Origin of the sequence: Desulforhopalus sp. IMCC35007, from assembly GCF_005116575.1 — a bacterium.
GTDB lineage: Bacteria > Desulfobacterota > Desulfobulbia > Desulfobulbales > Desulfocapsaceae > Desulforhopalus_A.
This window is the reverse complement of sequence record NZ_SWCN01000016.1, coordinates 57,672-149,939: the sequence shown is the minus strand read 5'-3', so window position 1 is coordinate 149,939 and position 92,268 is coordinate 57,672. Positions and strand designations below refer to the sequence as shown.

General features: G+C 44.9%; 78 protein-coding genes, 1 tRNA gene, 2 other RNA genes, 1 pseudogene and 1 riboswitch (1 of these 83 cut by a window edge). Of the genes and pseudogenes, 57 read left to right on the top strand and 25 right to left on the bottom strand.

Annotated elements, in window-relative coordinates; all coding sequences use genetic code 11:
* Positions 1–196: 196 nt before the first annotated feature.
* Positions 197–1,882 (top strand): AAA family ATPase, encoded by a 1,686-nt coding sequence (locus FCL48_RS16800; protein WP_136873736.1) that lies wholly within the window; start codon positions 197–199, stop codon positions 1,880–1,882.
* 97 nt (positions 1,883–1,979) lie between these two features.
* On the opposite strand, the gene FCL48_RS16795 is transcribed toward FCL48_RS16800, so the two are convergent.
* A complete protein-coding gene (locus FCL48_RS16795; protein WP_136873742.1) occupies positions 1,980–2,534 on the bottom strand; it encodes a recombinase family protein in 555 nt (184 codons plus the stop codon).
* 380 nt (positions 2,535–2,914) lie between these two features.
* On the opposite strand from FCL48_RS16795, the gene FCL48_RS16790 reads away from it, so the two are divergent.
* The 3 genes from FCL48_RS16790 to FCL48_RS16780 all read left to right on the top strand — a co-directional run bounded on the left by FCL48_RS16790 (position 2,915) and on the right by FCL48_RS16780 (position 5,255).
* Positions 2,915–3,217 carry a hypothetical protein gene (locus FCL48_RS16790; RefSeq protein ID WP_136873734.1) on the top strand — a complete coding sequence of 101 codons (303 nt, stop codon included), beginning with the start codon at positions 2,915–2,917 and terminating at the stop codon, positions 3,215–3,217.
* Complete coding sequence (locus FCL48_RS16785; RefSeq protein WP_136873732.1) at positions 3,201–3,683, top strand: hypothetical protein; 483 nt, start codon at positions 3,201–3,203, stop codon at positions 3,681–3,683. The genes FCL48_RS16790 and FCL48_RS16785 overlap by 17 nt, the downstream gene beginning before the upstream one ends.
* A 168-nt stretch (positions 3,684–3,851) precedes the next feature.
* A complete protein-coding gene (locus FCL48_RS16780; protein WP_136873730.1) occupies positions 3,852–5,255 on the top strand; it encodes a hypothetical protein in 1,404 nt (467 codons plus the stop codon).
* 799 nt (positions 5,256–6,054) lie between these two features.
* Here the strand turns inward: FCL48_RS16780 and FCL48_RS16775 are convergent.
* From FCL48_RS16775 to FCL48_RS16730, 10 genes are all read right to left on the bottom strand, one after another.
* On the bottom strand, positions 6,055–6,729 hold the full coding sequence (locus FCL48_RS16775; RefSeq protein WP_136873728.1) for a hypothetical protein: 675 nt from the start codon (positions 6,727–6,729) through the stop codon (positions 6,055–6,057).
* Positions 6,730–7,109: 380 nt separating this feature from the next.
* Positions 7,110–7,394: an HNH endonuclease gene (locus FCL48_RS25925; RefSeq protein ID WP_371418681.1), complete on the bottom strand. Its 285-nt coding sequence runs from the start codon at positions 7,392–7,394 to the stop codon at positions 7,110–7,112.
* A 451-nt stretch (positions 7,395–7,845) separates the two neighbouring features.
* Complete coding sequence (locus FCL48_RS16765) at positions 7,846–9,324, bottom strand: P-loop ATPase, Sll1717 family (protein WP_136873726.1); 1,479 nt, start codon at positions 9,322–9,324, stop codon at positions 7,846–7,848.
* Between the two features lie 403 nt (positions 9,325–9,727).
* The gene (locus tag FCL48_RS16760) at positions 9,728–10,558 is read right to left on the bottom strand and encodes a hypothetical protein (RefSeq protein WP_136873724.1); all 831 of its coding nucleotides are present in this window, start codon (positions 10,556–10,558) and stop codon (positions 9,728–9,730) included.
* Between the two features lie 415 nt (positions 10,559–10,973).
* Positions 10,974–12,578, bottom strand: a complete 1,605-nt coding sequence (locus FCL48_RS16755; RefSeq protein ID WP_169309258.1) for a site-specific integrase — start codon at positions 12,576–12,578, stop codon at positions 10,974–10,976.
* Positions 12,579–12,678: 100 nt separating this feature from the next.
* Positions 12,679–13,044: a transfer-messenger RNA gene (ssrA, locus tag FCL48_RS16750) on the bottom strand.
* 46 nt (positions 13,045–13,090) lie between these two features.
* A complete protein-coding gene (gene smpB, locus FCL48_RS16745) occupies positions 13,091–13,549 on the bottom strand; it encodes an SsrA-binding protein SmpB (protein ID WP_136873720.1) in 459 nt (152 codons plus the stop codon).
* Between the two features lie 37 nt (positions 13,550–13,586).
* Complete coding sequence (locus FCL48_RS16740; protein ID WP_136873718.1) at positions 13,587–15,392, bottom strand: GspE/PulE family protein; 1,806 nt, start codon at positions 15,390–15,392, stop codon at positions 13,587–13,589.
* Between the two features lie 226 nt (positions 15,393–15,618).
* Positions 15,619–16,461: a deoxyribonuclease IV gene (locus tag FCL48_RS16735; RefSeq protein WP_136873716.1), complete on the bottom strand. Its 843-nt coding sequence runs from the start codon at positions 16,459–16,461 to the stop codon at positions 15,619–15,621.
* A gap of 8 nt (positions 16,462–16,469) precedes the next feature.
* The gene (locus tag FCL48_RS16730) at positions 16,470–18,314 is read right to left on the bottom strand and encodes a M48 family metallopeptidase (protein ID WP_136873714.1); all 1,845 of its coding nucleotides are present in this window, start codon (positions 18,312–18,314) and stop codon (positions 16,470–16,472) included.
* 352 nt (positions 18,315–18,666) lie between these two features.
* Here FCL48_RS16730 and FCL48_RS16725 point away from each other — a divergent pair.
* The 7 genes from FCL48_RS16725 to purF all read left to right on the top strand — a co-directional run bounded on the left by FCL48_RS16725 (position 18,667) and on the right by purF (position 24,982).
* Positions 18,667–18,742, top strand: a tRNA-Ile gene (locus FCL48_RS16725).
* A 195-nt stretch (positions 18,743–18,937) separates the two neighbouring features.
* The gene (locus FCL48_RS16720; RefSeq protein WP_136873712.1) at positions 18,938–19,765 is read left to right on the top strand and encodes a Nif3-like dinuclear metal center hexameric protein; all 828 of its coding nucleotides are present in this window, start codon (positions 18,938–18,940) and stop codon (positions 19,763–19,765) included.
* 21 nt (positions 19,766–19,786) lie between these two features.
* The gene (locus FCL48_RS16715) at positions 19,787–20,512 is read left to right on the top strand and encodes a zinc ribbon domain-containing protein (protein WP_136873710.1); all 726 of its coding nucleotides are present in this window, start codon (positions 19,787–19,789) and stop codon (positions 20,510–20,512) included.
* A 38-nt stretch (positions 20,513–20,550) separates the two neighbouring features.
* An RNA gene (rnpB, locus tag FCL48_RS16710) (RNase P RNA component class A) lies at positions 20,551–20,902 on the top strand.
* 46 nt (positions 20,903–20,948) lie between these two features.
* Positions 20,949–22,118: a 2-C-methyl-D-erythritol 4-phosphate cytidylyltransferase gene (gene ispD, locus FCL48_RS25775; protein ID WP_136873708.1), complete on the top strand. Its 1,170-nt coding sequence runs from the start codon at positions 20,949–20,951 to the stop codon at positions 22,116–22,118.
* A 36-nt stretch (positions 22,119–22,154) separates the two neighbouring features.
* Positions 22,155–23,300: a M20/M25/M40 family metallo-hydrolase gene (locus FCL48_RS16700; RefSeq protein ID WP_136873706.1), complete on the top strand. Its 1,146-nt coding sequence runs from the start codon at positions 22,155–22,157 to the stop codon at positions 23,298–23,300.
* Between the two features lie 254 nt (positions 23,301–23,554).
* Positions 23,555–24,982, top strand: a complete 1,428-nt coding sequence (gene purF, locus FCL48_RS16695; RefSeq protein WP_136873704.1) for an amidophosphoribosyltransferase — start codon at positions 23,555–23,557, stop codon at positions 24,980–24,982.
* 20 nt (positions 24,983–25,002) lie between these two features.
* On the opposite strand, the gene FCL48_RS16690 is transcribed toward purF, so the two are convergent.
* Positions 25,003–25,899 carry a diguanylate cyclase gene (locus FCL48_RS16690; RefSeq protein WP_136873702.1) on the bottom strand — a complete coding sequence of 299 codons (897 nt, stop codon included), beginning with the start codon at positions 25,897–25,899 and terminating at the stop codon, positions 25,003–25,005.
* Positions 25,900–26,195: 296 nt separating this feature from the next.
* On the opposite strand from FCL48_RS16690, the gene FCL48_RS16685 reads away from it, so the two are divergent.
* Complete coding sequence (locus tag FCL48_RS16685; RefSeq protein WP_136873700.1) at positions 26,196–27,092, top strand: hypothetical protein; 897 nt, start codon at positions 26,196–26,198, stop codon at positions 27,090–27,092.
* On the opposite strand, the gene FCL48_RS16680 is transcribed toward FCL48_RS16685, so the two are convergent.
* Both FCL48_RS16680 and FCL48_RS16675 read right to left on the bottom strand, forming a co-directional pair.
* Entirely contained in the window at positions 27,085–27,291 is a 207-nt protein-coding gene (locus FCL48_RS16680; RefSeq protein ID WP_136873698.1) for a hypothetical protein, read from the bottom strand. The two genes, FCL48_RS16685 and FCL48_RS16680, sit on opposite strands and share 8 nt — an antisense overlap.
* Before the next feature lie 21 nt (positions 27,292–27,312).
* Entirely contained in the window at positions 27,313–27,630 is a 318-nt protein-coding gene (locus FCL48_RS16675) for a hypothetical protein (protein ID WP_136873696.1), read from the bottom strand.
* A gap of 669 nt (positions 27,631–28,299) precedes the next feature.
* Here FCL48_RS16675 and FCL48_RS16670 point away from each other — a divergent pair.
* Together FCL48_RS16670 and FCL48_RS16665 are read left to right on the top strand one after the other, a co-directional pair.
* A complete protein-coding gene (locus FCL48_RS16670) occupies positions 28,300–28,677 on the top strand; it encodes a potassium channel family protein (RefSeq protein WP_136873694.1) in 378 nt (125 codons plus the stop codon).
* Between the two features lie 52 nt (positions 28,678–28,729).
* Positions 28,730–29,950: a glycosyltransferase family 4 protein gene (locus FCL48_RS16665; protein ID WP_136873692.1), complete on the top strand. Its 1,221-nt coding sequence runs from the start codon at positions 28,730–28,732 to the stop codon at positions 29,948–29,950.
* Positions 29,951–30,136: 186 nt separating this feature from the next.
* On the opposite strand, the gene FCL48_RS16660 is transcribed toward FCL48_RS16665, so the two are convergent.
* Complete coding sequence (locus tag FCL48_RS16660) at positions 30,137–31,024, bottom strand: protein phosphatase 2C domain-containing protein (RefSeq protein WP_136873690.1); 888 nt, start codon at positions 31,022–31,024, stop codon at positions 30,137–30,139.
* Between the two features lie 126 nt (positions 31,025–31,150).
* Between FCL48_RS16660 and FCL48_RS16655 the strand changes: the two genes are divergently transcribed.
* The gene (locus tag FCL48_RS16655) at positions 31,151–32,014 is read left to right on the top strand and encodes a prephenate dehydratase (protein WP_136873688.1); all 864 of its coding nucleotides are present in this window, start codon (positions 31,151–31,153) and stop codon (positions 32,012–32,014) included.
* A 98-nt stretch (positions 32,015–32,112) separates the two neighbouring features.
* On the opposite strand, the gene ribB is transcribed toward FCL48_RS16655, so the two are convergent.
* From ribB to FCL48_RS16640, 3 genes are all read right to left on the bottom strand, one after another.
* Entirely contained in the window at positions 32,113–32,781 is a 669-nt protein-coding gene (gene ribB / locus FCL48_RS16650; RefSeq protein ID WP_136873686.1) for a 3,4-dihydroxy-2-butanone-4-phosphate synthase, read from the bottom strand.
* A gap of 109 nt (positions 32,782–32,890) precedes the next feature.
* Positions 32,891–33,042, bottom strand: a riboswitch (FMN riboswitch).
* 410 nt (positions 33,043–33,452) lie between these two features.
* Positions 33,453–34,160, bottom strand: coding sequence for a Bax inhibitor-1/YccA family protein (locus FCL48_RS16645; protein WP_136873684.1), 708 nt, complete (start codon positions 34,158–34,160; stop codon positions 33,453–33,455).
* Between the two features lie 334 nt (positions 34,161–34,494).
* Positions 34,495–35,358, bottom strand: a complete 864-nt coding sequence (locus FCL48_RS16640; protein WP_136873682.1) for a substrate-binding domain-containing protein — start codon at positions 35,356–35,358, stop codon at positions 34,495–34,497.
* A gap of 282 nt (positions 35,359–35,640) precedes the next feature.
* Here FCL48_RS16640 and FCL48_RS16635 point away from each other — a divergent pair, with 282 nt between their 5' ends.
* Positions 35,641–36,837, top strand: coding sequence for a hypothetical protein (locus FCL48_RS16635; protein WP_136873680.1), 1,197 nt, complete (start codon positions 35,641–35,643; stop codon positions 36,835–36,837).
* An 85-nt stretch (positions 36,838–36,922) separates the two neighbouring features.
* Here the strand turns inward: FCL48_RS16635 and argF are convergent, their stop codons facing one another.
* Positions 36,923–37,840, bottom strand: coding sequence for an ornithine carbamoyltransferase (gene argF, locus FCL48_RS16630; RefSeq protein WP_136873678.1), 918 nt, complete (start codon positions 37,838–37,840; stop codon positions 36,923–36,925).
* A gap of 691 nt (positions 37,841–38,531) precedes the next feature.
* On the opposite strand from argF, the pseudogene FCL48_RS16625 reads away from it, so the two are divergent.
* Positions 38,532–38,843, top strand: a pseudogene (locus FCL48_RS16625) (solute carrier family 23 protein); the annotation flags it as partial.
* Positions 38,844–38,931: 88 nt separating this feature from the next.
* Here the strand turns inward: FCL48_RS16625 and pyrB are convergent.
* From pyrB to nhaD, 4 genes are all read right to left on the bottom strand, one after another.
* Positions 38,932–39,870 (bottom strand): aspartate carbamoyltransferase, encoded by a 939-nt coding sequence (pyrB, locus tag FCL48_RS16620; protein WP_136873676.1) that lies wholly within the window; start codon positions 39,868–39,870, stop codon positions 38,932–38,934.
* Positions 39,871–40,020: 150 nt separating this feature from the next.
* Positions 40,021–40,512, bottom strand: coding sequence for a PKD domain-containing protein (locus FCL48_RS16615; protein ID WP_205747738.1), 492 nt, complete (start codon positions 40,510–40,512; stop codon positions 40,021–40,023).
* Positions 40,513–41,108: 596 nt separating this feature from the next.
* The gene (locus FCL48_RS16610) at positions 41,109–42,992 is read right to left on the bottom strand and encodes a bifunctional acetyl-CoA hydrolase/transferase family protein/GNAT family N-acetyltransferase (protein ID WP_136873672.1); all 1,884 of its coding nucleotides are present in this window, start codon (positions 42,990–42,992) and stop codon (positions 41,109–41,111) included.
* Between the two features lie 219 nt (positions 42,993–43,211).
* Positions 43,212–44,666, bottom strand: coding sequence for a sodium:proton antiporter NhaD (gene nhaD / locus FCL48_RS16605; protein WP_136873670.1), 1,455 nt, complete (start codon positions 44,664–44,666; stop codon positions 43,212–43,214).
* A gap of 491 nt (positions 44,667–45,157) precedes the next feature.
* Here nhaD and FCL48_RS16600 point away from each other — a divergent pair, with 491 nt between their 5' ends.
* Together FCL48_RS16600 and FCL48_RS16595 are read left to right on the top strand one after the other, a co-directional pair.
* Positions 45,158–45,748, top strand: a complete 591-nt coding sequence (locus tag FCL48_RS16600; protein WP_136873668.1) for a manganese efflux pump MntP family protein — start codon at positions 45,158–45,160, stop codon at positions 45,746–45,748.
* 286 nt (positions 45,749–46,034) lie between these two features.
* Entirely contained in the window at positions 46,035–47,384 is a 1,350-nt protein-coding gene (locus FCL48_RS16595; RefSeq protein ID WP_136873666.1) for a serine/threonine-protein kinase, read from the top strand.
* Here the strand turns inward: FCL48_RS16595 and FCL48_RS16590 are convergent.
* Positions 47,371–48,102, bottom strand: a complete 732-nt coding sequence (locus tag FCL48_RS16590) for a metallophosphoesterase (RefSeq protein ID WP_169309257.1) — start codon at positions 48,100–48,102, stop codon at positions 47,371–47,373. The genes FCL48_RS16595 and FCL48_RS16590 overlap by 14 nt on opposite strands.
* Positions 48,103–48,283: 181 nt before the next feature.
* Here FCL48_RS16590 and FCL48_RS16585 point away from each other — a divergent pair, with 181 nt between their 5' ends.
* The 34 genes from FCL48_RS16585 to speB all read left to right on the top strand — a co-directional run bounded on the left by FCL48_RS16585 (position 48,284) and on the right by speB (position 85,643).
* Positions 48,284–49,018: a YecA family protein gene (locus tag FCL48_RS16585; RefSeq protein WP_136873662.1), complete on the top strand. Its 735-nt coding sequence runs from the start codon at positions 48,284–48,286 to the stop codon at positions 49,016–49,018.
* The gene (locus FCL48_RS16580; RefSeq protein WP_136873660.1) at positions 49,015–51,477 is read left to right on the top strand and encodes a helix-turn-helix domain-containing protein; all 2,463 of its coding nucleotides are present in this window, start codon (positions 49,015–49,017) and stop codon (positions 51,475–51,477) included. Before FCL48_RS16585 ends, FCL48_RS16580 begins: the two co-directional genes overlap by 4 nt.
* An 87-nt stretch (positions 51,478–51,564) precedes the next feature.
* Entirely contained in the window at positions 51,565–52,242 is a 678-nt protein-coding gene (locus tag FCL48_RS16575) for an NAD-dependent deacylase (RefSeq protein ID WP_136873658.1), read from the top strand.
* 376 nt (positions 52,243–52,618) lie between these two features.
* Positions 52,619–53,839, top strand: coding sequence for an FIST signal transduction protein (locus tag FCL48_RS16570; RefSeq protein ID WP_136873656.1), 1,221 nt, complete (start codon positions 52,619–52,621; stop codon positions 53,837–53,839).
* A 21-nt stretch (positions 53,840–53,860) separates the two neighbouring features.
* Positions 53,861–55,159, top strand: a complete 1,299-nt coding sequence (locus FCL48_RS16565; protein WP_136873654.1) for a response regulator — start codon at positions 53,861–53,863, stop codon at positions 55,157–55,159.
* A 283-nt stretch (positions 55,160–55,442) separates the two neighbouring features.
* Entirely contained in the window at positions 55,443–56,540 is a 1,098-nt protein-coding gene (gene potA / locus FCL48_RS16560; RefSeq protein ID WP_136873652.1) for a spermidine/putrescine ABC transporter ATP-binding protein PotA, read from the top strand.
* A complete protein-coding gene (potB, locus tag FCL48_RS16555; protein WP_136873650.1) occupies positions 56,524–57,381 on the top strand; it encodes a spermidine/putrescine ABC transporter permease PotB in 858 nt (285 codons plus the stop codon). The genes potA and potB overlap by 17 nt, the downstream gene beginning before the upstream one ends.
* Complete coding sequence (gene potC / locus FCL48_RS16550) at positions 57,378–58,148, top strand: spermidine/putrescine ABC transporter permease PotC (protein WP_136873648.1); 771 nt, start codon at positions 57,378–57,380, stop codon at positions 58,146–58,148. The genes potB and potC overlap by 4 nt, the downstream gene beginning before the upstream one ends.
* Positions 58,145–59,182, top strand: a complete 1,038-nt coding sequence (locus tag FCL48_RS16545) for an extracellular solute-binding protein (RefSeq protein WP_136873646.1) — start codon at positions 58,145–58,147, stop codon at positions 59,180–59,182. Before potC ends, FCL48_RS16545 begins: the two co-directional genes overlap by 4 nt.
* Before the next feature lie 101 nt (positions 59,183–59,283).
* The gene (locus FCL48_RS16540; RefSeq protein WP_169309256.1) at positions 59,284–60,822 is read left to right on the top strand and encodes an NAD(P)/FAD-dependent oxidoreductase; all 1,539 of its coding nucleotides are present in this window, start codon (positions 59,284–59,286) and stop codon (positions 60,820–60,822) included.
* A 326-nt stretch (positions 60,823–61,148) separates the two neighbouring features.
* Positions 61,149–62,024: a hypothetical protein gene (locus FCL48_RS16535; RefSeq protein ID WP_136873642.1), complete on the top strand. Its 876-nt coding sequence runs from the start codon at positions 61,149–61,151 to the stop codon at positions 62,022–62,024.
* Positions 62,025–62,593: 569 nt separating this feature from the next.
* The gene (locus FCL48_RS16530; protein WP_136873640.1) at positions 62,594–63,472 is read left to right on the top strand and encodes a DUF1186 domain-containing protein; all 879 of its coding nucleotides are present in this window, start codon (positions 62,594–62,596) and stop codon (positions 63,470–63,472) included.
* Between the two features lie 223 nt (positions 63,473–63,695).
* A complete protein-coding gene (locus FCL48_RS16525) occupies positions 63,696–64,895 on the top strand; it encodes a putative zinc-binding metallopeptidase (protein WP_136873638.1) in 1,200 nt (399 codons plus the stop codon).
* 397 nt (positions 64,896–65,292) lie between these two features.
* Complete coding sequence (locus FCL48_RS16520) at positions 65,293–66,084, top strand: hypothetical protein (RefSeq protein WP_136873636.1); 792 nt, start codon at positions 65,293–65,295, stop codon at positions 66,082–66,084.
* A gap of 37 nt (positions 66,085–66,121) precedes the next feature.
* Positions 66,122–66,649, top strand: coding sequence for a hypothetical protein (locus FCL48_RS16515; protein WP_136873634.1), 528 nt, complete (start codon positions 66,122–66,124; stop codon positions 66,647–66,649).
* Positions 66,650–66,698: 49 nt separating this feature from the next.
* On the top strand, positions 66,699–67,751 hold the full coding sequence (locus FCL48_RS16510; protein ID WP_169309255.1) for a phosphatidylserine/phosphatidylglycerophosphate/cardiolipin synthase family protein: 1,053 nt from the start codon (positions 66,699–66,701) through the stop codon (positions 67,749–67,751).
* The gene (locus FCL48_RS16505; RefSeq protein ID WP_136873630.1) at positions 67,748–68,818 is read left to right on the top strand and encodes a hypothetical protein; all 1,071 of its coding nucleotides are present in this window, start codon (positions 67,748–67,750) and stop codon (positions 68,816–68,818) included. The genes FCL48_RS16510 and FCL48_RS16505 overlap by 4 nt, the downstream gene beginning before the upstream one ends.
* Positions 68,819–69,123: 305 nt before the next feature.
* Positions 69,124–69,726, top strand: coding sequence for an HAD family phosphatase (locus tag FCL48_RS16500; RefSeq protein ID WP_136873628.1), 603 nt, complete (start codon positions 69,124–69,126; stop codon positions 69,724–69,726).
* Between the two features lie 129 nt (positions 69,727–69,855).
* Entirely contained in the window at positions 69,856–70,254 is a 399-nt protein-coding gene (locus FCL48_RS16495; RefSeq protein WP_136873626.1) for a hypothetical protein, read from the top strand.
* A 155-nt stretch (positions 70,255–70,409) separates the two neighbouring features.
* Complete coding sequence (locus tag FCL48_RS16490) at positions 70,410–70,823, top strand: GFA family protein (RefSeq protein WP_136873624.1); 414 nt, start codon at positions 70,410–70,412, stop codon at positions 70,821–70,823.
* 160 nt (positions 70,824–70,983) lie between these two features.
* The gene (locus FCL48_RS16485) at positions 70,984–72,051 is read left to right on the top strand and encodes a DUF362 domain-containing protein (protein WP_136873622.1); all 1,068 of its coding nucleotides are present in this window, start codon (positions 70,984–70,986) and stop codon (positions 72,049–72,051) included.
* 103 nt (positions 72,052–72,154) lie between these two features.
* Complete coding sequence (locus tag FCL48_RS16480) at positions 72,155–72,442, top strand: hypothetical protein (protein WP_136873620.1); 288 nt, start codon at positions 72,155–72,157, stop codon at positions 72,440–72,442.
* Complete coding sequence (lepB, locus tag FCL48_RS16475; RefSeq protein WP_240744866.1) at positions 72,414–72,983, top strand: signal peptidase I; 570 nt, start codon at positions 72,414–72,416, stop codon at positions 72,981–72,983. Before FCL48_RS16480 ends, lepB begins: the two co-directional genes overlap by 29 nt.
* Positions 72,980–73,471, top strand: coding sequence for a hypothetical protein (locus tag FCL48_RS16470; protein WP_136873616.1), 492 nt, complete (start codon positions 72,980–72,982; stop codon positions 73,469–73,471). Before lepB ends, FCL48_RS16470 begins: the two co-directional genes overlap by 4 nt.
* A gap of 463 nt (positions 73,472–73,934) precedes the next feature.
* Complete coding sequence (locus FCL48_RS16465) at positions 73,935–74,210, top strand: DUF4242 domain-containing protein (protein WP_136873614.1); 276 nt, start codon at positions 73,935–73,937, stop codon at positions 74,208–74,210.
* A gap of 305 nt (positions 74,211–74,515) precedes the next feature.
* A complete protein-coding gene (locus FCL48_RS16460) occupies positions 74,516–75,439 on the top strand; it encodes a DUF2279 domain-containing protein (protein ID WP_136873612.1) in 924 nt (307 codons plus the stop codon).
* 127 nt (positions 75,440–75,566) lie between these two features.
* Entirely contained in the window at positions 75,567–76,238 is a 672-nt protein-coding gene (locus tag FCL48_RS16455) for a response regulator transcription factor (RefSeq protein ID WP_136873610.1), read from the top strand.
* 9 nt (positions 76,239–76,247) lie between these two features.
* Positions 76,248–77,657: a HAMP domain-containing sensor histidine kinase gene (locus FCL48_RS16450; RefSeq protein WP_136873608.1), complete on the top strand. Its 1,410-nt coding sequence runs from the start codon at positions 76,248–76,250 to the stop codon at positions 77,655–77,657.
* Between the two features lie 156 nt (positions 77,658–77,813).
* Positions 77,814–78,092 (top strand): lipid-A-disaccharide synthase N-terminal domain-containing protein, encoded by a 279-nt coding sequence (locus FCL48_RS16445; protein WP_136873607.1) that lies wholly within the window; start codon positions 77,814–77,816, stop codon positions 78,090–78,092.
* A gap of 34 nt (positions 78,093–78,126) precedes the next feature.
* The gene (locus tag FCL48_RS16440; RefSeq protein ID WP_169309254.1) at positions 78,127–79,758 is read left to right on the top strand and encodes a glycosyltransferase family 39 protein; all 1,632 of its coding nucleotides are present in this window, start codon (positions 78,127–78,129) and stop codon (positions 79,756–79,758) included.
* A gap of 586 nt (positions 79,759–80,344) precedes the next feature.
* Positions 80,345–82,246 carry a biosynthetic arginine decarboxylase gene (gene speA, locus FCL48_RS16435; RefSeq protein WP_136873603.1) on the top strand — a complete coding sequence of 634 codons (1,902 nt, stop codon included), beginning with the start codon at positions 80,345–80,347 and terminating at the stop codon, positions 82,244–82,246.
* 106 nt (positions 82,247–82,352) lie between these two features.
* Positions 82,353–83,570, top strand: coding sequence for a saccharopine dehydrogenase family protein (locus tag FCL48_RS16430; protein ID WP_136873601.1), 1,218 nt, complete (start codon positions 82,353–82,355; stop codon positions 83,568–83,570).
* A gap of 1 nt (position 83,571) precedes the next feature.
* Positions 83,572–84,756: a carboxynorspermidine decarboxylase gene (gene nspC / locus FCL48_RS16425; RefSeq protein ID WP_136873599.1), complete on the top strand. Its 1,185-nt coding sequence runs from the start codon at positions 83,572–83,574 to the stop codon at positions 84,754–84,756.
* A complete protein-coding gene (gene speB, locus FCL48_RS16420; protein WP_136873597.1) occupies positions 84,756–85,643 on the top strand; it encodes an agmatinase in 888 nt (295 codons plus the stop codon). Before nspC ends, speB begins: the two co-directional genes overlap by 1 nt.
* A gap of 130 nt (positions 85,644–85,773) precedes the next feature.
* On the opposite strand, the gene FCL48_RS16415 is transcribed toward speB, so the two are convergent.
* Positions 85,774–86,478 (bottom strand): hypothetical protein, encoded by a 705-nt coding sequence (locus FCL48_RS16415; RefSeq protein WP_136873595.1) that lies wholly within the window; start codon positions 86,476–86,478, stop codon positions 85,774–85,776.
* 472 nt (positions 86,479–86,950) lie between these two features.
* On the opposite strand from FCL48_RS16415, the gene FCL48_RS16410 reads away from it, so the two are divergent.
* From FCL48_RS16410 to FCL48_RS16395, 4 genes are all read left to right on the top strand, one after another.
* Entirely contained in the window at positions 86,951–88,135 is a 1,185-nt protein-coding gene (locus tag FCL48_RS16410) for a glycosyltransferase family 4 protein (RefSeq protein ID WP_136873593.1), read from the top strand.
* 41 nt (positions 88,136–88,176) lie between these two features.
* Entirely contained in the window at positions 88,177–90,063 is a 1,887-nt protein-coding gene (asnB, locus tag FCL48_RS16405; RefSeq protein ID WP_136873591.1) for an asparagine synthase (glutamine-hydrolyzing), read from the top strand.
* A 4-nt stretch (positions 90,064–90,067) separates the two neighbouring features.
* Positions 90,068–91,051, top strand: a complete 984-nt coding sequence (locus FCL48_RS16400) for an NAD(P)-dependent oxidoreductase (RefSeq protein WP_169309253.1) — start codon at positions 90,068–90,070, stop codon at positions 91,049–91,051.
* Positions 91,052–91,122: 71 nt separating this feature from the next.
* Positions 91,123–92,268, top strand: partial view of an FAD-dependent oxidoreductase gene (locus FCL48_RS16395; RefSeq protein ID WP_136873587.1) — the 5' portion only. 339 nt of this gene lie beyond the right edge of the window; 1,146 of the gene's 1,485 nt are visible here — the first part of the coding sequence; the start codon lies at positions 91,123–91,125; the stop codon falls past the right edge of the window.

Genomic DNA, 92,268 nt, shown 5'->3' with positions numbered 1-92,268 from the left:
CGTTTAGCAACTCCTTGCCCCCTTTAATGATTTTTGCAAATCATCATAGCAGAGGCCTTGCTTAAGGTGGTCAATTTTCGGTTAGCACAACACCCATTTACTGATCAATTTTAGGTTAGCACAACTAAATGGTGAAAACATCACCTTGAAAAGGCATGTTTCACACTCTGACAAACAATCTATGGACATCTGCTTCTTGCCGTTAGATAGTGCATTACTGGCGACAGCAGAACAATGGAACAACTATCCATATTCCATTAGCACGTCTAGAGAAAGCTTCTCTCAAAAGCTTTTCTCTTTTATGGGAATACCTGAAGCCAAGGCTGATGCGAATAACAACAACATAACAATTCATCAAATTCTGCGGTTGATATACAGTGATCAATCAAATCCTTCATCAAACATATTCAACCTGGAGTCCTTTGATTCTGCCTTTAAAAGAGAATCAATTGGAAATTACCTACTTGGTCTCTATGACAATGAATTGTATGACGCTCGAATTGCCTTAATAGCTGAAAATAAAATTCTAGATAAAGTAGTAATTGAGCTTAAAGCTATCCTTTCATTTATAGGTAAAACACCATACGCGAAAGACCTTGGGAACATAGATGATATAAAAAATGCCCATACAGCCAAGATCTCGGAATTAAAAGCTAAAATTCAAGACATGCAAGACAATGCTGTACTGTCATATGTTCAGGAAAAAAACATCACAGAGAATTACGCTCAAACAGTAGTTAAAACCAAAGAGATACTTTTAGAATGTGAATCCAACATTCAATCATTAAAATATGAGATTGAGGACTCTACTGATTTCATAGGTGAACTTGAAGATAAAATAAATGCGCTAGACGATTCAATTAAAATTGGCAAGATTGTCAATGTTATTAAATTCAAAATCTGTCCAAGCTGCTACAAACAAATAGAAATTTATGATGACAAATTTTGCCACTTGTGTGGCACACAAACCAAGCAAGATAGTAGTGGTGACAATGTTAATTTAACCAGAATGAAAAATGAACTTTCAATACAACTTAATGAATCATCAAGACTCATCAAAAAGAAGGAACAAAACCTAGAAAAATTGATCGACGAAAGGAAGCAGCACAGAACTCTGTTCCGAAAAAATGTAAATAAGGTTGCTTCCACAATATCCTCTCTGAACACCACGGATGACAGTCAGCTATATGAACTATACCATGAAATTGGAGAGATAGAGGAGAAGCTTGCAAGCTTAGACAAAATTGCAGGATTAAGTGATTCTATAAATAAACTCACGGTGTCACGAGACTTTCACCAAGCTGAAGTCAATAGGCTTGAAGATCTCATAAAAATCAAAAGCGGACAATTCAGGAACCGAGAACCTGAGATAAAAAGTGTAATTTCACAACATCTTATCGACATACTCAAGGACGACATTGGTTCTGAAAAAGAATTTCACAACGCTCACACCATAGAATATGACTTTGCATCCAACTCTATATCTGTGAATGGCAAAGTAGCCTTTTCAGAGAGTGGCACTGTATATTTAAATAATGCCTTTCACGTTTCATTGCTTCTAGCATCATTAGAAAAAAAATACGTCCGCTTACCACGTTTCATGATTTTAGATGGAATAGAAAATGGTGGAATGGAGGACGCACGATCAAGAAATTTTCAATCTATAGTCAAACAAAAGCTAAATAATTCTGAAGTATCATGTCAACTTATCATAGGTACAAAAAGTATAAGTGATGATCTAAAAAGTGATGATTTTATAGTTGGAAAAACATTTACCAAAGAAAGTAAAAGCCTAAAGATCAGCCAAAGTGCTGGCCCCGAGATACCAAAAATAGACTTTCGTCCAACGTTCTCAGATGATCAAAAATCACATAACAGTTAGTTTTTTTCTCTTTTGACGTTACGAGCTTTGGTCGTGTATGGGTTTGGACAATCTTTTTTATTATTTGGATTCCAACCATTTTTCAAAACAAAAAAGACTATTCTTTAATGACATTGTAGATTGTACCTCTCGAAACGTTAAACTCTTTTGACAAGTCAGGTGGCTTCTCTCCAGCGGCAATTCTCTTCTGTATCTCTTCCTTCTGATCATCGGTTAGCTTTATGGGTCTACCCAGATGCTTGCCTCTTGCCCTTGCTGCTGCAATACCAGCTACTTGTCGCTCTGCCCGTAGATTAGTTTCAAACTCAGCGAACACACCGAGCATCTGCAAGAATGCCTTACCTGATGCTGTACTGGTGTCTATGCTCTGGTCTAAAATCTCAAGGCTGGCTCCTTTCTCATCAAGGAGCTTCACAATTTTCGTGAGATCATGCATGTCTCTTGCTAATCGGTCCAGTTTCCAAACAACCAGCTTATCGCCTACACCTATGAAATGAAGAATGTAGTTAAGTGTTTCCCGATTGCTCATTGATGTACCTGATGCTTTTTCCTCACTGTATTTTGCATCAGGGTACTTCCCTTTCAGTGCATTCTCTTGCAGGTCTGTCTTCTGATCAAGTGTACTAACCCTTGCATATGAAAATACAGTCATTGCCTCTCCTTTTGTTCCAGACTTATTGTCAATAACCTCTAAGACCTTATTAAAATATATGTCAATAAAACACATACGGACCTTTTTGACACCACTTTTTAACATGTCATAATGGTATACCTTTTTGACACTGGGTACTGATCTTGATGCGTTGTAGCAAATCACTCTGCAAAAGTGTCTTCCAACTCCCTACATTCTCCCCTTACAATTCAAACGAAATAAGAGCATAGCAAAAACCACCTAATATACTGATATTATGCAATATCACTTGAACCTTATATTGCAAAAAACAACCAAGTCTAGGATAATAAGAAATAGGCTTGGAGCAAATTGCTCTGCAAAATAATAAATCCCATAGGGAATAATCTCAGGAGATTGAAATGGATAACTTAATACTGCATGAAAAAGAAATTCGTACCTCTATTGAACTATACGAAAGGTTCAAAAAGAACACGATGAGCAATGAATGGAGAGATGCGTTCTATATGCTTCACCAAGGACGTATATGCGAATATCTGAAATGGGACCAATCCAAACTAAGCAGAATCTGCAACGGAATCGTGGAACCAAATGATCAGGACAAGGAACTGCTTAGAAAGCTCTCTATCAAGCTAAAATTGGCGCAAGTAATGCTGCAAAGCATTAAACTTAAAGGAGATATAGATAATGAAAAATGGAATTGAGACTACTAATAACAGTGAAGAAATAGCCAAAGGGATTGCAAACCTAAAGCAGCTACTTGAAAGCAATGGTGCAAGCCATGAAAGTGCTACAGATATTATTAACCGCTTTAACCCAGAGTGGGATGAATTTCTAGAGAAGACAACATTCAAAGACATGGAGGGAAATGAGCTTTCACCTGAATCTGTTGTCATGATGGCTAAACATGACAGCCCTGACTATTTTAAATTTTATGCAGATGGCAACACTGGAGGACCACAAATCCTCTCTGAGTACTCAGTGCAGCACGTTATAGAAAAATTGGCAAATGGCTATGAGCCAAACACAAGTGAGCTTAAATCTGTATTAAAGGACATCATTAATCGAAAAATTGAGACTGTACAAGATCAAGCCAATTTCATGAAAAGTTACAGATTATGCAGAAAACATATGAAAAATCTATCAGATTGGAGTTTTTTAAAAGCATAATATTTGAAATAAAAAAGCCCCAGCACTTGGAATGCTGGAGCTAAAAAAACGACAACTTAACAACCTTGAAGATATTAATATTATAACATATGTTCAGCTTTTTACAACAGAAAGTTCAACTCGTTTTAGTATATTAATGTCTCCTGCAATCTAAGGAGATTAGTAAATATGGAAGCAGAATGGATAAATGAAAATCTTAAAGCAGATGACACTTTCACCACGGAAAAAATAGAATTACTCTACGGACTAGTCTTTGACAAGACTGTAAATCCAGCCCTTAAAAAACAAATAGCAGAAAAAGACATTCTAAAGGCGAAAACATCCACAGAAATAGTTGTTTGTAACCTTATAAAAAATAGAGAAAAAATAACGATTGTAGACTCCTTCGACAAGCAATTTCCTGCTGGAGCAAGAAGCCCAGCTATGGAACAAAGAGTAATTTATTACCTTGCAGACGAAAAAAGGGGTTTCATCAACCTCGATAAAGCACCCAGCAACAAAGAAAGAAAAGCGATAAGAGAACTTTGGGGTGAGATGGAATTGGAACAATACAAAGAAGAAAATGGAAAATGGAAGAAATCCAGAATTTTCCTAACAGAGAAAGGACTCAAGCAATTTTCTAAATTCAATGACATAGAAGATGATATCATCATTCGTCAAGAGAAAGTTGAAGACGAAATATTTATCAACCACAAAAACGATGATGGAACTGTTAAGCGTGTCCCAAAAATCAGGATACGCAAGGAACGCAAACACTTTACCCCAGAAGAACAAGTACTCTTGGTTCCGATGATCAAAGACCTAGAAGCATATAGGATTCTCCTTTCCAGGTTCAACGCAACATGCACAGATATCGAGACTGGTAAAACCCTAGAACTCAATGACCTTCCCAGAAGAATCTTTAACAAAGATCATAATTACGGACTCACTCGTGGTGGCCGTTATTACTCCAAAGTGGCCAGAATATGGAAGGAAAACCGAAAAACCATGCTGATAAATGGGAACGCAACTGTAGAACTTGATTACGGTTGTTGTTTACCATCAATACTTGCTGCCAATTGTGGAGTTAAACTCCCAGAAGGCTTTGATATATATTCCACCATGCCAGGATATAACGAAACACATCGAGATTTATTTAAGCAAATCGTAGTTATTATGCTTGGAGCCAAGTCACAACAAGGGCTTAAGCAAGCACTATCTCGAAAGTATAAAGATGCAGAAGAAGGCAATCTTGATGAAGATGGTTACCTCGTAGAAAAATTTTATCCTGATGAGTTTACCAAGGATGATATAAAAAAAGCGGCTGATGTTGCTGTTGAAAGATTCTGTAAATATTTTCCTCTGTTTGAGGAAAAATTATTCCGAGAAGATGACCTTATCTCACTTGAACTACAAAATACAGAAGCGAAAATTGCTACGAAGATAATTAACAAGTTTGTGGCAGCAGGAAAACCGATCTTCTGTATCCATGACTCTTTTAGAGTGTTGAAAGATGATGAGAACTTACTCAGAGATACGATGTATGAAGCATATTTTGAGGTAGTCAAAAGGCCACCATTGAGTATCAAGTAGACGATTAAAACATGACATTTCTAATGTTATTACATTATGGTTTTCTGGAGGAAGACAACATCATTTGTTTCTGCAGAAAAGCCCCAGAATCGCCTCTAAACTCATTTTAAACTTTGCCACAAAGGACACTCTTACTCTGAAAAGTAAAGCACACAGCGATTTAGTCGGTCAATTTATAATACTATTATTAGCACTTCCGCATGATTTTAAAGGCAAAGGTTGTGACTATGTCATCTATAGAATATGTTGACAAAAAGTCATAATTATTTTGAAAATAATCGTGCTATATAGATACAAGACGACATCACATGCTTCTAGCATGAAATTCGGACAAATCAAAGATCGTGCTATATATTTACACCATAAAGATCGTGCTATATATTACTTCTCCCCTCCTTTTTTTCTCAACAACCTACCAATATATATAGATAAAATACTTATATCTATAGTAGATAATACTGTCAACAGGTGGGTATAGTAGTATTATTTTTTTTAAAGATTGGAATGTGGCGTAGGCCAAATGAGAATCTTTATTTTCTTATTAAAAATCCCCCAAAGCATATTCTTCTGCAGTAAAAGCTGAAGGCATTAATTGCTTTATCTTGATAATGATATTCGGTGCTATTCGAAAAGGAAAGGAAAGTGCATCATAGCCACTTCTGCATGATATGAATCTTCACGAAGTGAAGATGAAAATCATAAGTAAGGGGCTATATGCCTTTTCCTTATCTATACCAATCTTTCTATCCTCGTTGATACAAGAGAAGAATGGAGGAGAATTTCATTGATTGAAATTTGATCAATTAATAGGTTTTGGCATGTTAGATAATTTTATTGCTGGACCGCACTTATTAGGATCAAGCACAACTTCTTGCTCTTTCCTCTCGTTGTTGTAGTAAAAAATAGCTTCAGGGGATGCTATGCGTTTATATACTGCAGGCTTATCATTTTTACCCCTATCATTCCTACTGCTTTCAACAGCAAACCATGCCGCTACATTTTTATTTAAGGTCCACGAGCATCTGTTTATGCTACTCTTGTCATTATCATTAATTACACCCCTATACACTTCGATGGAATCAGCAAAGGGCAATCTATCACCACAGCGTTGCAGTTTTTCTTGGTCTGCATCTTTAAGTAAGTCCAATAAAACCTTGGCAGGATAAACGCATGAGATAAAATTCATATTCATCCCATTTATAACCATAAATAGACCTATCTCATAAACACCTCTTTTTTTGAAATCGTCTATAAATTCTAAAAAGAATTCCATGCGATCTTCACTTCCAAGAAAGATTAAACAATCTTCAGGATTCTCACTTTCTCTTAGAGATTCAAGAGCTTTCTGTTTCATATTGGCATGTTGATCACTAAAAGGATTGGGAATTCCGACATCATCAAAAAAGGTGAAAAGTTGCTCAATTGTATCTATACGCACCTTTTCAATATTTTTGTTCTTTTTACAATTATCCATATGATTTTCCCTCCATCAATATGCATATTCTTTCCTTTACCGATACGGAAAAATACACCGATAGCATTGATATCGTTTCCTTAAGATCCTTTAGAGCCACACCGTACGGATAAAGGAATCGCCCTAATGTGACAACCGCAGCGTAATCATCAAGCACAAGGTAACACGAGCAATTTTACCTGTCCTGTCGGAGTCAGGCAGTAGTACGCTTCTGACAAGCCACCCTACTAAGTTGCTCTTTGAATTTCAATAGGTTTTACTTTGTCTCGAACGTTATGTAATACTTGATAGTTACATCATATGTGTGGTTTCTCAACAACCTTTTAATGGTATAGAAGTCTGTTCCAATAAGACATAGATCCTTCCATAACTCTTCTGTCTTATGAACACTGTGGAGAAGATGAGTCTCTTAACTTTCTAGGATGCCATTTTCCTTGCTGTAACCGCTTTCGGATATGCTCTTTGTATCTTGGTGGACCAAGCGGCTTTTTCCTTTGGTGACGCTTGGTATTGCAGAAGTGACAAGCAGCAACAATGTTACGATAGGAGTTTTTTCCTCCGTCACATCGTGCCACAAGATGTTCCGCAGTACATTGAAACCTTGAAGCCTCAGACTCAGATATACCACGCTCAATAGCATATTCTTTCTGGTTCTTTAACCACATAGTGCTACCGCAGTAATAGCATTGGCCTGATTGTTTTTTGAATGCCGCTAGGCGTTGTTTAGTGAAATTGCATGACATGTATGGACTCCATAAAGGTTTACGGAAGTCCACTTGGTGAGGTAATTCGTATATGGCAAGTAGACTTCCTATTTCTTTTTGAAGCCTACTTTTTCTGATGGCATAAGACATAGGTAGGCTTCTGTTTCGTTGAAGCCCGCCTTGGCTCATTGCCAGATAACGGGAACCAGTCCATTTCGGATACTGGCCACCAAAGTACCGTTTCGGTAGTATTGGTTATGTAATGAACCAACATTTTTTATGAATGCTGGCCTCCAGGTGCTCTTCAATGAGATACACCCTTCACTGTCCGCTTAACGCTTGAAGCGTTAAATCATTAACTGTGACGCTATGTAATTACTGTGCATATGTCAATTTTTTAACTTTAATATATTTAGTTTACAACATGTTTTATATTAAGTGCAGCTCGAAAAGCTGGGTGTATTGTCCATTGCATTCCATCATCAGGATTTGATTCATATTTGAGAAGTTCTGGTTTTTCATCAAAAGTATAATATTGGTTTTCGTTTTCAGAAGGACGTTGTGCTTGGTAAAAATTAACTTGGAATAAGAAACGAGCTAATTCTAAAGGAGTATATCGGTCAGTACCATCTATAGTAACTCTGAGTCCCTTTTGTAGAGCTACATCAATATGTGCTAACAGTTCCTCTGTCGTATAGCTTGAATTATTATTTGAAAATAAATTAATCATTTCAGGCAAGTTTGGACATTGATGGTTATGTTCACGACAAATATCATCTAACCTTATGGAAGAATATTTTGGGAGTACTTGTGTCATCATACCGATAGTAATTCTTTTAGCCGCATTACTTTTTCCACTTTGTGCCGCCATTCTACATAATTGTAAGACCCAACGAGGTCTACCTGCCCCCAACATGTGTATAAGAGAAGATGGGGGTCTGTAACCAGTTCCCCATGGGTATACATGCCAAAATACTTTGTCTAACTGCTTTTCCCATAATGGTCTACTAATGGTTAATTCAGACATTGCTAATAGATATTTTTGTAGTGCATTACCTGTTAACGGTTTGAGGTCGCCTACTCTTTTTTCAAAACTGTGTATTCTTCTTGATAATAATTTCCCTATATCTGTTTTGGTCCATGTTAAATCAATCGTGTATTGCTCCGCTTTATCGAGAGATTCATCATCTTTTCTGATTGATGCCCAAACATCAGTTCGAATGGTAGTCCTAATTTTTACCCCCTTGTAAGATGAAGCAATTTCTCTGCAAGTTGAAAAAAAAGTTGAAAGCCTGAGACGTTCTTGTTCTGTATTGATGAATGTTGCATCGATATCATCAACCAGTAGCCAAATGTTAAATTTTTCAGAACTTGTTATACGTTCAAGAATTTTGATATCCTCTTGAAGTTTTGGACTTATTAGTTCAGCACTAGGGATTTTTAACTTTAACCTTGATAGCAGACTGCCGAACAAATTTCTTCTCTTGTATCCTGCAATCTCAGATGATTCTACCAACAGAATTTCATCATCATTAAAAGCAAAATCAATTCGACTTCCTATTTCTCGGTTAATAACAAGACATATTCTTTGCATCCAATCATGTATATGTTCGTCTGGTGTCAAGTAATTAACTGGTTGTTGAGCAATTAGATCAGAACCTTTGATGTTTATAACAATATTATGCTTACTTTTGGATAACCTGTATGCAAATTCATTAATAAGAGCTGATTTTCCCATTCCCTTCCTGGCTCTAGTTATCATAAGGCTTTCACTATGGGAAAAGAATGGTTCAAAATCGACATTTGACAAAAAGTATGAATTCAAGACTTCAGGATTTTCATCATCTGCAGCCTCATTACCCCAAAGGCGTCTGTCAAAAATATTGCTCACAACGAATTTTCCTCGGTAATATATAATATTCTTATGCAATAGCCTCATTCAAGGTCATTTATTGATGCTGACATATGACTTAAATATACTACAATACCCTTCCAGATAGAACTATCAATAGATTATCTTATTTCAGAATGCATATAAATTTATTAATTGAAATATTTAATGCATCGCCTGAATAGGACATTATTGTGGCCACTGATCCAACCCAGCTTTCTTAGCTTGCTCAATACCAACAATTATTATGATACTATCCTGCTTCAAGAGCTATCCAATGTGCATCTATCTTTATACTGATTAAATCTAGTGCTAAAAGCACTCTTGAAAACATGGGTGGTGCATAGGACAGATTTCTCTATTTGTAAATTGAATTTCCCTCAATCCGACAGAAGGTCAAAATTCACTCTGCTTTTTGTAATGTTTCCTCATCTGGGGATGATAGACATTGTTTCTCTTGTTCTACTCTATCAACAGTTTTAAGTAATTTTTCATACTGTTTTTCGAGTTGTTTTTGTTTCATAATAACCGACTGTATTTCTTGAACTTTTATATTTAATTTTTCTCTTAATGCTTCGATTTTTTTCAGGTTGAATTTCTTAAGCGTATCACTGGAGAAAAGGTGGTTATTGGATCCAGAAAACAACTCTTCTGGTTTAGAAAGATAGGAGAAAATCGTTTTGCCTCGCTGTTTTTTTGATTCTTGAATCCGTTTGGCAAGTTGACGAGTTGAATACTCATACTTCTCCGTTTCTTCAGCCAGACTTTGCTTTAGAGTCGAATCACGCACGGTCAAGAGTAGGAGTTTATGTGTTGTGTTAAGTTTTCCAAGCGCATGGAAAGTGGGAAACTGCTGCTCTTGTACTGCTAAATTAACTGCGTTATATAGCCAGGACTTTTTGGGCGAATTTTCATTCTGATCATTGAGGAGTTCAACCAGTTGTACATAAGAGAGTTCTTTTTGAGGTTTATTCTGGCGGGCAAGCTCATAATCATTATTGTAAAATTTCTCGATAATATACATTCCCGCATCTAACAAAGCGTTTTGAAGAGCTTCCTGATAATGAGAAACAAAAATTCCTTGTAATTTCGAACGAGCTTCTTCGACAAGAACATTATCAGGTTGTTTTTCAATAATTGGCAGAGATTTGATATTATCGTCTGCTTTCTGCTCCTCTGACTCTATGGTCATTAAGTTGGTGTCAGCCCTGGAAAGGAGGTTGTTTTTATTCATAGTGGCAGATCAATCCTTATTGATAAATAATTTGAGGAGCAGAGATGCTTATGTGTTGGATCTACTATACAAAGATAGAGTTATTCCACCACCAAAATTGACCATTTAGTCCTCCATTTTAGCAATTCGATTGATTTTCTAGCAAAATTTTAGGCTCTTTCTACAAAAGGGCCGTCTGTTCTGTGTAGCAAAAAAAATGGGTGAAGAGGGTGGTGCAAAATTCTCGGATGTATCATGGTTCTGATTTCTGAGATATTTTGGGCTCGAAATTAGACCAAAACATAGAAGCTCCTGAGGAAGGCCACCTTATTATCTCAAGCCCTTATTAGCTATCTATAGCACTCCTCTACAACACCCTAGCAGAAGGCGTTTCCAATAAGACAATAGAAATATATTTCTTTTCCATATCAACACTTCACCTAGTGAGCATATGCACATTAATGTCGTAGTTGATTAAAGATATAGCGTTCTCCAACAATATTGCAGGAGTGTAACGCTTTCCATACCGTCCCATAGTTTCTGAATCTACAGCATGACCATCAATCTCATGAATCATATATGGGTCAACCTGTTTGTGTTTCAGGTGGGTTATAAAGGTATGCCTGAATGAATGGAATGTCTTACAACCTTTGATTCCACATCGTTTTTTGTACCTCTGGAACCATTTACTAACCGTCTGACCATAGCCATCTCTCCTTTTCTGCAACTCAGGAAATAGCCGCCCTTCCCCTTTATCTACTAAACTATTTACATGTTCCAAAATCCCTAACTCAACCAAATGGGGATGAATTGGAATCAAACGCTCACTTGATCGGTTTTTCAGACGTTTCTCACCCTTGTCATTGATATCAAAGACCCACACTCCCTGCTCCTGCCTGATATCTTCAAGGTGAAGCTGGCAGATCTCTTCAAGGCGACAACCACTGTACAGTGCGATTAATGGAGTCCAGTAAGCATAAGAGTGTCTATGCTTACCTTCCATATATTCCTGTGAGCCAAATAGATTCTGCAGATCTTCACCTGTATACTCTTGCCGTTCCTGATCCGCTCTCTTCTGCCTTTTTATCTGAAGCCCTTCTGCTGGATTGGATTGCATGTATCCATTGCGAACAGCATAGTTAAACAATCCGCTCAATCGCCTGATATATTTATTGATAGTATTGGCAGTAATAGTCTTCTCAGGCTGAGTACCGATGATCTCTGCGACAGTCTTTCCTTCATACTTCGATCCCTTGTTCAGATTCGGAGGCAACTGCATCAGTGTGGATTTATATTCTGTCATTACCTTTCTATCAACTTGCTCCACAGGCAAATCACCCACAACTCTCATAAACAAGGCAAATATTGAAAGATTCTCAGCTTTTGTTTTTTCTGTCCAGTTACTTCCTTTCTCGACTTCTAGGATATAACTCTTCTGCACTGTCGTAAAAACACTATTTTTGCCAGACTTGAGACTACCCGAAAGACCTTGAACAGCCTGTCGAGGTTCCTTCGGTGAAGATAAATTTAATCCTTTTTCTACCAATTCATTGCAACCTGCTACTCCTCCCAAAAAGATCTTAACCTTTCGCAAGATATCTTGAACTCTTCCATTACGTAAGAGACTATTTGAGTCAAAATCACCCATAGAATTATTAAGTTGATCTACTTGCATCATAATTTCATCTGCTTCAGATGCTACTTCTTTGTTGGCTGTTTTTGTATCTGGAATTTTAGCATGTTGGAACCTGCGGCATTCATCATTTGCCAAAATCTTACAAATATACTCTTTCGCCAAATTTTGAATTTTTTCTTTTGTAAATAAGGCAACATTGATACGAACATCCATGAATAACTGGCGAAGATAAGCAGCAATGGAATTTGCTCGATGCTTGGCTATTCTTGAAATCCCTGTACGAAGGGAATATCTGAATTCACCTTTACCGACAACTGCTTTCAAATCATTTGGTATACGTATTCTGAAGATGTACCCAGAAGGACTCTGGTACATGTACGTTGGACTAGAAACAGAAAAACCCATCTTTATAACCTCCTCGTTCATTATCGTGTGGATAATGTGAGTGGATAAAGATAGGTTCCAATGCTCTGAAATCATAATTTATGCAATGATTTCAAATACTTGGTGGAGGCGGCGGGAGTCGAACCCGCGTCCAAAAATGCTCCCCTCCCGTATCTACATGCTTAGTTCCGTACTTTAATTTTCGCTTTTAGAACTCAGTCGGAACATAGATTTCTAAAAACTAGTCTGTAAGATCTCGTCCCTTGAAAGACAGCCAACCGTCAAGCGACCAGCCCGTTGAGTCGACGCTCCAAACCCAGCCTTACGGGCGAAGACTGGTGGAACGGCAGTATGACAGGTATTAAGCTGCTACTGCGTAGTTATAATCGTCTGCGATTATATTTATGTTCTATCGGTTTTACGAGTGGATAGAAACTCGGCATGCAACGATGAGCTTACACATCCCTGTCGAATCCGTTTCGCCCCCTTAACTTTTATGGGATTGTTGAATTATATTTTGAACTACATGTGCCTTATCTATCATGGCGCATTGCCCGCTGAATCTCACGATTCGTCTGTTGTTCTTTGAGCGTTGCGCGTTTATCGTACTGCCTTTTACCACGGGCAAGGCCGAGTTCTACCTTAGCCTTGCCATTTTCTATAAAGTATATCTTGAGTGGAATCAGAGCAAGGCCTTTTTCTTTCAGCTTGCCGATTAGTTTCTTTATTTCTCTCTGATGAAGAAGCAATTTTCGTGATCTGAGCGGTTCATTAGGATTGTGGGTTGCAAATGTGTAGAGTGAAATATGCACATTGTACATATAGGCCTCACCTTTTTCGTCAATCTTCACATATCCATCACGAATATTTGCCTTGCCAGCTCTCAGTGACTTCACCTCAGGCCCGGAAAGTACCATCCCGGCCTCATAGGTGGCATCGATATGGTATTCGTGATAAGCCTTCTTGTTTTTTGCTACTATTTTAATCCCCATCAACAATTCACTCTACTTTTTCAGTATATTACGTGACCTATGAATCCGAAGTCACCCGCAACGCCTCCTGATAGGTTGTAATACCAAGTTTTACCTTATCCCAGGCATCCTCGCGTAATGTAGTCATTCCTTCCCGTATTGCAATCTGTCGTATCTCAAGAGAGTGGGAATTGTCGACAATCATTCTTTTAATCTGGGAAGAAAATGGAAATACTTCGAAGATTCCACATCTGCCCTTATAACCGGTCCCCCTGCATTCACGACACCCCTTACCTCTACTCAAGGTGATCGGCCCTTTCTCCACCACTGGAAATCCGAGTTTTTTCAGCTCATCACCTTCCACCGTGAACTTTTCCGAGCAGGCAGGACAAATGGTCTTCACCAGCCTCTGGGCCATACAACCTAAAATCGTGGACGCGATCATGAAAGGCTGCAATCCAAGATCCCGAAGACGTGCAATAGTTGATGTCGCGTCATTGGTGTGCAGGGTAGAAAAAACCAGGTGGCCCGTCATCGCCGCCTGTACCGCATGGGCCGCCGTCTCATGGTCCCGAATCTCACCTATCATCAGAATATCCGGATCCTGACGAAGGATGTTTCGTAAAATCGAGGAGAAGGTGATATCAATGAGCGGCTGAACCGAGATCTGGTTAAACTCTTCATGCACCATCTCAACGGGGTCTTCTACCGTTACTATATTTTTCTCAGGCGTTGCAATCTCTTTTAAGGTCGAATAAAGAGTCGTTGATTTACCACTCCCTGTGGGTCCTGTCACCAGAATAATTCCATGGGGAGAGGCAATAAATGTTTTGTATACCTCCATATCCCGCAGAGAAAAGCCAAGATTTTCAACCTTTTGAAAGATCATCTCCGAGTCCAGAATACGAAGCACTATCTTTTCTCCAAAAGAGACAGGGACAGTGGAAACACGGATCTCCACATCACGTCCACCCTTTTCTCCTACTTTTATCCGGCCATCCTGGGGGCGGCGTTTTTCGGCGATATCAAGACGGGCGAGAAATTTAATTCTGGAGATGAGTGCAGAATGGACAGCTTTGGGAAGATTATAAATGGTATGCAGACTGCCATCTATTCTGAACCGAACAACAGTGGCACTTCTTTTTGGCTCTATATGAATATCACTCGCCCTCTGCTCAAGGGCGTAGTGGAAAATATGATTTACCGCCGATTTAATATGCTGGTCCGAGGAGGTGATCTCTTTTGATGATGAGATTTTGACATACCTCTCCAGATTTCCAATATCAATAGGAGCGGATGCACCCTGCGCGACACCAAACTGATCCTCTGCTGCGCTGATTGATTTCTGAAAACCAAAAAATTCGGCAATAATTCTTTGTATATCAGACTTGGTCGCGATATGAGCTCTGACTTTTGTCTGATTGGCGTGCTCGATATCAGCAAGAGCGACCTGGTTATCAGGATGATATATAGCAACATCAAGAACACCTTCTTCAACCTTGAAGGGCAGAATCAACTGCTTGATGGCAAAGTTGCGGGGGATTGTCTTGGTGACCACTTCCATATCAAGATCAAGTGGATCAAGCTTTTTAAAGGGAAGCCCCTTTTCCTTGGCAACAGCCCGCATGATCAGTTCTTCATCGACCAATCGCTGCTTTTTATGTGCCATTATCAGATTAAAAGCAACAACGATATCAACCATGTCAGGGTAACTGGGATCACTGCTGCCGTCTTTTGTCGCCTGCCTCTGCAGTTTCAGGCGCTGCTTACCCTTTTCCTGGATCACGAATTGACTCTGATCTGGGGTGATCACCTTATACTTCACGAGAACATCGAGCAGCGCATCGCTATTTAAAAACTTCATACAACCACCTTAGGGCTCACAGCACGAGCTGAAACATTCAGCAGCTATCTGCATAAAAACACATTTTATTTCAGGGAATTACCACAGACACGACTGGCAGGATAATCACCCAGATTTTGCAACTGTCATTCATAGTTATTTAGTATCGTACCAGGCAAATCCATCGGACAGCGAATCTACCTGGCCTATCAGGGAGCCATAAAAATGCCCAGCTCCTGACAGAATACTATAAAAGAGATCGAAGTGTTTGTAAATTTTCAATATCTTCGATCAGAGAATCACTTTTCGGGGTTTCCAGAGTCATAGGAAGGTCATTGAATCTCTGATCTGTCAGGAGATTTTTAAATCCTTCAAGTCCAATGGCACCATGGCCGATATGTTCATGGCGGTCCACCCTTGAGCCAAGTCCTTTTTTGGAATCATTGAGATGGAAAAATTTGACCCGATGCAGGCCGACACTTTCATCGAGCTCGGTCATCGTCCGAGCATATCCAACCGCATCCCGCAACTCATAGCCCGCTGCAAAGATATGGCAAGTATCAACACATACTCCAAGATATCTTGAAAATTCAGAGTGTTCTATGATGTAGGATATCTCTTCAAAACGACTCCCCAGGCCTGTCCCCTGCCCCGCTGTGGTCTCAAGAAGCAAGGTTACGGCCCGACCACTGTTCTCATACACACGATCCAGGCCCGCGACAAAACGGCTCAGTCCTGCCTCAATCCCGTCCCCACCATGGGAACCGGGATGCATAACAACATAGGGAATACCAAGCCCATGACATCTCTCAAATTCCAGAACAAGACTTGCTATGGACTTTTCCAGTAACTCTTTTTTATTTGTAGCAAGATTTACAAGGTATGAAGCATGGGAGGCAACGGGTATGTAGCCGCTTTTTCCGTGGGCTTCTTTGAATAAACTAATCTCTTCATCCGTCAGCGGGGCCGGGTTCCATTGGCGTTGGTTACGGGTGAAAATCTGCAAGGATTCTCCCCCTACCTTTTCAATCCGATCAAAGGCACGGTACAAACCTCCTGCGACCGATTCGTGAGCTCCTAAAAGCGGCATGGATCCTCTCAATTCATTGTCTCAATTTCTGCTTGTGGCACACCATGGAGTGAATCTCCGTAGCTCGATGCTAAAAACCTGTGGATCTGCGCCTGATAAAATCTTCTCTTACCCGGATCCACGGCAAGTGCCCGCCTTTCTGTCTGCACCGCTTCCTCCACCAGATCATTAGCCCAGTAGGCGGTGGCAAGTGTATCAAGGATGTACCCTTTTTCCTGGAGGATCACAGCTCCTCTTGCAAGGGTCAATGCCCTTGAGGGATCGCGCAGTTGCAGATTTTCACTGGTTAATAACAACCAGGCAAAGTTGTTCATTATTTCAGCATTTACAGGATCAAGGCTGAATGCTTTTTCATAGGCAGCCAAAGCCTTTTCCTCCATTTTCTTATTGAGCATCAGATCACCAATCAACCTTTGCCACAAAGCCTGGTCCGGCTCCTGGGCTGCACGCTGCATCAAAATTGCTTCCGTAAAGTTTGCTTCGAATCTTTGCGCCAGAAGCTCCGTTGGTATTTGCTGGACACCAACAAAGGTCAACAGCAGAACAGCTACAAAAAACAGCAGACTCCTGCGGACTTTGCGATCGTGCTGCTGAATTATTTTGGGCGACCTGCTGGCGGCTTCAAGACAGTCAATACGCTCACCTATGCCAAAGTGATGCCAGTTGGGCTGCTCCCGGATATTGCCACCCAAGACAGCAATCTTTTCAAAAGCGGAAACGAGGGCCTCACCACTGCCTACGGCCTGAAGACTGAAAAGATCGGCCTGCCTTTCAAAATTGCGGATAAAATATCCGAAAATATAGCGAAAATATAAAACCATTGCGGCAAGAAGCGGCACGGCTCCAACGACAGTGACAAGTGTTTCGGCCTTGATATTTGCCTGAATTATCAGGTTATTGAGAAACCCAAACGACAGTATCAAGTGGATAAGGGGTTCAGCCAGAAGACCGACTAGTAAACTGAAACTCCCGATCAAAAAAATATACAGCAGGAGATGACGTTTTTTCACATGGCCGATCTCATGGGCAAGAATAGCCTCAAGCTCAGTCATTGTCATCGTTTCAATGAGCGCAGGGGTTAGCAGGATGTAGCGCAAACCGGGTACAATTCCCATTACAGCGGCCGTCAATACCCGACCTTCAAAAAGGGGCCAGAGATAAAAATCAGCTTTAAAATTCTGGGTCTGGCAGAAAGCGTCAAGTTTGTTTTTCAGATACCCTTCAGGAAGCTTTCTACAGCCCCATAATGATCTCACCAGAGGCGGAAAAAAAGAGACGATAAAAACCAGAAAAACAGCATAAAACAGGAGATCTCCCCAACTTGAACTGATTATTTTCTGCAACCCAGGAACGGGAAGAAGGGCCATGACATCATACAAAAGGGAGAGGACCATCCAGGGCAAAACAATGGGAAGATTTGCCTTCAGGTTTGAAAGGACAAAAGAGGTTATACTGTATTTTTTGGCAAAGACCTCCTCATATGCGCTACGTCCTCTCGACCACATTATCATGAGAAAGATGACAAAAAGAACCAAACCGCCAAAACCAACCAGAGCAGGAAAAGGTCCAGCAAAAGGCAGCATGGAAAGGTAGTACTTGGGGTCACAGAAATAGACGGTCAGTGAAAAGAAGATAAGGCTTAGGATAGACAGCTGCTTTTCTGTCTTAAAATATCCACTGGATCGGCCTCTTGCCTGTCTATTAAAGAGATATCCTGACAGCCTGCTGAACCCATAGAGAAAACAGACATACAGCAGTCCTGCCTGCCAAGCGGACAACATTGTGGATTCAGGTGTTCCTGCAACACTAAATAAGAAAATAGCGACCAGAAACAGAATAAGGTTTGTGTACATCAAAATCGTTCACCAGTTCGTTCAATTAATCAAAACCGAAATTATTGCCAATACAAAACCACCCCGCCCGACTCTGCAATTAAAATTCACATAACAGGTAATACCTTACCACTCAATAATCCAGCATCATTAACATACATTCACGTTGCTGCTCAGCACAGAGCCCACATACTGCAGCTCTCACATCTGCGATTGAAAAAATAAATCTTATTTGCATGATATTTAAACAAAAAAACACTCCAGAAACCGTAGTATTTCGACTTATCATTATTTTTTTCTTACCAAAAACTTCTTTTTCCCATTGACTTTATCGCTCAAGTGTTTTTATATAAACTGTTTATTCGTGTGATAAGGGCGCATAGCTCAGTTGGTAGAGCCATCGGCTCATAACCGATCGGTCGTAGGTTCGAATCCTACTGCGCCCACCACCATTAAAGCCGTTAATTGAAAACAAGAGTTCCTTGAAAAGATTATTGTTACGCATACAGCCAGGGGAAAGAATAACACCCCTGATCGATACATTACGATTTGGACAACAAAAGTCTAAATGGGCGAAGTGAGCTAAAGGTACATTCCAGTGGAGTGTACCTTTTTTGTTTTATAGCAGTTAGATAATCAATATCATGACAGCAAGAGTAAAAGACATTCTTGACAACCTTGAAATAGAAGCACCTTTTCAGCTTGCAGAATCCTGGGACAACGTAGGATTGCTGATTGGCAACCCGGACCAGCAGGTCACAGGGGTCCTCGCAGGACTGGATGCAACCAATGCGCTCATAGATGAAGCCATCAGCAATGGCTGCAACACCGTTGTCACCCACCACCCGGTCATTTTCAAGCCCCTCGCTGCAATTGACACGGGCACTCCTGAAGGGCAACTGCTGAAAAAGGCGCTACGGTACGACCTTGCGATAATCGGGTGCCACACCAATTTCGACAGTGCCAGGGAAGGTGTGAGTGATGTCCTGGGCCAACTCCTTGGACTTACCGACCTCAGGCCTCTTGTTGCATCCACAAACGGGGCCCAATCCACAGGACTTGGCCGCATTGGTGTCTACGAGAAGGAGCTGAACCCGGAAGAATTTCTTATCCGTCTCTTTTCAGTCCTTGAACTGGACACTGTCCAGATGGCTGGGAAATTACCAGCCTCCATTAAAACCGTCGCTGTCTGCGGCGGTTCCGGTTCTGAGTTTGCACCGGCTGCACGGCAACAAGGTGCAGACGTCTACCTTTCAGCCGAGATTAAACACAATATCGCCATATGGGCCAGGGAGAACAATTTCTGCATCATTGATGGCACTCATTACGCAACAGAAAAACCAGCGGTAGCTCTGCTGGTCAAAAGACTACTACAGGCAAACGAGACAGAAGGATGGAATATATGCGTCAGGCAGTCTGCCAGCGAGAAACATCCTTTTGTTTATATAGATAAAAATCATCAACACCCGTAACATTTGCATAGGAGAATCCCCTTGAACGAAATCTTAACCCAACTCGTCGCACTTCAGGCCATTGACAGCGAAATTGACCAGATCGACGAAGCTATTAAGGTCGAGCAGAACAGCCTTGACGAACGTATTTCCGCTCTTGCCAAAAGAGAAGCAATAATCAGCTCCCTGGAAGAAAAAATTTCCGGTCAGCAAGCGGAAAGCCGCACTCTTGAAGCCGAAATGGCCGACAAGATGGATCACGTTCGAGAGCGTCAGTCTAAAATGATGCAGGTTCAAACCGGTCGGGAACAGACCGCACTGCTCAAAGAGATCGAAGATGCTAAAAAGAGTGCTAAAGAAAATGAGGAAAAAATAGTCACCCTGATGGAGTCTATCGAAAAACTCACCGCTGAGATTGAGCAGGAAAAGAATCTCCTGAAAGGTGAGAAAACGCTGGTTGCCGAAGAAACTGAAAAAGTCCGAAGCGCTATAGAATCAATCAATAAAGGCAAAAAGCAAAAAGACAATATCCGGGTAAAACAGGCCAGCGAGGTCAAGCCAAGTGTTCTCAAGAAATACGATACCCTTCGGGAGCGCCGTAATGGGCTTGCGGTTGTAAACGTACTTGACGGGGTCTGCCAGGGATGTTTCATGTCTATTCCTCCTCAGAAATATAACATGCTCCTTAAAGGAGACCAGATGTTTGACTGCCCGACCTGTCAACGACTGATGTACTACGTAGCGCCTGTTCTTGAAGAGGAAGTATAGGGACGTTTTTCTCATCCAAGAATTGATTGTAAAAGTTTTGGAGTGGGCGCATGATCGCTCCGGCACTTGCCGGAGAGGAAAGTCCGGACTCTACAGGGCAGGATGGTTCGTAACGCGAACCTTGGGCGACCAAGGGAAAGTGCCACAGAAAACAGACCGCCTGTTTTTCAGGTAAGGGTGAAAAGGCGAGGTAAGAGCTCACCGCCTTCATGGTGACATGAAGGGCACGGTAAACCCCATCCGGAGCAAGACCAAATAGGGAGATGTTTGAGGGCTGCCCGTCCGAAATCTCCGGGTAGGTTGCAAGAGGTGTTGGGCGACCAACATCCCAGTGAAATGATCATGGCCCCGCAAGGGGTACAGAATCCGGCTTACAGCCCACTCCATTTTTTTACAACACTCACCAACAACTTAACCGGGGCCTAGCAATACCCGCATGAAACCACAAGCTGCAGTTATTATTCCCGCTGCTGGATTTGGCACCAGAATGCAGTGCGCCGAACCGAAACAGTATCTCCAACTCTCTCATAAACCAGTAATCATCCATACGGTTGAGGCCTTTGTCTTCAATCCTCATATTCATGAGATTGTCCTCGTTGTCCCGGAAGACAGGGTGGAAAAAACAAAAAACCTTTTAGTACAGCACAACCTGTCCGCAGAAAAAATCAAGGTCATTGCAGGCGGCCGCAGACGACAGGACTCCGTCTACCTCGGGCTTTTGGCCCTCTCCCCTGTAAACAATATTATCCTCGTTCATGACGGAGCGCGCCCTCTTATCAGTCAGGATGTTATCGATCGCTGCTACAAGGGAGCGCTTCTCCAGGGGGCGGTAATCGCCGCAGTACCTGTAAAAGACACCTTAAAAAAAAGCTCTGCAGACGGAACCATAACCGCTACCATTAACCGTGACAGCCTCTATCAGGCCCAGACTCCGCAGGCTATCCAGCGGGATCTTCTCCTTCGCGCCTATAAAGAAAATGGAACACTCGATGTCACCGATGAAGCATCACTTCTTGAGAAGGCCGGTATCCCCGTGGTTATCGTTGAAGGTTCTGAAACCAACATAAAAATCACCCGCCCGGAGGATCTCAGCCTGGCTGAAAAAATTCTGCGCAAAAAACAGGTCACCATGCGTATAGGTCACGGCTACGATGCCCATAGATTTTCAAAAGAAAGACCACTCGTCCTCGGTGGAATCACTATACCGCACAGTCACGGTCTTGCCGGCCACTCCGATGCTGATGTCCTGACCCATGCTCTCTGTGATGCTATTCTCGGGGCCACTGGAGCAGGTGACATAGGCAAACATTTCCCAGACAGCGACGATGCTTTTAAAGACATCTACTCCATAAAACTGCTGGAAAAAGTTATAAGCGACACCCGGGAAAAAGGCTATATTGTAGGTAATGTAGACATCACCGTAGTCTGTCAGGAGCCGAAACTTCGACCATATATCGAGGCTATGACCGCCTTGATTGCAGGCTGTTGCGGCGTACCCAGTGAAGAAATAAACATCAAGGCAACCACCACAGAAAAAATGGGGTTTACCGGACGACAGGAAGGCATCAGTTGCCATGCAGTCGTTTTACTCCAACGTACTTTTTAAATACTTTCGCTATAATACCCCAGGAAACAGACGATTATGACAATTACAATAAATAAGGAACGACTTGCTGCAACCTTCACGACACTATGTGAAATAGACAGCCTTTCCCGACAAGAGGGCAGGATTGCCGCCTGGCTGAAAAAGACCTTTGCCGACCTTGACGCCGACGAAATATATGAGGATAACTCAGCCGCCAAAACAGGTTCGGAGTCAGGCAACCTTATCATCCGCTTCAACGGTAATCAGCCCAAGGTTGAAGGACTGTTTTTTTCTTGCCATATGGATACAGTGGGACCAGCCGAAGGAGTAAAGGTGGTTCGAACGGGCGATCTTTTTACCAGTAAAGGGAACACCATACTTGGAGGAGACGACAAATCCGGGATCTCGGCGATCATAGAAGTTATCACACTTCTTAAAGAAAATAACTGTGATCATCCCATGATTGAGATAATAATCACCACCTGCGAAGAGATTGGCCTTCTTGGCTCCAAACATCTCGAATTCGACAAGCTCCAAACCCATTATGGTTACGCCCTCGACTCCAGTGGTATCAATCACGTCGTGGTCGGAGCGCCTGCGGCAAACAAAATCAACATAGAAGTTAAAGGGCAGGCTGCTCATGCCGGACTTTGCCCAGAAGCGGGGATCAACGCCCTGTCCATTGTCGCGGCGGCCCTTAACTCCCTCAAAGCTGGTCGTCTTGACGAAGAGTCCACCTGCAATTTTGGTCTCATTGAAGGTGGAATTGCCACCAATATTATTCCGGACAAAATCTTTATAAAAGGTGAGGTCCGCAGCCACTCTGAAGAAAAACTAGCCGTCTATACAGATGAGATTAAAAAAGCCTTCCAGAAGGCTGTGGACTCCTGGCAGCCAACGACCATGACAGGGGAACATCGCCCTGGGTTAACAATGACCATCGTGGCCGACTATCCCGCACTGTCAATTCCACCCGAGGCTCCCGTTCTTCAACGGCTGAAAAAAGGTGCTGACCTTGTGGAAAAGGAGATCAAACAGATCGTGGCCGGAGGGGGAAGCGATGCAAATATTTTCTGCGGCAAAGGATTGCAGACTGCCATCATTGCAACGGGCATGAATAAGGTACATACTGTCGATGAACAGCTTGACTTAGGTGATCTCACCAGCCTTACTGAACTCCTGTTTGGTATTGTCAGAGCATAATCCAGGCGGGGGCAGGATCATAATATTTCAAATATGTAAGGAAGACAGTTTTTTACTCAGATCTGCTCTTTCCTGTTGAATTTAGGCAATAGTTATTATAGATTTCCTTTTTTGGGTTACCCAAGAAAGGCGCAAAGAACTGATCTTTGTGCCTTTCCCCGTTTTTTGCGTACACAAACGCCAGAATGCTATCCACCCTGACGTGAGGCTGCTTCTTTCAGCCATAAGCAGGGGCTGCCAAGGACACTTACCCGATGTTACAAGATAAATTATTCAATGCAAACGATGGACGCCCCACCCATGAGTGCGGTGTCTGTGGTATTTTTAATCATCAGGATTCATCAAAACTCACCTATTTTGGTCTTTACGCGCTTCAGCACCGAGGCCAGGAAAGTGCAGGGATTGTAACATCAGATGGTACCCACGTCCTCTGTCACAAAGACATGGGCCTTGTGCCTGAGGTCTTTTCCGAGGAGATTTTACAAAAACTTAAAGGGCATATCTCCATTGGCCACGTTCGCTACTCGACCACTGGCGCCTCAACGATAACCAATGCACAGCCATTGATGGTATCGCACAAGGGGACAACTCTGGCAGTCGCTCATAACGGTAATCTGGTTAATTCAATTGAACTTCGAAATACCCTTGAAGAGCAGGGATCGATTTTTCAGACAACCATGGATAGTGAGGTTGTCCTTCATCTCATGGCGCGTTCGGCTCACGAGGGGCTGGACAAAGCTCTTTGTACAACATTTTCCGCTATTAAAGGGGCATATTCCCTGTTGCTGATGACTCAGGATACCCTCATTGCCGTACGGGACCCTGATGGCTTCCGCCCCTTATGCCTTGGGAAACTGAAAAATGGTGGAGAGTCCGGCTGGGTCGTTGCATCGGAGACCTGTGCTCTAGACCTCATCGAAGCTGATTATATTCGTGATATAGCCCCGGGTGAAGTGCTGATTGTCAACAAGGATGGGATGAGATCGGTCTTTCCCTGGCCAAAGCAGGACACTCATTTCTGTATCTTTGAGCAGGTCTATTTTGCCCGGCCCGATTCCGATATTTTTGGCATCAATGTCTATCAGGCAAGAAAAAGAATGGGCGCCATTCTGGCCGAAGAGGCTAAAATCGATGCAGATTTTGTCATGCCTTTTCCTGATTCCGGTAACTACGCTGCATTAGGTTACTCCCAGGCTTCAGGTATCCCTATGGAAATGGGCGTTATCAGGAATCACTATGTAGGAAGAACCTTCATCCAGCCCACCCAGTCGATGCGGGACTTCAACGTAAAAGTAAAACTCAACCCGGTACGATCTTTTTTAAGAGACAAGCGAGTGATTATCGTTGAGGATTCTATTATTCGGGGAACTACAGGCAAAAGCCGGGTACGTGCACTCAGAGAAGCAGGCGCGAAAGAAGTGCATATGGTGGTCAGCTGCCCCCCAACTAGACACGCCTGCTATTATGGAATCGATTTTCCCTCGTCAGCACAACTCATCGCCTGTAACAAAGACGTAAAGGCGATCGGGGAGTATCTGGGCCTGGACTCACTGCATTACCTCAGCCTTGAAGGCCTGGTTAAAGCCACCGGCTTGACGAGAAAGGATTTCTGCCTCGCCTGTTTCGATGGAAAATATCCGATCGCACCTGACCTGACCTTCTGCAAAAATTCACTGGGTTGAAAAAGTCAGCAAGACAAAAGTTACACCTTTGTCACAACACAGTTTTTACCGCTCTGTTTAGCTTCATACATGGCCATATCTGCACGGTTTTTTATGGCCATTTCGTCTTCGGCACGGGAGACGCTCTTATCTCTTTGGCAGGAGACCAGTCCAATTGAGAGGGTTGTTGTACCATAATTACGCTCAAGAAAACTGAGCAGAATACGCTGAACAATCTCCGTCCCCTGATTGGCGGTTGCCTGGGGAAGCAAAACTGCAAACTCATCCCCGCCCAGTCGAAAACAGAGATCTACACTATCCCGGGTACATTCTTTTAGGATATGAGCAAGACTGATCAGCACCTCATCACCTTTAAGATGCCCATTCTGATCGTTATATTCCTTGAAATTATCCACATCTATGATGGCCAGCATCAAGGGATATTCCTGGCGGAACGCCCTCTCTACTTCATTTGGAAAAGACTCATCAAACGACCTTCTATTGAGAATAGAGGTCAAACCATCCTGGCGTGATTGCATTTCAAGTTCACGCATCATACCTCTTTCCCGAATCGCCCGGGCCAGTTTGGCCTCCAGCTCAGCCTGATCGATAGGTTTTTTTATAAAATCAATGGCACCCGCCTTGATCACCTCAGCGTAACTTGCCTTTTCATGAAAACCTGTGGAGATAATAACGTCGGTGGCTTTATATTTTTCCCGTATCTGGGCCAACAACTCCAAACCGTCCATTCCCGGCATTACAATATCAGAAAGAACCAGATCAACAGGAGTTGACTGCAATACAGCTAATGCCTCAATGCCGTCTCCGGCAACCAGGCAATGGTATCCAAGTGAGCCGACTAATACGCTGATAGTCATTCTGACCAGTTCGTCATCATCTACAATCAATATGATGGCTGTATTCTTTACCTCTTCCATCAATCAAAACCTATGTTTTACGGGGGTTATTCTCAGTCGACGATTCGTCCACAATACATTGTACTTACATGAAAATAGTACCTTTAAAAACTGACAAAGTCCAGTTGACACATTTTTTTTGCAAGAAATAATCGTTCAGCAACACCACAATGCAGTACCTCACGCCCCGAAGAAGACAGAAAATCGGTGACATAGAGGAAATAGAAATAATTTTATTCGCAATTTGCCTTATTTGCGCCGTAAATGTAGAATGTTATAGGAGATACGTAAATTTTTCATAAATTTTTATATAGCAGATGAACAATAAAGACCTGTCGAACATCTTTGAAGGAATCCACCAGGGATCTCCTCTGGAAGAAATACTTTCCCTTGTGAAAATCATTGCACCCAAGTTCGATACGGAACTGCTCAGACAGGTGCATGACGATCTGACGGGCTATTTCACCGGGACCCATCCGGATTTCCAACAAAACACCATGCCGTATCACAACCTGCGGCACAGCATACTTGTGGTTCTTGCATCAGCCCGACTCTTTCACGGCCTCCACTGCAACCATGTACACATCTCTGAAGTGACACTCTTCAAAGGTCTCCTTGCTGCCTATTTTCACGACTCAGGGATGTTGCTTCTTGAAAATGATCCGGCAACATCCGGAACAGAGTATATTGCCCAACACGAATCCAGGTCTATAGCCTTTCTCAGCAGATATGCCGTTGAAAAAAATTTCGGCAGCCGAATAATCAACGACTGCGCGACGATCATTAACTACACAAACCTTGAATGTGATCCGGCAACTTTTGATTTTCACAGCCATGAAATCCAGATAGCAGGGCAGGTTATAGGCTCGGCTGACATACTCGCGCAAATGGCGGACCGCTACTACCTGGAATGTCTTCCTCTGCTCTTTATTGAGCAGCAGGCCGGAGGTATAAGTAAGCACCGTTCAGCCCTGGAGTTGATGGAACATACGGCAAATTTCTACCATAATGTTGTACTCAAAAGACTCACCACAACCTTCTCCAACACCTCAAATGCCCTGCGGGCGCACTTTAGCAACCGGCATATGATTAATCGTAATCTTTACACTGAAAATATAGACAAGAACATTATCTATCTGAGGAAAATTATTGCTAAGTGCAACAATATTGAGGAATTAAAACAGTATTTAAAGAGGACACCACCCTCTATTTAGCACGTGGATCCTTTCCGGTTTCAAACATCTCAAACAGATCAAAAAACAACTTGGTAACGGTACTGAAATGAGTGGCAGAGCCTGAACTCGCATACGCCTTGGTGAGTTCCATAGCCTTTGCTATACTTTCCTGGGATTCGATATTACTGGGATCTTTCATCGCCTGAACAAGCTTTTCGCCAATTGTCAATTCGTTCACAAATCTACCTTTATAAATTTTTCAGGATATACGGCCGATATTTCCAGCAAGACTCGACCAGCTGTCAAAGCAGGCCGCTATACCAAATTTTTCTGCCCTTTTATACACCTTGGCAAGCTCACAGTTTAAATTCTCAATCTGCTGAGGCCCCATGAACATAACTTTAATAAACTTTTCAATTTCCCAGTCATTTTGCGAGATAAAACGTCCACATCGGGCTCTTCCCACATCGTCACTGTCGGCAAATACCATAACCGTCGCCAATGCACCGACAATTTTCCCTCGTAACTTGTTCGATTTACCCGGTAATACGCGAAATTGATAGAAAAGGACGTGCATCGTTTTCTCCTCATGTATACAGGTCTAACGAAATAAAATTGTTTTGTCGCAGGATGAAATATTACCACTCAGGTATTTTTGCGGTTGCAAACATTTACAACCTTTCGATTCAAATTTTCTAAAAATTTGGAAAGTTTCTTTTCCGCGTTTTTGATGACACTGGTAATTTTCACATCATCAAGCGCCCCCACTACGGTGCCACATGCAACACACTGGATAAGACAAAATTTCTGCCCGGTTTTCGTTGTCACATGAACAGCTTCGAACTCGTGATATTCACATGATGGACATTTTGACCTGGCCATAAAATACCTACCTCTGAAATCTATGAAGACACTAACAATACGGTTACTACTTTTCTAAGAGTCGCGTACCGCAACATATCCCTGATTACAGGGTTTAAGAACTATTCCATAGCATAACGTTTAAATTAACTTGATTCAAGAAGGTCTTTTACAATCTCACGGGCATAATTAGACATAAATTTTATCTTTTTCCTGTGATTATTGCTACTTGAATCAGGCATGGCCTTTCGGGTTCTTCTAATTAATGGAGGCAACGCAGCTCATAGGGGAGCTAAATCACTTGCACCGCTGCTAGGCGTTACGCTATCATCAAGGAATATTCAAACTCTTTATTTACTTTTTCCCCCTCAAACAAGCAGGTAGGATGCGGATTTCAATTCTTTTTCTCAAGGCATTTTTCAAGATGCTCATTGCCATGACCCCAATTTGGGGTATACTTGCAATCCTTGTTTCGGGGCTTGGCATCTGGGTGGGTATCATAGAAGGAATCGGCTGGAAGGATGGTCTTTACTTTGGCTGGATCACCGGTACAACTGTCGGCTATGGAGACATCACTCCTCACCACTGGCTCGCAAAGGTGCTCAGTGTCATCATCGGACTCATCGGCATTATCAACACCGGCATTGGTGTAACAATAGCAGTAACTGCCGGCAAGGAAACCTTAATCCATGCCACCAGGATACAAGATAATGTAGAGAATGTAAAAAATACCCTTAAAAAAAGTTTTACTGATAAATCATAATCTGCTCAATCACCCTCTGTAGGCAATTACTCCCTGTCATATCGTTTACACAATGAAAATCCTCCATCTCATCAGCCAGCATCCTCAGCAAACAGGCAGCGGTTTCTATGTACAAAACCTGATCAGAAATTGTTCGCGTAAGGGCTATCAAAACCATCTTATAGCGGGTATCAGTGGAAACGTACACCCTGAATTACCGGGCATACCACCAGACAACTGCACATATATTCCTTTTTCCTGTCCCCCACTCGATTTTACAATCCCAGGCATGAGTGACGTCATGCCCTACCCCAGCAGCAGGTTCTCTGACCTCAGCGAACAGCAACTCCTCTGTTACACTTCGGTTTTTGCAGACACAATACGAAAAACCGTACAAGTCTTTTGTCCCGATGTCATACACAGCCACCATCTGTGGCTTGCAACTGTAATTGCCCGTTCAGTCTGCCCCCATATTCCCATGGTGACCTCCTGTCATTCAACAGACCTGCGCCAATATCTGCAAAATCCGCATCTCCAACAAAAAATTTATAGTTTGGAGCAAATACAGACAATTCTGGCACTGAGCCAGACCCAGGCCGAGCAGATTGTAGAGATCCATGGCCTGCAACGGGAAAAAATCGATATTGTTGGGGGTGGCTACGACACCAGCCGTTTTTCTATTGGAAAAAAAGCTGAGACACCGCCCGTACAGCTCCTCTATGCGGGCAAACTGAGTGCTTCAAAAGGAGTTCCCCTGCTTCTTGAGGCCTATGCACAACTGGATGACCCCAGAACACACCTGCATCTAGTCGGGTCTGGTAGTGGTGCAGAAAAGGATCGTTGCATACAGCTCGCCAATAACCTTGGAAATAGAATCTCAGTCCATGGGGCTCTTCCCCAGGAAAAACTCGCACAGCTCATGGCTGAATGCCACGTATTTATTCTCCCCTCTTTTTTTGAAGGCCTGCCTCTGGTACTGCTTGAAGCTCTGTCATCTGGCTGCCGAATCATCTGTAGCGATTTGCCTGGATGCAAAGAGCTGTTGGGTAGTGCTCCTCAAGATCTTGTTGAATTCATTGAGCTGCCCAACATGGTTAAAGTGGACCAGCCCGACCCGAGTCAAATGGATCTCCTGACCCAACGGGTTATCCGTAGCCTTAAAAAAATAACAGAAACAGTCCTCACGTCCCCGCCTCCATCACCTGGAAGCATTGCTAGCATTACCCATACTTATAGCTGGGAATCAGTTTTTAGCAGGATTGAACAGGCCTATAAGAAAGCAATTTCACGATAGCCCTTTGCCCGCAGCAGTCAGCCAGAAACACTGAAGTCATACGTGGAGGAATTCTTCTATCCAGATTATGTCGTGGGGGAGGCGACGACCTGATTTAAAGAAAGTAATTGTAAGGGGACCGGGATGTACTATCAGTAACATCCTGATATAATGATTTTTTAGTTATCCTCCGAAAAATACATTCCATCAGGATTCAGACAAGGTGAGAGGAATTGCCACAGCAGCAATGTCATCGTGCATTTTAAAACGGGGGTAAAGAGACAGCCCTGGATCAGACCCTTGCATATATCTCACGGAATCCCTCACGCCCTGTAAGCCTTTATCACGGTACAAATCCACAAACAAGTCCCAGTCACTGGGGGCTGCAGGGTCTTCCTTGGGCAGATAGAGCCCATCTGTAAAGAGCAGAATATCAGTCACACCCGTCAGAGACTCCAGCCCGTGATTGATAAAATGAACAGCCTCTTTCTCACCATTAAGTACTCCATAGGTCCGATTCATCTCCAGACGCACAGTACGGATCTGTGCATCTAATGCCTTGTAAATGCTATCTTTACGGTCTATTGCTGAGCTGCTTAATTTTTTCCAGAGCAACAGAGTTTCACGATCAATATCGATTTCAGGGGTAAGCAGACGGTAACCTCCATCCTGATACAAAAGCATAATCAGTGCATCCCCTGTCTGGCAGTATTCAATGCTGTTACCCTCGATTTGTACAACTGCAGCACTGGTTGTCCAGAGGGTATGCCGCCTGGAGTAATCAACGCCTGCACAAACCTGAGACCTGGCAATGCGGGAATTCGCCTCCACTGCCGCTGCCAAAAGACTGCCCTGACTATGACGAAAGGTCTCCCTGGCAATCTCGGCTGCGAGCGCTCCCCCAGTGGAGTCCCCCGGAGAGATTTCTTCTCCAAGGCTTGTAGCTCCATCGAAAACACCGTAAGTATTGCCAGCAACAAGCAGCCGGTCCTCATTTACTCTGCTGCTTCCTTTTTCAAAGAGGGTTTCAACACCATCATTTCGTGTCTGTGGTAACCGGGCAAAAGAAAAATCTTCGTTCAAAGAGAGATACATGATAAACAATCCTTTAAATTAGCTGATAATGAGCTAGTATAGGGTGCTTTTCATGGAATACAAATTGTTAAATTCTATGCCTGTCCGCCAAGAGATAGGCCGAACCTATACAAACCGAAATCACAAATGAATACCATTGCCCCAAAAAAGAAGATAGCCTTTCAAGGTATGCCTGGTGCATATTCAGATCTTGCCTGCAGAGCCGCGAGACCAAACTACGAGACAGTCCCCTGTGTCTCTTTCGATGCCGCCTTCAGCGCCGTAAGAGACGGTCTGGCAGACTTTGCCATGATTCCTGTGGACAATACCCTTGCCGGACGAGTGGCTGACGTTCACTACCTCATGCCAAGGGGACAGCTGTTTATAGTGGGAGAACACTTCCAACTCATCAGACATTGCCTCCTCGGTCTTGAAGGCTCCAAAGTGTCTGAGCTAAAAGACCTGTATAGCCATGTCCATGCCATTCCCCAGTGCAGGGATTTTATCAAAAAGAACAACCTTACCAGCCATATCTGTGCCGATACTGCAACGGGAGCCGCGGATATCAAAAAATGGAATGACCCGACCCGGGCGGCGATTGCATCAGAGCTGGCCGCAGAAATCTACGACCTTGAAATACTGGAAAAAGATATTCAGGACGCCGACCACAACACGACCCGCTTTCTCATACTGGCCAAAGACAGTGAGCCCCCACAGTGGCACGCCGGAACCAGATATCTGACCAGTATCGTTTTTGAGGTACGCAATATTCCTGCAGCTCTTTATAAGGCACTTGGTGGATTTGCAACCAATAACGTGCAGATGGTAAAACTGGAGAGCTATGTGGATAAAAACTTTAATGTGGCCCGGTTTTATGCCGATGTCGAAGGACATATCGAGGAGCCCTCTTTACAGCGAGCCCTTGAGGAACTGTATTTTTTTGCCAAAAATGTTATGATAATGGGCACCTATCCTGCCCACCCCTTTCGAAGTGGAATTAAGATGGCTTAACTTTCTGAGCCTGCATGAAATATCACAAAGAAACCATGCTTTCGCAGTATTTTTTGTAGAGGTGGCAAGACCACCTCTACAATTGCCTGAAGGGCCTGTTACGCGACGATTTCCAGTTCTTCCTGCATCATCAGATAATGGCGGTAGCTCACCAGATCCTCAATGGTCAGTACCAACATTTCATGGGACTTGGCAAAAGCGACAACCTCAGGAAGCCTTGCCATGGTTCCGTCAGGGTTGGTCAGTTCGCAGAGCAAACCTGACGGGCTCAGTCCAGCCAGACGCATCAGATCAACGGTACCTTCCGTATGCCCTCTCCTCTCAAGTACTCCACCATCTTTCGCCCGCAAGGGGAAGACGTGGCCCGGACTGCAAAGATCGTCGGCAGTAGATTCTTTGGCCACAGCTGCTCTGACTGTCTGTACCCTGTCTGCTGCTGAAACACCGGTGGAGACACCGTGCTTTGCCTCAATGGATATGGTAAACCCCGTCTCATTTCGACTGGTGTTGTTTGCCACCATCATGGGTAGTTTCAAGGCTTCAATTTTTTCTCCAGTGAGGCAGAGACAAACAATTCCACTTCCTTCCCTGATCATCAGGGCCATCTGTTCCGGGGTAAGATAATCGGCTGAGAAGATAAGATCGCCTTCGTTTTCACGGTCTTCATCATCGACCAGAAGAACCCCACGCCCCTGACGCAAAACATCCAGAGCCTTTTCAACCCGCTGCTGCGGATCACCAAATTGAGCAAGTAGAGACTGATTCATGGTATTTTCTCCTTATTTTACCAGAATCAGGGCATAGAGAAGGACAGACCGTATGTCACATGACACAAGAATCTGCTGGGGTAAATGAGCACAACAGGACATAGTACCGTTTTAGCCTCTCCCATCCGGACTGTAACCGTCGGCTCTGGAGTCACACCAGATCTGCTTGACCCCGCAGCTATAAAACTGCGGGCGCTCGCGGGCTGTCCTTATGAGGGAATCACCGCCGGTGGGGAATTTCACCCCGCCCTGAGAACGTACTGCACGACCCACAATGGTCATGCAACACACTAAAAACGTTTTAATAATTGATCACAACAATAATATTTTCCGTTCCTTGTCCGCAAACAAGGAACGGATATATTTCAACTGTTATATGTACAAAACTCTTCACTAAAGTCAACTCCTATGATGCCTGCTCATCCTTGATGTTTGATAATACAGCTGCAGGCGCCTATGAATCTCAGGAGTATATTTTCCAAACACTTTTTAAATACTGTAAAGAGAAACAGGTTGTTTCTCAGATCCTGTTCAGATCAAATAAAAAAACGCATATTCAGCTTTGCAGGCAGGACAAGCTGAATATGCGTATAAAAGAAATCTTGTGGCAAGAGAGTTCCCCCGGCAGAAAAGGGGATAACCCCAGACTTCGGAGAGACTCTACAACCCCACTAATCTCTACTTCCACCAAAAAAACGAAGAAGCATTAGAAAGAGGTTAATAAAGTCGAGATAAAGGGTCAAAGCGCCCATGATAGATCCCTTGCGGATGGCCTCATTTCCCTGGCTCATAATACCATCCTCACCTATTCTCTTTATTTTCTGGACATCATAGGCCGTCAAGCCGGTAAAAACCAGAACACCTATCATGGAGACGACCCAACTCACGGCAGAACTTTGCAGAAAAATATTCACCACTGATGCGATGATTATCCCGATCAGCCCCATGAAGAGAAAAGATCCCCAAGCCGACAGATCTCGCTTAGTCACCAGCCCATATACCGCCATGGCTCCAAACATCCCGGCGGTTATGAAAAAAGTCGCTGCAATGGATGAGCTGGTATAGGCAAGAAAAATAACTGACAAGGTCAGACCGTTCAGCACGGAATAGCCAATAAACAGTCCAGACGCGGTGGAGGCCTGTATTTTCGAGATCCGGGCTGACAAATAGAACACCAGCCCCAGTTCAGCAAAAACAAGAACATAAAACAACGGGCTGCCAATTATCGAATACGCAAGCCCGGTTGAAGCGGTCAGGTAGGCAACGATTCCGGTTATCGCAAGACCAACCGCCATCCAGTTGAAGGTTTTTGCAAGAAAGACGGTTGACGCTTCCTGTCTGGCCCGGTCAACAGGTATTGATTGTGCATTTTCATACATAGTACTACTCCTCAAATCTCATTAAAATTATGTGTAAAGTGCCATCTTTATCTCTTGATTTGCAAACAAACCAAAAAAAACGAGATAACATCTCGCAAGGCTACATTGTTCTGTGAGATCTTACTTTAATCATTTTCAAAAGGAAAGTGAGTGCTTTTTAACATTTTTATAAAAGCAGGAGAACGAAATCCCCTTCACAACAGCAGGCCTGGTGCAAGGCGATACAATGAGAAATCTATAAAACAACAGAAGCGGAAAGGAACAATATTGTTCCTTTCCTGGATATTATTTCGCTTGGGCAGAACACTGCAGGATATCATCGCGGTAATCTTTATTAATGCTCATACTGCCTTGCATAGTCAGCGTCGTTGTACATCGGTGCACCATGGTCGGCCTCACCATAGGTCCTTATAATACTCTGGCCAGCCTCAGATGAGAGAAAGTCTATGAACTTTGAAGCCGCCTCCTGTCCCACCGTGGCACCTTCGGGTTGGCAGAGACCATGATAGGTATTGATGAGAACCGGGTCACCTTTAAAGAGTATCTTTAAATCTGCAAAGTCCTTTTGACCCACTACCCATGTAGATGAATCCGTCATAAAATAACCGCCAATATCATTTGCTTTTTTCAACGTTGCCATCATGAAATCTTTAGTGACCACGTACCAGTCTCCCTCCGGCGTAACTCCGGCGGTCTTCCAGATATTAAGTTCTTTTTTATGAGTACCGGAGTTATCTCCCCGTGAAAGAAAGGGGAGTTGTTTTGCGGCAATCATTTTATAGGCCTCCGCCGCAGAACCCGCTCCGCGAATCCCCGCAGGATCATCTGCCGGCCCAACAATATAAAATTCATTTGAACCTATGAGAGTACGCTTTATTGCCCAACCATCTTCTACTGCTTTTTTTTCGGCAGCAGGAGCATGGACCATAACAAGATCTACTTCCTTGTTTTTCAGAAGAGCCAGAGATTTCCCCGAGCCGGCCTTTTGCCAGCACATGGACGTTCCATGCTCCCGGTTAAATTCGTCTGCCAGCTTTTCCAGCAGACCAAGCTCACCGGGACTTCCCGTTGCAAGGGTAAACAACCTGGCAGACTGTCCATAGACAGCTTTGCATTCACTTTTAGAAAAACCATCTGAAACAAAAAAGAAAACAAATAAACTCGCAAGCAGCAGATGCCTCAAGGTGACTCTGTTCATCTATCATTCCTCCTGTAAAATTGTAATGTTAACTCTTGTGCAAGAAACAATAATTAAGACTGCACCTGTAAGGATTGCAACTCTTTTTCTTGGTGCTTTAAAGAAAAACCCTGAGCAGTACTCTTCATTGACAGTTCCCGAAGCTTCTGGTTAGCTTGTATACTTCAATAATTCGTTAACAATCACGACCTGTTTAACATTTCAGTGAGATTACAACGAGAGCTGGCGCAATGATGAAAAGAGATACTTTTTAGATGCACAACTCAAAGAACAGAGGATCTTATGACGATAAGTGCTCCCAGGGAAGTAACCACACCTCACCGCAAAATTCCAACGGAAATTCCACAAGGTATTGCTCCCACAGAATTTTTTAACAGTCCATGTAACCTGAGACATCTGGCAAGAGAGAATGGCCTGTTACGCAGCCCGGAGGGTTTCCTTCTCTATCGCAAGGCCATTGGCCATTCCAATCTCTTTGACACCTCTATTATATTCGATACCTCTCAAAAAGTGCTCGATCCTATGGGCCGGCCGGTGAGACGGGACCATCTTTCCAGGGAAGAAAATATCGTCTTCAGCCGTATGACCAAGGTCGTCTTTGACTATATGATGGAAAAATATCCCGATCCTGAAAAGCACCTGATCTTTTGCGGAGAGGCAAGCCTTGATGCGACCTGGCCTCTGAATAAACCCGGTGTCCCAAGTATTCGGATGATCCATAATCACTTCATAGCCTATGAAAAATCTCACTTAGCCGCTTCTCCTCTTGCTTCAGAAGACAACCCGAATCTCACAGACAGCGGCCACAATGGTCTGTTTCTTAATTATCTGAGCGATGTTTATCTGAGTTTTCTGGAAGTCCTCGATCTTGAAATACTCAAGCCAATCTCCCCGGCAAAGTCAAAGCTTGCCATTACCGGTTACCCCCAGGGTTTACCCAGCTGGGAAGTTACCGGAGGATTAGCGTCTCTTAATCGCGGCAAATTCTGGCACGAGTACGATATGATACTGAGAGGATTTTTGGACTTTTACAAGGCGCTCTTTGCATTGGTGGCGTCTGAAGACAATAGAATTCCAGCAGATGCGGCCTTCCCCGATCGCATTGAAGATATCCTGCTCTTCAGCGACCAGTTCCACCGGGCCGCCCGCATGCTTCGACTTCAGGTTCTGGAAGATCCAACTTTTGCCAACGAAATACGCTGGAAGCCCGCCTACAAACAGTTGCTGTACCGTGACGACGAAGGGCGTCTCATCGTCACCATCAGCCAGAACTCTGTAGGTAACGCCATAACAGAACTACTTGGAATCGTGGTAAAAAGAATAGCTGATGAAGCAGCTTACGCACAAGTCGAGGAACCGCTGGTGAACAACCTGATCGAGTTACGCAACCGTATGGTTTACTTCAATCTTGGCGTACCCATTGCCACACCTTCTTGGCCACACGGGCGTTTTGTGCCGCCCCAACAACCTGAAAGGTAGGCCCGCAGATTACAAAATCACAAATCATCCACTGCAGCCTTAACAAGTCAATAAAACATACAGTGGAATAATTCCGTTACGATTGCTACACCTTACCGCAGACCTTCAGCATAATGGCATTTTGCACATGCATCCGATTTTCCGCTTCATCGAAAATGATTGAGGCCTCTGATTCGAGTACTGAATCGGTGGTCTCAACACCCCGTTCTGCGGGGAGACAGTGCATAAAAAAACTTTTCTTCCCTGTCGCCGCCATTAACTCATCGTTGACCTGAAAACCCTCAAATCTTTTTTTACGCTCCTCTGCCTCAGCCTTTTGCCCCATGGATGCCCACACATCTGTATAGACAATATCCGCACCCTTAACTGCCGTTTTAGGGTCATGGCTGATCTCAACCTCAGAAATTCCGGCGGCTTTTGCGTCATTAAAGGTTTTCGCGTCGGGCGTGTAGTCGCCTGGACAGGCACAGACAAAATGAAGAGGGATACGTTCTGCCATTTTTAGCCATGAATGGACGATATTGTTTCCATCTCCAACATAGACAACCTTGAGATCATCAAAATTACCACGGTGTTCAAGAATAGTCAGCATATCGGCCATGATCTGGCAAGGATGGTTATAGTCCGTGAGCCCGTTGATTACCGGTACCGAAGAATATTCGGCCATCGTCAGCAAATGTGCGTGATCAAACAACCGCGCCATAATCACATCATTATAACGGGCAATCACCCGGGCGATGTCCTTTACTGCCTCCCGTTTGCCGATGGCAATATCCGACGGCCCCAGATAAATTGCATGTCCTCCCATGCGGGAAAAGCCCGTCTCAAAAGAGATCCGTGTTCTGGCGGATTCCTTGGTAAAGACCATTGCCAATGAATGGTCTTTAAAGGGTTTATATTTTTCACGTCGTTTGAAGCGCGCCTTCACTTCTTTTGCGATGGAAAATGTTTCGTGGATTTCGTCGGCTGTAAAATCAGTAATGTGCAAAAAATCGCGTTTCAACGTTCTGTCTCCTTACATATGCTCGTCCGGAACTTTTACCTGGAGAAGGTATTGTATTCTGCACAATTCAATGCCTATCTTCTATCTTTCCGGTATTGCTTAGATTAACAATTGGACCGCTATAAAATAACGGTTACCCTGAAAATTGCAGTATTTCGTTCAAGGTCAACTACGGTGGTAATTGTTCAATAACCCTTCTGCTGCTCACCTCATATTGAAGCAATACTCTTTTCGACGGCAAAAGTATATACTCACGCTCGCGCAACCCGTCGCAATGATTAGAATCACGAGTTTTTTTTACACCACCACCTGCGATTCAATGTAAAGAAACACGTTAGTAAGTCAAGAAAAATGCCATTGTCTATGAATTTTTTAAGAATACAACACACCTCCTTTTCATTTTTTCTGTTGTCACATCAGCCTGCGTCCTGGATTCTTTCCGGCAAACGTCAGGTGTGCAGTAAATGTTGATGAATGTTAGTCCCTGTCAATAAACATAAGCCTTGTTTGCGGTAATTCTTCTGATTTTGTTCCTTACTCCTGGAGCCTTTTACCCCGGGCGCTGGAGAAATAGTGTTGCGGAAAAAGGGAACTTTCATTTAACTGTCGGCTTTACAGAATCACCATAGTGGTAAAGTGCCCGGAGATACTTCCAGATTGTCTTTACCCGTTAAATAACATAAAAGAGTAAGTGCTTGGTGGGGGAGTCATTGTTATGTTTGGAATGGTTGTTGCGGCGGGAATTTCTACGCTTTCTGATGTTGACTGGAATCGTCGTAACATGGTGATTTTTGCCATTTCGATCTCAATTGGCCTCGGCTTGCAACTCGAGCCAGGTGCCCTTCAACATCTGCCGGCAACGGCAAAGATTCTCTTGTCTTCGGGCTTACTGCCCGCTGCATTTCTTGCTGTTTTCCTCAATTTATTGCTGCCAGAAGACATCACAAAGGACCAGACCGAAGAAGTTTCCGGCGGTCTTTCAGCGCATTCAGAGAAAAGATAAACCGCAGGGGGAGACCAGTCGTTCCAATAGCTAAACACAACACTTCTTTCCTGAAAATCGAGAGGCATAGAAGTGTTGTGTTGTTTTTTCAATTGTTTTGCAGCAGTAAAAAGAGAAGGGCCATACGAACATACAGACCATTCTGGGCCTGTTCAAAATATCTGGCCCTTGGATCGGTGTCCACCTCGGCAGGAATCTCATCTACTCTTGGCAGGGGATGCATGATGATTGCGTCCTGCTTCATCGTTTGCACAATCTCTGGAGTAAGAATGTATTTGCTGGCCGCAGCCTTGTAATCATCTACAGAATGAAAACGCTCTTTCTGAATCCTGGTCATGTAAACGCAATCGACCTCTTTGGCTACTTTTTTAAGATCAGTCTCTTCATGCCAGTTGATGTTGTTCTTATCAAGATACTCCTTGATATCCGCCTCCATCCTGCAGACAGAAGGTGAGACAAACACAATCTCAACGCCTTCATATTTCGTCAGCAGATATGAAAGAGAGCGAACGGTTCGACCGTAACGAAGATCCCCCACCATAGCCACCTTAAGTCCACTGAATTTTGGAAAAGTGTCGACGATGGTGTACATGTCAAGCAGGGCCTGGGTCGGATGCTGCCCCGCCCCGTCACCGGCATTAATTATTGGAATGCGGGACACTGCAGCCGCCTTCACGGCACTTCCGGCCTCATTGTGTCGCATCACAATCACATCTGCGTAGCCATTCATGATCCGGGTTGAATCAGCAAGACTCTCACCTTTAGACGCACTTGAAAACTCCCGGGCATTCTCCGTCGTAATGACTGAGCCACCAAGTCGCAACATCGCACTTTCAAATGAAAAGCGGGTACGGGTAGACGACTCGTAAAACAGTGATGCCATGATTTTGCCGTCCAGAGCTTTGGCATACTTTCGTTCTCCTAAAAGATCCGCCTTCATCTGATCTGCAACCTGAAAAACTATTTCCAGCAAATTTCGATCGAACTGCTGCGACTCGATCACATGGTTCAAAGGAAGGGTCAGCATAAGTATTCTCCTCACGTTTTTTTCTGTATGTATAGTCCGAACAAGAACTCAAAATTTCCATGAATCCGTTAAAATTTAAACGTGCTACAAACTATTACATACTGTCAAACACAACAAGAATAAAACTCGTCTTCCTGAAAAATACAGTCATTAAGATTTATCGCCTGGTGTTCCAACCAGAACCTTAAGTTGCTTTTCCTGAACTTCCCCGGTTTTCTCTTTTACAACAAGGGTCACAAAGTAGGTTCCCTCGGAAAAAAAGGTATGTGAAGTTACGGGACCTTGGGCGGTTTCACCGTCTCCAAAATTCCAGCTATAGCTTTCCATGGGTCCCACAAGCTGCTTTGAGTCGAAAGTGACCCGAAACGGTGCCTTTCCTTGGTACTGAGCAGCAATTTCCTGCCCCATCTCTCCCGAACCTGCATCCATACCCATACCGATTTTCACAACGTCTACCTGGGAAAAATCATTCTTCCCAACTGCTGTATCTCCTGCAAAAGATGCCAGCAGCGACTTGGGGCTTGATTCAGAAGCAATAGAGATTCGCTCTAAGCATAGAAATCCTGATATCCCAAAAACAACGATTACAGCCATTGTCAGTTTTATAGATCGACCCATTATTCGTTTTTTTCCATTTTGCATTTTTATAATACCTCCCATTGTAGATCCCAGTGATTTTGACACACATCAGCCTTATCATCGGATCTGTTTTCATATAATGAACAGTTACTCTACATATTTTACGCGAACACTTTTACCAACGCGCAATTGTCATACTCGCGTTCGAAATAGCAAATGACATGCCAGAGTAAATCTCATCGGAGTACTCATATCATTACATAACCTTACGCCTCTTGTTGATAAATGGACTCAGCAAATATTGCACCCATGCAATAATGAGCGAGCTATTTTTGCACTTTTTAAAAGCCGCAGGGAAAAAGAAGAAAGAGACAAACTGCTTCAATACGGAGAAAGGGTCTGGGGTATTAGAGAATGATCAAGAGAGCAGAATCAATGCTGCTGTGTATAACACCGAAGAGGTTTTTCAGATTTTTGGCATGAAAACCCGCCTTAACGAGCATGTGATAGACGAGGCTGGTATTGATAGGAGCTTCAATCCCCTTGAAAAATATGGGTGGGGGGCGACGGCACTTTCTAAAACCGGTGACATCACCCTTGAGGTCTCAGAAAAGATTCTTTCTGGCAGCCCGCTAATAGGGTCAGGGAAACCCGTTTATCTAGGAAACTGGAGGCTTCTTATCAAAACGGGCCTCCAGATAGATCATGTCTTTTTCAAACTTGTTTTTCACTTCATAATCGAGGGTATTAAACAGCCGTACCATCCGTTTATTTTCTTTTGAAGTGTAGGCCGTAAGCCCCTTAATTCCGACGTTTTTGGCCGCCTCTGCAAGCTTTTTAATTATAATGGAAGAAAGTCCCTTACCCTGCCACTCCTTATTTACAGAAAAAGCAATCTCCGCCAGTTTCGTTTCAGGGTTGAGATAGTATTCCCCCACGGCCAGGATCTTCTCAAAACCCTGCGGCCCTTCCACAACCACCAGGGTAAGATCATTATGGTAATCGATGATAAAGGTTCGTTCGATCTGTTTGCTGACAAAACTGGTCTTTTCATGGAAAAACCTCGAAACCACATCGATTTTATCAAGACCGTAATAATGTTCCTGAATGGCACGTTCGTCTGTCAGTTTAACCGGCCTCAAGGTTATTTTCTTTCCTTCAATGATTCTGCTCTCTTCAAGGCCAAGAGGATAGATCGATCGAATTTCTTCCCGAAGTGTTCGCTCAGGTCCCAGAAGTCCGAGTTGTTTGGCTTCATCAAAAAGCCAGTCTCTGAAATCCGGATGGGAAATTGAGATGAGTGCCGTCGCCCTTTCCTGGATGGATCTTCCAAACAGATTGACAGAACCAAATTCGGTGACAACATACTGCACCTCACTGCGGGGAACCACAACAGCTGCGTTTTTCAAAATCGGAACAATCCTGCTCTGTTTGCCGCCTTCTCTGGTCGAGGTCAACATCAGAATGGATTTCCCTTCATTTGACATCGAAGCACCCCGGAAAAAATCCTGGATTCCGGTGACGCCGGCAAAGTTATTAAAGGGGAGAGCATCCGCAGTTACCTGGCCGGTCAGGTCAATCTCCCGGCCAAGATTCATCGCCACCATTTTATTATTCCTGGCAATCTGCCGCGGATCATTCACATAATGGGAAGGGTGGAATTCAACGGCGGAATTATAGTCGAGGAGGTCGTAAAGATCCTGATTGCCGATGGCATTACTACAGATAATTTTCCCGTCGTTAAAGCCTTTTACTTTGTTGGTTACCACACCCATGGCCATAAGTTTCATTATGGTATTGGTGACATACTGGGTATGGATACCAAGGTCATTTTTTTCCAAGAGTGCCTGGATATTAGCAGCAGATGTGGCCCCCAGAGACATCTGCATGGTCGAACCATCATCCACAAGCCTTGATACATATCGGGCGATCATTCCGGCGGATTCCACATCGGGATAGGTGCCGATCTCAATGAGGGTCTCGTCATGCTCTACGAAAAAATCTATATCATTGACATGGATGGAACTCCTCCCCAATACCCTTGGCATCTTTTGATTGACCTGAGCAATGACAAGATCAGCCGCTTCAGCAGCTGAAGCGGTAACATCCACGGAAATACCAAGACTCATCCAGCCAAAATCATCGGGTGGACTCACCTGGATGAGTGCCACCTGGATTGGCAGTAATCTCGACTTGATCAGTTTATGGACATCAGAGAGATTTATTGGGGTAATGAAACGCAAATCCCCCTTAAAGCTTTTCGTGTTGGCAGAACCGAGATAGAACGAACGAATGTTGAGGTTCTGGGATTTGGATTTTTCTGCAATTCGTGAAAGGGATGTTGACTCCCCGCTGAACATACGAACTATTTCAAGATCAGTAAACATCCTGCTGGCATCGGCCAGACCTTTCACCAGGTACTGGGGTTCGCCACAGGAAGAGCCTATAAAAATCCGTTGCCCGGAATTAATTTTGCCAATCGCATCCTCTACGGACAACCTGTTTCTCTGGTAGTTATCGGCCCAATACCCTGACTCGCGCATAGTTATACTCCCTGTTCGAGATGAAACTGCACTGTTTGTATTCAGCTTATTTGCTACTCTTCATTTATAGTATTGGTTTTTCGAATATTTCGCAAGGTTACAGAGCGCTCTGAGAAAATCTTCAGCTCCAATTCCTTTTTTACAAAAATACCAAAAACCTTGAGCTGTGAATCGCTTGTTCTCTTTTGCCAGTTCTCCTGAATCCATACCAATCTTCTGCTACATCAAGGAGCCGTTTAACAGGAAATGGGTGTAAATGCTTGCTGCGTAACCCAAGACTATAACCGGAGACCATTTGAGATGGCCGAAGAAGGTATATTTGCCTCTCGCCTGGCCCATAAGTGCAACACCAGCCGCAGAGCCAATGGAAAGCATACTTCCGCCAACCCCTGCCGTCAGGGTGACAAGCAGCCACTGCCCCTGGGACATCTCCGGCATCATGGTCAGAACAGCAAACATAACAGGAATATTATCAACAATTGCGGAAAGAAAACCTACTATGATATTGGCCGTTGTCGGCCCGAGATCAAGGTACATCATATTGGATATCAGCCCGAGATACCCCATAAAACCTAAACCACCGACACAGAGAATAATTCCATAGAAAAAAAGCAGTGTATCCCATTCAGCCCGTGCGACTTTTGCAAAAACATCAAATGGCACAATCTGGCCGATCCGTTCTTCTGCTTTTTTGGGATCATAGGTTAACCGGTTTTTGATATGGGTTTTATTCAGGTAAAAACCGAATATTTTCAAAAGGGACAAGCCCGCCATCATACCGACCACCGGTGGCAGTTTGAGGAAATTATGAAAACTTACCGCTGTGGCGATGGTCCAGAGAAACAGACCTATAATCACGAGGGCTCCTCGCTTGAGCTGCACATCATCAGAACCTGATTCAGGATGCTTGTCCGGTACGGCAAAACTCATTATGGCCGCAGGCACGAGCCAGTTAACAACAGAGGGAATAAATAGCGCAAAAAATTCCTGGAACTGGACAATCCCTTTCTGCCAGACCATCAGGGTGGTAATGTCTCCAAAGGGGCTAAATGCGCCTCCGGCATTTGCGGCAACAACGATGTTGATGCAGGCTAAGCCAACAAATTTTGTATCTTCTTTGCCAATAGCCATCACCACGGCGCACATCAACAGGGCAGTGGTAAGATTATCTGCGACCGGCGAAATGAAAAATGCCAGCAAACCCGTAATCCAGAACAGTTTTTTAAACGAATAACCCGCATTGACCAGTTTTACCCGGAGAACTTCAAAAACCTGCCGTTCATCCATGGCATTGATGAAGGTCATGGCTACCAGAAGGAAAAGAAACAGTTCTGCATACTCGAGAATGTTGTGGCGTATTGCAACCTCTGCAACATGATCAATACCATTCATTGCGTATATCAAACCGATCACACCCCAGATAATACCGGCGGCCAGCATGACAGGCTTGGATTTTCGCATATGCGTCATTTCCTCGAGCATGACAAAAACATAGGCCAGAAAAAAGATGAAGAGGGCAACATACCCTCCCCAGTGCCGGGTAAGATTCAAAGTCTCCTCTGCCCCTCCCGAGGTTGCCGCAAAAGCGACTCCGTTAAAAGCCGGGAAAGCCAAAGCAGCAAGAAAGGCCAGAGATGCTGTGGAAAAGGAAGATCTATTTAATACCGTACTCATTACAAAACTCCTGATATTTTATTGAGGAATCAACTGCGAATTTTTCTGTTTCTGGAGTACTACCAGTTGGATAACGCCACCATAAATTGTGAGAAAACCTTTTATGGGATTAAGATAAAAACGGCTCAAGACTGGATCAGTCTCCTTTCAAGAAGACCTGACCATATTGGGTATTCTGCTATTTTGGGTCTTTTCTGTAGGCTTGATGATCGTTCTGGAAAAACTATAACTAGCCATTTTTACTCATTTTTTCAATGAGCCTGTAACAAGGCCGATTGTAAAACACCTGAAAAAATAGAACAAATAGATAATACAATTTATTCAGTTCGATATTTACGAACTATAGATTATCATGATTCTTTATCAAATTCTCTTAGAGAGCGGTTTTTTCCGATTCAGAGAATTGTAGTTGCAGGACAAAGAACGATTCTGTTAAACAGGGATTCCTGAAGGAATCTCAAGAGAGAACGACCCCAACAGAGAAAAGACCCATGCATATATTTACAATCCTCGGAATAGCAGTGGCACTCTCGATGGACGCTTTCGCCGTGGCTATTGCCACCGGTGTCTGCCTCAAACAAGTCAGCGCAAGACAGACCTTTCGACTCTCCTGGCATTTTGGCCTTTTCCAGGGCCTGATGCCGATCATCGGCTGGACAATAGGCAGTTCAATTGAGGAATATGTGACAACCTATGCCCATTGGGTTGCCTTTATTATGCTCGCTCTGGTTGGCTCCAATATGCTGCGGGAAGCTCTCCAGGCAAACGACGGCGAGGACGCATGCAGGCAAACGAAAGATTCAACAAAAGGTATGACAATGGTTATGCTTTCCGTTGCAACCAGCATTGATGCCCTTGCCGTTGGTCTTTCCATGTCAATGCTGCAGGTATCGATTGCCTATCCGGCCATGATAATCGGAATAGTTGCTGGCGCTTTCACGATCTTGGGCCTGCACCTGGGCAAAAATATCTCCAAGGTCGCCTGGCTTTCTACCTGGGCTGAGATTGTTGGCGGCCTTGTACTCTGGCTCATTGGTTTAAATATCCTCAGAGAAAGCCATGTATTCGACACTCTTATCTAAATGTACCTCAAAAGATCTTGCGGCAAGATATCGGGGCCTCTGGTCCTCTTATCTGAGGAAAGATTATTATAAATATTTACGGTTTTTCCTTGATGGTAGAAGGTTGCAGAGGGTACACTCAAGTATAGTTTACACAGCATACCACAGAAATTTAATCCATCTTGAAATACCGTAACAAAAAACAGGCCAGTAACACATCATACTCGTCTGACAACACCAGGAAAATAGTTCTCATGTGACTTGATTGCACGAAAATCACACTAATCCACCTTAACTATGTTAGGCAATGAATCAGCGGGAAACCATTCTACAGTTCGGCCTGACTGAATCAGAGTCGACACTCGTAAAAAGCCTCACCTCTTCTTTTGAGGTCGATAGAATTTCGCTCACTATCCAGACCACAAGACACTTTCTCTCCGATTTTCCTAAAAGCAAGCTCTGCCTCGTCATCTACCATGTCCAGAACAAAGACAGGGAGGACCGGGTTATCCAGCTTATCCGCGATTTTATTGGCCCGTTGATCCCGATTCTGCTGCTGATACCACCTGAAAAACGCTCCGGGATTAAAAAATACCTCCAGGCGGGAGCTGATGATTTCATCAACCTGCCCCTCAACAACAACCAGTTCTCCATCAGCTTTCTCGTTCTTTTTGAGATTGGCCAGACCATCGCCCAACAACGCCAGCGACATGCGGCAAAGGTGGCAAAAAAAGACCTCCCTGTTTACCCGGCCTGGCATCGGGCCGTTCAATACCTTCAGGCAGGGCTGAGCTATTTTTCCCCGAAATCCTTAATTGAAAAATCCCATAGTGAAAATATATTTGACCGCTGGCAACTCATCAAAAGGCTCGGCCTTGGTGGCTTTGGGGTGGTCTGGCTGGTGGAGGAAATAGGCACGAAACGGCTCGCCGTGGCAAAAATTCCCCACTCGCCCCAGATGAATATCCGGGTACTGAGATCAGCCGCTATTCTAAAACGCCTCGTTCATCATCCAAATATTGTACACCTGATTGAGGTGGTCAAAGAAAGTGGCAGATTCATTCTCATCCAGGAATATGTCCAAGGCCCGACCCTGCAAAAGCTCCTTGAAGGAGATATTTCCCCCCTTGACCGGGAAAGCTACTTCCTCCAGCTCCTCTCAGTTATTTCCTACAGTCATAAAAACAAGATCCTCCACCGGGATATCAAACCGGAAAACATCCTCATTAAGCCCGATGGCCAGCTCAAACTCCTCGATTTTGGTATTGCCCGCGATCTGACATGGCAAAGCGCCGATGGTGCTTCCGAGGGAACGGTAAACTTCATGCCTCCTGAGCAATTTCGGGGAGAATCCTGCATCGCCAGCGATGTCTGGGCTCTTGGTGTCATCCTCTATATTTTTGCAACCAACACCACTCCATACGACCAACAGAACAACGAGTACCCTGTTGATATCGAAACAACCCTGACCAACCGCAGCCCTTCCAGCGCAAATCCAGGTTTTAATCCCCTGATGGAAGCTATTATAATAAAGTGCCTGGAAAAAGATGTGAATAAACGTTATCCAAGCGCCACCGAATTGCTGAGCGATATACAGCGGACTTTTCCTGATTTTGGTAAAGGAGTAACGCTGCCCTTGTTCTCTACAAGCCACTGAAAAGCCGTTGGGCAAAGACTTCGGGCAATCCCGCCTGGAGGATTTTTTCAGCAGCCCGTCCGATATTATAGCTGATTCGATAGAATTCAATCCGACTGTTCAGACTGTCATAGATGAGATACGATGCCCGGGGATCACCGTCTCTCGGTTGGCCAATACTGCCGCTGTTAAAGATCTGACGGTTACGATCGGCTATCGGTACAACGGTGGCATGCTCAGGAGAACGTAAATACACACAAAAGAAATTTCTCCGGGTGATTGCAAGGGGTACATGGGTATGCCCCACAAAAAGAATTTTTGCTTTGGATCTGGCAAATGAGCTTGTGATATAGGTTTTTTCGCTCACATAATACCAGTTCCGCGGCCTGTAAGGATTGGAATGACAGTAGGAGACCTTACCCCGGTGAATCACATCTTCCATCTGAAGAAGATATGCAAGAGACGCACGGGAAAGATGCTCCCTGGTCCAGTTGATCACCTTCCGCCCATCCTGGTTCATATTGATGGGGATGTCCAGTACCGCTGCATCGTGATTTCCAAGAAGAGACAGACAGGAGATAGATCGCAGAATTTCGATGCATTCGTTGGGGCTCGCCCCATAACCAACCACGTCTCCAAGGCTGACATAATCATCCACTTCCCGCGTTTTTGCATGGGACAAAACAGCTTCAAAAGCTTCGAGATTTGCATGTATGTCTGACAATACCGCGGTTCTCATAGGTATTTCCCCATGGTCCCCACCCACACCGGGCCTACCCGCTGCAGGTGTCATTATCCAGAATATTTTAAGGGGCAGCCGGTTTTCCTCCGGGCTGTAAATTTCCCTTTCTTTTGGACCTATTTTTGACTATTGCTGTAACAAACGACCACCTTTCATACTTAACAGGAATTGAAAATCAATGCTTACTAAAGAAGAGACTGCAACACTAAAAAATTACCTTGCCCTCGCACCTAATCCGGAGGAAAGCTTTACCTTCGAGGAGTTGGAAGGCTATCTTTTCGGCCTTGCCATGACCCCGGGCCTCCTCCTGTCAAGCCAGTGGCTTCCTGTAATATTTGGTGATGACATGCCCACTTTTGATCCCCTTGGCCAGGTTGAAGAAATGCACAACTGTCTCATCCAGGTCTACAACCGACAAGTGGCACATTTCCACGACAAAAAGCTGACCTTTCCCTTTAATCTCAATGAACTGGACTCTGCGGCACTTGAGGATCTCTATGCCTGGGTCTCCGGCTTTGAAGAGGCCATTACTCTCTTTGAAGAACTGTGGGACCCAGAAGAATATGACTATCTCTCGGAACAACAGGCCCAACAGCTGTACCACAGTCTTATGACCATCGAGGGGCTTGTGGACCCATATGAAGTCATGGATTTCTTTGAAAATATGCCATCTGAAGCATTTTTGGAGGTTTTCCCACAGGGTGGTGACTCTTCAGAAAACAGAGAGTTACAGATTCAGATGTTTCTTCTTGCCTCGCTGCCTCTTGCCATTGAAACCCTGCAGAACCATAGTAAAAGCCTTGAATCCATAGCCACCAGAGAAGATAAAAAACGTAAAATCGAAAAGGCAAAAAATGCAAGCCGCAAAGGCAAGTCAAATATCATAGAAGTGGATTTCGGTCAGAAAAAATGAGTCGTACAAACCCCGAATTACAACTTGCAGACGCATTTGTGCGGGATACCGGCTGCAATGTTTTTTTAACAGGTAAAGCGGGTACGGGAAAAACTACCTTTCTCCACAATATCAAAAAAGATTGTGAGAAAAGGATGGTGGTCACCGCGCCAACAGGCGTTGCGGCAATCAATGCCGGTGGAGTCACCCTGCATTCGTTTTTTCAGATGCCATTTGGTCCTTTTATTCCCGGCAGTGAGCATACCAGACAGCATAAGTTCAGCCGAGATAAGATCAACATCATCAAAAGCCTTGATCTTCTGGTCATCGATGAAATCAGTATGGTCCGTGCCGATCTTCTGGACGGGGTCGACAGCGTACTTCGCCGCTACCGACGCTCTAACCTGGCCTTTGGCGGGGTTCAACTCCTCTTAATAGGTGATCTCCATCAGCTGGCACCGGTTGTTAAAAATGAAGAGTGGCGTATACTGCAAGCCCATTACGCTTCCCCCTATTTTTTCAGCAGCACCGCCCTTGGAAAAACAGAACTTATCTCTGTTGAACTGCAGCACATCTACCGCCAGGCAGACGATACATTTATTTCTCTTCTCAATAAAGTGCGGGACAACAGGCTCGATCCTGAAAGTCTAAACGCTCTCAATGCCCGTCACATAAAAGACTTTGAGAAAAAGGAGGTGGCAAGTGAGGGCTATATCACCCTGTGTACCCACAACCAGAGTGCTGATAAGATCAATAGTACAAGACTTGAGCAACTCAGCCATAGTGCCCACCGATTCTCCGCAAAGGTGGAAGGTGAGTTTCCTGAACACTCCTACCCTACCCCATCAACCCTGGAACTGAAGGTAGACGCGCAGGTGATGTTCATGCGCAACGATGCCTCCCATGAAAAACGATATTTCAACGGCAAGATTGGCAAAATCACCAGGATTTCAGGGGATCGTATATCGATCAAATGCAGGGACGATAACGATGAGATCATAGTGGAACCTGCAACCTGGGAAAACATAGATTATTCCCTTGATGAAGAAACCATGGAGGTCAGCGAAAATAAGATCGGTGCATTCGTCCAGTACCCTCTCAAACTTGCCTGGGCAATAACTATCCACAAAAGTCAGGGCCTCACTTTTGACAATGCCATCATCGATGCCCAGTCCTCCTTTGCCCACGGCCAGGTATATGTCGCCCTCAGTCGCTGCCGGACCCTGGAGGGGATGGTTCTCAGTACGCCTCTTGCCCTGAACTCCGTGAAAACCGATCGAACGGTTCTACAGTTTACCGAACAAGCCGGACAAAACCTGCCCACAGAAGAGAAGCTCGCCCTTGCCAAAATACGCTACCAGCAGAATCTACTGCTGGATTGTTTTGATTTCCAGCGTCTTAGAAACCTCTTTGCCCGCCTTGTCTCACTTGTGGAAAGAAACCGGGAAATCCTCAGGTTAAAGGGGGCCGACGACCTTGGCCAACTTCAACCTCTCATCACCCGGGAAATCTGTATGGTGGGAGAAAATTTTAAAGCCCAGCTCCGGGGGCTGTTTCGTGACGACCTGCTGCCCTCAGATGATCCTGTGATTCTTGAGCGACTTACCAAGGCGTCCATCTACTTTAAAGAAAAACTCAAGACCCATCTGGCCGATCATCTCGTAAAACTGAGCCTTGAAACCGACAATAAAGAGATCCGCAAAAAAAGCAGAAATACCTTTCAAAACCTCCAGGAAGAATCCAATGTAAAACAGTCTGCAATAGCCTCCTGTGCCAAGGGCTTTGATACAGCCAGATATCTAAGAGCCATCACCAAGGCTGAGATCAAGACCAAAACAAAAGAGGTCAAGCCACCATCCGTTACCTACACAGAAACGGACGTCGATCACCCCAAGCTGTACAACACACTTAAAGACTGGAGAGATAAAAAGGCAAAAGGAGAGAACCTCACTCCTTTTCAGGTTATGCACCTGAAAACCATAATACAGATCGCAGTGAACCTCCCCGATTCCATCGCGGCCCTCAAAAAGATAAAAGGTATTGGAGAGAAACTGACCACGCGGTACGGGGAAGAGCTCATCGATATGGTTCTGGAGTACCGGGTAAAAAATAACATTGAGACCGTTCAGTTACCTGTAGTTCAGGACTTACTTTCTTTTTCTGAACAGGAAGGAAAACAGATAAAGGACACCAAACGCCAAAGCCTGGAGCTATTTGAGTCAGGGTTAAATCTTCAGGAAATTGCCCAGAACAGAGGCTTGTCTCTCACCACAATCGAAGGACACCTCGCCCACTATGTGGCCTGTGGCGAGGTCGATATTGATACCCTGGTTGCAAAAGACAAGCTGGAGGTAATAATCAGCGCCCTAAAGGAGAAAAAAACAAAAAAACTCAACGACATTAAAGCCGCTCTCGGTAATAATTACAGCTATGGTGAAATTAAACTCGGCCTTGCTTATCTGGAGTGTCACCCGGACTAAGCCGCATATTATCTCAATCCATGAAATATCAGACGAAATAAAAGCTTTGAGTCAAAATCAGCGAGGTGAACGAACAATGGAGTTGGTATGTACCAAAAGATAGTTATCCTCACCGGGGCCGGAGTGAGTGCGGAAAGCGGCCTTGGTACCTTTCGTGGTAAGGGTGGGCTCTGGGAAGGCCAGCGGGTTGAGGACGTTGCAACGCCTCAGGCATTTTTAAGAAACCCTGAACTCGTTCAGAATTTTTATAACGCCAGGCGGAGAATGCTTCTGGAACAAGCCCAGCCCAACGAGGCACATCTGTTCCTGGCCGAGTTTGAAAGGCGTTTCACAGAAAACGGCGGCGATTTTCTTCTTGTGACCCAGAATGTCGACGATCTCCATGACCGGGCGGGCTCAAAACATCTGATCCATATGCACGGAGAACTCCTGAAAGCCCGCTGTACCAGCAGTGGTAAAATAAAGACCTGCAGAGAAGATCTTACCGGCACACAATGGCGGCCACACATCGTCTGGTTTGGCGAGGTACCTCTGGAAATGGAGCGGATCTACAGGGCCATTGAAAAGTGTGACCTCTTTGTCGCCATCGGTACTTCGGGGCACGTCTACCCCGCAGCAGGCTTTGTCGAACTTGCCATGAGCACCTGCTCTCACACAGTCGAAATCAACCTTGAGACCAGCGCCGCTTCCTCCCGCTTTCATGAACAGGTGATCGGCCCGGCCACAGTATCGGTGGCCCAATATCTCCAAAAACTCCTGCTGTAACTATGAAAAATTAACCTTGCTTTGAGAGTTCAAGGCTTCAGCGAGTTTCTTGTCAAAAAATAGAACAAAATGATACAATATAAACGCATATATCGCGTTAATAACAAATACATGTAGCCTTTGGTGTGCCAGCTCTAAACCTTCCACAGAGAACATTTGCAGTAAAAATTTGAGAGGGCGCTTTTTATGACAGGCAAGAGAGGCTATGCCTTCCCGGCGATGGATGTCAGCACTTAATAATTGAAAAACATACTTTGAAAGAGTAATCTTTATGCATCCGTAAGCTATTTTTTCGTAGATAAACTCTTTTTAAAAAACTGCGAAGAGAAGGTTTCCCCCATCTTTCTCTCAATAATATTGCGCCTGGAGATAATTGATGAAAGTTGGTATTGGACACAACAACGAGGAAGATGCCTTTGCATCTGGCGTGAAAATTGCTCAGCAGGCATTAAGAGATGGAGCGATTACAAACGCAACTTTTTCCCTGGCATTCTGCCACGGAAATGTGAATGCAAAGGAACTGCTGCAAGGTATCAGATCAGTTTTGGGGACAAAGACCCCGGTTCTTGGCGGTTCAGCCATTGGTTTCATAACAAACCATTCAATTTCTTATGAAGGTTATCCTGCCGGCATCGTTGTCATCGAAGATGAGGATATGCAGATACAGGTTGCTGCGACAGGAGGCCTTGATCATGGAGAAAAAACAGTAGGCCGTGATCTTGTTCGACAGCTTTCTGTTGAAAAGGACGATACTCTCCTGCTTTTTTATGATTCCATTCAACAACCACCAGCCGACAATTCACCTCCAGTGCTTAACTCTTCCACCCCGTTACTCAAAGGAATTGAAAACGAGTTGCCCTTCAATATTCCCATAATTGGAGCGGGAACTGTTGCAGATTTTAATTTTTCACCATCCATTCAATTTATCGGCGACGATGTGAATTCACAGCATGCAGCTGCACTTCTCATACGTGGAAACTTCAGTGTCGATGTGCAGATAATGCACGGATGTTCACCCAAAGATGGCATCTACCACACAATTACCAAGATAGAAGGCTCAATTATCTACGAAATTGATAATCTACCCGCTGTGGAGGTTATCAATGACATCTACGGTGACGAGGAATGGCAAAAGCAGCTTCCCGTTAAACGGTTGACCATTGGTGTCAATCATGGGGAAAAATTCTGGGATCACTTTGCTGAACAGAATTACGTCAACCGTCTTATTACTGGCGTGCTCCCTGATAAATCCGGCATCGTCATCTTTGAAGCTGATTTTGACAAGGGAACTGAATTTCAGTTTATGCTCCGTGACCCCATAAAAATGTTAGAATCAGCAAAATCAAATACAGAAAGTCTGATGCAAGACATCAAGAAGAGTGGAAAAACTCCACAATGGGCCTTTTATATTGACTGCGCTGGCAGAAGTGCGCTGTTTTCAGAAATATTAATGGAAGAAGCGGCCGAAGTTCAGGAGGTTTTAAATCGTAACAACATACCACTTTTTGGCTTTTATTCCGGTGTGGAAATTGCTCCATTTAACAATAAAAATCGTGGGCTTGACTGGACAGGTGTGCTTGCTGTCTTCTCCATTTGAACTCTTGATCAGCAGGAATCCATGCCACATACCATACAATTGCTAAAAGATGAGATCGAGAAAAAAGATGTCGAAATAGCATACTACCGGCGTATTTTAAACCAAGTCAGCAACAGAACTCTGCGGGAATTAGAAGAAGTCTCTAAGGTTGCAGGTCTATTGAAAGAAAAGGAGCAGATCCAGGAAAAACTTCAACGGGCGAAACGCATGGAGTCCATCGGCCTCATGGCTGGAGGTGTTGCTCATGACCTTAACAATATACTTTCAGGTATCATAAATTATCCTGAATTGATTCTTCTACATCTGCCTGAAGAAAGTCCGATCCGTTCACAAGTGCTTCGCATTAAAAAGTCTGGACTACGTGCTGCATCAGTTGTCGAGGATTTATTAACTGTGGCCCGCGGTGTTGCCTGTTCGAAAGAAGTCCACGATCTCAATGAGATAGTTTTTGAATACACTCGTTCACCACAATACGAAGCCCTCATGTCACGGCACCCGCACATTACCTGTGAGAAAAAGATCGACAATCCACCCCTCCCTATTTGCTGCTCACCCGTTCATGTAACAAAATGTATAATGAACCTCGTTGCCAACGCTGCCGAAGCGATTCAAGGGAGAGGGAATATTACAATTTCAACCTTTTCTAAAAACATTGAGTGTGGCCCCGATGAGAGGGTAAACGGAAAATTTGCTATCCTCCAGGTCAGTGACAACGGCCACGGTATGTCGAAGGAATCCTTGAATCAAATTTTTGAGCCGTTTTATACTAAAAAAATAATGGGAAGAAGCGGAACTGGTCTCGGCTTAAGTGTCGTCTGGAACACAATGGAAGATCACCAGGGTTATGTAGATGTCACCTCCGGTGAACATGGCAGTTGTTTCAGCCTTTATTTTCCACTCTCCAAAATTGATATTAAGACACCAGCTTCGTTTTTGACCAATAGTAGACTTCGTGGAGAGGGCAATATTCTTGTGGTCGATGACGATGAGGTCCAGCGAGATGTTGCCGTGGAAATCCTCACCCATCTTGGTTACCGTGCTTCAACAGTTTCCTCTGGCGAGGAAGCGATAACCTACCTCCGGTCAAACTCCATTGACCTGGTATTGCTCGACATGGTCCTTGGAAAAGGTATGAACGGTTATGAAACCTATAAAAAAATATCTGCAATGAATTCAAACCAGAAAACCCTTATAGTCAGTGGATTTTCTGAAAATCAGTTTGTAGAAAAAGCTTGCCGCAAGGGAGCTGGTGGGTTCATCAAAAAGCCCTACACCATTGACCAGCTCGGGTCGGCTGTAATGATGATACTTTCCAAATGATACCCTGCCCCCCAGAAGGCCACAACCATATAACCTGCACCTGACCAGGCTGGTTCCGATAAAATCAGTTTCTGAGGAACAAAATCCAGAGGTACAGTTGTACAATCAGTTCATTGAGCATTGTGCTCTTTCTTACAGCTCCCGGTAAGGCGACATTTCACCAACGGGCAGCGCGTCTAAAAATGGCAATTGACAGCACTGCAAGTCTCATTTATTTTGAATATTTTGTTACCAGATTTCATTGTTTAATTTTCGTCATAATACAGACACTTAAAGGTTAGCGTTGACAAATATCGTTCTTTCCATTCATGGTTTATCCAAAAAATTCTCCAACTGCACAGTCCTCAGTGATTTTTCTCTGGATATCGCCTCTGGAGAATTTATTACCCTGCTGGGACCATCAGGTTGCGGAAAAACTACTCTTCTGCGCCTGATAGCAGGCTTTGAAACTCCGGATTCAGGTACAGTTCTTCTCGAAGGTGTCACCCTGCTCAATCTCCCGCCGGAGCGGCGACAGGTAAATACTGTATTTCAAAGCTATGCTCTTTTTCCCCACATGAACGTCTTTGACAATGTGGCCTTTGGACTCCGTTTAAAGGGTATACAGGGGCAAAAACTGACCAGCCAGGTCGAAAATGCCCTTGCAGAGGTAAAAATGACTGCCTTCACCGATCGTTTCCCAGGACAGTTGTCGGGAGGACAACAGCAGAGGGTAGCGGTTGCGCGGGCTATAATCAATCGCCCCAAGGTTCTTCTGCTCGACGAGCCGTTTTCAGCCCTTGACGCCAGATTGAGAAGAGACATGCAGCTTGAGCTCAAACGCATCCAGCGAGAACTTGGAATCGCCTTTATTCTGGTCACCCATGATCAGGAAGAAGCTCTTTCCATGTCGGACAGAGTCGTTGTCATGCAGGATGGAAAAGTCGCTCAGGTCGGCAGCCCAAGAGAGGTTTACGAAGAACCCAACAATCTCTACGTGGCAAAATTCATCGGAGACATCAACCTTTTCCCCGGCACTGTCACTGAACAATTGGCCGATAACACGTTCACCATAACTCTCAATGGCCAGAATCTCCCCGTCGTGACAAAAAAAGATCTGCAGTCCGGCCAATCTGTTCAACTGCTCCTGCGCCCCGAAGATCTGCGGCTGTCTGGTGAAATAGAATCCGGGATGCCGTTTTTCCATGGCTCCATTGTTGAGCGCAGTTATCGGGGCCCCACCCTCGACACCACTATTTTGCTCGACAACGGCACAACGGTACAGGCCTGCGAATTTTTTGATGAAGACGATCCCGATTTTGATTACAGCGTTGGCGAAAAGGTAAAGGTTTCCTGGGTTAAAGGCTGGGAGGTGGTTTTACCTGATGAAAACCTGGTCTAAATCAAAATTTTTCATCATTATCCTGATTTCATTGTGGCTGGTACTTTTTGGAGTGGTACCTCTCCTGATGCTGATCGTAACGAGCTTTCTGACCCAGGACCCAGTTGAATTTTTCACCCTGTCATTTTCCCTCACTTCCTATCAGGAACTTATCAATCCACGCTATATTGAGATAATTCTCCGTTCGGTGAAATTTGCAGGTCTTACCACCCTGCTCTGTCTGATCTTTGGCTATCCTTTTGCCTGGTTCACCGGCCGCCTCAGGAAAAGATTCCGCACCCTCGTCCTTATCCTGCTGATGGTACCTTTCTGGACAAATTCTCTGATACGCACCTATGCCATCCGCATGGTACTTGGACAAAAAGGACTGGTGAATACCATACTTCTTTCTACAGGACTCATAGACAGCCCCATACGCCTGCTCTATACTGACCTGGCGGTGGTTCTCGGCTTGTTTTATCTTATGCTGCCCTTTATGATTTTGCCTCTGTATGCAAATGTTGAAAAATTTGACTACCGGCTTGTGGAAGCGGCGAGGGACCTGGGTGCCAGCACCTTTACCTGGTTCAGAAGGGTGGTCCTGCCACTGACCCTGCCTGGAATCTTTGCAGGTTGTATTATGGTCTTTGTTCCGACAATGGGGCTGTTTTATGTAGCCGCGCTTCTGGGAGGGGCAAAACAACTCCTCATCGGTAATCTCATCCAGCAGCAGTTTCTTAACGCCCACAACTGGCCACTCGGGGCTGCCTCAAGCGTTGTCCTCATCATAATGATGGCTCTCATGCTGGCAGGCTATGGTCTGATTCTCCACCGTTTTACCGTGCGGAGATATGACAAATGAAAAGTCTGCGACTCGCATATTTTATCGGTATCTTCACCTACCTCTACGTGCCCATAGGTATTGTCCTGGTGAACGCGTTCAACCTCAACCGTTACGGGTTACACTGGGATGGCTTTACCCTGAAATGGTTTCAGGCAATGGCGGGTAACGCCGGTCTCATGGAGGCGGCGCGCCATTCACTTATCATCGCCGTACTGGCGTCCACAGCGGCAACTGGAATCGGAGCCCTGGCAGGCATTGGGTTTAGCCGCTACAGATTTCCCGGTAGGCGTATTCTCCACGGCACTCTGATGACCCTGATGATGGCACCTGACATCATTCTTGCCATTTCACTGCTTGTTCTTTTTGTCACCATAGGAATATCTCTTGGGTTCTGGTCGTTGATTCTGGCCCACATCACCTTTTGTTTGCCGTTCACAGTGGTTACAGTGCACGCAAGACTCAAAGGCTTTGATCCGTACCTGCTTGATGCAGCACGCGACCTTGGTGCCTCGGAGAGCCAGATCCTGAAAAGAATTGTATTTCCTCTTCTCAAGCCTGCGCTTCTTTCCAGCTGGCTGCTCTCTTTTACCCTGTCGCTCGATGATGTTATCGTCAGTTCGTTTGTAACCGGCCCATCCTATGATGTCTTGCCGCTGAAGATCTTTTCGATGGTAAAAGTGGGTGTAAAACCTGAAGTCAACGCCCTGGCAACAGTTATGATTGTGTTGTCTCTAATCTTTGTGCTGATCAGTCAACTTCTTATGAAGGAGAAAGAAAAAAAATGAAAATCCGCCACACCTTGATGCTGTTTATTGCAATGATCCTCTGCCCTCTGACCTCAATGGCCAGTGAAAAAGTATATGTCTATAACTGGTCTGAGTACATTCCGGAAACAGTGCTCGAACTCTTCACCAAAGAGACCGGTATAGAGGTGATCTACTCCACCTATGAAAGCAATGAAACCATGTATGCCAAGCTCAAGCTAGTCAGCGAAGATGGATATGATGTCGTCTTTCCGTCGACCTATTTTGTCAGTAAAATGGGAAGAGAGGGCATGTTGCAGCCCTTGGATAAATCATTGCTGCCAAACGCTGGCGCCCTTGATCCAAAAATGCTTAACAAAAATTACGATAAGGGTAACGTTTATTCCATCCCCTATATGTGGGGATCTACCGGCCTTTGCGTGAACAGTGAGATGATCGATCCCCAGACAGTCACCTCCTGGAAGGACCTTTGGAAACCCGAGTTCAAAAACCAGCTTCTCCTGCAGGATGATATGCGGGAAGTCTTCCATATGGCTCTCAAGATCAAGGGATACAGCAGTAACACGGAAGATCCGGAGCAGATCAAAGACGCCTACCTTCTTCTCAAGGACCTGATGCCAAACGTTCTGGTGTTCAACAGTGATTCGCCGAGGCTGCCCTACCTGGCTGGTGAAGTCAATGTCGGCATGATCTGGAACGGTGAAGCCTGGATGGCACAGGAAGAAAATGAAGCCATCCAGTATATCTATCCCAGTGAAGGAGCCAACCTCTGGGTTGACAGCTATGCTATTCCAAAAACGGCCCGCAATGTCAAGAACGCCCATAGCTTTATCAACTTTATGATGAAGCCTGAAATTGCAAAGATCTGTGTGGAGGAAAACGGCTACGCCACCCCGATTCTCACCACTCTGCCACTTTTGGACGAGAAGGTTCGTACCAGCCAGGTCATCTTTCCTGATGAAAAGACTATCGATGCCGGTGAATTCCAGACCGATGTCGGCAATGCGCTGCCCATCTACCAGGAGTATTGGGAAAAACTGCGAAGCGGCAACTAAAGTATTCAACTGGTATCCGGTTTCTTAACGTGGTAAGAGAAACCGGATATTTCAGTCACAGCGTAGATATTCAGAAATCATTCCTCAGAGGAGATCCAGCTTTGGGCTACAGGGAAATCACACTGCAACTTCCCACCGATTACAGCGATGATGCCTTGAAAGATGCCATCTTGCGGCAACTCAAGATTAAAGACTGCACCTTCAGTATTGAGAGTAAAAGTCTGGATGCCAGAAAAAAAAGCAATATTCACTGGTTGATCAAGGTAGGAGCTGTATCGGAAGAACTCAAAGGGGGCGAACCGGCTCAGCAGCCTATCCTTGAAATTCCCTATCAACAAAGGAGCTCAAAAGCACTCGTGGTAGGTAGTGGTCCCGCCGGTTTTTTCGCAGCTCTGGTACTCCAAAAAGCAGGTTTTCGCACTACCCTGATCGAACGTGGCAGTCGGGTTGATAAACGCGTTCAGGGAATCAGAGATTTCGAATCAACCGGTGTCTTTGATCCACTCAGCAATTATGCTTTCGGAGAGGGTGGTGCAGGTACTTTTTCTGATGGTAAACTCACCGCCCGTACCAAAAAGATTGCCAAAGAAAAACAATTCATCCTCGACAGTTATATCAAAGCCGGAGCACCTGCTGAAATAGCCTATCTCGCCCACCCACATCTGGGCACAGACCACCTCAGACATATTGTGGTCCAGCTGCGCAATGAGTTTGAGGCTCTTGGCGGCGAGATCTGTTTTGAAACCCAGCTCACAGACTTAAACGTTGAAAACGGCAGCGTCACAGCAGCGGTCACCACACAAGGAGAAATCCAGGCAGATGTCCTGCTCATCGCCTGTGGTCACTCCGCCTATGAAACCTACCGCATGCTGATACGTCGAAATGTACCCTTTCGCAGTAAAAATTTTGCTATCGGCTGCCGTATCGAACACCCCCAGGAACTGATCAACACCGCCCAGTGGGGTAAACCCTCTCTTCCTGGAGTCAAAGCCGCTGAGTACAGGCTTACCGCCAATACTGAGGGCCACCTGCCGGTCTTCACCTTCTGCATGTGCCCCGGAGGAATCGTTGTGCCGGCCACGGCCTACGCAGATACCAATATTGTCAACGGCATGAGTCGCTACCGACGAAACGGCCACTTTGCCAATGCGGCCTGTGTGGCTGGAGTCAATCTGGAATCCCTGCTTGGCAAATCCATCGAACCACTGGAAGCCCTTGACTGGCTCAGTGGGCTTGAACAACGTTTTTACAACAGCACAAACGGATATCAGGCTCCCTTTTCGACCATATCAGGCTTTATCCAGAAGAAAAACAGCTCGCAATCCGTCGCTTCAAGCTATCCCCTCGGCCTTACCCCGGCCCCACTCTGGGAACTGCTGCCATCTGAGATCAGTCGTTCCATTTCCCAGGGCCTGCAGCTCTTTAGCCGCAAGCTGAAAGGTTTTGATTCCGGGACTATCATGGGCCTTGAGAGTAAAACCTCATCACCACTCCAGGCGATCCGCGACGAGAAGAAAAGATGCCAGGGGTTCTCCAACCTCTATCTTGCAGGTGAAGGCTCTGGCTGGTCCGGTGGCATCATCTCCAGTGGGGTGGACGGCATACGCACTGCTCTTTCAATAGCTGAAAACACCCCATAATATTTTTTTTAAAGCAACTCCAGATCTACAAATGTTTTCACTCCACTCTTTCTGTGTGTAGAGAAAACCGCAGCATTTTTATGGTTTCTATTGTTATTTTTTCTCTTGGGATTTATGAAATAGATAATGTCAGAAAGATGGCGAGGGTAGACGCACCCTCTTTTTCTGGCAGTCCTTCATAACGTGAAGAAAATGTAAATCCACCGGACTCCCAACATGGTAAGTCTTACCGAGGGAAACCAGTGAGAGGTAAAAATTCATGCACGTTTCGAAAGGGGTTTGAAAGGAAAAAATATCCTGGCTAGCGGACCAAGAGGAGTCAAAAGATGCTCTATCTGTTTGATATCAGATCGCTCTCTGTAATTTCAAGTATCATCAGCCTGATCCTCTGTATTTGCATGATCTATGTGTCTCGGACCCGCAAAATATACAACGGCTTTATGCAATGGACAATCGCCTCCATTCTCTACTGTTTCGCTCTGGCATTTATGGGCTTTAGAAATGTCCTGCCCGACTTCCTTTCAATTATTGTTGCAAACACCCTTCTCATTACAGGTAAAGGACTTATAGCATACGGATTGGAACTTTTTACAAATAGTACCAGGAGAATATGGCTGTTTCTATCCCTTACCCTATCAATGGTTATATTGTTTATCTATTTCACCTATTTCTCTCCAGATGTAAACGCGCGCATAGTTATTGTTTCGACCACTATGGCAATACTCTGTGGATATTCTGGCTATATCGTCCACAAGAATGTTCCACGCTTGATCGATGGTCAAAACAGATTTCTAGTGGCTGTCTTCAGCATCCAGACTCTCTGGCTCATCTTACGCATTGTCCAAACAGCATTTGTGGAGAGTCCCATCGTTGATTTTATCAACGCGTCAGCCTTTCACGGCATAACTGTAATTCTTTTTTTCGGTGGAAACATATTCCTTGTCATTGGTCTTATTGTCCTCAACTTTCAAAGGGTTGAGTATGACTTGTCGGCCGCAATGGCGGAGCTCAAAACATTAAAGGGAATTGTTCCCATCTGTTCATACTGTAAGAACATCAGGGACGATAAAGGCTTCTGGAGTCAGGTTGAAGCATATGTAACCAAACACACCGAAGCTGAATTCAGCCATAGTATTTGTCCTCAATGCATCGCAAAGCACTACCCAGAATATGAGGATCAGATAACGGATAAAGACATATAAGTGGTTGGGAAATTGCATGTTTTCATACTTGTCCAGCTAAGTCTTACATGGAGATTCCTTAACAACTGTGTGCTATTATCGTTCCCAATTTATATTGTTGCCAGGTTGAACACACAATTCATCCATTATCATCGTTTATTATATGATTTTATACAATTTTTCCATATATTACACTATTGGATTTTCCATAGGGGATTATGGAGCAAGAAATCAGGCTACCTCGCCATGCAGTTTTTGCAGGAAATATTCGTGAGGTTTATGAACCCCATTCATGGCATTGTGTGGGAAAAGCCAGCTATCCAACAAGATCCCAGAGCCAATGAGCGGCACAGCAAAATAAGCGTTGGGAATTTCAGGGCAAAGTTGCACATGATGAAATCCGTTTATTATATACAGGGCGCTCTGTATCACACCTTTTCCGCTACGGACAACAAAGCGCTATTTCTGGAATTGGACTGCAGGCGACCAGTTTTTCCAGCAGACCCTGCGGATCGCCCTACCGCGCCCGCTGAACTCAACCTTTGCAGCTGCAAGCAATTTATTTCTAACAAAAAAATATAGAGAACGACATGGAAATTAATGAACTTATAAAATCATTGGAAATTTATGATGAAAATTATAAACGCGATGAAATTGAGGCTGCACTCGCTCAACGTGAAGAGATCACACCTCACTTAATATCAGTATTAGAAAAAGTACTCCAAGATCCTGAAAAATATGCTGATCGCGACAGTGATTATTGGGGTCACATATACGCCTTTATGATATTGGGCCATTTTTGCGAAACTAAAGCCCATGACGTAATAGTTGATCTGTTTAGCCTGCCAGATGATCTGCCCAGCGATTTATTCGGAGATTCTCTGACAGTCGACCTACCCATTGTGCTTCTTCGAACATGTGGAGGCAATATTGAGCGAATCAAGGAATTAATATTAAACGAAAGTGCATATGATTATTGTCGAGGGTCAGGACTTGAAGCATTGTCTTATGCATTGATTGAAGGCTATATAACCCGTGAAGAAATTTTGTCCTTTTATCAGGAATTATTCTCTCTAGAAGAGCCTCCGCAGTCCGCCTTTCATGATATATTGGCAACTTGTGTATACGATATCTATCCAGAAGAATTGATGGAGACAATTGAAAAAGCATACGATGAAGGGTTAGTTAACCCCGGCCATATCCGTTATGAAGATTTCACTGAAGTATTAAAGAGCAGTAAGGAAAAATGTTTAGATAGACTTAAGGCTGAGCTGCAAAAAAGACAATTGGACAACCTCCATGAGAGGATGTCCTGGTGGGCATGTTTTAAACAACCCCAGGGATCCTTATCAGGCAACTCATCAGTCAAATCACTGAAAAACAGTCCAAAACTGGATAAGAGACACAAAAAGTCAAAGAGAAAACAGTCGAAAGCATCGAAAAAAGGAAATCGAAAAAGGAAGAAATAATAACGAATCGCCCAACCGACCAAAGCAGTCAGCAGAAATGAGGGTAGTCGATTTTCGTTACGATTTGGTCATTGATCACATTAAGCGCTATCTAACCGACGCTAAATTCTGTATTGTGATGATTGCGCTCTGAATTTTATGGCACATGACATTTTTTCGCTAACTCAATATTTTATGGTTAAATTATCCATTAATCCTCCTCTTTTGCGGACCCAATATTTATATGAAAACATTTCAATGTAATTGCAAAGATCAGCCAACTTTATTTTTTGAAAGTAACCTTTGCATTGCTTGCGGCAGAACTGTTGGATTTGATGACGAATTTAACCAGGTGGAGCCTTATGAGCTTGATGAAGCAAACGGGCATTTTTTCAAGGCGGCAGATCCTGAGATCCGTTATCAAAAATGTGATAACAATGCTCAATTCAAAGCCTGTAATGGCATGGTTAATTTAAACACCTTTGTACCCGTTGCCGGTAAAGATGAAGTGTTGTGTTTTGCCTGTCGTTTTAACGAAACCATTCCGGATTTATCCATTGTTGAACACATTCCCTTATGGAAAAAAATGGAGGCGGCCAAACGTCGCGCATTATATACCTTAAACGCATTACCCGTCCCGTTGCGAACTATCAGTCAGGATCCAGAAAGCGGTTTAAGTTTTGATTTTATTACCGATCGTAACGTCAAAGATCACTTTGCCAGCAAATTAACACATCATGAAGCGGTGTTTACCGGTCACGATTGCGGACACATAACAATTAACCTCGCCGAAGCCGATGACGTCGCCCGATCGAGTACAAAGATCGCCATGGGTGAACATTATCGTACATTGCTTGGACATTTTCGCCACGAACTCGGCCATTATTATTTTGACCAGTTAATAGCAAACTCTCCGGAAAAACACGCCTTATGTAAACAATACTTTGGTGACGATGAATTGGATTATCAAAAAGCAATGGATCACCATTACAAGAACGGTGCACCAGAAAATTGGCACAAAACGTTTATTAGCGAATATGCCACCATGCATCCCTATGAAGACTGGGCAGAAACCTGGGCACATTACATGCACATCATCGACACGTTAGAGACAGCGCAGAATTTTTCCATCACAGGTTCAACTTCGGGCAATACAGCTGATAATGAAGAAGTTGGCGAATTGGAATTACCTCAAGACCATTACTATTTTTCTGTGCAGACACCGATCTCCAATATTTTGGATACCTGGATGGATTTCTCTGTGATTCTCAATTCATTAAACCGCAGTATGGGGCTGGATGATGCCTATCCGTTTGTGTTAACGCAGCCAGTAAGGACAAAACTATCATTTATTCATCATGCCATTCACAACAGGTTAAATCGGTTACCTGCATTGGTACTGGATGAAGACAATGATTCACCAAAAGATAAAACAAAAAGCTGATAGCAAATAGCCATGGTCACTCTATGCCGGCGTTTACCTCCGGCATTCAGAGAGCACTCATCAAAGCTGAGGGGCGTCGGCTTTTGACGCACATTCGTTCAGCTCTGTCAGGAACCGCACACTCTCTGCCTATTTTTCCTTCTTTATGGCAATACAGACCACTTTCCTGAAAGTATTGAGGAGAAGCCTGTTTACTTTTATTGTGCACAACCCCCCTTGCCAGGGGCAGTCGTCTTTGATGATACTTTCGTCGTCATCCCCTTTGACCTGCAAAAGCAATTACTGAGAGAAATAATTACTTGGGATTGTTTCCAACGGGCCTTGACTGCCTTAATCTCTGTTATACCGTTTTTTTAGATCAACATAGCTGAGTCGAACTTCTCAACAAGGTGCTCCTATGGACGAATCAAACGACCTTGATCACTTGATTTTCTTGAAAGATGGAACGACGACAACAGATCCAAGGTTAGATCGTGTTGATGAAAAAGATCCACAATCACGTCATTTTTCTGTTTCCACAGTTATCCCCGAAAAGAGACGCAATAAACTACGTTCGTATACCTGGCACCCTGGAACAACGTTAAACCAAGGACGCGATGGCGCCTGTGTAGGCTTCGCCTGGGCCCATGAACTGAGTGCGCGTCCTGCAGAAGTAAAAAATATCAGTGTTTTTTTTGCCAAAGAAGAAATTTATTTTAGAGCACAGATGATTGATCGTTTCCCTGGCGGTGCCTATCCAGGGGCATTTCCTTTTGTCGAGGGTACATCCGTGCTTGCCGCAGCAAAGGTGGTAAAATCACTTGGCTACATCCGAGAATACCGCTGGGCTTTTAACTTCCTGGATCTGGTCGTGGCCGTGGGATATATGGGCCCGGTTGTTTTTGGTTGTGCCTGGTACAGCAATATGGACAAACCAGATAAGGAGGGATTTGTAATTCCGGCCGGGAGTTTATCTGGAAAACACTGCGTTTTACTCTACGCGGTAAAAATTATTCGAACCAACAGCGGTGATCTCGATTTTCAAAGATCATATTTTACGTTTCAAAATTCCTGGGGACCTGATTGGGGGCAAGGGGGGACAGGAAAACTGAAGTTTTCTGATGTTCAAAGTCTCTGGGATGGCGCAGAAACCTGCATTCCTGTCGGCAGGTCTCGCAATCCTCACCTGGAAGTCAATAGCAGTCGCTGATATTGATTTTCATAAGTTCAAATACGGAGGAAAAAACATGCCGAATTCAACAACATTCACACCTTTTCCACGTAGGGATTTCATACCCGATCCCATCACCATGCCAAAGCCTGAGAGATTACGCTATCTCATTGAAACACACGTTAAATTAAAGAAAAACTACAGGGATAGCTACAAAAGGGTGGTTGGCATCATCGAAACGGTAGAAGAGAATAGAGAAATCAGTCTGGGTACACTCACACCCGCTCAAAAAACCACCCTATTAGAACGGTTGAAGGAGAGTAGAAATGAAATTGCAAAATTCCACACCCAGGCCTTGCTGGTCTTTGAAAATATGGCCAATGAATTGGCGCCAGGAACCTTTCCGATAAATGATACCCCCACGACTTCAGGTGATTTTTGGTCCTGGGTTGATAGAGCTCTTGAATGGTTGGCAGATTTATTCCGTGAAGTAGGTGATGTGCTTGAACATCTGGGCTGGGAAGATGGTGCTGATGCCTGTGACTGGCTTGCGGACAGAACTGATGATGGTCGACAGTGGATTGACGAAAACAGGCCAAGATAATCTTTAAACCGCATTGAAAGTTCACCCTGTATACCTTATGGGAGGCGAGATGGCTTTTACTGATTTACATAACAATTATACCCTGTACCTGTCTCCCTCCCTGCGGGGTGCTACGGATACCATTCGCGAACCACTCATGGCGTTTCTTGGCGAATCCAGGTTTGTCCACTTGTGTAGCCAGCAGGTTGCCGATAATAAAATTGTCGACGCACTGGCAGATCTGGAAAACAAACGAAATGGCAGGGCCAAAGTGCTGATAGAATCGGATTATATCTATGAACGAAAACCCTTAGCAGGATCATTGATCTGGGAGATGCAGGGGGAAAGGGAGCAAAACCGTCAATGTCTTCTTGCCATGATGCGAGGTGGGGTTGAGGTGCGAGCTGACCAGATCAAAGGTGCTTTGCAGCATACCAACCTCATTCTTTCTGAAAAAGAGGACGGAGGCAAACTCATCTTTGTCACCTCAGCCAACTTGTCACCTGGCAGCATCGGTACACATTACAACTGGGGTATTGTCCTCAATAATCCTCCTTTTTTTGATGCAGCGCAAAGGTTGTTTAATAACAGTTGGGATGGGGATTTCCGAGATGCATTTTTTTCCCATGAAGCTAAATTTGCAAAGGAGGTCCTCGCCTGTGCCGCCGGAGCAAACGGACAGGCGACAGACCTCGCAGAGGAATGCATTGACAAGGCAGAAGAATATATTTGTTTTGCCTATTTTAATCTTTCGACAGATTCACGGGTTGATAAAGCCCTGAGAGGAGCCATTGAAAGGGGGGTACGAGTGTATGGAGTGGTTGATGGTGATCAAGCCGGAACCAGTTGGGATGCCGTTCCCCAACTCCGAAAAATCGGGGTGGATGTACGATATTACCCTGGGGTCTTGACTGGAGCGCTAGGACGGATGCATTATAAAATGCTTTCCGTTGACGGCAAACTCACTCATGTCACTACCGCAAACGCTTCCCACGCAGCAGAAGATTCTTTTGAATTCGGCTTGACTATAATAAGCCAAATTACCCAGAACATTTCACATTTTATCCAAAGCGAAATCGATCGTCTCATGCAAAACGCCAGAGTTCCACAGGAGGACACATGAGTCAACACTCTTTAATTTTCTGGAATATCCAACGGTTATTTGGCTCTCAAGGCAGCCCTATTGAGCACGCCTTATCCGGCGGTGAGGCTGCTCCTGCCGACACCTCAAAAAAAATTACAGTCATTGCTGCCGTAATCGATCAGATCAGCCGACAGTCTGGCACACCGCTTCTTATTGGATTTGCAGAAATTGAAAATGTTGAGCTGTGCCAAAGGATCGCGGACAACCTTGCAACCGCGGAAATGACGGCTGTAGAATTTATGCGCGAAGATGAAACAGGGTTTGCTCTGGATGGTCTAAATATTGGGCTTCTCGTAAATAAAGCTGTGGTAAAAGGAGTCAGCAAACTTCGCTCCCACGTCATCGACCGCAAATATATCACGCGCGACATACTTGAGTGTGATTTACAGCTCTCCCATGACAAAACACTGTCCGTTCTCGTCAATCACTGGCCGTCCCGAATGGTGAGTGAAGCATCAGGGCAGAGAATAAGCGCGGCAATCTATGTAAACAACCTCATTCGCGCCAAAGCGAGATTCACTCTTCAGGAAATGTGGGATCCCCAAACGAAATCTCTGACGGTGCCAAGCGATGCCGATATCAGCAAGCGTGCTTTGACGCCTGTTGTTGTTATGGGTGATTTTAACGATGAAATGTTTGATGCGTCTATAGAGCTCCTTGGGTCGACAAATGACACAGAAGTTGTGCTGGCAGACGAAAAAGTCAGAGGAAACACCAAAAAAGCAAGATTTCAATCATATATGAAACACTCACCTGCCATCTTTAATCCCTTCTGGCAGCATATTGGAGGAGTAGGTTCCTATTACAGAACACCTCGGTGGAGATTTTATGATCAGATTATGATGAGCAAGGGATTACTCGATTCATCATTCAAACCGTTTTACGAGACGGGCTCGTCAACCATATTTAACGAACGAACCACGCAACTTCAAGATGGCAGTACCTATGAAATCACCAACAGAAATGGGAAACCCATCCCTTTTGACAAGGAAAAACAGCGGGGTTGTTCCGATCATTTTCCCGTTGCAATCAGCATCGAATTATAGTCGCAGCGCTTTCTCTATCTCCCGGAAACAGGGATGAAGTTTACAATACGTATAAAACTGATACATTTCATTAACCGATCTCAGACCAACAGTATCAGTCTCTACCGCTCCTCACTCATATCCCCTCAATGATAAAAATCTTGAGCCTTATTCTGTGGTGAACTACACTCAAAGAATATTCATTTTTGTCTGAGCATAAGGCAGGGACAGAAGTGAGACAGACCAAGGCATAGTAGGGCTCAATTGGATCATTATCCTGTGACTGATGGCATATATCATTTACTTTGGGATTTGAACGCTGGGAAATGGAACATATAAAACACATTATTTTTGATCTTGGGGGAGTTATTATCGAGTTGGGTGGCACACCTCTTCCTGAAGATCTTTTCCCTCTGGGTATCAGGGTGTCGGTGCACGAATGGTTCAAGCTGCCCATTGCCCACGAGTTTGAAAGAGGCCACGTGAGTTCTGAAGAGCTGGCGGCAGAATTTATCCAACATTTCAGGTTAAAAATATCCCCGGACGAATTTATCATTAACTTTGCCCAATGGCCCAAAAGGGTATATCCGGGAGCCATTGATCTGTTAGAAGCATTGAAAGAAAAGTTTACACTGTCTATTCTTTCCAACTGTAATGAGATTCATTGGCCAAGAATGAAAAATGATTTCGACATCCTGAGATATTTTGACCATGCTTTTTCTTCCCATATTGTGGGATTAACAAAGCCAGACATCAGGATATTTGAATATGTCGTCAAACAATTAGATGCTGATCCGGATCAGGTTCTGTTTCTAGACGATAATGCTGAAAATATCCAAAGTGCTCAAAAGACGGGCATACACGCTGTACAAGTAAAAGGAATCAAAGGTGTGATAACAAGCCTGAGGTCGTTACATTTATACGAATAACATTAAGATTTAAATGGCTAACTTCACAGCACGCCATCAGCCTTGCAAGCTTTTTTCTGTCAGTCAGCAAGGGCACTTTTACAAAGATGACTGCGCTTTTATTTTGACCATAGCTTCAATGGGTAAAAGATGATGATAATCCTCAAAGCGTTGGGCATTTGGGTGTTGATGGCCATTGCTGCCATTGTAAACGGGGGACTCAGGGACAGAGTTATTGCAAAAGTTATCGGAGACCACATTGCCCTGCCACTCAGTGGCGTATCCCTCTCGATAATTATTTTAATTATTGTATATTTTACAATTGCAGCTTTTGGTACAATATCAGCTACTACCTATAGGATGATTGGTTTGTACTGGCTGATGATCACAGTCATTGTTGAGTTTGGCTTTGGTCACTACATTGGTGGCAGGCCATGGAGTGAGCTGTTTCAGGTATTGAATATCACAACAGGCAACTTGTTCCTGCTGGTCCTGATTGTAACAACTCTATCGCCCTGGCTGGTCGCAAAACTGAAAGGTCTTATTTGAGAGTACCATAAAGCGTAGAGTATACCAGCTTCTGCCATGTTGTTGATTCCTCAAGGACAGGTAGTGAGCAGGTTCATACAGGCCTCCAGGTTCACCATGACCTTCAGTGGCCCACCCCAATGAGTTGTTTTACGTGTTCAGGAGGATCAAAATATATGAAATATCCAATAGAAGGCTCCTGCCAATGTGGTCAGGTCACATATAAACTGCATGAAGCCCCCAAAATAGTCATGGCCTGTCACTGTACCGAATGTCAAAAACTCGCGACAGGTCCGTTCAGTGTTACAGCGGTCGTAGCAGCTGGTGCTATAGAGTTTAGTGGGGACCTCAAAGAATGGAGCAGAATCGCAGATAGTGGAAACATAAACATTGCCAAATTCTGTCCTGACTGTGGAAACAGAATTTATCATTATAATCCGGCTGATACAGCGACGGTAAAACTAAAACTCAAGCCGGTGCACATAGAAGATGACACCATCTTCCAACCAACTGTGCATATCTGGGTATCTGAAAAACAAAGTTGGTATGAGATTCCAGAGGGTGTGAAGGTCTTTGATAAAGGGCCTTGAGTTTCATATAGGAAATCTGGTCGACCTACAGCCACACCCCATTCCAGATCTTTTTATTTGCTTCTACTGCACATTGTTCGAAATCAGGGTTAACCAGAGAGGCAGGTAGCCTGACAAGTAGCGAAAAACATCGCCATCTATCTGTAAATAAGGAGGAAATATGCATCAAGTCATGATACATCCGGCAACATACGAAAACTGCCGGGAAGCTGTAGACCGGGCCTTTGAACTTTTCCCCCAGAATATTGCCGGAAAAAAGGTTGTCATCAAACCAAACGTACTCCGGACATCAAAAGCCGAAGAGCATATCGTCACAAACCCTGCCCTCTTACGTGCTGTTATTGACAAGGTCGAAGAGCTCTCCCCGCTTGAAATTATTGTAGGCGATAATCCCGGCTTGTTTAATTACGGTGATAATGAAAACAGCTTTAAACACACCGGCCTGATGGAGGCTGCAAAAGGGTATTACAAAAACCTTGGCGACTCCACACAACACCTTGACTTTAACCCTGATTTCATGGCTGAGATAGGGGTTTCAAAAGCAATTATGGACGCGGATATCCTCATCAGTCTGCCCAAATTCAAGACCCATGGTCTTACCGTTTTGACTGGGGCCATCAAAAACAGCTATGGCATCCTGCCTGGCGGCCAAAAAGCACGACTACACCAGCTTGCAGGTACACCGGAGCGTTTTCATGAGGTGATAGTTGAGGTTTTTCGCCTGCGGGTCCCGGATCTTTTCATCATGGACGCCGTGGTGGGAATGGAAGGAAATGGTCCAGCTTCACCTGAACTGAGAGAGATCGGCCTGGTCCTCGCCGCAGCTAATGCCGTGGCCCTTGATGCAGTTGTTGCCCGGATGATGGGTGTTGCCCCGGAACGTCTGCGTTTTCTGCAAAAAGCAAGAGAGTTTGGCCTGGGTGATTTTGCCTCTGATACGATTGAAATTGTTGGGGAAATGCAGGTTCTCTCCAACTTCAAGCTCCCACCCTTAGGCGGTGATGCTATTGCAGGAAACCAGGCAATTCAGCAATTAATGAACAGCAAGGCCAATGTTACCCCCAAGGCCGACCCGGAACTCTGTACAGCCTGCGGCGCCTGCGTCGACCACTGCCCCGTGTCTGCACTCACCATGCAGGAAACCGTTCCGGTGGTCGATGCCAACACCTGTATCGCCTGTTTCTGCTGCCAGGAAATCTGCCCTGAAAAGGCAATGAGGCTGAGTTAAGGTATCAGCATTGCCGGGAAAAGTATACAGGATCGGTAAGGAAGTTTAGCAGCTCATACAAAGCCGCTATGGTTACCCTTTTTAACTCAAACAGGGAAGATTTATGACCCACAAAGAACAATGTGAAAAACATGGGGAAGTCTGCGTCTGGATCGTCTGTAAACATGTGGGCTCTGGTACTGCCGATACCGTTGTGTTCAGCGAGAATCAGGACGCCTTATGTTTTGAATGTGCTGATAATTTTCAGGCACTCACCGAGCAGAACGTGGTTGCCATGTGTGAAGAATGTCTGAAGGATTTCACGGCAAAACTGATGATAAACTCAACCAGCTTTGCCGATTTGAAAAACCGGATCGCAGGCATTGAACACCTCAAGAGAAAAAACGGCTAACCTCGGCCTTCTGAATATAACCCCTATTTTTTCTGATCCCATCATGCCATCCTCTCCAATCCGGCGATTTTTCTTTCCTGCGTTGACTAAAAGATTTTTTCTTCGCCTTCTTTTACTCAGCCTTGCCTGCTATATAATTTTTGGCCATATCCTCATTCCTCTTCGGATACAGGGAATGAGCATGGAACCGACCTACCAGGACGGATCTTATGCCCTCTGCTGGCGGCTGCAATTTCTATTGTCACCACCCAAACGTTTTGATGTGGTAACGGTACGCTTTTCCGGCAGACGGGTGATGTTACTCAAACGTGTTGTTGCCCTTGTAGGAGAGACGGTAGAGTTTCGAAACGGACTCTTGTACGTCAACGGAAATCCGGTAGAGGAACCTTACGTCCACTATCGTTCTGACTGGCAACTCCCTCAAAGAACGGTGGCACCTGGACACATATATGTTGTCGGTGATAACCGCGGAACACCCATGGCCCGCCATCAGTTTGGAGAGGTAAATATGAACCGTATTGTCGGAGGTGTATTACCGTGAATAATAAAACAGTGGTTCTCATTCTTGCTATCGTCCTCATGGTTGGTGGCGCAATCTTCTTTCTGCCCAGCGATGAAAAAAAGATTCGCAACAATCTGGACTCACTGGGGGAGTACTGTTCAACGGTGAAAGATGAGCCACTTCTGGACGCCCTGCAAAAAGTGACTTTCGCGGCAAAACTCTGCACAGATCCCTGCAAAGTGCATATTGAATCATCTCAAATCGACCATGAATTCGGACAAAAGGAGATCACTGACCGCCTTCTCATGCTCAAAAAGAGATTATCCAACACAACATTCAGTTTTGAGGATACTTTTGTAGATATTCCAGGTGATAACAGGGCTGAGGTGACGACCACCCTCCGTCTCAACGGGGAATCCGTGAACGGCCGGTTTACTGACGCCTACGAAATACAGATCTCAGTCGAAAAACAGGATGGCGACTGGCTGTTTTCCTCTTTTACTGTGGTCGAATTTATGAAAAAATAAAGAGAAAGGCTTGATAAAGTCATTTGTTGAAATCGTGTTTTCTTCTCATGGCATAATACTCACCAAACCAGAACATAATGATACGAATGGCCTGCTCCCAAGTTTTATTTCCACTCAGAGACATTATTCTGAGTTCATTCTTATTCCAGAAAAAACCTGTACTTCATTTTTAGGCTCTTTTGAAGCTGGTTTGTTCATTTGTTCGTTGTGAATAGAGTTCGTTAGGAGTATCTTTCCTGAAAAATCTTATCCCGTTGACTGGGGTACGATATTGAGGACACCAGAAAATTTGTGGATTATTTTCAATATCTGAAAAACTCGTTGAGATTATTTTTGGGCATCTGGTTTTTTTTCAGAAGCCCAGATCCAGAAAAGAAAATACAATTCCAAGCCCTTAAATCTTTGCGATGCCAATTTACTCTATCTTTCTCAGTAACCCATAAATTTAGACGAGAGGACCACCATGCCAAAGTATTTAATCGAACGAGAAATCCCAGGTGCAGGCAAACTAACACCCGCAGAATTGCTGGGTATTTCACAAAAATCATGTGGAGTGCTGGAAGAAATGGGCCCACAAATTCAGTGGGTAGAGAGCTTTGTTACAGAGGATAAAATCTATTGCATCTACATCGCTCCAAACGAGGACATGGTGCAGGAGCACGCTCAAAAAGGAGGGTTCCCAGCAAATCGTATCAGTGAAATTAAGTCAATGATTGATCCAACCACCGCTGAAGGCTGATCTTTCCACTACGACAATGAGGTGTACAGAAGTATACCTCATATAAAATGCTGCATCTCTCCTGCTGGGCCTACAGGCCCATTAAAGACAAACCTTATCCCATATTTCATGACGCAAAGCATAGTCCCCGACGGCAGGCCTGTCCCTACCTGCCCACGTTGAGTAACCCGAAAAATTCATGGGAATCTGCGCTCCTCAGCCTCTCTTTATCTTATCTTCACCTGAGCAATCTATAATACGAACCATCTCACTGTTTTTTTTGCTGCAATTATTGGAAAGTATTTTATGTAAAGGACGTAATAGCCATGTTAAACAAGGACCTGCTCACAGGCCTCGCCTTATCCACGCTGCTCTGCTGTCAACCCGCCAATGCCACTGAACTTCAGATGGAGGTCCACGGCCAGCCAAATCTTCTTTCTGCCAAAAGTGCCGATACAGCTCCCGTCTCCCATACAGAAGTTGCCGGTCCTTCACCGGAAAATAGCAGTTGGTGGACAGCACAATCAAAAGAACAAAAATTACTTTACACAAATCTCACCGCAGCTACTGCCATAGGAATATGGGGGCTGGCAACATGGGATTATGGCTCTGCCGGATTTCATAAATCCCATGAAGGTGGTTTTGAATATACTTCTAAATATGGCGGTGCTGACAAACTCGGCCATTTCTGGGCCACCTACACCTTTTCAGATGGACTGACCGGGCTCTATAAAAACTGGGGCTATAGCTCAGCTAAAGCCAACAGATATGCCGCCTTATCAGCATGGACTGTTCAGATGTTTATGGAACTTGGTGACGCAACCAGCGAAACCCAGGGTTTTGACTGGGGCGATGTTGCTATGAATACAGCAGGGGCCTTGACGAGTATGTTGACGGAAAAGTATCCGGAACTTGACAGGAAGATCGATTTCAGAGTTGAGTATATATTTAATGTGCCAATTAATGGAATCTTCGATGACTACTCAAATCAGTATTATTCCATGGTGCTGAAACTCGATGGTTTTGATCTGTTTCAAGATAGCTTTCTCAAATGGGTTGAGATTTCAGGGGGATATTATACAAGAGGATATGAGGACGAAGATGAAGAGAATACAAGATCACTCTATGCGGGTATCAGCCTTAACTTTTCCAGACTCTTTGAACAACATAACTACCATAAGACAGCTCAGGTGCTTGAGTATATACAGATTCCATACACCGTCCCCAAACTGTCCCATGATTTAGACTGAATGCAACCTGAGATGAGAACCATCGCCAATGGTAACCAGGTTATTCCTGTAGAATGCAATTTCAGAATTACCACACCACATTACGACCCTTGCCTAAATAGAGCCATGTTTTAATTGGCCTAAAACTATGCACATACTTTTAGTAGAAGATGAACCGGAACTCCTGGATAAGCTGCGGAGCCTGCTGGAGAGTGAAAATTACACCGTCGAATCAAGTATGGACGGTGAGGATGCTCTTGACAAGATATGGAATGAAAACCACGACTTGATCTTGCTCGACATCATGCTTCCACACCTTGACGGGTTAGAGGTTTTAAAAAGTATCAGAGAATCAGCTATCAAGACCCCCGTTCTTATGCTGACAGCCAAAGGCGATGTGGAAGACAAGGTTCGAGGCCTTAATCTGGGTGCCGACGATTATTTAGCCAAACCTTTTTCCGTAGCTGAACTGCTTGCAAGGGTAAGGGCTCTTTTGAGAAGAGGGACGGAAGCCAACCCCATTATCGAGTGTGGCGATATCACTCTGAACACCGTAAACCGCGTTGTGACCAAAAACGGCGAACCGATAAACCTTACCTCAAAGGAATTTTCAATATTGGAGTTTTTTCTCCACAATCGGGGAAGGATTCTCTCCCGCTATGTCATTGCAGAACACATCTGGGGCGAAGACTTTGACCCCTTTGCAATGTCCAATGTGGTCAACGTCCATATTAAAAATCTGCGGAAAAAACTCCAGCCAGAGGGGCAGGAAAATATTATCAAAACCGTGAGATATGCCGGATATATAATCGACAGATAACAATAAAGGATGAAAGCCCGAACAAAAATCACTCTCTGGACCACCTCCTTTGCCCTTGTGGTCGCCATTGCTTTTTCAGGTTTTGTCTTATATGAACTCATGGAACAGCCATTTCGACTTATTGACAGGGAGCTGGCCGACGTTCGCGATTTTACGACCCCATTGCTTACAAAAACAGCATCTCCCCCGGAACAGCCGATAACTATCGATCAACACCCGTTTGACAGGTTCTGGGTTACAGTGACAGATGAGCAAAATAGACCACTGCTCACGACAGAGATGACACAATTCGTCACAATTCCAGCAAAGAGCAATGAACATTTCTATTTTGAAAAAAAGCCACTTGCCCTGGAACATATCTATATGGCTGATGAAGATAAAGAGGACGTTGACGACCTCTCCAATGGGTTGGTCACCTTTCGGGTAATGCAGGAAGATCTCAGGGTAAATGGCACCCTCTATCACATACTCATCGCCAAGCCAATACCAATTCTTGTACACGAGATCTATGAACTCGTCATAGAAATTTGCTGCTGGTTACTCCTCTGCACAATAGTTGCAGTGGTGGTAAGTTATTACCTGGCCGGAAAAATATTGGAACCGCTTGCCCAAATCAATACCCTCATCAAAGAAATCAGTGATGTTTCATTGCACAAAAGAATTCCTCTTGGAAAAAACCAGGATGAACTCCAAACGCTCTCATCGTCCTTAAACAAGATGTTTGATCGTTTACAATTCTCCTTTGACCGTCAGAAAGAATACATTGGCAACGCTTCACATGAACTCAAAAGTCCCCTGACAATTCTTATGCTGGGTCATGAGAAACTTCTCTCCGAACCACTTTCTGAAATAGCCCGGTCTGGCCTAGAAAAGCAGCTCAACACCCTTCGTCGTCTGTCAAAACTGGTACGCAACCTCCTTGAAATTTCCCGTCTTGAACAGCAGGATTCGTTCACCAGGGAACAGATCAACCTTGAAGAGCTCGCTCAACATCTGATCGTTGAATTTGAGGAAATTATAAACGACAAAAATATCACCCTTCATTGCAATGTACAGCCCGCCCGGATTATCGGTGATTCCGAAAAAATACTCAGGATGCTCATCAATCTTCTGGACAATGCCATAAAGTATAACATTGCAAACGCAGGAGAAATCTGGCTCAGCATAAAAACTATAGAAAATACAGTCCAAGTGACAATCGTAAATACCGGTGCCTCCATTCCAAAAGAGAGTCTGCCAAAAATTTTTGATCAGTTTTATCGTGTTGAAAAATCTCGATCAGTAAAATATGGCGGTGCCGGTTTGGGCCTTACAATCGTGAAAAAAATAGCCGATCTACACAAGGGCTCTATTACAGTATCCAGTACTCCGGATGGTCTCACAGAATTTTCCATCTGCTTTCCTGCAACACATTTATAATTCCCCACTCTTTTTCTGTCGCTCCCACTTCTGTTCTTTATCTTATCTTCACCTTCCTCAGTTATTGTAAGGCCGAATATAGGGGAATTTTGGCTTCACACCCGGTTTTGTGCTGCAAACCGATAACTGTTTTTTAACGATTGGAACGTATTTGAGATGGAAAATAACACACTATTGCTTGCGGTTGGCTTTGTTGGTCAGATCTGTTTTTCATGCCGCTTCATTGTTCAATGGATCGCCAGTGAGCGGGAAAAAAAATCCATAATTCCAAAATCATTCTGGTATCTCAGTGTGCTTGGCGGCTCAACTCTGCTGGCATATGCGATATTTAAAAAGGATCCGGTATTCATTATGGGACAATCGACAGGTCTGTTTGTCTACTTCCGCAATCTCTATTTTGTTCAACGGAAAACAAATATTGTCAGCCATGCTTGAAAAAAAATTAATCGAGAACTGGCAATGGGTCTGTATGTGGTTGCTTGTAATCCTTGCTTCAATTTACGCAAGACCACCTATCCCCATTGATGAAACCCGCTATCTTTCTGTTGCCTGGGAAATGTGGCAGAACAATGATTTCCTGGTCCCCCACATCAACGGCCACCCCTACAGTCACAAGCCGCCCTTACTCTTCTGGCTGATTCATCTCTTTTGGTTACTTTTCGGAGTTGGGGAGTGGTCTGCCAGAATTGTCGCACCCCTGTTTGGTCTGGGATCTTTATTGGTAACGGTGAAACTTGCAAAGCTGTTATGGCCGGAAGACAGAGCGGTGGGTGCAGCAACGCCGTACCTCCTTTCAGGCTCGATCATCTGGACCATTTATGGTTCTCTTACAATGTTCGACACCCTTCTTACCTTCTTCTCGCTTCTCGGGCTTGTTTGCATTTTTAAAGCACGACAGAGAAAATGCATTCTGCCATGGATTGGACTCAGTCTTTCTATAGGATTTGGAATACTTGCCAAAGGGCCCGTGCTGCTGCTCTACCTGTTACCCTCTCTCTTTCTTGCACCCTGGTGGTCTTCCAGCGAGACATTTTGCTGGAAAAACTGGTTCAACTCTTCTCTCATCGCCTTTATTTCAGGCCTTGCCATTGCTGCCTGCTGGGCCCTGCCAGCAGCCCGATCAGGCGGACCAGAGTATGAACAGGCAATTCTATTGAGTCAGACGGCCGGACGCATGGTACACGCTTTTGCCCACGACCGGCCTTTTTACTGGTATCTGGCTTTTATTCCACTTCTTTCTTTTCCGTGGCTGTTCTGGCTTCCTGTATGGAGAGGATGGAAAGGAAAACCCGCTGAACAATCCGCACGTTTTTGTATAGGCGCTCTGCTCCCCTCTTTTTGCATCCTCTCTTTTGTCAGCGGAAAACAATTACACTACATCCTGCCACTTCTCCCTGTTGGAGCAATATATTGTGCACACCTTGTCACTTCCGTAAAACGCCAAAATGCCCATGACAACGCTCCGTTGATCATCATTTTCTGTATAATATCCCTGGCACTTTTTTTGATTCCAAAGTTATCTCTGACGGGTGGAGATAGAGAAATATTACAATATATTCCAAGCGGAATTTTTATTATTCCTTTAGGTTGCGCGACTGCTTTAAAGGTTATTCGTCCGGTAACTGTTCTTGGATCGATCAAAACCATTTCATCCTGCATGCTCATTTTTGTTGTTTTCCTTCAGCTGGCCCTGTCTGATCGTCTTCACACAATGTATGACCAGTCGACAATCGGAGAGAAACTCAACACAGTCCAGAAACAGGGACGACTGGTCGCCGTTTTCCCCCAGAAGATGTCAGATCAGTTTCAGTTTTCCGGTCGCCTTACTCACCCACTTCAACCAATAGATTCGTATGAGAACCTGGCAGGATGGGCTTTTAACCACCCACAGCAGTATTGTCTGCTGTTCACCAAGAGTGAAAACTACAGAATATTGATGGGAAAAGGACTCGCCAGTAGCTACCGGAATGGCTGGCTGATTTTCCGCCCGGCAAAGGGTTTTTCTGCAGATTATAGGGATTGGCTGGCACATTCAACAAAAAATACTGCCACACCTGCAATCGAAATTGCCCACGCATACGGGCAAACATTTGCTCGGTAAATCAACGACCACAGAACTGTCCGAGGGAAGTGCCTCCCTGTCTAGCCCGGAATTATCATCAATAAAGTTTTTCGCAGGTCGAGACATAAGCCATGAAGCAGGTAGTTGGGTTTGCAATCAAAATGGTTCATGAGAAATATGGGGTAAAGTTCCCTTGATCTCAAGCGCAGATAAAAGATTGACAGATATGCAGAGCGGCCCACGACACGCTTGTCTTCTCCACACCCTCACAATTACTCTTCTCCATGCTTGTAAGTGCCTTATTTATGTGCTAATTTAATTTTATTTCTATTACTTACATCAACGTTAACAAAGACAGCAATACATAAAAATACAGGCGCAACGGTTCGTTTTTTTTACCAATAAACAACAGTCGTTTTCCTGATCTTCCAATTTGGTTCAAAGAATTAACCCTGCCCACGCCAACGATTTCTTCACACGAATTGAACAAAAAAATAACACTATTTTGATCAGTTGTAGCTGTTTTTCGTGTCTTTTTTGTTGACATTGTGGGATGCTTTTTTTAAATGCCAACTCTCAATGTCGGGTGGCCAGAAAAAGAACAACTATAAGGTGACTACAATCAATGAAGTGGACTATCGAAAAAGCAACTGATCTATATGGTATCAAAAGATGGGGTGCAGATTATTTCTCAATTGACGACAATGGCGATGTTGTTGTATCGCCATTTGGCTCTGATATCGACACTAAAATCAGTCTGTTAGAGTTGATTCATGAGATTGAGGAACGTGGTCATTCCATGCCTGTTCTTTTGCGCATTGAGAATATTCTTGGCTCTCAGATTAAGCTTCTCCACGAAACCTTTCGCAAAGCCATAAAAGAGAGCAACTATAACGGCTCCTTTAAAGGCGTCTTCCCTGTCAAGGTAAATCAGCAGGAACAGGTTATAGAGGCCATTTCACAATTTGGCAAAGACTATAACCATGGGCTTGAGGCGGGCAGCAAGTCAGAGCTTATCGCCGCCATCTCAATGCTGGATAACCGCGATGCCTGCCTGATCTGTAATGGGTACAAGGATGAGGAATTCATTGATCTTGGTCTTTTTGCCATCAAGATGGGCTATCAGCTCTTCTTTGTCGTTGAGGTACCCGGAGAAATCGATCTCATCATCGATCGTGCCAAATTACACAAGATTACTCCCAATCTGGGCCTGAGGATAAAGCTTTCCACCCAGGCAGAAGGTAAATGGTCAGAATCAGGAGGTGAGTCCAGTGTTTTCGGTCTTACCATGAGTCATGTAGTCAATGTTCTCGACAAATTAAAAGCCGAAAACATGCTTGACTGTCTGCAACTCCTCCATTACCACATCGGTTCACAGATCCCCAATATCAGTGACATTCGTGCCGGTGCAATGGAAGCAAGCAGACTCTATGAAGAACTGGTCAAAGAGGGTGCACCCATGGGTTTCATCGACCTTGGAGGCGGTCTTGCCGTTGACTACGACGGCTCCAACAGCAACACCTCGTCCAGCCGCAACTACTCGATAGAGGAATACTGTACCGATATCGTTGAATCAATTATCACAGTGCTCGATAAAAATTCCATCGCCCATCCAACAATTATTACGGAATCGGGCCGCGCCATTGTCGCCTACTCATCAATTCTTCTTTTCAATATTCTGGACGTAAGCTCCTTTGCACCGCCAGCAATTCCAGAGGTATTGCCAGAGTCTGCAAACGATCTGCTGGAAAATCTTCTGGCCACCTACAATATGGTGTCGGTCAAGGACCTTCAGGAGTGCTGTAACGATGCCCTCTATTATCGGTCCCAGGCCAGACAGCTTTTCAAACACGGGCAGATATCAATCAGAGAAAGAGCCTTAGCAGAAAATCTGGTCCAGCATATCATGATCAAAATGTCTCAGATTGCCAAAGATCTCGAACACGTTCCCAGTGATGTGCAAAAAATCACCAAGCTTGTTTACGATATTTATTACGGTAACTTCAGCCTCTTTCAGTCTCTGCCGGATGTCTGGGCAATAGACCAGATCATGCCCACCATGCCCGTGCATCGTCTCGGAGAAGAGCCGACGCGTTCGGCCATAATTTCCGACATTACCTGCGATTGTGATGGCAAGCTCGACAACTTCCCAGATATCTTACAGCAGGCAAACACCCTCAGACTTCATCCTTTAAAAGACGATGAAGAATACTATCTGGGTGTTTTCCTTGTTGGCGCCTATCAGGAGACTCTCGGGGATTTGCATAACCTTTTTGGCGACACCAATGTTGTCTCAATCCATGTCAACGAGAACGGCAGCTATAATATTTTAAGAGAAGTTGAAGGTGATTCGGTGGAAGATGTCCTCTCCTATGTCGAATATGATATACGGGGGATTAAGACCCGACTAAAAGACCTCGCTGAAGATTCTGTTCGCAGAGGCTTCATCACCGCCCGGGAACGTAAATCTATCCTCAACACCTTTAACGAGGGACTACGGGGTTACACCTATTTCGAAAAAGAATAAATGAATCACTTCAAAGTGATTATATTTGTTTGAAATTGAGCAAACTGTAATAATTCCAAGTGGCCATAAAAAGAGGTGGCACACATGGTGTATCAGGGAGAAAACTATGTCACGTATATTGATTATTGGAGCAGGTGGAGTTGGTAATGTGGTGGTTAAAAAATGCGCCATGCACAGCGAAGTATTTACCGATATCTGGCTTGCAAGCCGAACACTCTCCAAGTGTGAGGACGTCCGCCTCGAAGTTGAGCAGCTTCTCGGGGTAAAGATTAAGACCGCCCAGGTTGATGCTGATGTCGTGGCTGAACTGGTAGCACTCCTGCAAAAGGTTCAGCCTGAGCTGGTGATCAATGTTGCCCTGCCCTATCAGGACCTGACCATTATGGATGCCTGCCTTCTGTGTGGCGTCAATTACCTCGATACCGCCAACTATGAACCGGAAGACAGCGCCCACTTCGAATACAGCTGGCAATGGGCCTATCAGGAAAAATTTAAGGAAAAGGGCTTAATGGCCCTTCTTGGCTGTGGTTTTGATCCCGGTGTCACCAATATTTTCTGCAGCTATGCTCAAAAACATCTGTTTGACACCATAGAATCCATCGACATTTTGGACTGCAATGCCGGTGACCATGGTCATCCCTTTGCCACCAACTTCAATCCGGAAATCAATATCCGGGAGGTGACCCAGGTTGTACGTCACTGGCGGGATGGACAGTGGATTGAGACACCGCCAATCCTTGAAGATGACTGTGTACATTTCAGCTTTGACTATCCGGTGGCAGGCCCCAAGGAAAGTTACCTCCTCTACCACGAGGAGATGGAGTCTCTGGTCAAACACATAAACGGCCTCAAAAGAATCCGTTTCTGGATGACCTTCGGTCAGCCCTACCTCACCCACCTCAAAGTTCTGGAAAACGTGGGGATGACCCGGATTGACGAGGTAGAGTTTGAGGGACAGAAGATTATTCCGATCCGCTTTTTAAAGGCCCTGCTGCCCGATCCAGGTTCTCTTGGCAGCAACTATAGCGGTAAGACGGTCATCGGCTGTATCCTCAAGGGGAAAAAGGACGGAAAAGAACTGCAGAAATATATCTACAATGTCTGCGACCACGCAGAGGCCTTCAAGGAGGTACAGTCACAGGCGGTATCCTATACCACCGGTGTCCCCGCCATGATTGGAGCAATGATGATGGTCAAAGGCGTCTGGAAGCAGGAAGGCGTCTATAATGTCGAGCAGCTGGATCCGGATCTTTTCATGGAAGAGCTGATGAACAACGGCCTCCCCTGGCTTGTCACCGATTACACCGGGAAGCTTCCAGAATAAGATGACCGGTACACCTTCACACGCCCTGGCCATCGTTGATTATCCTAAAGCCTTCACCGATCAGGTAGAAACACCCTGTTATCTGATCAGTGAGGATGTCGTGCAGCGCAACTGTGAGCTACTGGCTGAGATCCAGCAACAGACCGGTGCCAAGATACTGCTTGCCCTGAAGGCCTTTGCACTGCCAGCCCTCTTTCCCCTCATAGGCAAATACCTTAAGGGGATCTGCGCCAGCGGACCCATTGAGGCGCAACTGGGTTTTGAAGAATTCAAGGGAGAAGTACACACCTACGCCCCTGCATTTTCAGCTCGACAGATGGAACGGGTTATCCGCTTTTCCGACCATATCGTCTTTAACTCCACCAGTCAGTATCTCACCCATCTCCCTGCAATTGTGCAAAGCGGCAAGAAGGTGGATATCGGCCTCAGGGTCAACCCCGGTCATTCAGAAGTAGAAACAGATCTTTACAACCCGTGTCTGCCGGGATCGCGATTTGGCATTGCGCCTGAGGCTCTTGAAGGTTTCGATCTCAGTGGTATTTCCGGCCTGCATTTCCACGCCCTCTGTGAACAGGGTGCCGATGTGCTGGTTCGGGTCCTGGAAAGTTTTGAGGCACGCTTTGGTTCCTACCTGAATCAAATCCAATGGGTCAATTTTGGTGGAGGGCATCACATCACGAAAAGTGATTATGACGTAAAGCTGCTCTGTGAGACCATCCACGCCTTTATAAAGCGGCACGATAATATTGAGGTTTACCTTGAGCCTGGTGAAGCTGTCGTTCTCAATGGCGGTGTATTTGTCACCTCTGTTATTGATGTGATAGAAGGTTCCCCCCATATTGCCATCCTGGATTCGTCAGCAGAAACCCACATGCCTGATGTTCTGGCCATGCCTTACAGACCGGAAATTGTAGGTGCAGCCCCTGCCGGACAACTCGACAATACCTATAGCCTGGGTTGTATTTCATGTCTGGCCGGCGACAGCATCGGCACCTATTCCTTTGAAAAACCATTGCAGGCCGGAGACAGACTGGTGCTGACCGACATGGCACTCTATTCTTTTGTTAAAAACACAACATTTAATGGCGTCGAGTTACCATCTCTGTACCGATTTTCCTTAAAAAACCAAAAACCGGAACTGATACGCAGCTTTGGTTATGAAGATTATAAAAGCAGGATCGCCTGATGAAAACACCAACCCCACTCCATTTCCATGGTGACGATGTTCCACCTGCAAACCCTGCAAGTGCACTTTTTCATGTGATCCCTGTCCCAATGGAACAATCCGTTTCCTATGGCAGGGGCACGGCAGCAGGCCCGGATGCTATACTTGCCGCCTCCGGCCAGCTTGAGACACTAGCCTGTGGAGTGGTTCCAACGGACAGGGGCATTTACACAGCACCCGCAATTGATTGCACGGGTGCACCGGAAGCTATCCTCAAACGGGTGAAAGAACAGGTCAGTACTACCATTGCTACACCTGCCATCCCCGTTGTCCTTGGAGGAGAACATACGGTTACCTGCGGCGCCATTGATGCGCTGGAAAAACATTACACAGATTTTGGGGTCATACAATTTGATGCTCACGCAGATCTGCGCGCAAGCTATGAAGGCTCCGGCTACAGTCACGCCTGTGTTATGCGCCGGATACACGAGAAAAATATTCCAATTTTCCAGCTTGGCACCCGCAGCTACTGCATAGAGGAAGACAACTACAGAAAACTCCACAAGATAGCATATCTTGACGGTGAAACCATCTGGAGGCAGGGGCCCACGCTGACCCTGCCTGAAGATTTTCCCGAAAAAGTCTATGTTACCTTCGACCTGGATGGACTGGACAGTTCAGTATTGCCGGCAACAGGCACACCGGTGCCGGGTGGCCTCAACTGGTATCAGGCAATGTGGTTGATTGAACAGATTATGGAGAGCAGGGTCTGTATCGGCTTTGATGTCGTCGAACTCGCCCCCATAGAAGAACTTCACGCCTCATCTTTTCTGGCAGCCCAACTCACCTACAACATGATGGCCTATCTCACAAAAAGTCAGCGTAACAGGAACTTCTGGGGAGAATAGCCTGCCCCAGAACCATTCCTCGGTAGACTGCTGCCCCATCCTGTCGATTATCAATGTATTCCTGTAAGCTGCCACAGGGAAATACCTGATACCGGAGCGATGGAGCTAGCAGGTATGTTCAATACGGGGGTTAGACGAGGCGTAATGAAATTTGTGCTTTAAAAAAACGAAACGGATTCATCCTGGCACCAAACGGTTTGACGTCCACCCCGCTGGTGCTCAATAATCGTTTAAAATCGGCGGCGGGGGTTACCTCAGAAATTTCACCCTCAAGGGACGCCCCATACGAGCCAACCCGCTTGTCTTCTCCAGACAGAGGCAGAGGATCTGTTCCCGGCAGCAATGCAATATTCCGTCTGGCTGCAAGGTCAAACTGTTTTGGTGCTGCCCAAAAAGTAGGTCTGCCGCCATTATCACCGACAAAGAGGGAACCGGCTTCACCACTTTCGATAATTTTCTGAATGACTTCACCCCGGGCACCGAGCCACTTACCAGCGCCCCACGGAAGAACAGCAATTCCATTCTGACCATGTACAGCATCTATGGCTTCCTGGGTGCTCAATCCGTCGGAAATCTTGCAGGCGGTTGCAAGTGCCAGCACTTCCAGCCTTTCACTGGTCACAATCTGGCGACCGGCAAAAATATACAGTGGAAAGCCTGGCCAGTCGGCATGACTGAGCCGTAAAGACTCCTGTTCATCCGTCTTATTTATAGACCACTTTTCAGAAAGCAGACCGGATCTTTGCTCTGATTCTAAGCGGATCCTGCTAAAGTAGTCGGCTGTTTTACTCTCGGTAAGCAGGAGGACAAATGAGGCTTTATCCCCATTATTCATTATTTTCTGCTGTCTGGAAAAATTCATCAGACTCGTGGTCAAGAAGTCATCCAAGGAAAAACGATCGTGAATATGAACATGTGCGTCAAAGAAAATCATTAAAAGCTCAGCTCTTTTGTTAAAATTTGGTATTTGTTATCAACAATATGGTTGTAATGTTGATCTCTCGGAGGTAAATTAGCACCATTATACTTAAATAATTGATCAAATAGTGGGAATTCTTTGTTGTATTCAGACTCTATTACAGAATGACCGAACTCTGAAGGTCCGTTGCCCGTTACAACCAAAGCTACTACAGCGCAGTCTCATTAAATACCCATTGTACGGTGACCATGTAACCACCATAATTGGATTGATCTAACTTTTTTAAGAAACGCCCGCTTCTCCTCCACTTGATCAGAACCGGACCGGATTTTTGTATATACAAACATAAACAAATTTTTCTGCCTGCTAGCTATTAGGGAGTATTTGTATGAAGATTCTGGTGATTGCTCCACAACCCTTTTTCACCCCCCGGGGTACCCCGTTCAGCGTCTATTACAGAACACTGGTAACATCACAGCTCGACAACAATATCGACCTCCTGACCTATGGTCAAGGAAAAGATGTTGCTATTCCTAACCTGAGAATTATCAGAATTCCAGGCTTTTCTAAATTTGGCACTATTAAGGTCGGCCCCTCAGCGTATAAACTGTTTCTCGACGTCTTCATGGTTGCATATGCCACAGGCTTATTGCTGACAAATAGCTATGATGTGGTGCATGCTCACGAAGAGGCTGTATTTTTCTGCCGTTTCCTCAAACCGATTTTCAGGTTCAAGCTCGTCTACGACATGCACTCCAGCCTGCCGCAACAGCTGACCAACTTTGAGTTCACCAAGTCAAAGCTGCTTATCCGGATGTTCAAATTCCTTGAGGACTCCTGTCTGAAAAAAGCCGATGCGATCATAACGATCTGTCCGGATCTTGCTGGATACGTCGGCAAACTTCTGAATAACCCTAAAAAGCATTTTCTCATTGAGAACTCTATCTTTGAGCCGATTCGGCTAAAAAGTATCGATGACAACACTGATATAACCACTGACAATACATGTCCTCTGGCTGGATCAAACCCTTATATTATCTATGCCGGAACTCTGGAAGCCTATCAGGGGATAGATATCCTCATTCCTGCCTTTAAGATCTTTCAGGCCCAACATCCGGATTACAGGCTGGTGATTGTCGGCGGAAACGCCAAACAAGTACAACTGTACAAAAATTTAGCACAAGAGGTCGGCATCACAGACAGCTGTATCTTTACCGGTCAGGTGAGCCAGGCGGAAGCAAAACAATACTGTTCCTGCGCCTCCATACTCGTTTCACCCCGTAAAAGCGGAACGAACACCCCCCTCAAAGTCTACGAACAAATCGCCAGCGGCATACCTCTCGTTGCAACTCGTATCTATTCGCACACCCAGGTCCTGGATGATAACGTTGCCTTCCTCGTTGACCCGTCGCCTGAGTCAATGGCTGAAGGTCTTGCCGCTGCGACAAAAGAAGACGGCAGAGATAAAGCGGAGAATGCTAAATCCCTGTATGTTGAAAAATATTCACGGGACGCTTATCTCGAGAAAATGCAAAATCTTTTTGGCCATCTGCAAAGCCATCCCAGGGTATAGAAAACGCCAGTGTTTGATCCATTTTCGAGGTCTAGAATATAATGTGCGGCATTGCCGGTATAGTTTCGTTTGTAAATGACGGCCATGGCCTCGACAATCTGCCGGGTCGACTTCAGGCAATGTGTGATGCGATAATTCATCGCGGTCCGGATGAACAAGGCTCTGCGATCAACGAAGGCGTCGGCCTTGGTATGCGTCGGCTTTCCATTATCGACCTCACTGGCGGCAGCCAGCCGATCTACAATGAGGACCGGAAAATCCTCTGTGTCTTTAACGGTGAAATCTATAATTACCGTGAACTGCGTGAAGAGCTCGAGCAAAAAGGACACAGGTTTTCCACCAATTCAGACACCGAGGTTATCGTCCACGGGTACGAAGAGTATGGAGATGACTTCCCTTCGCGGCTTAACGGTATGTTCGCCATCGCAGTCCATGATACAGCGCGGCGACGGCTCCTGCTGGTACGTGATCACATGGGTATCAAGCCTTTGTATTACTACAAAGGTTCAAAAGGGCTGGTGTTTGGATCTGAGATAAAATCTCTGCTCGCCTCCGGCCTGGTGAAGCGACAGCTTGATGTTGACGGCCTTGGCCAGTTCCTCGCCTGGGAATATGTTCCAGGCAACCAGACACTGTTTCGTGATCTGGTAAAACTTGAACCCGCACATCTTCTGGCCATCGACCTGGATTCTCCGACTTTTACCCCACACGCATACTGGGATATTCCGGTTTCAGAACCTTCACAACTCTCACCAGGAGAATGGGAGGAACAGGTTGACAGCCTGCTCAAAACCTGTGTCACCCGCCAGCTTGTGAGCGATGTCCCCCTTGGGGCCTTTCTCTCCGGAGGGGTTGACTCGTCTCTTATCGTTGCTGCCATGGGTGAGGCCAACACCTTTAGCATTGGTTTTGATGACCCATCCTACAACGAACTTCGCTGGGCTCAGGCAGCGGCCCGTCACCTGAACGTTAACCATACCGATGAGATTCTCTCTCCTGACATTCTCGACCTGTTCTGGCGCCTGCTCCATTTTATGGATGAACCGATCGGAGACTTCTCCATTTTTCCCACCTACCTTGTATCCGCGCTTGCCAGAAAGCATGTCACCGTTGCTTTAAGCGGAGATGGCGGAGACGAGCTCTTTGGTGGATATGAAACCTATATTGCAAATCAGAGAGCCGCTCAATATATGGTGTGTCCTTCTCTGATACGCAAAAAAATCCTGGAACCTGCGCTCAGGGCAATTGGCCCCCAGGCCGCCAAAAAAGGACTGATCAACAAAGCAAGAAGATTTATTGAAGGCATTAACCTGTCACCCCATCTTCATCACTGCAGGTGGCGGATATTTACCTCCGAAGCAATGCTGAGCCAACTGCTGACCCCTGAGGCAAGCGGGCAACTCAGAACGCCTGTGGATGCCCACATAACAAAGCTGTTTGCAAAGGCCCGTGGCCGAGACCCACTCAATCAATGCCTCTATGTGGATGCCAAAAGTTACCTCTGCGACAATATTCTTACCAAGGTGGACAGAATGTCCATGGCGGTGTCTCTTGAGACCCGTGTACCCTACCTGGACCCCGAACTGGTCAGTCTCGCATTTAGTATTCCACCTGAACTAAAGGTGGCAGGTAATGAAACAAAATCCCTCCTGAAAAAAGTCGCGGCCAGGCATATCCCGAGGGAATGCGTATACCGGCCAAAGGAAGGATTCAGTATACCGATTAAACACTGGCTCACATCAACATTGCGGCCACTAATGAACGAACTGCTCGACGAACAACAGATCCGTCAGCAGGGAATATTTACATGGGAAACCATATCACGACTTAAAAATGAACACCTACAGGGAAAGGAAAATCACAGCCATCAGCTATGGAGCCTGATAATGTTTCATGCCTGGCAGAAAAAATGGCTGGAAGGAAAATAGAATTATGGAAAACATACTCGTTACCGGGGCAACAGGTTTTACCGGAACCGCCCTTTGCCGGCGTCTTGCCGCCGAAGGCAACACAGTCAATGCATTTGTTCGGGAAAGCAGCCAGACCAAAGAACTCGAAAAGATTGGGGTCCGATGCATAGTCGTCGACCTGACTGACCCCGAATCGGTGCTGAATGGTTTCGACAATTTTGACAAGGTCTTTCATATTGCTGCAGCCTACCGTACGGAACACAGTACAACAGATGAATTCACCGCAGTTAATGTTGAAGCAACCCGTAATCTTCTTGAAGCTGCAAAAGTAAAGGGCATCAAAAGATTTATCCATTGTTCCACTGTGGGCGTTCAGGGTGAAATAGATGATCCGCCTGCAGCAGAGGATTACCGTTTCAAACCTGGGGATCATTATCAGCAGTCCAAGCTGGAAGGAGAACTACTGGCTCTGGAATATGCAGCTCAAGGGTTACCCGTGGTTGTTTTTCGCCCTGTCGGTATCTACGGTCCCGGTGATACTCGCTTTTTGAAGCTTTTCAAATCAGTGGCAAAGGGTGTTTTCCTGATGATCGGGTCCGGCAAAGTCCTCTATCACATGACCTATATCGACGACCTAGTCGACGGTATTATCCTTTGTGGTACTGTCGATGGTATCAATGGCGAGGTTTTCACCCTGGGTGGAGAAAAGTACACCACCTTAAAAGAACTGGTCGCGGAGATAGCAGATGTTCTCGGCAAGCCCTACCCTAAACTGAGAATTCCGTTTCTGCCGGTATACTGGGCGTCGATAATCTGTGACAAGGTCTGCAAGATGATCAATGTAAGCCCGCCAATCTATCCAAGAAGGGTCGAATTTTTCTCTAAAGACAGGGCCTTTTCCATCGAGAAAGCAAAACAAAAGCTCGGTTACCAGCCCAAAGTCTCCCTTCGTGAGGGTCTCGCGCGTACCGCAGACTGGTATCGCAGCAATGGATACCTGCCATAAACCGGATTAACCACACATAGAATCAACAGATTCACTTTTTATAATCTTAGATAAACAGAGTAATATTAACAATGACTGAACAGACACGTGATTGCCGTAAAGCGGCAAATACAGAATACGATGCCATTATTGTTGGTGGCGGCATTTACGGAGTTACCCTGGCACTTGAGGCAGGCAGGCGCGGGCTGAAAACCCTGCTGCTGGAGAAGGGTGATTTTGGCGAATACACAAGCTTTAATAGTCTGAAAATCGTCCACGGTGGTTTGAGATATCTGCAAAGCCTTGACCTTCCACGCTTTAAGGAATCCATTACAGAACGGTCCTGGTTTCTAAGACATTTTCCCAGAAGGGTTGAACCCCTGCCATGCCTTATGCCCCTGTACGGACGCGGCATGAAAAGGCCAGCGGTGTTCAAGATTGCCCTGTGGCTGAATCATCTGCTGTCCCTTGAGCGCAATAAGGGGCTTGACGCCAATCGAGTTCTGCCAATGGGAGGTATTGCCTCTATTGACGAAACGAAAAAAATCTTTCCTCTGGTAAATCCCAAGGGATTGCAAGGCAGTGCATTATGGTATGACGCCTGTATGCCGGACTCTCAGTTGCTGATTATGGACCTGTTGCAGTATGCCTGTGAGACCGGCACCACTGCACTGAATTACTGTCAGGTTACATCCATTACAACCGGCGGCGGAGGAGGGGTCAAAGGTGTCGTGGCAACAGACAGGACAACCGGCGAGAACCTTGAATTCCGTGCAACAACGGTAATCAACAGTTGCGGCCCCTGGAGCCCTGAGACGATTTCCGGTCTCCTCGGGGAAGAAAAGGCCCTGTATCAGCCATCCCTTGCCTGGAACGTTTCCTTTAACCGTCCTTCGCTGTCTGACCACGCACTTGCTGTTCAGGGGCCGGCCTCGGGAAGCAGAATTCTTTTTGTCACCCCTTGGAAAGGGCGGATATTCGCAGGATGCGGCCATGAACCATGGCTGCGTAATCCAGAAAAACCAATGCCCAATGAACAGCAGATGAACACATTCATTGGTGAAGTCAATGATGCTGTACCTGGCCTCAAGCTTGGTCTTAGTGACGTACACAGGGTTTTTGCCGGATTATTGCCAACAGTAGAAAAAGGCAGCAATGTCCTGACCAAACGGGAAGTGATAATTGACCATGGGGCAAAAGGTGGCCCAGCAGGTCTTTACAGTATCGGCGGCATTAAA

Bases quoted from the DNA above. Each gene is read 5' to 3' on its own strand.
- FCL48_RS16795 (WP_136873742.1), bottom strand. From the start codon at position 2,534: ATGACTGTATTTTCATATGCAAGGGTTAGTACACTTGATCAGAAGACA.
- FCL48_RS16790 (WP_136873734.1), top strand. From the start codon at position 2,915: ATGGATAACTTAATACTGCATGAAAAAGAAATTCGTACCTCTATTGAA.
- FCL48_RS16785 (WP_136873732.1), top strand. From the start codon at position 3,201: ATGAAAAATGGAATTGAGACTACTAATAACAGTGAAGAAATAGCCAAA.
- FCL48_RS16780 (WP_136873730.1), top strand. From the start codon at position 3,852: ATGGAAGCAGAATGGATAAATGAAAATCTTAAAGCAGATGACACTTTC.
- FCL48_RS16775 (WP_136873728.1), bottom strand. From the start codon at position 6,729: ATGGATAATTGTAAAAAGAACAAAAATATTGAAAAGGTGCGTATAGAT.
- FCL48_RS25925 (WP_371418681.1), bottom strand. From the start codon at position 7,394: ATGTGGTTAAAGAACCAGAAAGAATATGCTATTGAGCGTGGTATATCT.
- FCL48_RS16760 (WP_136873724.1), bottom strand. From the start codon at position 10,558: ATGAATAAAAACAACCTCCTTTCCAGGGCTGACACCAACTTAATGACC.
- FCL48_RS16755 (WP_169309258.1), bottom strand. From the start codon at position 12,578: ATGGGTTTTTCTGTTTCTAGTCCAACGTACATGTACCAGAGTCCTTCT.
- smpB (WP_136873720.1), bottom strand. From the start codon at position 13,549: ATGGGGATTAAAATAGTAGCAAAAAACAAGAAGGCTTATCACGAATAC.
- FCL48_RS16740 (WP_136873718.1), bottom strand. From the start codon at position 15,392: ATGAAGTTTTTAAATAGCGATGCGCTGCTCGATGTTCTCGTGAAGTAT.
- FCL48_RS16735 (WP_136873716.1), bottom strand. From the start codon at position 16,461: ATGCCGCTTTTAGGAGCTCACGAATCGGTCGCAGGAGGTTTGTACCGT.
- FCL48_RS16730 (WP_136873714.1), bottom strand. From the start codon at position 18,314: ATGTACACAAACCTTATTCTGTTTCTGGTCGCTATTTTCTTATTTAGT.
- FCL48_RS16720 (WP_136873712.1), top strand. From the start codon at position 18,938: ATGACAGCAAGAGTAAAAGACATTCTTGACAACCTTGAAATAGAAGCA.
- ispD (WP_136873708.1), top strand. From the start codon at position 20,949: ATGAAACCACAAGCTGCAGTTATTATTCCCGCTGCTGGATTTGGCACC.
- FCL48_RS16700 (WP_136873706.1), top strand. From the start codon at position 22,155: ATGACAATTACAATAAATAAGGAACGACTTGCTGCAACCTTCACGACA.
- purF (WP_136873704.1), top strand. From the start codon at position 23,555: ATGTTACAAGATAAATTATTCAATGCAAACGATGGACGCCCCACCCAT.
- FCL48_RS16690 (WP_136873702.1), bottom strand. From the start codon at position 25,899: ATGGAAGAGGTAAAGAATACAGCCATCATATTGATTGTAGATGATGAC.
- FCL48_RS16685 (WP_136873700.1), top strand. From the start codon at position 26,196: ATGAACAATAAAGACCTGTCGAACATCTTTGAAGGAATCCACCAGGGA.
- FCL48_RS16675 (WP_136873696.1), bottom strand. From the start codon at position 27,630: ATGCACGTCCTTTTCTATCAATTTCGCGTATTACCGGGTAAATCGAAC.
- FCL48_RS16670 (WP_136873694.1), top strand. From the start codon at position 28,300: ATGCGGATTTCAATTCTTTTTCTCAAGGCATTTTTCAAGATGCTCATT.
- FCL48_RS16665 (WP_136873692.1), top strand. From the start codon at position 28,730: ATGAAAATCCTCCATCTCATCAGCCAGCATCCTCAGCAAACAGGCAGC.
- FCL48_RS16660 (WP_136873690.1), bottom strand. From the start codon at position 31,024: ATGTATCTCTCTTTGAACGAAGATTTTTCTTTTGCCCGGTTACCACAG.
- FCL48_RS16655 (WP_136873688.1), top strand. From the start codon at position 31,151: ATGAATACCATTGCCCCAAAAAAGAAGATAGCCTTTCAAGGTATGCCT.
- ribB (WP_136873686.1), bottom strand. From the start codon at position 32,781: ATGAATCAGTCTCTACTTGCTCAATTTGGTGATCCGCAGCAGCGGGTT.
- FCL48_RS16645 (WP_136873684.1), bottom strand. From the start codon at position 34,160: ATGTATGAAAATGCACAATCAATACCTGTTGACCGGGCCAGACAGGAA.
- FCL48_RS16640 (WP_136873682.1), bottom strand. From the start codon at position 35,358: ATGAACAGAGTCACCTTGAGGCATCTGCTGCTTGCGAGTTTATTTGTT.
- FCL48_RS16635 (WP_136873680.1), top strand. From the start codon at position 35,641: ATGACGATAAGTGCTCCCAGGGAAGTAACCACACCTCACCGCAAAATT.
- pyrB (WP_136873676.1), bottom strand. From the start codon at position 39,870: ATGCTGACCCTTCCTTTGAACCATGTGATCGAGTCGCAGCAGTTCGAT.
- FCL48_RS16615 (WP_205747738.1), bottom strand. From the start codon at position 40,512: ATGCAAAATGGAAAAAAACGAATAATGGGTCGATCTATAAAACTGACA.
- FCL48_RS16610 (WP_136873672.1), bottom strand. From the start codon at position 42,992: ATGCGCGAGTCAGGGTATTGGGCCGATAACTACCAGAGAAACAGGTTG.
- nhaD (WP_136873670.1), bottom strand. From the start codon at position 44,666: ATGAGTACGGTATTAAATAGATCTTCCTTTTCCACAGCATCTCTGGCC.
- FCL48_RS16600 (WP_136873668.1), top strand. From the start codon at position 45,158: ATGCATATATTTACAATCCTCGGAATAGCAGTGGCACTCTCGATGGAC.
- FCL48_RS16595 (WP_136873666.1), top strand. From the start codon at position 46,035: ATGAATCAGCGGGAAACCATTCTACAGTTCGGCCTGACTGAATCAGAG.
- FCL48_RS16590 (WP_169309257.1), bottom strand. From the start codon at position 48,102: ATGAGAACCGCGGTATTGTCAGACATACATGCAAATCTCGAAGCTTTT.
- FCL48_RS16585 (WP_136873662.1), top strand. From the start codon at position 48,284: ATGCTTACTAAAGAAGAGACTGCAACACTAAAAAATTACCTTGCCCTC.
- FCL48_RS16580 (WP_136873660.1), top strand. From the start codon at position 49,015: ATGAGTCGTACAAACCCCGAATTACAACTTGCAGACGCATTTGTGCGG.
- FCL48_RS16575 (WP_136873658.1), top strand. From the start codon at position 51,565: ATGTACCAAAAGATAGTTATCCTCACCGGGGCCGGAGTGAGTGCGGAA.
- FCL48_RS16570 (WP_136873656.1), top strand. From the start codon at position 52,619: ATGAAAGTTGGTATTGGACACAACAACGAGGAAGATGCCTTTGCATCT.
- FCL48_RS16565 (WP_136873654.1), top strand. From the start codon at position 53,861: ATGCCACATACCATACAATTGCTAAAAGATGAGATCGAGAAAAAAGAT.
- potB (WP_136873650.1), top strand. From the start codon at position 56,524: ATGAAAACCTGGTCTAAATCAAAATTTTTCATCATTATCCTGATTTCA.
- potC (WP_136873648.1), top strand. From the start codon at position 57,378: ATGAAAAGTCTGCGACTCGCATATTTTATCGGTATCTTCACCTACCTC.
- FCL48_RS16545 (WP_136873646.1), top strand. From the start codon at position 58,145: ATGAAAATCCGCCACACCTTGATGCTGTTTATTGCAATGATCCTCTGC.
- FCL48_RS16535 (WP_136873642.1), top strand. From the start codon at position 61,149: ATGCTCTATCTGTTTGATATCAGATCGCTCTCTGTAATTTCAAGTATC.
- FCL48_RS16530 (WP_136873640.1), top strand. From the start codon at position 62,594: ATGGAAATTAATGAACTTATAAAATCATTGGAAATTTATGATGAAAAT.
- FCL48_RS16525 (WP_136873638.1), top strand. From the start codon at position 63,696: ATGAAAACATTTCAATGTAATTGCAAAGATCAGCCAACTTTATTTTTT.
- FCL48_RS16520 (WP_136873636.1), top strand. From the start codon at position 65,293: ATGGACGAATCAAACGACCTTGATCACTTGATTTTCTTGAAAGATGGA.
- FCL48_RS16515 (WP_136873634.1), top strand. From the start codon at position 66,122: ATGCCGAATTCAACAACATTCACACCTTTTCCACGTAGGGATTTCATA.
- FCL48_RS16510 (WP_169309255.1), top strand. From the start codon at position 66,699: ATGGCTTTTACTGATTTACATAACAATTATACCCTGTACCTGTCTCCC.
- FCL48_RS16505 (WP_136873630.1), top strand. From the start codon at position 67,748: ATGAGTCAACACTCTTTAATTTTCTGGAATATCCAACGGTTATTTGGC.
- FCL48_RS16500 (WP_136873628.1), top strand. From the start codon at position 69,124: ATGGAACATATAAAACACATTATTTTTGATCTTGGGGGAGTTATTATC.
- FCL48_RS16495 (WP_136873626.1), top strand. From the start codon at position 69,856: ATGATGATAATCCTCAAAGCGTTGGGCATTTGGGTGTTGATGGCCATT.
- FCL48_RS16490 (WP_136873624.1), top strand. From the start codon at position 70,410: ATGAAATATCCAATAGAAGGCTCCTGCCAATGTGGTCAGGTCACATAT.
- FCL48_RS16485 (WP_136873622.1), top strand. From the start codon at position 70,984: ATGCATCAAGTCATGATACATCCGGCAACATACGAAAACTGCCGGGAA.
- FCL48_RS16480 (WP_136873620.1), top strand. From the start codon at position 72,155: ATGACCCACAAAGAACAATGTGAAAAACATGGGGAAGTCTGCGTCTGG.
- FCL48_RS16465 (WP_136873614.1), top strand. From the start codon at position 73,935: ATGCCAAAGTATTTAATCGAACGAGAAATCCCAGGTGCAGGCAAACTA.
- FCL48_RS16460 (WP_136873612.1), top strand. From the start codon at position 74,516: ATGTTAAACAAGGACCTGCTCACAGGCCTCGCCTTATCCACGCTGCTC.
- FCL48_RS16455 (WP_136873610.1), top strand. From the start codon at position 75,567: ATGCACATACTTTTAGTAGAAGATGAACCGGAACTCCTGGATAAGCTG.
- FCL48_RS16450 (WP_136873608.1), top strand. From the start codon at position 76,248: ATGAAAGCCCGAACAAAAATCACTCTCTGGACCACCTCCTTTGCCCTT.
- FCL48_RS16445 (WP_136873607.1), top strand. From the start codon at position 77,814: ATGGAAAATAACACACTATTGCTTGCGGTTGGCTTTGTTGGTCAGATC.
- FCL48_RS16440 (WP_169309254.1), top strand. From the start codon at position 78,127: ATGTGGTTGCTTGTAATCCTTGCTTCAATTTACGCAAGACCACCTATC.
- speA (WP_136873603.1), top strand. From the start codon at position 80,345: ATGAAGTGGACTATCGAAAAAGCAACTGATCTATATGGTATCAAAAGA.
- FCL48_RS16430 (WP_136873601.1), top strand. From the start codon at position 82,353: ATGTCACGTATATTGATTATTGGAGCAGGTGGAGTTGGTAATGTGGTG.
- nspC (WP_136873599.1), top strand. From the start codon at position 83,572: ATGACCGGTACACCTTCACACGCCCTGGCCATCGTTGATTATCCTAAA.
- speB (WP_136873597.1), top strand. From the start codon at position 84,756: ATGAAAACACCAACCCCACTCCATTTCCATGGTGACGATGTTCCACCT.
- FCL48_RS16415 (WP_136873595.1), bottom strand. From the start codon at position 86,478: ATGAATAATGGGGATAAAGCCTCATTTGTCCTCCTGCTTACCGAGAGT.
- FCL48_RS16410 (WP_136873593.1), top strand. From the start codon at position 86,951: ATGAAGATTCTGGTGATTGCTCCACAACCCTTTTTCACCCCCCGGGGT.
- asnB (WP_136873591.1), top strand. From the start codon at position 88,177: ATGTGCGGCATTGCCGGTATAGTTTCGTTTGTAAATGACGGCCATGGC.
- FCL48_RS16400 (WP_169309253.1), top strand. From the start codon at position 90,068: ATGGAAAACATACTCGTTACCGGGGCAACAGGTTTTACCGGAACCGCC.